This window comes from Nocardiopsis dassonvillei, assembly GCF_964273065.1.
Lineage (GTDB): Bacteria > Actinomycetota > Actinomycetes > Streptosporangiales > Streptosporangiaceae > Nocardiopsis > Nocardiopsis dassonvillei_B.
Genome location: NZ_OZ186815.1, coordinates 3,424,905 through 3,537,108, shown reverse-complemented (window position 1 = coordinate 3,537,108; position 112,204 = coordinate 3,424,905). Strand labels below are relative to the sequence as shown.

At 73.3% G+C, this 112,204-nt stretch carries 104 protein-coding genes, 3 tRNA genes, 1 other RNA gene and 3 pseudogenes (1 of these 111 running past the window's edge); 52 read left to right on the top strand and 59 right to left on the bottom strand.

The features are described from left to right. Positions 1-122: 122 nt before the first annotated feature. Positions 123-776, bottom strand: a complete 654-nt coding sequence (gene upp, locus ACSUPR_RS15710) for a uracil phosphoribosyltransferase (RefSeq protein WP_436885364.1) — start codon at positions 774-776, stop codon at positions 123-125. Between the two features lie 279 nt (positions 777-1,055). Between upp and ACSUPR_RS15705 the strand changes: the two genes are divergently transcribed. The 4 genes from ACSUPR_RS15705 (at position 1,056) to ACSUPR_RS15690 (ending at position 2,673) form a co-directional block, all read left to right on the top strand. Next, a complete protein-coding gene (locus ACSUPR_RS15705) occupies positions 1,056-1,553 on the top strand; it encodes a tRNA adenosine deaminase-associated protein (protein WP_436885363.1) in 498 nt (165 codons plus the stop codon). 43 nt (positions 1,554-1,596) lie between these two features. After that, complete coding sequence (locus ACSUPR_RS15700; RefSeq protein ID WP_436885362.1) at positions 1,597-2,073, top strand: tRNA adenosine deaminase-associated protein; 477 nt, start codon at positions 1,597-1,599, stop codon at positions 2,071-2,073. Then, the gene (locus tag ACSUPR_RS15695; protein WP_436885361.1) at positions 2,070-2,543 is read left to right on the top strand and encodes a nucleoside deaminase; all 474 of its coding nucleotides are present in this window, start codon (positions 2,070-2,072) and stop codon (positions 2,541-2,543) included. Before ACSUPR_RS15700 ends, ACSUPR_RS15695 begins: the two co-directional genes overlap by 4 nt. Positions 2,544-2,585: 42 nt before the next feature. Next, positions 2,586-2,673: transfer RNA gene (locus ACSUPR_RS15690), tRNA-Ser, on the top strand. A gap of 54 nt (positions 2,674-2,727) precedes the next feature. Here ACSUPR_RS15690 and ACSUPR_RS15685 read toward each other — a convergent pair. The 3 genes from ACSUPR_RS15685 to ACSUPR_RS15675 all read right to left on the bottom strand — a co-directional run bounded on the left by ACSUPR_RS15685 (position 2,728) and on the right by ACSUPR_RS15675 (position 7,720). Further along, the gene (locus ACSUPR_RS15685; RefSeq protein WP_436885360.1) at positions 2,728-4,122 is read right to left on the bottom strand and encodes an alpha/beta hydrolase domain-containing protein; all 1,395 of its coding nucleotides are present in this window, start codon (positions 4,120-4,122) and stop codon (positions 2,728-2,730) included. A gap of 257 nt (positions 4,123-4,379) precedes the next feature. After that, positions 4,380-5,234, bottom strand: a complete 855-nt coding sequence (locus ACSUPR_RS15680) for a LacI family DNA-binding transcriptional regulator (protein WP_436885359.1) — start codon at positions 5,232-5,234, stop codon at positions 4,380-4,382. Then, positions 5,231-7,720 (bottom strand): glycosyl hydrolase 2 galactose-binding domain-containing protein, encoded by a 2,490-nt coding sequence (locus ACSUPR_RS15675; protein ID WP_436885358.1) that lies wholly within the window; start codon positions 7,718-7,720, stop codon positions 5,231-5,233. Before ACSUPR_RS15675 ends, ACSUPR_RS15680 begins: the two co-directional genes overlap by 4 nt. A gap of 122 nt (positions 7,721-7,842) precedes the next feature. Between ACSUPR_RS15675 and ACSUPR_RS15670 the strand changes: the two genes are divergently transcribed. Then, the gene (locus ACSUPR_RS15670; protein ID WP_436885357.1) at positions 7,843-9,039 is read left to right on the top strand and encodes an ROK family protein; all 1,197 of its coding nucleotides are present in this window, start codon (positions 7,843-7,845) and stop codon (positions 9,037-9,039) included. Here the strand turns inward: ACSUPR_RS15670 and ACSUPR_RS15665 are convergent. The 4 genes from ACSUPR_RS15665 to ACSUPR_RS15650 all read right to left on the bottom strand — a co-directional run bounded on the left by ACSUPR_RS15665 (position 9,016) and on the right by ACSUPR_RS15650 (position 13,261). Continuing rightward, on the bottom strand, positions 9,016-9,579 hold the full coding sequence (locus tag ACSUPR_RS15665) for a PadR family transcriptional regulator (protein WP_436885356.1): 564 nt from the start codon (positions 9,577-9,579) through the stop codon (positions 9,016-9,018). The genes ACSUPR_RS15670 and ACSUPR_RS15665 overlap by 24 nt on opposite strands. 76 nt (positions 9,580-9,655) lie before the next feature. After that, complete coding sequence (locus ACSUPR_RS15660; RefSeq protein ID WP_436885355.1) at positions 9,656-11,671, bottom strand: FAD-dependent oxidoreductase; 2,016 nt, start codon at positions 11,669-11,671, stop codon at positions 9,656-9,658. Between the two features lie 115 nt (positions 11,672-11,786). Then, positions 11,787-12,566: an SGNH/GDSL hydrolase family protein gene (locus ACSUPR_RS15655; RefSeq protein ID WP_436885354.1), complete on the bottom strand. Its 780-nt coding sequence runs from the start codon at positions 12,564-12,566 to the stop codon at positions 11,787-11,789. A gap of 59 nt (positions 12,567-12,625) precedes the next feature. Continuing rightward, positions 12,626-13,261, bottom strand: a complete 636-nt coding sequence (locus tag ACSUPR_RS15650) for a maleylpyruvate isomerase family mycothiol-dependent enzyme (RefSeq protein WP_436885353.1) — start codon at positions 13,259-13,261, stop codon at positions 12,626-12,628. 84 nt (positions 13,262-13,345) lie between these two features. Between ACSUPR_RS15650 and ACSUPR_RS15645 the strand changes: the two genes are divergently transcribed. Next, positions 13,346-13,789, top strand: coding sequence for a MarR family winged helix-turn-helix transcriptional regulator (locus tag ACSUPR_RS15645; protein ID WP_436885352.1), 444 nt, complete (start codon positions 13,346-13,348; stop codon positions 13,787-13,789). Between the two features lie 74 nt (positions 13,790-13,863). Here ACSUPR_RS15645 and ACSUPR_RS15640 read toward each other — a convergent pair whose 3' ends face one another. Next, entirely contained in the window at positions 13,864-14,304 is a 441-nt protein-coding gene (locus ACSUPR_RS15640) for an Lrp/AsnC family transcriptional regulator (protein WP_436885351.1), read from the bottom strand. Positions 14,305-14,404: 100 nt separating this feature from the next. On the opposite strand from ACSUPR_RS15640, the gene ACSUPR_RS15635 reads away from it, so the two are divergent. From ACSUPR_RS15635 to ACSUPR_RS15625, 3 genes are all read left to right on the top strand, one after another. Then, positions 14,405-15,331 carry an SMP-30/gluconolactonase/LRE family protein gene (locus tag ACSUPR_RS15635; protein ID WP_436885350.1) on the top strand — a complete coding sequence of 309 codons (927 nt, stop codon included), beginning with the start codon at positions 14,405-14,407 and terminating at the stop codon, positions 15,329-15,331. Between the two features lie 78 nt (positions 15,332-15,409). Then, positions 15,410-15,781: a DUF1330 domain-containing protein gene (locus ACSUPR_RS15630; RefSeq protein WP_436885349.1), complete on the top strand. Its 372-nt coding sequence runs from the start codon at positions 15,410-15,412 to the stop codon at positions 15,779-15,781. Positions 15,782-16,849: 1,068 nt separating this feature from the next. Next, on the top strand, positions 16,850-18,043 hold the full coding sequence (locus ACSUPR_RS15625; protein WP_436885348.1) for a restriction endonuclease: 1,194 nt from the start codon (positions 16,850-16,852) through the stop codon (positions 18,041-18,043). 44 nt (positions 18,044-18,087) lie between these two features. Here ACSUPR_RS15625 and ACSUPR_RS15620 read toward each other — a convergent pair whose 3' ends face one another. Beyond that, a complete protein-coding gene (locus ACSUPR_RS15620; protein ID WP_436885347.1) occupies positions 18,088-18,603 on the bottom strand; it encodes an HAD family hydrolase in 516 nt (171 codons plus the stop codon). On the opposite strand from ACSUPR_RS15620, the gene ACSUPR_RS15615 reads away from it, so the two are divergent. After that, positions 18,594-19,487 carry a tyrosine-type recombinase/integrase gene (locus tag ACSUPR_RS15615; RefSeq protein ID WP_436885346.1) on the top strand — a complete coding sequence of 298 codons (894 nt, stop codon included), beginning with the start codon at positions 18,594-18,596 and terminating at the stop codon, positions 19,485-19,487. The two genes, ACSUPR_RS15620 and ACSUPR_RS15615, sit on opposite strands and share 10 nt — an antisense overlap. On the opposite strand, the gene ACSUPR_RS15610 is transcribed toward ACSUPR_RS15615, so the two are convergent. Further along, a tRNA-Ser gene (locus ACSUPR_RS15610) sits at positions 19,475-19,562 on the bottom strand. The two genes, ACSUPR_RS15615 and ACSUPR_RS15610, sit on opposite strands and share 13 nt — an antisense overlap. A 54-nt stretch (positions 19,563-19,616) precedes the next feature. Then, the gene (locus tag ACSUPR_RS15605) at positions 19,617-20,957 is read right to left on the bottom strand and encodes a DUF2252 domain-containing protein (RefSeq protein ID WP_436885345.1); all 1,341 of its coding nucleotides are present in this window, start codon (positions 20,955-20,957) and stop codon (positions 19,617-19,619) included. Between the two features lie 94 nt (positions 20,958-21,051). Between ACSUPR_RS15605 and ffs the strand changes: the two genes are divergently transcribed. Both ffs and ACSUPR_RS15595 read left to right on the top strand, forming a co-directional pair. After that, positions 21,052-21,147, top strand: an RNA gene (ffs, locus tag ACSUPR_RS15600) — signal recognition particle sRNA small type. 108 nt (positions 21,148-21,255) lie between these two features. Beyond that, the gene (locus tag ACSUPR_RS15595) at positions 21,256-23,391 is read left to right on the top strand and encodes a DNA polymerase III subunit gamma and tau (RefSeq protein WP_436885344.1); all 2,136 of its coding nucleotides are present in this window, start codon (positions 21,256-21,258) and stop codon (positions 23,389-23,391) included. Between the two features lie 21 nt (positions 23,392-23,412). On the opposite strand, the gene ACSUPR_RS15590 is transcribed toward ACSUPR_RS15595, so the two are convergent. Next, a complete protein-coding gene (locus tag ACSUPR_RS15590) occupies positions 23,413-24,081 on the bottom strand; it encodes a TetR/AcrR family transcriptional regulator (RefSeq protein WP_436885343.1) in 669 nt (222 codons plus the stop codon). A 111-nt stretch (positions 24,082-24,192) separates the two neighbouring features. Between ACSUPR_RS15590 and ACSUPR_RS15585 the strand changes: the two genes are divergently transcribed. After that, positions 24,193-24,399: a DUF6243 family protein gene (locus ACSUPR_RS15585; RefSeq protein WP_436885342.1), complete on the top strand. Its 207-nt coding sequence runs from the start codon at positions 24,193-24,195 to the stop codon at positions 24,397-24,399. Positions 24,400-24,501: 102 nt separating this feature from the next. Here the strand turns inward: ACSUPR_RS15585 and ACSUPR_RS15580 are convergent, their stop codons facing one another. Continuing rightward, positions 24,502-25,698, bottom strand: a complete 1,197-nt coding sequence (locus ACSUPR_RS15580; protein WP_436885341.1) for a methyltransferase domain-containing protein — start codon at positions 25,696-25,698, stop codon at positions 24,502-24,504. Positions 25,699-25,805: 107 nt separating this feature from the next. Further along, on the bottom strand, positions 25,806-26,966 hold the full coding sequence (locus ACSUPR_RS15575; RefSeq protein WP_436885340.1) for an alkene reductase: 1,161 nt from the start codon (positions 26,964-26,966) through the stop codon (positions 25,806-25,808). 69 nt (positions 26,967-27,035) lie between these two features. On the opposite strand from ACSUPR_RS15575, the gene ACSUPR_RS15570 reads away from it, so the two are divergent. From ACSUPR_RS15570 to ACSUPR_RS15550, 5 genes are all read left to right on the top strand, one after another. Then, on the top strand, positions 27,036-27,446 hold the full coding sequence (locus ACSUPR_RS15570) for a MerR family transcriptional regulator (protein ID WP_436885339.1): 411 nt from the start codon (positions 27,036-27,038) through the stop codon (positions 27,444-27,446). 55 nt (positions 27,447-27,501) lie between these two features. Continuing rightward, positions 27,502-27,837 carry a YbaB/EbfC family nucleoid-associated protein gene (locus tag ACSUPR_RS15565; RefSeq protein WP_436892027.1) on the top strand — a complete coding sequence of 112 codons (336 nt, stop codon included), beginning with the start codon at positions 27,502-27,504 and terminating at the stop codon, positions 27,835-27,837. A gap of 269 nt (positions 27,838-28,106) precedes the next feature. Continuing rightward, positions 28,107-28,706 (top strand): recombination mediator RecR, encoded by a 600-nt coding sequence (recR, locus tag ACSUPR_RS15560; RefSeq protein ID WP_436885338.1) that lies wholly within the window; start codon positions 28,107-28,109, stop codon positions 28,704-28,706. 180 nt (positions 28,707-28,886) lie between these two features. After that, a complete protein-coding gene (locus ACSUPR_RS15555) occupies positions 28,887-30,158 on the top strand; it encodes an aspartate kinase (protein ID WP_436885337.1) in 1,272 nt (423 codons plus the stop codon). Next, complete coding sequence (locus ACSUPR_RS15550) at positions 30,155-31,213, top strand: aspartate-semialdehyde dehydrogenase (RefSeq protein ID WP_436885336.1); 1,059 nt, start codon at positions 30,155-30,157, stop codon at positions 31,211-31,213. Before ACSUPR_RS15555 ends, ACSUPR_RS15550 begins: the two co-directional genes overlap by 4 nt. A 64-nt stretch (positions 31,214-31,277) precedes the next feature. Here the strand turns inward: ACSUPR_RS15550 and ACSUPR_RS15545 are convergent, their stop codons facing one another. Further along, positions 31,278-32,012: a GntR family transcriptional regulator gene (locus ACSUPR_RS15545; RefSeq protein WP_436885335.1), complete on the bottom strand. Its 735-nt coding sequence runs from the start codon at positions 32,010-32,012 to the stop codon at positions 31,278-31,280. Positions 32,013-32,265: 253 nt separating this feature from the next. On the opposite strand from ACSUPR_RS15545, the pseudogene ACSUPR_RS15540 reads away from it, so the two are divergent. After that, a pseudogene (locus ACSUPR_RS15540) lies at positions 32,266-32,610 on the top strand (PLD nuclease N-terminal domain-containing protein); the annotation flags it as partial. Positions 32,611-32,872: 262 nt separating this feature from the next. Here the strand turns inward: ACSUPR_RS15540 and ACSUPR_RS15535 are convergent. The 6 genes from ACSUPR_RS15535 to ACSUPR_RS15510 form a co-directional block, all read right to left on the bottom strand. Then, positions 32,873-33,472 (bottom strand): HXXEE domain-containing protein, encoded by a 600-nt coding sequence (locus ACSUPR_RS15535; protein ID WP_436885334.1) that lies wholly within the window; start codon positions 33,470-33,472, stop codon positions 32,873-32,875. A gap of 145 nt (positions 33,473-33,617) precedes the next feature. Then, complete coding sequence (locus ACSUPR_RS15530) at positions 33,618-33,998, bottom strand: DUF952 domain-containing protein (RefSeq protein WP_436885333.1); 381 nt, start codon at positions 33,996-33,998, stop codon at positions 33,618-33,620. A 108-nt stretch (positions 33,999-34,106) separates the two neighbouring features. Continuing rightward, the gene (locus tag ACSUPR_RS15525) at positions 34,107-35,420 is read right to left on the bottom strand and encodes a dihydrolipoamide acetyltransferase family protein (protein ID WP_436885332.1); all 1,314 of its coding nucleotides are present in this window, start codon (positions 35,418-35,420) and stop codon (positions 34,107-34,109) included. A 15-nt stretch (positions 35,421-35,435) separates the two neighbouring features. After that, positions 35,436-36,449 carry an alpha-ketoacid dehydrogenase subunit beta gene (locus ACSUPR_RS15520; protein WP_436885331.1) on the bottom strand — a complete coding sequence of 338 codons (1,014 nt, stop codon included), beginning with the start codon at positions 36,447-36,449 and terminating at the stop codon, positions 35,436-35,438. 16 nt (positions 36,450-36,465) lie between these two features. After that, positions 36,466-37,575, bottom strand: coding sequence for a pyruvate dehydrogenase (acetyl-transferring) E1 component subunit alpha (gene pdhA, locus ACSUPR_RS15515; RefSeq protein WP_436885330.1), 1,110 nt, complete (start codon positions 37,573-37,575; stop codon positions 36,466-36,468). A 496-nt stretch (positions 37,576-38,071) separates the two neighbouring features. Beyond that, positions 38,072-38,749, bottom strand: coding sequence for a GntR family transcriptional regulator (locus tag ACSUPR_RS15510; protein WP_436885329.1), 678 nt, complete (start codon positions 38,747-38,749; stop codon positions 38,072-38,074). 727 nt (positions 38,750-39,476) lie between these two features. Here ACSUPR_RS15510 and ACSUPR_RS15505 point away from each other — a divergent pair. Both ACSUPR_RS15505 and ACSUPR_RS15500 read left to right on the top strand, forming a co-directional pair. Continuing rightward, complete coding sequence (locus tag ACSUPR_RS15505; protein WP_436892026.1) at positions 39,477-40,235, top strand: phosphatase PAP2 family protein; 759 nt, start codon at positions 39,477-39,479, stop codon at positions 40,233-40,235. A 680-nt stretch (positions 40,236-40,915) separates the two neighbouring features. Then, the gene (locus tag ACSUPR_RS15500; RefSeq protein WP_436892025.1) at positions 40,916-42,865 is read left to right on the top strand and encodes a heavy metal translocating P-type ATPase; all 1,950 of its coding nucleotides are present in this window, start codon (positions 40,916-40,918) and stop codon (positions 42,863-42,865) included. A 144-nt stretch (positions 42,866-43,009) separates the two neighbouring features. Here ACSUPR_RS15500 and ACSUPR_RS15495 read toward each other — a convergent pair whose 3' ends face one another. Continuing rightward, positions 43,010-43,366, bottom strand: a complete 357-nt coding sequence (locus ACSUPR_RS15495; protein ID WP_436885328.1) for a hypothetical protein — start codon at positions 43,364-43,366, stop codon at positions 43,010-43,012. A 1-nt stretch (position 43,367) separates the two neighbouring features. After that, complete coding sequence (locus ACSUPR_RS15490) at positions 43,368-43,979, bottom strand: TetR/AcrR family transcriptional regulator (RefSeq protein WP_436885327.1); 612 nt, start codon at positions 43,977-43,979, stop codon at positions 43,368-43,370. Between the two features lie 69 nt (positions 43,980-44,048). Between ACSUPR_RS15490 and ACSUPR_RS15485 the strand changes: the two genes are divergently transcribed. Beyond that, positions 44,049-44,645: a hypothetical protein gene (locus ACSUPR_RS15485; RefSeq protein ID WP_436885326.1), complete on the top strand. Its 597-nt coding sequence runs from the start codon at positions 44,049-44,051 to the stop codon at positions 44,643-44,645. A 70-nt stretch (positions 44,646-44,715) separates the two neighbouring features. Here ACSUPR_RS15485 and ACSUPR_RS15480 read toward each other — a convergent pair whose 3' ends face one another. Further along, complete coding sequence (locus ACSUPR_RS15480) at positions 44,716-45,456, bottom strand: GntR family transcriptional regulator (protein WP_436885325.1); 741 nt, start codon at positions 45,454-45,456, stop codon at positions 44,716-44,718. 566 nt (positions 45,457-46,022) lie between these two features. On the opposite strand from ACSUPR_RS15480, the gene ACSUPR_RS15475 reads away from it, so the two are divergent. Next, positions 46,023-46,178: a hypothetical protein gene (locus tag ACSUPR_RS15475; RefSeq protein ID WP_436885324.1), complete on the top strand. Its 156-nt coding sequence runs from the start codon at positions 46,023-46,025 to the stop codon at positions 46,176-46,178. A gap of 386 nt (positions 46,179-46,564) precedes the next feature. On the opposite strand, the gene ACSUPR_RS15470 is transcribed toward ACSUPR_RS15475, so the two are convergent. The 9 genes from ACSUPR_RS15470 to ACSUPR_RS15430 form a co-directional block, all read right to left on the bottom strand. Next, positions 46,565-47,326 carry a polyphosphate polymerase domain-containing protein gene (locus ACSUPR_RS15470; RefSeq protein ID WP_436885323.1) on the bottom strand — a complete coding sequence of 254 codons (762 nt, stop codon included), beginning with the start codon at positions 47,324-47,326 and terminating at the stop codon, positions 46,565-46,567. Then, positions 47,323-47,916, bottom strand: a complete 594-nt coding sequence (locus tag ACSUPR_RS15465; RefSeq protein WP_436892024.1) for a DUF4956 domain-containing protein — start codon at positions 47,914-47,916, stop codon at positions 47,323-47,325. Before ACSUPR_RS15465 ends, ACSUPR_RS15470 begins: the two co-directional genes overlap by 4 nt. 134 nt (positions 47,917-48,050) lie before the next feature. Further along, positions 48,051-48,710 (bottom strand): response regulator transcription factor, encoded by a 660-nt coding sequence (locus ACSUPR_RS15460; protein ID WP_436885322.1) that lies wholly within the window; start codon positions 48,708-48,710, stop codon positions 48,051-48,053. Continuing rightward, positions 48,707-50,299 carry a sensor histidine kinase gene (locus tag ACSUPR_RS15455; RefSeq protein WP_436892023.1) on the bottom strand — a complete coding sequence of 531 codons (1,593 nt, stop codon included), beginning with the start codon at positions 50,297-50,299 and terminating at the stop codon, positions 48,707-48,709. The genes ACSUPR_RS15460 and ACSUPR_RS15455 overlap by 4 nt, the downstream gene beginning before the upstream one ends. Continuing rightward, complete coding sequence (locus ACSUPR_RS15450) at positions 50,289-50,642, bottom strand: hypothetical protein (protein WP_436885321.1); 354 nt, start codon at positions 50,640-50,642, stop codon at positions 50,289-50,291. Before ACSUPR_RS15450 ends, ACSUPR_RS15455 begins: the two co-directional genes overlap by 11 nt. A gap of 634 nt (positions 50,643-51,276) precedes the next feature. Then, entirely contained in the window at positions 51,277-52,254 is a 978-nt protein-coding gene (locus tag ACSUPR_RS15445) for an ABC transporter ATP-binding protein (protein WP_436885320.1), read from the bottom strand. A gap of 2 nt (positions 52,255-52,256) precedes the next feature. Then, entirely contained in the window at positions 52,257-53,105 is an 849-nt protein-coding gene (locus ACSUPR_RS15440) for an ABC transporter permease (protein ID WP_436885319.1), read from the bottom strand. Then, on the bottom strand, positions 53,098-53,898 hold the full coding sequence (locus ACSUPR_RS15435) for an ABC transporter permease (RefSeq protein ID WP_436885318.1): 801 nt from the start codon (positions 53,896-53,898) through the stop codon (positions 53,098-53,100). The genes ACSUPR_RS15440 and ACSUPR_RS15435 overlap by 8 nt, the downstream gene beginning before the upstream one ends. 219 nt (positions 53,899-54,117) lie before the next feature. Beyond that, positions 54,118-54,582 (bottom strand): hypothetical protein, encoded by a 465-nt coding sequence (locus tag ACSUPR_RS15430; RefSeq protein WP_436885317.1) that lies wholly within the window; start codon positions 54,580-54,582, stop codon positions 54,118-54,120. A 459-nt stretch (positions 54,583-55,041) separates the two neighbouring features. Between ACSUPR_RS15430 and ACSUPR_RS15425 the strand changes: the two genes are divergently transcribed. The 9 genes from ACSUPR_RS15425 (at position 55,042) to ACSUPR_RS15385 (ending at position 66,103) form a co-directional block, all read left to right on the top strand. Further along, complete coding sequence (locus tag ACSUPR_RS15425) at positions 55,042-55,623, top strand: RNA polymerase sigma factor (RefSeq protein WP_436885316.1); 582 nt, start codon at positions 55,042-55,044, stop codon at positions 55,621-55,623. Next, positions 55,614-56,165, top strand: coding sequence for a hypothetical protein (locus tag ACSUPR_RS15420; RefSeq protein ID WP_436885315.1), 552 nt, complete (start codon positions 55,614-55,616; stop codon positions 56,163-56,165). Before ACSUPR_RS15425 ends, ACSUPR_RS15420 begins: the two co-directional genes overlap by 10 nt. 124 nt (positions 56,166-56,289) lie before the next feature. After that, entirely contained in the window at positions 56,290-57,129 is an 840-nt protein-coding gene (locus ACSUPR_RS15415; protein ID WP_436885314.1) for an ACT domain-containing protein, read from the top strand. A gap of 93 nt (positions 57,130-57,222) precedes the next feature. Beyond that, positions 57,223-58,521, top strand: coding sequence for a hypothetical protein (locus tag ACSUPR_RS15410; RefSeq protein ID WP_436885313.1), 1,299 nt, complete (start codon positions 57,223-57,225; stop codon positions 58,519-58,521). A gap of 136 nt (positions 58,522-58,657) precedes the next feature. Next, complete coding sequence (locus ACSUPR_RS15405; RefSeq protein WP_436885312.1) at positions 58,658-59,374, top strand: L,D-transpeptidase family protein; 717 nt, start codon at positions 58,658-58,660, stop codon at positions 59,372-59,374. A gap of 180 nt (positions 59,375-59,554) precedes the next feature. Then, positions 59,555-60,493, top strand: a complete 939-nt coding sequence (locus ACSUPR_RS15400; protein ID WP_436885311.1) for a hypothetical protein — start codon at positions 59,555-59,557, stop codon at positions 60,491-60,493. 515 nt (positions 60,494-61,008) lie between these two features. Beyond that, on the top strand, positions 61,009-61,428 hold the full coding sequence (locus tag ACSUPR_RS15395) for a hypothetical protein (RefSeq protein WP_436885310.1): 420 nt from the start codon (positions 61,009-61,011) through the stop codon (positions 61,426-61,428). A 140-nt stretch (positions 61,429-61,568) separates the two neighbouring features. After that, entirely contained in the window at positions 61,569-64,352 is a 2,784-nt protein-coding gene (locus ACSUPR_RS15390) for a DEAD/DEAH box helicase family protein (protein WP_436885309.1), read from the top strand. Between the two features lie 95 nt (positions 64,353-64,447). Beyond that, positions 64,448-66,103, top strand: coding sequence for a choice-of-anchor I family protein (locus tag ACSUPR_RS15385; RefSeq protein ID WP_436885308.1), 1,656 nt, complete (start codon positions 64,448-64,450; stop codon positions 66,101-66,103). 37 nt (positions 66,104-66,140) lie between these two features. Here the strand turns inward: ACSUPR_RS15385 and ACSUPR_RS15380 are convergent, their stop codons facing one another. From ACSUPR_RS15380 to ACSUPR_RS15370, 3 genes are all read right to left on the bottom strand, one after another. Then, a complete protein-coding gene (locus tag ACSUPR_RS15380; RefSeq protein ID WP_436885307.1) occupies positions 66,141-66,797 on the bottom strand; it encodes a DUF5701 family protein in 657 nt (218 codons plus the stop codon). 55 nt (positions 66,798-66,852) lie between these two features. Next, entirely contained in the window at positions 66,853-67,119 is a 267-nt protein-coding gene (locus ACSUPR_RS15375) for a hypothetical protein (protein WP_436885306.1), read from the bottom strand. A 121-nt stretch (positions 67,120-67,240) separates the two neighbouring features. After that, on the bottom strand, positions 67,241-67,588 hold the full coding sequence (locus ACSUPR_RS15370; RefSeq protein ID WP_436885305.1) for a sigma-70 factor domain-containing protein: 348 nt from the start codon (positions 67,586-67,588) through the stop codon (positions 67,241-67,243). Between the two features lie 122 nt (positions 67,589-67,710). Between ACSUPR_RS15370 and ACSUPR_RS15365 the strand changes: the two genes are divergently transcribed. The 4 genes from ACSUPR_RS15365 (at position 67,711) to ACSUPR_RS15350 (ending at position 69,899) form a co-directional block, all read left to right on the top strand. After that, positions 67,711-68,355: a TetR/AcrR family transcriptional regulator gene (locus ACSUPR_RS15365; protein WP_436885304.1), complete on the top strand. Its 645-nt coding sequence runs from the start codon at positions 67,711-67,713 to the stop codon at positions 68,353-68,355. A gap of 80 nt (positions 68,356-68,435) precedes the next feature. After that, positions 68,436-68,846, top strand: coding sequence for a VOC family protein (locus ACSUPR_RS15360; RefSeq protein ID WP_436885303.1), 411 nt, complete (start codon positions 68,436-68,438; stop codon positions 68,844-68,846). Between the two features lie 29 nt (positions 68,847-68,875). Further along, complete coding sequence (locus ACSUPR_RS15355; protein WP_436885302.1) at positions 68,876-69,340, top strand: helix-turn-helix transcriptional regulator; 465 nt, start codon at positions 68,876-68,878, stop codon at positions 69,338-69,340. A gap of 79 nt (positions 69,341-69,419) precedes the next feature. After that, positions 69,420-69,899, top strand: a complete 480-nt coding sequence (locus ACSUPR_RS15350; RefSeq protein ID WP_436885301.1) for a pyridoxamine 5'-phosphate oxidase family protein — start codon at positions 69,420-69,422, stop codon at positions 69,897-69,899. Here ACSUPR_RS15350 and ACSUPR_RS15345 read toward each other — a convergent pair. Together ACSUPR_RS15345 and ACSUPR_RS15340 are read right to left on the bottom strand one after the other, a co-directional pair. Next, positions 69,886-70,596 (bottom strand): amidohydrolase family protein, encoded by a 711-nt coding sequence (locus ACSUPR_RS15345; RefSeq protein ID WP_436885300.1) that lies wholly within the window; start codon positions 70,594-70,596, stop codon positions 69,886-69,888. The two genes, ACSUPR_RS15350 and ACSUPR_RS15345, sit on opposite strands and share 14 nt — an antisense overlap. Continuing rightward, positions 70,479-71,123 (bottom strand): amidohydrolase family protein, encoded by a 645-nt coding sequence (locus ACSUPR_RS15340; protein ID WP_436885299.1) that lies wholly within the window; start codon positions 71,121-71,123, stop codon positions 70,479-70,481. The genes ACSUPR_RS15345 and ACSUPR_RS15340 overlap by 118 nt, the downstream gene beginning before the upstream one ends. A 191-nt stretch (positions 71,124-71,314) precedes the next feature. On the opposite strand from ACSUPR_RS15340, the gene ACSUPR_RS15335 reads away from it, so the two are divergent. Further along, on the top strand, positions 71,315-71,938 hold the full coding sequence (locus ACSUPR_RS15335) for a VOC family protein (protein ID WP_436885298.1): 624 nt from the start codon (positions 71,315-71,317) through the stop codon (positions 71,936-71,938). Positions 71,939-72,201: 263 nt separating this feature from the next. Then, positions 72,202-73,605 carry an alpha/beta hydrolase domain-containing protein gene (locus ACSUPR_RS15330; RefSeq protein WP_436885297.1) on the top strand — a complete coding sequence of 468 codons (1,404 nt, stop codon included), beginning with the start codon at positions 72,202-72,204 and terminating at the stop codon, positions 73,603-73,605. A 216-nt stretch (positions 73,606-73,821) separates the two neighbouring features. Here ACSUPR_RS15330 and ACSUPR_RS15325 read toward each other — a convergent pair. Next, a tRNA-Arg gene (locus ACSUPR_RS15325) sits at positions 73,822-73,897 on the bottom strand. A 160-nt stretch (positions 73,898-74,057) separates the two neighbouring features. Here ACSUPR_RS15325 and ACSUPR_RS15320 point away from each other — a divergent pair. Then, on the top strand, positions 74,058-74,717 hold the full coding sequence (locus ACSUPR_RS15320; RefSeq protein ID WP_436885296.1) for a DUF6518 family protein: 660 nt from the start codon (positions 74,058-74,060) through the stop codon (positions 74,715-74,717). A 101-nt stretch (positions 74,718-74,818) separates the two neighbouring features. Here ACSUPR_RS15320 and ACSUPR_RS15315 read toward each other — a convergent pair whose 3' ends face one another. Beyond that, the gene (locus ACSUPR_RS15315; protein WP_436885295.1) at positions 74,819-76,069 is read right to left on the bottom strand and encodes an aspartate aminotransferase family protein; all 1,251 of its coding nucleotides are present in this window, start codon (positions 76,067-76,069) and stop codon (positions 74,819-74,821) included. Between the two features lie 177 nt (positions 76,070-76,246). Between ACSUPR_RS15315 and ACSUPR_RS15310 the strand changes: the two genes are divergently transcribed. From ACSUPR_RS15310 to ACSUPR_RS15300, 3 genes and pseudogenes are all read left to right on the top strand, one after another. Continuing rightward, complete coding sequence (locus ACSUPR_RS15310) at positions 76,247-77,710, top strand: NAD-dependent succinate-semialdehyde dehydrogenase (protein WP_436885294.1); 1,464 nt, start codon at positions 76,247-76,249, stop codon at positions 77,708-77,710. A gap of 69 nt (positions 77,711-77,779) precedes the next feature. After that, the gene (locus tag ACSUPR_RS15305; RefSeq protein ID WP_436885293.1) at positions 77,780-78,208 is read left to right on the top strand and encodes an antitoxin VbhA family protein; all 429 of its coding nucleotides are present in this window, start codon (positions 77,780-77,782) and stop codon (positions 78,206-78,208) included. Further along, a pseudogene (locus ACSUPR_RS15300) lies at positions 78,121-78,495 on the top strand (Fic/DOC family protein); the annotation flags it as partial. The gene ACSUPR_RS15305 and the pseudogene ACSUPR_RS15300, both read left to right, overlap by 88 nt. A gap of 207 nt (positions 78,496-78,702) precedes the next feature. Here the strand turns inward: ACSUPR_RS15300 and ACSUPR_RS15295 are convergent. The 4 genes from ACSUPR_RS15295 to ACSUPR_RS15280 all read right to left on the bottom strand — a co-directional run bounded on the left by ACSUPR_RS15295 (position 78,703) and on the right by ACSUPR_RS15280 (position 81,541). Beyond that, entirely contained in the window at positions 78,703-79,386 is a 684-nt protein-coding gene (locus tag ACSUPR_RS15295) for a GntR family transcriptional regulator (RefSeq protein ID WP_436885291.1), read from the bottom strand. Between the two features lie 57 nt (positions 79,387-79,443). Beyond that, positions 79,444-80,196, bottom strand: coding sequence for a maleate cis-trans isomerase family protein (locus tag ACSUPR_RS15290; RefSeq protein WP_436885289.1), 753 nt, complete (start codon positions 80,194-80,196; stop codon positions 79,444-79,446). A gap of 30 nt (positions 80,197-80,226) precedes the next feature. Then, entirely contained in the window at positions 80,227-80,997 is a 771-nt protein-coding gene (locus ACSUPR_RS15285; protein WP_436885288.1) for a maleate cis-trans isomerase family protein, read from the bottom strand. A 61-nt stretch (positions 80,998-81,058) separates the two neighbouring features. Further along, complete coding sequence (locus ACSUPR_RS15280) at positions 81,059-81,541, bottom strand: DUF3830 family protein (protein WP_436892022.1); 483 nt, start codon at positions 81,539-81,541, stop codon at positions 81,059-81,061. 266 nt (positions 81,542-81,807) lie between these two features. Here ACSUPR_RS15280 and ACSUPR_RS15275 point away from each other — a divergent pair, with 266 nt between their 5' ends. The 3 genes from ACSUPR_RS15275 to ACSUPR_RS15265 all read left to right on the top strand — a co-directional run bounded on the left by ACSUPR_RS15275 (position 81,808) and on the right by ACSUPR_RS15265 (position 85,226). Continuing rightward, on the top strand, positions 81,808-82,869 hold the full coding sequence (locus ACSUPR_RS15275; protein WP_436885287.1) for a D-2-hydroxyacid dehydrogenase: 1,062 nt from the start codon (positions 81,808-81,810) through the stop codon (positions 82,867-82,869). 19 nt (positions 82,870-82,888) lie between these two features. After that, positions 82,889-84,367, top strand: a complete 1,479-nt coding sequence (locus tag ACSUPR_RS15270) for an amidase (RefSeq protein ID WP_436885285.1) — start codon at positions 82,889-82,891, stop codon at positions 84,365-84,367. 187 nt (positions 84,368-84,554) lie between these two features. After that, positions 84,555-85,226, top strand: a complete 672-nt coding sequence (locus ACSUPR_RS15265) for a response regulator (protein ID WP_436885284.1) — start codon at positions 84,555-84,557, stop codon at positions 85,224-85,226. A gap of 188 nt (positions 85,227-85,414) precedes the next feature. Here ACSUPR_RS15265 and ACSUPR_RS15260 read toward each other — a convergent pair whose 3' ends face one another. Further along, positions 85,415-87,163: a sensor histidine kinase gene (locus tag ACSUPR_RS15260; RefSeq protein ID WP_436885283.1), complete on the bottom strand. Its 1,749-nt coding sequence runs from the start codon at positions 87,161-87,163 to the stop codon at positions 85,415-85,417. 325 nt (positions 87,164-87,488) lie between these two features. Here ACSUPR_RS15260 and ACSUPR_RS15255 point away from each other — a divergent pair, with 325 nt between their 5' ends. Together ACSUPR_RS15255 and ACSUPR_RS15250 are read left to right on the top strand one after the other, a co-directional pair. Further along, positions 87,489-88,331, top strand: a complete 843-nt coding sequence (locus ACSUPR_RS15255) for a hypothetical protein (RefSeq protein ID WP_436885281.1) — start codon at positions 87,489-87,491, stop codon at positions 88,329-88,331. A gap of 268 nt (positions 88,332-88,599) precedes the next feature. Then, positions 88,600-89,727 carry a hypothetical protein gene (locus ACSUPR_RS15250; protein ID WP_436885280.1) on the top strand — a complete coding sequence of 376 codons (1,128 nt, stop codon included), beginning with the start codon at positions 88,600-88,602 and terminating at the stop codon, positions 89,725-89,727. 218 nt (positions 89,728-89,945) lie between these two features. Here the strand turns inward: ACSUPR_RS15250 and ACSUPR_RS15245 are convergent, their stop codons facing one another. The 3 genes from ACSUPR_RS15245 to ACSUPR_RS15235 form a co-directional block, all read right to left on the bottom strand. After that, entirely contained in the window at positions 89,946-91,811 is a 1,866-nt protein-coding gene (locus tag ACSUPR_RS15245; RefSeq protein WP_436885279.1) for an LCP family protein, read from the bottom strand. Positions 91,812-92,247: 436 nt separating this feature from the next. Beyond that, positions 92,248-92,913: a hypothetical protein gene (locus ACSUPR_RS15240; RefSeq protein WP_436885278.1), complete on the bottom strand. Its 666-nt coding sequence runs from the start codon at positions 92,911-92,913 to the stop codon at positions 92,248-92,250. Positions 92,914-93,423: 510 nt separating this feature from the next. Continuing rightward, the gene (locus ACSUPR_RS15235; protein WP_436885277.1) at positions 93,424-94,614 is read right to left on the bottom strand and encodes an ROK family transcriptional regulator; all 1,191 of its coding nucleotides are present in this window, start codon (positions 94,612-94,614) and stop codon (positions 93,424-93,426) included. A gap of 206 nt (positions 94,615-94,820) precedes the next feature. Between ACSUPR_RS15235 and zwf the strand changes: the two genes are divergently transcribed. The 3 genes from zwf to eda are packed head-to-tail and all read left to right on the top strand — an operon-like array spanning position 94,821 to position 98,775. Beyond that, positions 94,821-96,296, top strand: a complete 1,476-nt coding sequence (gene zwf, locus ACSUPR_RS15230; RefSeq protein ID WP_436885276.1) for a glucose-6-phosphate dehydrogenase — start codon at positions 94,821-94,823, stop codon at positions 96,294-96,296. After that, positions 96,293-98,116 carry a phosphogluconate dehydratase gene (gene edd / locus ACSUPR_RS15225; RefSeq protein ID WP_436885275.1) on the top strand — a complete coding sequence of 608 codons (1,824 nt, stop codon included), beginning with the start codon at positions 96,293-96,295 and terminating at the stop codon, positions 98,114-98,116. The genes zwf and edd overlap by 4 nt, the downstream gene beginning before the upstream one ends. Before the next feature lie 26 nt (positions 98,117-98,142). After that, the gene (eda, locus tag ACSUPR_RS15220; protein WP_436885274.1) at positions 98,143-98,775 is read left to right on the top strand and encodes a bifunctional 4-hydroxy-2-oxoglutarate aldolase/2-dehydro-3-deoxy-phosphogluconate aldolase; all 633 of its coding nucleotides are present in this window, start codon (positions 98,143-98,145) and stop codon (positions 98,773-98,775) included. Between the two features lie 66 nt (positions 98,776-98,841). Here the strand turns inward: eda and ACSUPR_RS15215 are convergent, their stop codons facing one another. Beyond that, positions 98,842-99,552, bottom strand: coding sequence for a class I SAM-dependent methyltransferase (locus tag ACSUPR_RS15215; RefSeq protein ID WP_436885273.1), 711 nt, complete (start codon positions 99,550-99,552; stop codon positions 98,842-98,844). A gap of 215 nt (positions 99,553-99,767) precedes the next feature. Further along, positions 99,768-100,382 (bottom strand): annotated as a pseudogene (locus ACSUPR_RS15210) (TetR/AcrR family transcriptional regulator); the annotation flags it as partial. A 168-nt stretch (positions 100,383-100,550) separates the two neighbouring features. Between ACSUPR_RS15210 and ACSUPR_RS15205 the strand changes: the two are divergent. Then, positions 100,551-102,149, top strand: a complete 1,599-nt coding sequence (locus ACSUPR_RS15205) for an ABC-F family ATP-binding cassette domain-containing protein (protein WP_436885272.1) — start codon at positions 100,551-100,553, stop codon at positions 102,147-102,149. A 282-nt stretch (positions 102,150-102,431) separates the two neighbouring features. Here the strand turns inward: ACSUPR_RS15205 and ACSUPR_RS15200 are convergent, their stop codons facing one another. The 8 genes from ACSUPR_RS15200 to ACSUPR_RS15165 all read right to left on the bottom strand — a co-directional run bounded on the left by ACSUPR_RS15200 (position 102,432) and on the right by ACSUPR_RS15165 (position 112,112). Next, the gene (locus ACSUPR_RS15200) at positions 102,432-103,043 is read right to left on the bottom strand and encodes a DNA-3-methyladenine glycosylase I (RefSeq protein ID WP_436885271.1); all 612 of its coding nucleotides are present in this window, start codon (positions 103,041-103,043) and stop codon (positions 102,432-102,434) included. Positions 103,044-103,262: 219 nt separating this feature from the next. Continuing rightward, positions 103,263-105,230, bottom strand: coding sequence for an ABC transporter ATP-binding protein (locus tag ACSUPR_RS15195; RefSeq protein ID WP_436885270.1), 1,968 nt, complete (start codon positions 105,228-105,230; stop codon positions 103,263-103,265). Next, positions 105,227-107,254 carry an ABC transporter ATP-binding protein gene (locus tag ACSUPR_RS15190; protein WP_436885269.1) on the bottom strand — a complete coding sequence of 676 codons (2,028 nt, stop codon included), beginning with the start codon at positions 107,252-107,254 and terminating at the stop codon, positions 105,227-105,229. Before ACSUPR_RS15190 ends, ACSUPR_RS15195 begins: the two co-directional genes overlap by 4 nt. A 188-nt stretch (positions 107,255-107,442) precedes the next feature. Continuing rightward, on the bottom strand, positions 107,443-108,306 hold the full coding sequence (locus ACSUPR_RS15185; RefSeq protein ID WP_436885267.1) for a hypothetical protein: 864 nt from the start codon (positions 108,304-108,306) through the stop codon (positions 107,443-107,445). Further along, on the bottom strand, positions 108,303-108,950 hold the full coding sequence (locus tag ACSUPR_RS15180) for a hypothetical protein (protein ID WP_436885266.1): 648 nt from the start codon (positions 108,948-108,950) through the stop codon (positions 108,303-108,305). Before ACSUPR_RS15180 ends, ACSUPR_RS15185 begins: the two co-directional genes overlap by 4 nt. Positions 108,951-109,034: 84 nt before the next feature. Then, entirely contained in the window at positions 109,035-110,237 is a 1,203-nt protein-coding gene (locus tag ACSUPR_RS15175) for an MFS transporter (RefSeq protein WP_436885265.1), read from the bottom strand. Between the two features lie 274 nt (positions 110,238-110,511). Continuing rightward, positions 110,512-110,724 (bottom strand): hypothetical protein, encoded by a 213-nt coding sequence (locus ACSUPR_RS15170; RefSeq protein WP_436885264.1) that lies wholly within the window; start codon positions 110,722-110,724, stop codon positions 110,512-110,514. A gap of 404 nt (positions 110,725-111,128) precedes the next feature. Further along, positions 111,129-112,112 carry a DUF5937 family protein gene (locus tag ACSUPR_RS15165; RefSeq protein WP_436885263.1) on the bottom strand — a complete coding sequence of 328 codons (984 nt, stop codon included), beginning with the start codon at positions 112,110-112,112 and terminating at the stop codon, positions 111,129-111,131. 76 nt (positions 112,113-112,188) lie between these two features. On the opposite strand from ACSUPR_RS15165, the gene ACSUPR_RS15160 reads away from it, so the two are divergent. Then, a protein-coding gene (locus ACSUPR_RS15160) for an MFS transporter (RefSeq protein WP_436885262.1) crosses the window boundary here: on the top strand, positions 112,189-112,204 show its start. Its footprint extends 1,274 nt past the window's final position; the window shows 16 of its 1,290 coding nt (coding positions 1-16); it begins with the start codon at positions 112,189-112,191; its stop codon lies beyond the right edge, outside the window.

Below are 112,204 nucleotides of genomic sequence, written 5' to 3'. Positions count from 1 at the left end.
GGTGACGGCAGGCCGTAGAAGGACTCTGCCCGGTTTTCGGCCATTCATTCGCGCGGGGCTGAAAAGAGCCGAAAAAGCGCCCGACCGGATCTGCCGGACGGGCGCCCCATGAGCGGAAGAGGTCAGGAGCAGCCGTACAGCCGGTCGCCCGCGTCACCCAGCCCCGGAAGGATGAAGCCGTTGTCGTTGAGGCGCTCGTCCACCGCCGCGGTCACCACGCGCAGCGTCGCGCCGTGGTCCGGGGACAGGGTTTCGGCCAGCCTGCGCTCCACCGCGACCAGGCCCTCGGGGGCGGCCAGCAGGCAGATCGCCGTGATGTGGTCGGCGCCCCGGTCCACCAGCAGCTTGAGGGCCGCGGCCAGGGTGCCGCCCGTGGCCAGCATCGGGTCCAGCACGTAACACTGGCGGCCGGACAGGTCCTGCGGCAGCCGGTCCGCGTAGGTGGCGGGCTGGAGGGTCTCCTCGTCGCGGGCCATCCCCAGGAAGCCGACCTCGGCGGTGGGCAGCAGGCGGGTCATCCCGTCGAGCATGCCCAGCCCGGCGCGCAGGATCGGCACGACCAGCGGGGTGGGGCGGGTCAGCTGGATACCGGTGGTCTCCACCAGGGGCGTCTCGATGGTGACCTCCGTCACGCGGACGTCGCGGGTCGCCTCGTAGGCGAGCAGGGTCACCAGCTCGTCGGTCAGGCGGCGGAAGGTCGGGGAGTCGGTCCGCACGTCGCGCAGGGTGGTCAGTTTGTGCGCGACCAAGGGGTGGTCGACGACCAGGGTTTCCAAGGTGGTCTCCGGGTGAGCTGGGACGACGGGACGGTGGCCGGGGAGCTGAGCCAGGCAGAGTCTAACCGCGCGCACCCACCCGGAAGGGTGCCCGCGGGGCCCTGGCGGACGCGCGCGGGAACCCCCCGTGGGAGCGCGCCCCCCGAACTCGTGAGAGCGTTGTCGGACTGAAGCGGGCAAGGGCCACAGCGGGCGCGGAGTGATCGTTACCATGTCACTCGCACGGGCGATCCGGGTTCCTTCGTCCGGACTGATGGCACCGGCCGGGTTGGGGTGACGATGACAGTGCTCGATCATGATGACGACTCGGGCGACTTCGCGGCCGTGGCGTTCCGGGAGGAGGAGTACTGGGAGGTCGACCTCCTGCCGGTCGCCCTGGTGCACGACCTCAAGGGACTGGTCCACGCTCTGCGCCAGCAGCCCAGTATCAGCGGGACCATCGGTCTGGTCTCGGTGGGCGACGACTTCTTCATCCTGGTGCGCGTCTACGGCGGCGAGGTGTCCCTCTTCCTGTCCGACGTGACCGCGTCCGTCGACTGGCAGGTCGCCCGGGACGTGCTCGACCACCTGGACATCGACCAGCCCGACGACGATGATCTCGACCAGGTCCTCCCGGCGGGAGACCTGTCGATCGTCGCCGATCTGGGACTGGACGAGATGGAGCTGGGCGCCCTGGCCGGCGATCTCGACCTGTACCCGGACGAGGTGCTGGCCAGCATCTCCGAACGGCTCGGATTCGCGCAGGCCTTCCAGCGTGTCCTTGACGCGATGGGGTAGGGAAGCCCAGGAAGCACAGCCCGGAGAACGAGGAGAGCACGCGGTGTCGACCTTCGCAGCCGTCTTCGCACCCGACGGGGGGACGTGGCGGGGTGCCGAGCTGGAGCTCGGCGAGGTGGACGTCATCGACGACGTCACCGACCTGACACTCGACTTCGCCGCCGATGCGGGTTCACCGTTCGCCGTCCTCCTCGTGGAGGTCGACGACGACTGGTTCGCCATCGTCCGTGCCGACGAGGACGGGGAGCCCCGCGTGTACCTGTCCGACACCAGGGCCGTGGAGGAGTACCCGCTGGCCGGGGTGCTGGCCGAGGCGGGCGCTCTGGTGGGCGCCGGGGTCTCCGACACCGCCCGGGGCCCGGCCCCCAGCGGGGACGCCGGTCTGCTGGAGGACCTGGGGGTCCCGGCCGACGAGCTCCGCTCGCTGTCCGTGGGCAGCGGCGTCCTGCCCAGCGACGTCCTGGCGGTCGTGGCCGACCGCGCCGGGTTCGGCGAGGTCCTGGACGGCATGCGCCTGTGAACACGGCCCTGGACGCCGCGCTGCGAGCGGCCCTGGCCGAGGCCGAACTGGCCCTGGCCACGGGGGACGTACCGGTGGGCGCGGTGGTGCTCGACCCCGGGGGCGAGGTGATCGGCCGCGGACACAACGAGCGCGAGGCCGCCGGCGACCCGACCGGGCACGCCGAGGTCCTGGCCCTGCGCGCCGCCGCCCGGCACCGGGGGGAGTGGCGGCTGTCCGGCTGCACGCTGGCGGTCACCCTGGAGCCCTGCGTCATGTGCGCGGGGGCCACGGTGCTGTCCCGGGTGGACCGCCTGGTGTACGGCGCGCGCGACCCCAAGGCGGGCGCGGCGGGCTCCCTGTGGGACCTGGTCCGGGACCCGCGCCTGAACCACCGGCCCGAGGTGGTCCCGCCCGACCTGGTGGCCGCCGACGTGGCCGATGCCTGCTCGGACCTGCTCACACGGTTCTTCGCGCGACGGCGTGGATGACCGGGTTTTCCGCACCCTCTCCCATCCGGTAGAGTTACCCGCGGTGGAGTCGCCTAGTGGCCGATGGCGCCCGCCTCGAAAGCGGGTAAGGGGCAACCCTTCGAGGGTTCAAATCCCTCCTCCACCGCCACCAGCCGCCCCCGGCACAGCCGGGGGCGGCTTTTCGTGCACCCGGTGGTGCCGCCTACCGGCCGGTGCCGGAGCGCGCCGCCTCGCGGCGGTTCTCCCGGGAGTCGGCCGGAGTGATGTAGCCGTCGCTCACGTTCCGCCTCTCCACCCGGTTGACCCGGGACACGTAGTCGCCGTGGCCGCGGTACCGGTCTCGGAGTTCGTCCCGGCTGTAGGGGACGTGCGTGCCGAAGAGCGAGCAGAAGAAGGCGTCTCCCCCGGAACCGGTGTTGGTGCCGGTGTTGAGCGCCGTGGGGACCTCCACCTGGGAGAGGCGGATGCCGCCCAGCGCGTGCCCGTCCTCGTCGCGGGCGATGCCGCCGTCCCCGGTGCGCCGGATGGGCTCCGCGGTCGGCGGGGCGGTCCCGTCGGCGGCCCAGGCGCTCAGGTGGTCGTAGGACGCGTTGATGACCTGGTGCAGCGGCACCCGGCTGAAGGGGGGCCGGAGACAGTCGTACTCCCCCTGGCCGCCCAGGTCGCGCTCCTCGATGTGCCGCCGGGCTTCCCGGCCCGCCTGTCCGGAGTGCGCAGCGCCGGCCACCTCCCAGCGGACCAGGCCGGCGGACTCCTCCGGCAGCTGGAACAGGGGGAGGGCCACGTCGGTCTCCGAGAGCACCTGGAAGACCGGTTCGGGGCGCGTTGCCGGGGGCGCGGAGCCGACCATGAACCCGTAGCCGTCGAAGACCGGTTCCGTGAGGGGAAGGATCTCCTCGTAGTAGGTCGTCATGTAGATCGCCGACTGGGACGCGCCGATGGCCAGGACCTGGTCGATACCGACATCTCCGGTGAGGGGGCTGCCGGGCTCGCGCAGCGCCGCGGCGGACTGGGCGAAGACGTCGTAGGACAGCGCGTCGCCGCCCACCGCGCCGCCGTCGGTGACGTCCAGGTCGCCGTACCGGGCGGGGCTCCAGCGCGTCAGGTGGGAGACCCCGACGTTCTGGGCGGACACGCCGACCCAGGTGTAGCCCGTGCGCATGATGTGGTCGGCGCTGGTCGCCCACAGGGCGTCGAGGTCGTGGCCCGCGGTCACGTTCTGCCACTCGACCAGTGCCGTTCCGTTCGAGCCGTCGGCTTCGGAGGGACGCCGGACCACGACCCGGGTCCGGTAGGGGTGCTCGGACACCACCGAGTCGGCGCCGTAGCGGTTGGCGGTACCCGAGACGACGAACTCCTCCTCGACGTAGCCGTACGAGGCGAGGTCGGCGTCGGTGGAGAAGAACGGGTAGGTCTCGGCGATGTCGTCGGAGGCGGGGTCGCCCGGGGCGCTGCCCGGGAGGGGGCCCTCGACCTCCGGTGCGGGGACGGGGAGCGGTGCGGGGGCGGGTTCGGCGTGGACCGTCGAGGGCGCGAGCATGGCGCAGACGCAGAGGACGGCCCACACCGCACCCGTCCGGCGGGGGAGTCCTCGCATGGGACTTCCTTCCGTGCGGGGGTGTTCACGGCATGGACCGCGACGGTATAGCCGTACCCGCGCCCGGACAACGGGTGCGCGCCCTCCACGGGCGGGAACAGGTCGTTTCCCTGATCGCCCCGGACCCTGTCGACACGGCGACCCGTCGACACGGCGACATGGCGGCGAAGGGACGGGTCGACGGGTCTGCAAGGGGACCCGTCGACAAGGCGGCCCGTCGACGAGCGGACGTGTCGACAGGCCGACGGGCCGCCTCGCTACCCCGCCGGGGCGGGGCCGGTGCTGCCCCGGGCGGTGAACCGGGCGGCGGGGGACCGGCGTCCGGCGACGGGCAGGCCCCGGGCCGCCTCCAGGGCGGCGTCGGCGACCAGGGTCCCGTACCGGTGCACGTCCACGGTCATCGCGCTCAGCTCCGGGGAGACCAGGCGGCATCGGGTGGAGTCGTCCCAGGCGACCAGGCTCAGCCGGGAGGGGACGTCCACCTCCAGCGCGCGTGCGGCCTCCAGCCCGCCGACCGCCATCACGTCGTTGTCGTACAGGATCGCGGTGGGCGGTTCCGGGGCGGCCAGCAGTTCCGCGGTGAGCCGCTCTCCCGCCTCGTGCGAGTAGTCGCCCTCGGCCGTCGTCGGCGCGGGCAGCCCCGCGTCGGCGCAGGCCGCGGTGAGGGCGCCGGTGCGGGCGCGGGTGTGCAGCAGCGGCGCGGGGCCGCCGACCCGGGCGATGCGCCGGTGGCCCAGTGCTCGCAGCCGCTCCACCGCCTCCCGGACGGGGGCGGCGTGGTCGGTGACGACCCCCGGCAGGCCGGCGCCCTCGGGGGCGCCCGCCACCACGAACGGCAGCCCCAGCCCGCGCAGCAGCTCCGGGCGGGGATCGTCGACGGTGGGGTTGACCACCGCGACGGCGTCCACCACCCCGCGCTCCGCCCAGCGGCGGTGGGCGGCGGCCTCCTCCTCGGCGGTGGAGACCAGGTGCAGCATCACCCACATGTCGTGCGCGGCCAGGCGCTCCTCGATACCGCCGATGAACTCCATGAAGAACGGCTCGGCGCTCAGCAGACGGCGCGGCCGGGCCAGGACCAGCCCGACCGCGCCTGCGCGCTCCGGCGCGCTCATCGCTTCCCGCGGGGGTGCAGGGACGCTGCGCTGCGCAGCACCGGACCGCGGGTGAACTCCGCCGGGTCGACCTCGGCCGCGGTGCGCACCAGGAAGGTGTGCGACTCGCCCGCGAGCAGGTCCACGAGCATGTCGTCCGCCTCGGCGTCGGGGGCGACCCGGTCGGCGAGCACGGACACGCCGCGGGCCAGCGAGGCGGCGCTCACCCGTACCCGGTACCCGCCGGGGGCGGGCTCGGCCTCGGCGGTGAGCGCGTCGGGGTCGTAGGCCAGGTGGACGTCCTCGCGGAAGGGGTGCACCAGGCGGGCGTCGCCGGTGGCGGCCACCAGCACCTCCCGGGTGTCGTCGGCGGCCGCCAGCAGCGACCGGGGCGGTTCGTACTCGGCCGTGGACCGGGGCGGAACGGCCAGGGCGGTCTCGGTACCGTCCAGTATCGCGCCCTCGAAGTGCCGCCGCTCCACCCGCAGCGGCGCCTCCCACGGCTCGTCGGTGTCGTTGACGGCGATGAGGACGAGCCGCCCGTCGCGGGGCTGGAGGGTGAGCAGGCGGGGGGCGTAGGCGGCGCGCAGGGCGTACCAGAGGGGCTTGCGCCGCCCCTGGCCGTCGACGGCCGCCCACGAGGTGACCGGCCAGCAGTCGTTGAGCTGCCAGACCAGGGACCCGGCGGTCCGCGGCCACCAGGACCGGAAGTGCTCCACTCCGAGCGCCACCGCGCGGGCCTGGTTGAGCTGGGTGGCCCAGTGCCAGTCGGCGAACGTGGTGGGCGTGGGCAGGTGCATGGCCATGCCGCGGGCGAGCTTGCCGTTGCCGTCCTCGGCCTTCTGGTGGAGCAGGAAGACGGGGGACTCCGGGGTGAGCGGCTCGTCGTGGATCCACTCGGTGAGGGTGGACCAGGTGGGCGGCCCCTGGAACCCGAACTCGGAGCAGAACCGGGGCACGGTGTCGCGGTAGGCGCGGTGGTCGGTGCGGTTCCACACCTCCCACTCGTGTCGGGTGCCGTGCGCCTCGGCGTTGGGGTGGGCCTCGTCGGGGGTGAGGCCGGGGGAGTAGGGGCTGCCGTCGGAGTAGAACCGGGTGGGGTCGAGTTCGGCGACGATCCGGGGGAACAGCTCGGTGTAGTAGCGGTGCCCCCAGGTGAGGTCGCCCAGCCGCTCCTTCCAGCCCCAGTCCTCGTGGCCCCACAGGTTCTCGTTGCCTCCGTTCCACAGGGCGAGGGAGGCGTGGGAGGCGAGGCGGGCGACGTTCTCGCGGGCCTCGGCCTCGAACTCGCCCCACAGCGGGTCCTCCTCCGGGTACGCCGCGCAGGCCAGCAGGAAGTCCTGCCAGACGAGGACGCCGCGCTCGTCGCAGACGTCGTAGAAGTCCTCGGTCTCGTAGATGCCGCCGCCCCAGACCCGCAGCATGTTCATGTGGGCGTCGAGGGCCTGGCCGATCCGCTGCTCGAGCCGCTCGCGGGTGATCCGGGTGAGGAAGTGGTCGTCGGGGATCCAGTTGGCGCCCTTGACGAAGACCGGGCGCCCGTTGACGGTCACGGTGAACGGGGTGCCGTGGGCGTCGGGCTCGGTGTCCACGGTGACGGTGCGGAAGCCGACGCGGCGGTGCGCGGTGTCCAGGGCGCCGTCCGCGGCCGGCCCGTCGGCGCCGTCCGCGGCGGCGAGGGTGACGTCGAGGTCGTACAGCGGCTGGTCGCCGTACCCGGCGGGCCACCACAGGTCGGCGTCGGGCACCTCGACGGTGACGGTCCCGGACACGGCGTCGGCGGCCAGGGTCGCGGTGGCGGTGCGACCGGCGATCTCCGCGGTGAGGGCGAGGGGGACCCCGTCCCCGGCGCGTTCGAGGTCGGCGTGGACCTCGACCCGGCCGGTGCCGTCGGGGCCGACGGTGACCAGGGGTCGGACGCGGGCCAGGCGGGCGGTGGTCCAGCGCTCCAGGCGCACCGGCTTCCAGATCCCGGCCGTCTGGAGGTCGGGCCCCCAGTCCCAGCCGAAGGAGCAGGCCATCTTGCGGACCATGTTGTAGGGGTGGGCGTTGACGTGCGGGCGGGCGCCCAGGCGTTCGCGCTCCTCCTCGGCGTACTCCAGGGCGGAGCGCAGGTCCACGGTCAGCTCGTTGGTCCCGGCGCGCAGGGCGGGGCGGGCGTCGAACCGGTGGGAGCGGTGCATGTTGGCGGCGGTGCCGAGCACGTGCCCGTTGAGGGTGACGGTGGCGATGGTGTCCAGCCCGTCGAAGGCCAGGTCGACGCGCTCCCCCTCGGCGGGGGCGTCGGCCTCGAAGACGAGGGTGTAGCGCCAGTCGGTGCGGTGCACCCAGGCGAGCTCGGCCTCGGCGGCGTCCAGGTAGGGGTCGGGGATGAGCCCGGCGGCCAGCAGGTCGAGATGGCTGCTCCCCGGCACCGCGGCGGGGATCTCCCGGCCCGCGATGTGCTCGGGGACGGGGCCGGCGGTGGCGGTCAGGCGCCATCCGTCGTGGAGGGTGTGGCTGGGCATCGTGCTCCTCGGGTACGCGGGCCGGTGGTGCGAGGATTCTTTCTTCAATGAACTAAGTAAGTCAAGGGCGGGTGGCGGCTACCCTGGGGCGCACCGAACACGCAGTGCAGCCGGAGGTTCCCTTGGGTCGGGCCATTCCCCACACGTCGAGCCGGGCCACGGTCCTCGACGTCATCCGGGCGGCCGGGACCATCAGCCGGTCCGGGCTGGCCGGCGCCACCGGTCTGACCGCGGCGACGGTCTCCACGGTGGTGCGCGGGCTGCTCGCCGACGGCCTGGTGACCGAGGTGGGCCGGGCCGAGTCCACCGGCGGCAAGCCCCGGGTGCTGCTGCGCCTGGCCCCCGCCTCCCGGTACGCCGTCGGCGTGCACCTGGACGCGGGCGGCGCCACCTACGCGCTCACCGACCTGACCGGCGCCGTCGTGTCCCGGGCGTCCCATCCCGGACCCCGGGGCGCGGACATCGCCGGGGAGCCGGAGCACACGGCCCGCCGGGTGGACGCCCTGGTCGAGGGGGCCGGGGTGGACCGGCAGAGGTTGCTCGGGATCGGCCTGGTGTCGGCCGAGGGCGACCCGGCGGGGGACCGGGAGCTGGAGCGGGCCGCCGGGCTGCCGGTGGTCACCGGTGACGACGCGACCGCCGCCGCACTGGGCGAGTACTGGTCGGGTTCGGCCGGGCGCTCCTCGGTGCTGGTCGCCGTGCACACGGGCGCGACCCTGGGGGCGGGGGTGCTGGTCGACGGCGTACCCTACCGGGGCGCGCACGGCCGGGCGGGCGGGCTGGGACACGTGTGCGTGGACGTCGACGGGCCGCCGTGCGGCTGCGGGGCGCGGGGCTGTCTGGAGGCGGTGGCCGGACCGGCGGCGGTGGTCGCCGCGGCCCGCACCGGCTCCCGCGCGTCCGCGGTGCCCGGGGCTGAAGACGGGGTCTCGGTGACCGCGGGCTTCGCGGCGGTGGTGCGGGCGTCCCGGGAGGGCGACCCGGCGGCCCGGGCCCTGCTGGAGCGGTCCGCGCGGTACACGGCGGTGGCGGTGCGCACCCTGGTCGGGGTGCTGGACCCGGACCTGGTGGTGCTCACCGGGTCCGGACAGGCGGTCGCGGGCGCGACCTACCTCCCGGCGGTGCGCCGGGAGCTGGCGGCGGCGTTCGCCGGCCGGACGGGGGAGCCGGTGCCGGCGCGGCTGTCGGAGTTCGCCGACACCGCCCCGGCCATCGGGGCGGCGGCGATGGTCCTGCGCTCCCGGCTGACCCCGCTGCGCACGCCCGGGCTCCGGCTGCCCGAGGACCTGTCCGAGTCAGGCCCCGTCCCGGTCGGCTGAGGCCGCGGCCGACCCGGACAGCTCGTCGACGGCGCGGGTGAGCCAGGAGACCCAGCCGGTCTCCATGTCGATGCCGCCGCGCAGCACCAGCAGCTGGATGCGCTCCTGCTCGGTGCGGGGGCCGTCGGGGTAGTCCCGGCGCTCGAACCCCAGGTACTCCTCCAGCCGGGCGCGGTGCAGGTCGCGGTGGCGGACCAGTTCGGGGAGCAGGTCGCCCACGCCCACCACCCCGGCGGCGCGCAGGCGCAGCGGCAGGGGGTCGCGGCCCACCTTGGGGTCCTCGCGCCGGTTCACCCAGGCCCGCAGCTCCTCGCGGCCCTCGGGCAGGACCTCGTACTCCTTCTTCTGCCCCCGGGTGGGGACCGGGGAGGGCAGCGCGCGGATCAGCCCGGCCTTCTCCAGCTTGCCCAGTTCCCGGTAGATCTGCTGGTGGGTGGCCGACCAGAAGTAGCCGATCGACCGGTCGAACCGCCGGGTCAGCTCGGACCCGGACGAGGGCTTCTCCAGCAGGGCGGTCAGGAGGGCGTGGGGCAGGGACATGTGCGCATTCTAGGTTCGGGCGGCGGGCGCACCGGTGCGCCCGCCGCCGGGTGGGGCGCCTGCGGGGTGCGGCCTGTTACAGGGCGGCGGCCAGGCGGGTGCCCTGGTCGATGGCCCGCTTGGCGTCCAGCTCCGCGGCCACGTCGGCGCCGCCGATGAGGTGCGGGGTCACCCCGCGCTCGGCCAGCGCGTCGACCAGGTCGCGGCGCGGGTCCTGGCCGGCGCACACCACGACGGTGTCCACCTCCAGCACACGGGGCTCGCCGCCGACCGCGATGTGCAGGCCCTCGTCGTCGATCCGGGTGTACTCCACCCCGGCGAGCATCTCCACGCCCCGGTGGCGCAGCTCCAGGCGGTGGATCCACCCGGTCGTCTTGCCCAGGCCCGCGCCGACCTTGCTGGTCTTGCGCTGGAGCAGGTGGACGCGGCGGGGCGGGGCGGGGCGCTCGGGGGCGCGCAGGCCGCCGGGGGTGGTGTGGTCGGTGTCCACGCCCCACTGCCGGAAGAACTCGGCGGGGTCCAGGGACGCCTGCTCGCCGCCGTCGGTGAGGAACTCGGCGACGTCGAACCCGATGCCGCCCGCGCCGATGACGGCGACGCGCGCGCCCACCTCGGCGTTCCCGCGGAGCACGTCGACGTAGCCGACGACCTTGGGGTGGTCGATCCCCGGGATCCCGGGGGTGCGCGGGGCGACACCGGTGGCCAGCACGACCTCGTCGTAGCCGGTCAGGTCGTCGGCGCCCACCTCGGTCTTGAGGCGCACGTCCACGCCGCGCTTGTCCAGCTGCACCCGGAAGTAGCGCAGGGTCTCGTCGAACTCCTCCTTGCCGGGGACCCGGCGGGCCATGTTCAGCTGTCCGCCGATCTCCTCGGCGGCGTCGAACAGGGTGACCTCGTGTCCGCGCTCGGCGGCCGACACCGAGAACGCCAGCCCGGCCGGGCCCGCGCCGACGACGGCGACGCGCTTGCGCCGGCGGGTGGGGGAGAGCACCAGCTCGGTCTCGTTGCAGGCGCGCGGGTTGACCAGGCAGGAGGTGATCTTGAGGCTGAAGGTGTGGTCCAGGCAGGCCTGGTTGCAGCCGATGCAGGTGTTGATCTCCTCGGGGCGCCCGGCGGCGGCCTTGGCCACGAACTCCGGGTCGGCGAGGAAGGGGCGGGCCATGGCGACCATGTCGGCCCGGCCGCCCGCGATGATCTCCTCGGCCACCTCGGGGGTGTTGATGCGGTTGACCGCGACGAGGGGGACGGACACCTCGCCCATGAGCTTCTCGGTCACCCAGCCGTAGGCGCCGCGCGGAACGGAGGTGGCGATGGTGGGGATGCGAGCCTCGTGCCAGCCGATGCCGGTGTTGATGATGGTGGCACCGGCCGCCTCGACGGCCCTGGCCAGCCGGACGACCTCGTCGAACGTGGACCCGTCGGGCACCAGGTCGAGCATCGACAGGCGGTAGACGATGATGAAGTCGGCCCCGACCCGCTCGCGGACCCGGCGCACGATCTCGACGGGGAAGCGCATGCGGTTCTCGTAGGGGCCGCCCCACTCGTCGTCGCGCCTGTTGGTGGCGGCGGCGATGAACTGGTTGATGAGGTAGCCCTCGGAGCCCATGATCTCGACACCGTCGTACCCGGCCTCGCGGGCCAGGGCGGCGGTGTTCGCGAAGTCCTCGATGGTCTGCTCGACCTCGTCTGCGGTGAGCGCGTGCGGGGTGAACGGGTTGATGGGGGCCTGGATCGCGCTGGGGGCGACGAGGTTCTCGTCGAAGGCGTAGCGGCCGGTGTGCAGGATCTGCATGGCGATGCGCCCGCCCTCGCGGTGCACGGCCCCGGTGACGATCCGGTGCTGTTCGACCTCTTCGGCGTTGGTGAGCTTGGCGGCGCCCCTGAAGGTGGTGCCGTGCTCGTTGGGGCCGATGCCGCCGGTGATGATGAGGCCCACGCCGCCGCGGGCGCGCTCGGCGTAGAAGGCGGCCATCCGCTCGAACCCGCCGGGGTGCTCCTCCAGGCCCAGGTGCATCGAGCCCATGATGACCCGGTTGGGCAGGGTGGTGAAGCCCAGGTCCAGGGGGGCCAGCAGGTGGGGGTAGTCGGTCATGGTGCCTCCTCGCGCGGGGTGCCTCGCGGACCGCTGTCCGGGCGGTCCGCGACTCCATTATGCAACAAGTTGCAAAATGCATCGCGGGCCGCCCCGGGAGACGGGCCGGCCCCGGTCAGGCGACCTCGACGGGCAGCAGGGCCGGGCGCTTGGCGGTCCTGCCGTCGCCGGAGGAGCGCCCGCGCAGCCGACGCACGACCCACGGTCCCAGGAACGCGCCCAGCCAGCGGGCCTCCTCGGCCACCGTCAGCAGCGCGCCCGGCCGGGGCGCCGCGGGCAGCGGCTCCGCCCACGACCCGTCCGCCCCGGGCAGTTCCAGCGCCGAGGCCAGCGCTCCCGCGATCCGGGCGTGCCCCAGCGGGGTGCAGTGCAGCCGGTCGGTCGCCCACAGGCGGCGGTCCGTGGAGATCTCGTGCTTCGCGACGTCCGCGACGACCACCCCGTGCCGGTCGGCCGCCGCCCGGATCCGCTCGTTGAAGTCCAGCACCCGCGGCACCAGGGGGCGCGCCAGCGGGGCCACCCGGGCGATGTCGGGGAAGGTCAGCGTGGCCACCCGGGCACCCGCCCCGGTCAGCGCGGCGAACATCGCCTCCAGGTCGCCGATCACCGCCTCGGCGTCGTACCCGGAGCGGATCACGTCGTTGACCCAGGCGAACACCGTGGCCACGGTCGGCTCCAGGGCCAGCGCGGGCGCCAGCTGCTCGGCCCGCACCCGGGCGGACAGCCGCCCGCGGACCGCCAGGTTCGCGTACTCCACCCGCGCCCCGGTGGCCGCCATCTTCTCGGCCAGCCTGTCGGCCCAGCCGCGCACACCGAGGACGTCGTCCCCGTCGCCCACGCCCTCGGTGTGGCTGTCCCCGATCGCGACGTAGCGAACACTGTCCCCAGGACCCATCCCGGACTCCTCACCTCGTGGCCTGGAGAGCATCCTATTCCACAAAGTGATTAGTAGACTTATGTATTAAGTGCCCGGGTGAGCGCCGAGACCCCGGGGCCCGACAGCCGGTCCAGCATCGCCGTGCGGCCGGTGAGCAGCAGCAGGAACGCGGCGACGGGCCCCTCGACCCGCTCGCCCGCGCCGACCTCCCAGTCGGCGTCCGTGGCCACCAGGCGCAGCCCGGCCAGTCGCCGCCGCGCGTGGAACGGCCACCCCATGGTCCACACCCGGTCCGCCGCGGCCGGGGCCGCGTCCAGCGGCACCGGCCGGTCGATGCCCAGCGGCAGGGCGATGTCCTGGGTGTGCACGAGGATGTCGAACAGGATGTTCTGGTGGTTCGTCAGCACCACCAGCTCCCGCGACGCCGCGTACTCCCGCAGCTCGCCCACCAGGTCCGCACCCGGTCGGCGGGCGTGCCGGATCGATACGTCGCGGACCATCCCGTTGTACCCGCCCGCCCGTACGAGCTCACCGAAGGCCCTGGTCAGCGAGGTGAGCTGAGGTGCGAGGGCCACGTGCCCCGCGACGTCGCGCACCCGCCACGCCGCGCAGAGGGAGGGCGTCTCCCACTGCTCCTCGGTGAGCCCCTCCAGGAGATCGGCGAGGGCGAGCCGCTCCCGCTCGATGACCCGCCAGCTGTCGTCCCGATCCATCGCGGCCTCCCGGCGGCCGATATCGGTAAGCTTCTCTGACCGATTAGATCAGAGACACTGACGGAATTCCAGGGGGTGCTTCCGATGACCGACGAAGAGGCCGAGCTCAACACGGGTCTGCTGCTCTTCATCCCCTACCGGGAGATGGAGCGCCGGATCTTCGCCGAGCTCGCGGCCCGCGGCTACGACGACATCACCTTCTCCCAGGGGCGGGTCTTCCAGCGCCTGGCCAGGGGTGGCAGCCGTCTCACCGACCTCGCCGAACAGGCCCGCATCACCAAGCAGAGCGCCGGGTTCCTCATCGACCGCCTCGAGGAGGCGGGGTACGTCGAACGCGTCCCCGACCCCACCGACGCCCGCGCCCGCCTGGTCCGCGTCGCCCCGCGCGGCGAGCGCGTCATCGCCGAGGCCGCCGAGATCGTCGCCGGCATCGAGGCGGAGTGGACCGCCCACCTCGGCGCCCGCGACATGGCCGAGCTCCGCCGCATCCTCACCAGCCTGCGCGAGATCACCGACCCCTACGCCTGAGGGGACGGCCGGGGCGGGTGGGGCCCGGCGCCGTCGCGCGACGGCGCCCGCGAAGGGCCCCCGGCCGGGCGGGATCAGCTGGCGGGGGGCACCGGGCGCTCGAAGAACGTCTCCAGCACGACCGTCGCCTGCGTCCCCGAGATCCCCTCCACCTCGTACAGCCGACGCAGCACGTCCTGCAACTCCTCCGTGGTGGCTGTCCGCACCTTCAGCAACAGGGTGGCGCTGCCCGCGATGACGTGCGCCTCCTGGATCTCGGGCAGGGCGGCCAGCGCCGCGCCGGAGTCGCCCATCCAGGCGGAGGACTCGACCATCACGAACGCGAGCACCCCCCGGCCCAGGGCCGCCGGGTCCACCTCGACCGTGGTGCGCCGGACGACCCCGCGCGCCCGCAGCTTGCGCACCCGCTCGTGGGCCGCCCCCGCGGACAGGCCCACGAGCCCGCCCAGTGCGGCGTAGGAGCGCCCGGCGTCCTCCTGGAGCAGGGCCACGAGCCTGCGGTCGATCTCGTCCACCGAAGCATCCTCTCGCCTTCGCTTGTATTTTCTATAGATACTACGGTATTCATGTCATTTGACAGGATGGTATTCGGCCAAATGTGATCGAGGCGAGACGATGTCCTCCAACAGTGGTATCTACGAGATCCTGGACGACCGCTTCCGCACCGGTCGCTGCGCCAACGGGGACACCCGTCTGCGGCTCCTCTACGACGACTGCCGCTGGGCCGAGGGGCCGCTCTACCTGCCCGCCTGGGGCCAGCTCGTCTTCAGCGACATCCCCAACGACCGCATCCTGCGCTGGGACGAGCGCACCGGGGCCGTCGGCGTCCTGCGCTCCCCGGCCGGGCACGTCAACGGCAACACCCTCGACCGGGAGGGCCGCCTCGTCAGCTGCGAGCAGGGCGGCCGCCGGGTCGTCCGGACCGAGCACGACGGCACACTCACCGTCCTCGCCGACCGCTACCGGGGCAGGCGGTTCAACAGCCCCAACGACGCGGTCGTCCGCTCCGACGGCTCCGTCTGGTTCTCCGATCCCGACTTCGGCATCACCAGCGACTACGAGGGCCGACGCGCCGAGAGCGAGATCGGCGCCCGCAACGTCTACCGTGTCGACCCCGCCACCGGAGAGGTCCGGCTCGCCGCCGACGGCTTCGAGGGGCCCAACGGCCTCGTCTTCTCGCCCGACGAGGAACGGCTCTACGTGTCGGACACCAGGGCCGGGCACATCCGCGTCTTCGACGTCCGCGAGGACGGGACGCTGGCCGGGGACCGGGTCTTCACGGAGGTCCCCGACGGGTACGGGCGGTTCGACAACATCCGGTTCGACGACGAAGGCCGCCTGTGGGCGGCCGCGATGGACGGCGGGGTGCACTGCTACGACCCGGACGGCACTCTGACCGGCCGGATCCTCGTGCCCGAACCGGTCTCCAACATCGCGTTCGGCGGGGCCGGGAACAACATCATGTTCATCACCGCCACCACCGGCCTGTACTCGCTGATGCTCGCCGTCACCGGAGCCCGCCGGGTCCACCGGACCCCCTGAGGCCGCCGCGGAGTGCATACCGACCAGTCGGTTACCATCGGGTCGTGAAGTGACCCCACCCCCGAGAAGGAGCCCCTCATGGCCGTCGACCCCTCCCGAGCCGACCTCGCGAACCTGGTGGACCAGGGTCCGGACGGTCCCTTCGTCATGCTGAACCTGCTGCGCTTCGCCCCGGGCGGGCGCGCGTCCTACGAGGAGTACTCCCGCGCCGCGGCCCGCTTCCTCGCCGAGTACGGGGGCGAACTCCTCTACGCGGGCGACGGCGGAACCCCCCTGGTGGCGGAGGAGGGCCAGGACTGGGACGCGGTGCTGCTGGTCCGGTACCCGAGCAGGGAGGCGTTCGGCCGCATGGTCGCCGACCCGGGGTACCAGGAGATCACCGCCCTGCGCTCCCGGGCCCTGTCGGAGGCCGTCCTCCAGCCGACGGTCCCGTGGGGGAGGGGCCGCTAGGCCGTGCCCCTCCGGGCCCCGTCCCGCTCCGAACCGCCCGCGGGCATCCAGCGGCTTCCCGGCGGACGGCCGGCGGCCGGGGCCCCTTGCGGACGCCCTCCCCGGACCTGCGGAATCCCGGCTGTGCCCCATCCGCCCCCCGCAGGGAGGGCCGAGGTCCGGAGGGCGGGCCCGGGCACCCCGCGGTGAGGGGCCCGCACCGCCCGGGGCCGGGCGTGCGCGCCGGTGAAGGGTGCTCCGGATGCGGGCAGGTCCCGTCCGGCTCCGCGGGCTGCCGGAGCCCCGGGGGAGGGCGATCCCGGCTCCCAGCAGGCCGACTGAGACTACGAGACGGACCTCAGAACGCCTCTGAGCAGCGGTCGAACGCCCGTGATGGATCACCTTCGGTCGATCCTGTTCGCCCTCCAGCAGCCGCCTCACAAGGCCGGTTTCCGACCGCGCACGTGCAACCCACTGGCACCTCCTCTGGGGAGCCCTCCGCCACCTGCCGCAGAACCCGCACAACCCACAGAACCCCTGTTCTTGCTGGTCAACGCCTTGTGAGTCAGAACCGCACTACCTCGCAGAACCTCCGCAGAACCCCTTGCGCATAGGGTTCTGTGGTTCTGCGGAAGTATCGCGGAGTTCTGCGGTTCCTCACCACAAAGCCCTAACCTGCGCTAACACTAGTTCTGCAAGTTGTGCGGGTTCTGCGATCAGGTAGTGGCAGTGAGAACTTACACGGAGATGCCAAGTATAGGAATTTGAGAATCATTTATTTTCCTGTAGAATTCCCTTGTTTGAGTCTTCGTTCGAATGTGAATGGTTGGTGGAATGCTAAAGGAAATCAAGGCCCTGGTTGCCAACGACCCTCACTTTGACTCTTATCAAATGCCCGGCAGGCTAAAAGTCGGCCTCCCTTGTTCGCCTGTTAGTATAATTTTCGAAGAGATTAAGGAGGGAGATATTTTCGTAGCGTTGCAGTGTAGTGCTCTTCGGTTCTTTAGGGGGGGCCGAACTGATGTGAGCGACGTAGCTTCGTGGCTGACGTCATCTTTTTTTCGTTATTCCGGTTTCTGTTCTTCGGCGATGGTCGACGTCGATCATCCAGCTAGTGGAATCCCGGGTGAGCTTTATGGGAGATATCTCATCCCGGGGCAATCGCAGGGCCATATCCTTCCGCCCGATGAAAGAAGTCTAGAATTTATAGACAGGCTAATAGGGGGTTTGGATACCTTTGAGCGCTTGGCACATAACCATACTTCCTTCTGGCATCCTGATGAGGGTTCTCTGGAGGGGGACAATTACGATGCAGGGCAAGTGGAAGCCGCGGAGTGGGCTCTTGGAATAGCAAAGGCCCTCGGGAGGTCTACTCCTGAAAACGATATATACAATCAACGCCTGAGTGCTGACTGGCTCTACTATAGGACTTCTGATGGTGATGTCGCTGTGCTCGAGTCAGCGGAAATAGCAGATCTGTTGGAGCTAATGAGGGTATTTCCCGATAGAGAGGTTTTTGGCGTCGATGGTTTTCTTTATGCGGGGCCCGTCTTTGACAACTTCATTCCCCGTGAAGTGTTTGAGGTGGCAGATAGAATCTTCGAGCTAGATGGAGATTTGGCTTCTAGTGACAGCCCCTCGTCTTTGGCTACGGTAATTCCTTTGGAGAACGCTGCAATAATAGCCCAAAATGACAGGGCAATCATGCTTCGATGTGATAGTGGGGTTGAAGAATATAAGAGGGAGCGGTCTTTGATCCTTGAAAGAAATAGGCGCGAACAGGAGCTGCTATTTCCTCCGGAAGATTTCTTTTGGTCTGAAAAAATAGACGGCGGAAGATTTGAAAGGCTCGTTTATGACTTGCTTGAAGTAGAGCCTGGCGTCCGTGAAGTTCGATCGGTCGGGGCCCCGAGCGAGGGAGATGGTGGGCGAGACTTGTTGGTCTCGTGGACTACACCCTCCCGGCAATCTAGGAGACTTATGGATGAGGGGCCTTTGAGTCAAGAAAGAGAAGTTATAGTTCAGTGCAAGGCGCGCAAAAAGAGTGTGGGTAGATCTGACCTAGGTGCAGGTATTCTCGATACGCTTTTCCGATACCGAGGAGAAGGTTATTTTCTAGTTTCTTCGAGTCAGATTGCCGTCGCCGTAATCGATTTGCTCAAGGAGCTTGAAGCTAGGGGTGATTATTTTGTTGGGTGGTGGAGTAGAATTGAGATAGAGAGTCGACTCCGCAAGAACCCGCAGATATTGAAGAAGTATTCGGATGTGGTTCGGCCTTTGTAATTTTCTATTTTCGGCAACAAAAAATTGTTCCGACTTGGGCGTTTTCACTTCACGGGTTTAGTGGGCCAAATCTCTCTGGCGAGCTCTGTCATATCTTCCGTTATGGCATTTCTTCCTTGTGAGCGGAAACTCTCTGCCTTGCCCAGTTGATTGGCGTATCCAACAACGAGAACATCCACGGCCTTTGCCGCTTGGATGTCGGTCACCGAGTCGTCAACCATGAGGCAGTCGCTGGGTCTGACTGGCAACTCCTTCAAAGTCAGTTCGAGGAGATAGGGGTGCGGCTTTATCAATTCCGGCGAGTCCGTGCTGCACCCAAAGACTCCGTCAACCAGACTGGTGAGATCGTGTGATTCGAGAAAGGCCGATACAGCCTCTGGGGAGTTGTTGCTGACCACCACTAGAGGGCGCCCTGTCTCCTTGCACGCCTCTATGAATTCGACAAAACCAGGTGTCGGGGATGCATCTGCCACGGAAAGGGCTTCCGCCTCCCGGAGCATCAGATCGGACTCGGATTGCCGCTCTGAGGAGGCTTTAAAAAGGTAACGGAGTGCCTCCATACAAGGCCAGGAAGCGCAAGATGTTCGCCGGTGACAACCCCGCCGAACTGGCCAAGCCCCCCAACTCGGAGAGGAATGAGGTCAAGCCCTACACGGTCGAGGAGATCCGCCGTTTCCTGGAACTGGTCGCCGATCGCCGCAACGGAGCCCGATGGGCGATCGCCCTCGCCCTGGGCCTGCGCCAGGGCGAAGTCCTCGGGCTGAAATGGACCGACGTCAACCTCGCCTCGGGCACTCTGCGGGTCCGCCGGAGCCTGCTCCGACCCAAGTACGAACACGGCTGCGGGGACACCTGCGGGCGCAAGCCAGGCCTGTGCCCGCAGAAGGTCCGCACTAACCCGTTGACCAAGGACACCAAGTTCAAGGCGGGCCGCCGCCCGGTCGGCCTGCCCGACCCCGGGGCCGCCCTCCTGCGGCGCCACAGAGAGATCCAGGACAAGGAGCGCGAGGCCGCACAGGACCACTGGAACGAAGGCGGATGGGTCTTCACCGACGAGTTCGGTCGGCCGTTCAACACCAACACCGACTACCGGGAGTGGAAGGCGATCCTCCAGCAGGCCGGGTTGCGGGAGTCCCGCCTGCACGACGCCCGGCACACCGCCGCGACCGTCCTCCTGATCCTTCGGGTGCCCGACCGGGCCATCATGGCGCTCATGGGCTGGTCGTCGGCGTCCATGGCCAATCGCTACCAGCACGTGGTCGACGAGGTCCGTGCGGACGTCGCTGACCGGCTCGGAGGGATGATCTGGGAGGCTCCCCGGGGGAGGGCGGTCCCGGCTCCCAGCAGGCCGACTGAGACTGGAACTGAGACTAGGAACGACGAAGGCCCGGGGCGCTGTGCGCTCCGGGCCAACGTTCCGGCTGGTAGCCGTGGCGGAGGATAGGGGATTCGAACCCCTGAGGCGTTGCCACCAACACGCTTTCCAAGCGTGCGCCCTAGGCCACTAGGCGAATCCTCCGCGAACAACTCTACAGGTTCCCGGGGTGTGCTTCGAACGGGTTTCTCCGGCCGGTCAACCGCGGCTGGAACGCACCCCGGAGATGGCGTTGTTGCGGAAGGCGTCGACGAAGAGCGCGTGGTCGGCGCGCACCTGGGCGGCGTAGGAGTGGGCGAACGCGGCGCACCAGTCCGTGAACTCCTTCTCGCGGCCGGCCAGCACGTTCGTCAGCGCCTCCTCGACCTGCCACTCCACGAGGGAGTCGTCGGCGTGGGAGTCGGACACGCAGTGCGCCTTCGCGGTGGCCCGGCCCAGGTAGTCGAGCACCGGCGCGATGTCCGCGGGCTCGGTGAGCCCGTCCCAGTCCAGGTCGGTGGTGTAGGGCGACACCTCGCTCACGACGAACCCCCGCCCGTTCATCTCGGTGTGCCCGAGCAGCGGGTCGGTGTGGGCCTGGAGCGCCCGCTGCGACACGGCGGTGCGGTGCCCGTGGTGCTCGAAGGCGTCCATGATCTCGGGGTCGCGCACCACCCGCGACGGGGCGGCCACGTTGCCCTGCTTCATCGACAGCACCAGGTCGTTCTCCCAGGCCTCGGAGGGGCCCTCCACCAGGAACGTGTACGCGGGCAGGCCCGCCGAGCCGATGCCGAACCCGCCGCTGCCGACCACGTCCTTGACCTCGTAGCTGATGGAGCCGTGCCGCTGGTCCGCCGGGATGGTGTCGAGGTAGGCGCGGTAGGCGGCCATGGCCCGCTCGCGCTCGTCGTCGCCGAGCCTGCGCACGTTGGGCCCGTCGCGGAACAGGCGGGCGTACCCCTCCCGGCGGGTCATGGAGAGGAGCATGTCGGACCGGCTGCGGAGCCGGGCCCGCTGGAGCACGTCGTGGACGGTGCCGTCGGTGCTGTCGAGCTTGAGGGAGAAGTCGCGGTCGCCGCCGTTCTCGGCGAACGCCGCCACCTGGGCGACGTAGGAGTCGACGCAGCGGCGCACGAGCACGTCGATGTCCTCGTCGGACAGGGCCTTGCGCCAGGCGGTCAGGGCGATGCTCGCCGACAGCCGCAGCACGTCCCAGGTGAAGTGTCCCGGGTAGGCCTCGTCGAAGTCGTTGACGTCGAACACGAACCGGCCGGTCGCGTCCATGTAGGTGCCGAAGTTCTCGCTGTGCAGGTCGCCCTGGATCCACACCCGGGAGGTGCGGTCGTCGGCCCACGGGTCGTCGGCGCCGCCGACGTCGGCGTAGAACAGGGCGGCACTGCCGCGGTAGAAGGCGAAGGGGTCGGCGGCCATCTTGCGGAACTTGACCCGGAAGGCGGCGGGGGCCTCGGCCATCAGGTCGGCGAAGGCGTTCTCCAGGACGGAGACGATGAGGTCGCGGCGCTCGGGGGACCGGTCGACTGGGGAGTGGGGGTCGAACATGCGCCCATCATCCCGTCATGTCCCGTCGGATGGCCACCGGGCGGCCGGACCCGGCCGCTTGCCCGAGCACCCCGGTGTTCGGATAGACTGCTGGGCAGACCCCTCGTGCGGCGTCACCCCATGAACCTCCCCAGGGCCGGAAGGCAGCAAGGATAAGTGGGCTCTGGCGGGTGCGCGGGGGGTCCTTTCTGTTTTCTCCGGCCCGGTCCACCCCCGGTTCCTTCCCGGAACCGGCGCGAGCTGTCGGTGCTCGCGGGTTGAATGGACCCGTGGCAGGGACCAGGGGAGTGATCACGCCGTGAGCATCGCGCTGTACCGCAAGTACCGTCCCGCGACGTTCGCCGAGGTGCGCGGACAGGAGCACGTGACCGAACCGCTGCGCCAGGCGCTGCGCAGCGGCCGCATCAACCACGCGTACCTGTTCAGCGGCCCCCGGGGCTGCGGCAAGACCACCAGCGCGCGCATCCTGGCCCGCTCCCTGAACTGCGCCCAGGGCCCCACCCCGGACCCGTGCGGCGAGTGCGACTCGTGTGTGGCGCTGGCGCCCGACGGCGGCGGCAGCATCGACGTCATCGAGATCGACGCGGCTTCCCACGGTGGTGTGGACGACGCCCGCGACCTGCGCGAACGAGCGTTCTTCGCGCCGGTCAGCTCGCGCTACAAGGTGTACATCATCGACGAGGCGCACATGGTGACCCGCGAGGGCTTCAACGCGCTGCTGAAGCTGGTGGAGGAGCCCCCGCCGCATCTGAAGTTCGTGTTCGCGACCACCGAGCCGGAGAAGGTCATCGGCACGATCCGGTCGCGCACCCACCACTACCCGTTCCGGCTGATCCCGCCGAGCACCCTCCGGGAGCTGATGGAGGACCTCCTGGAGCAGGAGAAGGTGCCCTACGACCCGGCGGCGCTGCCGCTGGTGGTGCGGGCGGGGGCGGGCTCGGCCCGCGACACCCTGTCGGTGCTGGACCAGCTCATCGCGGGCTCGGACGACCAGGGCATCACCCGGGAGGGCGCGGTGTCCCTGCTGGGCTACACCGACTCCAGCCTGCTCGGGGAGATGGTGGACGCCCTGGGCGCCCGCGACGGCGCCGCGGTGTTCTCCCTGATCGACCGGATGGTGGAGGGCGGCCACGACCCCCGCCGGTTCGCCACGGACCTGCTGGAGCGGTTCCGCGACCTGGTGGTGCTCGCCGCGGTCCCGGACGCTCTGGACAAGGGACTGGTGAACGTGGCGGCCGAGTCCGCCGACCAGATGAAGGCGCAGGCGGCCCGGCTGGGCCCGGCGGAGCTGACCAGGGGCGCCGACCTCCTCAACCAGGGACTGACGGAAATGCGCGGGGCGACGGCCCCGCGGCTGGTGCTGGAGCTGATGTGCTCGCGCATCCTGCTGCCGTCGGCCGACGGCGACCAGGGCGCGCTGCTGGCCCGGCTGGAGCAGATGGAGCGGCGGATCGCCGCGGGGCCGATGGCGGCGCCCGCCGCCCAGGCGCCCCCGGCCGCCCCGGCACCCCAGCCCCAGGCGCCGCAGCCGCAGGCCCGGCCCGCTCCGCAGGAACGGCCGGAGCCGCCGCAGGCCCCGGCCCGTGCTCCGCAGCCGCAGGCCGCCGAGCCCGACGGCTGGGACGCAGCCCCGGCCCGGCGCGAACCGGTCCCGGCCGCACCGGCGCCCGCCTCCGCCGCACCGCAGGGCGGCGGTTCGGCGGACCTGGGCCGGATCCAGAGCGCCTGGCCGCAGATCCTGGACGCGGTCAAGGGGCTGCGCCGCTTCACCTGGATGGTGCTGAGCGGCAGCGACGTGCGCCCGGTCGGCATGGAGGGCAACGCCGTCGTCCTCGGCTTCTCCCGGCCCAACGAGGCCCGGGGCTTCGGCAACAGCGGCAGCGACCAGGTGGTGGCCTCCGCGGTCCGGCAGGTGCTGGGCATGGAGGTGCGGGTGACCGCCGTCTCCGGGGGAGGCGGCCCGGCCCCCGCCCGGCGCGCCGAGCTGGCGGGCTGGGACGCCCCGCAGCCCGCGGCCCCGCGGCAGGACGCACCGGCGCCGGCCGCCCCGGAGCGCCCGACCCCGCCGGAGCCGCAGGCCCGGCCGCAGGAGGCTCCGGCGGGGCCGCCGCCGGACCGCATCGTCACCGGACTGCAGGAGCCGCCGCCGGACCCGTACGAGGACGCCGCGGCCGCCCCGCCGCCGGAGGACTTCGGGCCCGAGCCGGCGGGCGCCACCGCCGCGCGCGCCACCGCTCCGGAGCGGGCCCCGGCCGCCGCCGCACCCGCCGCTCCGGCCGCCGCACCGGCTCCCGCACCGGTCGGCTCCCCGGGCCCGGCCCGGTCGGACGCACCGCCGCCCCCGGGCGCGGGCGCCGCCCTCATCGAGACGCACCTCGGCGGCAAGGTCATCGAGGAGATCGAGCACGGCGCCCCCGACGACGCCTCCCTGTGATCCGCGGCCTCCCCGCGGGGGTCAGGACGCCGAGCCGTCCTCCCCCGGGGGCACGGTGTCCCCCGGCCGGTCCTCCGACCGCAGGGCGTGCATCACGGTGTCGACGAGGGCGTCCACGTACGCGTGCGTCAGCTCCCCGCTCCGCATGAGCCACCGCTGCTGCACCGGCGCCAGCAGCAGGTCCACGGCCAGGGCCGGATCGGTCCCGGAGGCGATCTGTCCGGCCGCGCGGGCGGCCTGCATCCGCTCCTCGAAGGCCCGGAGGTTGGGGCGCAGCAGCATCTCCATCACGCTCTCGGCCAGTTCCGGGTCGGTCTGCACCTCCGCGACGAGCACGCGGTTGATGCGGTCCATGAGCGGGTCGGCGAACTCGTCGACGATCGCGTGCAGTACGGTGCGCAGGTCGGCGTCCAGGTCGCCGGTGTCGGGCAGCGGGTCGCCCGCGCTCCCGCCGGTCATCTCGGTGAACACGTCGAACACCACCGCGGCCTTGGTCGGCCACCAGCGGTAGATGGTCTGCTTGCCGACGCGGGCCCGGGAGGCGATCGCCTCCATGGTCAGCCGGGCGTAGCCGACCTCGCCCAGCAGCTCGCCCGCAGCGGTGAGGATGGCCCGGCGTGCCCGCTCGCTGCGGCGGCCGGGGTTCGGGGCGGGCCGCGCCGGTTCTCCCGGAGTGCTGGTCTGTGCCATACCTCCCACGTTAGCCCCAGAAAAGGACGAGACGTATCGTCTTGCTGGCGGTAACCTTCAGGGGACCGGCACAGTACAGGGCGAGCCGAGACTCGCCCAGGGGGAGGTCCCATGGCCCGCAACAACGACAATCTCCTCGGCCTGGGCGGCGGGCGGGGCGTCTCCCGTTCCTCCGCGAAGGGCGCCAAGGGCGGCCCCAGCGGCCCCAGCGACGACGCCCGCCGCCGCAAGGAGGACCTGCTGCGCAAGATCAAGGAGCGCACCCAGGCCGAGAGGCCCGAGGGCTCCGAGGACTCCGGCGCGGCCGCCGAGAAGTAGCGGACCCGGCGCAGGGCCGCTTCCCCGTCCCGGTGCCCCCGGACCGCTCCCGGTCCGGGGGCACCGGCGTGGTCCGGCCCCGCCCCGGGGACGGACCGGTGCTCAGACCGGCCAGCCGGGGTGGTCGGGCGACCCCAGCCACACCCGGTGCGCCCCGTCCCCGTCCACCGACAGCCCGAAGCGGTCGGGGCCGGGCGAGCCCAGCCGCCCCCATTCCTCCAGCGCTTCCTCGAACTCGTCCCAGATACTGCGCGGCCCGCCCTGCTCGATCATCCACGAGGTGCCGTAGGGGTACACGCGGACCCAGGAGTCCCCGGCCCGGTCGCACACCCACACCCCCGACCCGGTTCCGATCCACCGGCGTCGCAGCCGCCAGTCGGGGACCATCACCGACAGCGCGAACGCCGACGGGAAGGCCATCAGCGGCGCCACGGGGTCCTTCTGGGTGAGCCGGTACTCGTCGGGCTGCTGCCCCGCGTCGCGAACGGGGGGGAGCCGGGGGCCGGGCGTGCGCAGCGGCACGAACCCGACGCCGCCGTGGAAGCTCGCCCGGGCGGTCCCGTCGCCGGGGCACACGAGGCGGGCGAGCACGCCGGCGCCCTCCAGCAGGCCCCAGGGGCACACGGCCAGCCCGCCCGGGACGAGCTGGGCGATCCAGGCGGGCGGGACACGGCGCACCCCGCAGGACGAGACGATCCGGTCGTAGGGGGCCTGCTCGGGCAGCCCCTCGTAACCGTCGCCGACGCGCACCGCCGGGGTGTAGCCCTCGGTGCGCAGGGTCTCCCGGGCGGTCCGGGCCAGGAGCTCGTCGACCTCCACGGACACCACGGCGGAGTCGCCCAGCCGGTGCGCCAGCAGCGCCGTGTTCCAGCCGGTGCCGGTGCCGACCTCCAGAACCCTCAGCCCGCGGGCCAGGTCGGCCAGTTCCAGCATCCGGGCCAGGACGGTGGGCGCCGCGCTGGAGGAGGTCGCCCGGTCGGGGGCGGGGCGCCGCTGTTCGGGCACCCCGCGCTCCCGGAGCGGACGGTCCCCGGGGGCGGGCTGCTCCTCGCGGGGGGTGAGCACGCCGGGTTCGTCCACCCGGGTGACGATGGCGTTGTCGGCGTAGACGGCGGATAACCACAGGTCGGGGTCACTGGCCGCGTTGAGTGCGGTCCCGTGGGCGGTCAGCGCCCCGGTCTCGGGTATGAACCGGTGCCGCGGCACCGATCGGAACGCCTCGATGAGCGGGGCGTCGACCAGGGTGCCGTCCGCGATCATCGCCTCGATCAGCGCCGAATGGCGCTCTCGTGCGGTCAACACGTCCTCGACCCCCGTGCCTGTTGTTCTGACCGGCGGTGTTCGCGCACACCGCCGGGACGGTTGTGCCCCGCGGGGCACGATTTCAACCGGCAGTGATTTTATCGCTACTCTTCGATATTTTCGCTGGTGGAAACGGACATTCGGAGAGTTGCAACCTCATCGTGCCGGGGAAGGTCCACATATCCGTGCGGACCGCTGCCGTAGTGGTAGTCCTTTCCCCGAATCGGCGTCCATGCCACCCCGGCCGCGATGCGCTCCACCACGTCGGGGTTGAAGATGTAGGGCCGCCCCACCGACACCAGGTCGGCCCGGCCCGAGGCGACGAGCGCGGTGGCGCTCTCCTGTGTGGTCTCGACGTGCTCCCCGGTGTTGCCCACCAGGGTGCCCGCCCACCGGGGCCGCAGGTCGTCCAGCGCGGGGTAGCGCGGATCGTCGCTGACGTGCAGGTAGGCCAGGCCGAGTGGGGCCAGGGCCGCCAGCAGCGCCCGGTACACGGGAGCGGGGTCCCGCTCCACCATTCCACCTTCCGGGTTGCCGGGGGATATGCGCAACCCCACCCGGTGCGCCCCGATCGCGTCGGCCGCCGCCTCGACCGCCTCCACCGCGAACCGGATGCGCCCGGCCACCGAACCGCCGTACCGGTCGGTGCGCAGGTTGGTCCCGTCGGCCAGGAACTGGTGGACGAGGTAGCTGTTCGCCCCGTGGATCTCGATCCCGTCGAAACCGGCGCGCAGCGCCCGGCGGGCCGCCTCCGCGTGCCCCTCGGCGAGGTCCCGTGCCTGCCGGGCGGTCAGGGCCCGCGGGGCGACCGGGTCGGCCTTGCCCCCGAGGGTGTGCACCCGGCCGGGGGCGGCGACCGCGGAGGGGGCGACCGGGGTCCGGTCGCCGGGAAGGTTGGCGGGATGGCTGTTGCGCCCGCCGTGCATGATCTGCGCGAAGATCCGGCCGCCGGCCGCGTGCACGCCCCCGGTCACCGGACGCCAGGCCTCGATCTGCCCGGCGGTGTCCAGACCGGGCTGGAGGGGGTGGATGCGCCCGCCGGGCTCCGGGGCGATCCCCTCGGAGACGATGAGTCCGGCCCCGGCGCGCTGGCGGTAGTACTCGGCCATCAGCGGGGTGGGCACGCCGTCCCGGTCGGCGCGCAGCCGGGTCATGGGGGCCATGACCACCCGGTTGGGCAGGGTGAGCCCGGAGAGGTCGTGGGGCGTGAGCAGCGGGTGGGTCTGCGCGGTGTGCGTGGCGGTCCGCGCCGTTGTCGTCGTCATGGCGTGAGCGTAAAATCTGACACGGGTGTCAGATTCAAGGGTTTGTGACGCAGTTCATGGGAGGGCCCGATGAGGATCGGCGAACTCGCCCGGCGGACCGGGGCCAGCCCCCGCTCCCTGCGCTACTACGAGGAGCAGGGCCTGCTGTCCGCCACGCGCTCCCCGGGCGGGCACCGGGAGTACGCCGAGGGCAGCGTCGAACGCGTCGAGCGCATCCGCTGCCTGTACGCGGCGGGGCTCAACAGCGACACCGTCCGCCGCGTCATGCCCTGCATGTACGCCAATGAGAACGGCGGCCCCGCCCCCGACCTCCTCGACATGCTCCGGGCGGAGCGGGAGCGCGTGGACGCCGCCGTCCGCTCCCTGGAGCGGACCCGCGACGCCCTCGACACGATCATCGGCGAGGCCGCCGCGGCCCGTGCGGCCGCGGGCCCGCCCGCCGCGCCGGAACCGGTTACCCTCACAGGCATACGGACATGACATCGAGACCCGGCACCGCGGGTGCGACGAGGAGACGGCCGTGAATCCTGGCGGAATGGACATGCAGGCCCTGCTCCAGCAGGCCCAGCAGATGCAGCAGCAGCTCGTGCAGGCCCAGCAGGCCCTGGACGAGGCCGCGGTGGAGGGCACCTCCGGCGGCGGCCTGGTCAAGGTCACGCTGAGCGGGCGCGGACAGGTCGAGGACATCACCATCGACCCCAAGGCCGTGGACCCCGACGACGCGTCGGACACCGCCGAGACCGTCGCGGACCTGGTCCTGGCGGCCATCCGCGACGCCGAGGCGCAGGTCGAGCGGCTCCAGCAGGAGAAGATGGGCCCGCTCACCCAGGGCCTGGGCGGCGGCGGCATCCCCGGCCTGCCCGGCTTCTAGGCCCCGCCCCTCCGCTCCTGCCGGCCCGTCGGGGTCCGGGAGGTCCTCGGCGGACGGCCCGCGGCCGCGGTTCGGCCACCGTGCAGGGCGCCCCCCGGGGAGCGCCCTGCACGAACCAGGGGTACGGCGGCCCGGACCCGCGCTCCGCTCCGGGGGCGGACGACGACGGCGACCCGGCCCGTACACGGAAGGTCGTCGTTCCCTATACGGTGGTGGTACGGGGTGACGGACCGCCCCGCGACAGAACGGTCCGACCGAATGGACGGGCGATGTACGAAGGCGCGGTGCAGAATCTGATCGACGAGCTCGGGCGGCTGCCCGGCGTCGGTCCGAAAAGCGCGCAGCGCATCGCCTTCCACCTCCTGGCCGCCGAGCACGCGGACGTCAAGCGCCTCGTCGGCGCGCTGGTCGAGGTCAAGGAGAAGGTGCGCTTCTGCTCCGTCTGCGGCAACGTCGCCGAGGAGGAGCAGTGCCGGATCTGCCGTGACCCCCGCCGCGACCCCGCCGTCATCTGCGTGGTCGAGGAGTCCAAGGACGTCGTCGCCGTCGAGCGCACCCGCGAGTTCCGCGGGCGCTACCACGTCCTGGGCGGGGCCATCAGCCCGATCGAGGGCGTGGGTCCGGACGACCTGCGGGTCAAGGAGCTCATGAAACGCCTCGCCGACGGCGAGGTCACCGAGCTGATCCTGGCGACCGACCCCAATCTCGAGGGGGAGGCGACCGCCACCTACCTCGCCCGCCTGGTCAAACCCATGGGTCTCAAAGTGACCCGGTTGGCCAGCGGCCTTCCCGTCGGCGGCGATCTCGAATACGCCGACGAGGTCACTCTGGGACGCGCCTTCGAGGGGCGCCGCAGCCTCGAGTTCTAGCTCACATTTCGCCGTAACCGAGCTGAAATATGAGTACTCTCCGGATGATCGGGTAACCCGTGCCCGGTGCGCCGGTACGCCCCGAGCCGTCCCGTCCCAGGTGGGACGGGGTGACGAAGACGCCGCCGGTTAGACTCCATTGCAATCCTCTGTGAACCCAACTCCTCAGGAGCATCGACCGTGGCCTTGATCGTGCAGAAGTACGGTGGGTCTTCCGTGGCCGACGCGGAAGCCATCAAGCGAGTAGCCCAGCGGATCGTCGCTCAGAAAAAAGCGGGATATGACGTCGTCGTCGTGGTCTCGGCCATGGGCGACACCACCGACGAGCTCATCGACCTCGCCGAGCAGGTGTCCCCGATGCCCCCGGCCCGCGAGCTGGACATGCTCCTCACCGCCGGTGAGCGCATGTCCATGTCGCTGGTCGCCATGGCCATCGCCAACCTCGGCTTCGAGGCGCGCTCGTTCACCGGCTCGCAGGCGGGCGTGATCACCACGTCCCTGCACGGCAACGCCAAGATCATCGATGTGACGCCCGGTCGCATCCGGGAGGCCGTGGACGAGGGGGCGATCTGCATCGTCGCCGGTTTCCAGGGCGTCTCCCAGGACACCAAGGACATCACCACCCTGGGGCGTGGAGGTTCGGACACCACCGCCGTGGCCCTGGCCGCCGCCCTGGAGGCGGACGCGTGCGAGATCTACTCGGACGTGGACGGCGTGTTCACCGCCGACCCGCGCATCGTCCCCAGCGCCCGGCGCATTCCCCAGGTCTCCTACGAGGAGATGCTGGAGATGGCCGCCAGCGGGACCAAGATCCTGCACCTGCGCTGCGTGGAGTACGCGCGACGGTACAACATCCCCCTGCACGTCCGCTCGTCGTTCAGCCAGAAGCCCGGGACCTGGATCGTTCCGGAAGTCGAGGAAAGCGAAGGCATGGAACAGCCGATCATCTCCGGGGTCTCCCACGACCGGAGCGAAGCCAAGGTCACCGTCGTCGGGGTTCCGGACAAGGTCGGTGAGGCGGCCACGATCTTCAAGGCCCTCGCCGACGCCGAGATCAACATCGACATGATCGTGCAGAACGTGTCGGCGGTCTCGACCTCCCGCACCGACATCTCCTTCACGGTCCCCAAGGACTTCGGCAAGCAGGCCCTGTCCGCACTGAAGAAGGTCCAGGACAAGGTCGGCTTCGAGTCGCTGCGCTACGACGACAAGATCGGCAAGGTCTCCCTGGTCGGCGCCGGCATGCGCTCCTACCCCGGGGTCACCGCCCGCTTCTTCGACGCCATCGCGGGGTCGGGGACCAACATCGAGATGATCTCCACCTCGGAGATCCGCATCTCCGTCATCGTCACGGAGGACCAGATCGACTCGGCCGTCCAGGCCGCCCACACCGAGTTCCAGCTCGACGCCGACCAGGTCGAGGCCGTCGTCTACGGAGGTACCGGCCGATGAGCAACCGTCTTCCCACCCTGGCCGTCGTCGGCGCCACCGGCGCCGTCGGCACCGTCATGCTCGACATCCTCACCCGGCGGGAGAACGTGTGGGGCGAGATCCGCCTCATCGCCTCCCCGCGCAGCGCCGGCAAGGTGCTGCGGGTGCGCGGCGAGGACGTCGTCGTCCAGGCCCTGGCCCCGGAGGTCTTCGACGGCGTCGACGTCGCCATGTTCGACGTGCCGGACGAGGTCTCCAAGGAGTGGGCGCCGATCGCCGCCGCCCGCGGCGCGGTCGCCGTCGACAACTCCGGCGCCTTCCGCATGGACCCGGACGTCCCGCTCGTGGTGCCCGAGGTCAACGCCGAGCAGGTCCGCAACCGGCCGCGCGGCATCATCAGCAACCCCAACTGCACCACCCTGTCGATGATCGTCGCCATCGGTGCGCTCCACCGCACCTACGGCGTCACCGACCTGGTGGTCTCCTCCTACCAGGCCGCCTCCGGCGCCGGCCAGGAGGGCATCGACGTCCTGCGCGACCAGATGGCCGCCGTCGGAGCCGACCGCACCCTGGGCGAGAAGGCGGGCGACGTCCGCGCCACCGTGGGCGAGCTGGGCCCGTTCCCGGCACCGCTGGCCTACAACGTCGTGCCGTGGGCGGGCTCGCTCAAGGACGAGGGCTGGTCCTCCGAGGAGCTGAAGGTCCGCAACGAGTCCCGCAAGATCCTGGGGCTGCCCGACCTGCGGGTCGCGGCCACCTGCGTGCGGGTCCCGGTCATCACCACCCACTCGCTGACCGTGCACGCCACCTTCTCCCAGGAGGTGACCGCCGACGCCGCCCGCGAGCTGCTGGGCAAGGCCGAGGGCGTGACCGTGCTGGACGACCCGGCCAAGGGCGAGTTCCCGACCCCGGCCGACGTGGTGGGCACCGACCCGACCTGGGTGGGCCGCATCCGGCGGTCGCTGGACGACCCGAGGTCGCTGGACCTGTTCCTGTGCGGGGACAACCTGCGCAAGGGCGCGGCGCTCAACACCGCGCAGATCGCGGAGGTCGTGGCGCAGGAGTTCACCTCCTGAGCCGACGGGGACCCCGGTCCGGGGGGGCGGTCGCCGCGGCGACCGCCCCCTTCGCGTGCGCGGGTCAGCTGCGCCCGCGCGGCCGCGGCCGGGCCAGTGCCAACTTGTAGAGGAGTCGACACTGGTCGGCGGTGCCGATGAGGTCGGAGGTCTCCACCGGGCGGTTGCCGCTGTAGTGGGTGCGCTCCACGACCAGGACGGGGATGCCGGCGGTGGAGTCGAGCAGCGCGGCCTCGGATTCGCGCAGCACCCGCACCCCGACCTCCTCCACGACCCGGTCGACGGGGTGTCCGGCGGCTCCCAGGCGTTCGAGCAGGCCCGCGTCGGACGGGGCGTCGAACGGGGTTCGCAGCGTTCCGACGGTGAGGGCGGCGGGCTCCCAGGAACGGTGCAGGGTGATGGGCCGGCCCGCCGACAGCCCGCGCGACGTGGTGCGGTACACCGGTTCGCCCTCGCGCAGTCTCAGCCGCTCGACGACCGGTGTCTCCCCGGGCTCCTGTTCGGTGCCCAGGGGCTCCCGGGACAGGCGGCCCAGCCCCGAGCCGGAGGTGGAGTCGGTGCGGCAGATCCGGAACACGTCGGGGGTCTCGCGCACGTAGTAGCCGGAGCCGGGGCGGGCCTCCACCAGGCCCTCGGTGACCAGCAGCCGCAGCGCGGTCCGGGAGATCTGCTCGCTCACCCGGTAGTTGCGGGCCAGCCGGGTGCGGGAGGGGAGCCGGGTCCCGGGGGGCATGTCGCCGCGCAGGATGGGTGCGCGGAGTTGGTCGGCGAGCCAGACGTAGCGGGGTTTCCTGGTCACGGCCGCGCGACCCCGGAGCCCCGCGGACCGGCTTCGACCGCCAGGAGAGGATGACGGGGTGGGACCGCTTCGAGGGGAGGAGAGCCCATGCCTCTCAGTAAAGCAGCGGAAAGCGCTGGTGGGGGGCGGTACCGATGAGTAGCCCGGCGATCACGGGCCGAGGAAACGCCCGAAAACCGTGAAATGAGGGTGAGTATGCCTCGATGATGATTACTCTTCGTATTGACATGCTCACTACATGATTGGGGGAGTCATGATCGATCACCTCACGGAACGGATCGTCCTCGCGGACGTGACGACGGACCCGGTCGGGACGGCCGTCGGCTGGATGACCGGCATCACGGGCATCGTGGTCGGCGTCATCGGACTCCTGTTCCTCGTGCTGCTGGTCGCCGCCGTCATCTCGGCGGTCTTCGACGGCAACACCACCGCGGGCGGCAAGCTCCTGTGGGTGCTCTTCATCCTCTGGTTCCCCGTCTTCGGGGCGATCGCCTGGTTCGTGGTCGGCAGGAAGGGCTACCTGAACCGGATCCTCGGTATCGACAAGGGCAAGGTCCGGCACACCAGCCCGGCCAGCGTCGGCCAGCACAGCGACGTCCGCGACAGCGGGCCGATCCCCCGTCCCAGCACGGAGCACGAACCCGGCGGGGCGCAGCAGTACCAGGCGGAGCCGAACCAGTACCAGGCGGAGCCGAACCAGTACCAGGCGGAGCCGAACCAGTACCAGGCGGAGCCGCAGCAGCACACGACGGGACCCCAGCAGCAGTACACGACGGGACCCCAGCAGCGCTACACGACGGGCCCGCAGCAGCACCTGATGGACTCGCAGCAGTACTACGCGGGGGATTCCCGGCAGCACTTCACCGGTCGCTTCTGACCGGCCGGTGCCGGGCCCACCGCCTCGTCTGCCTCCGGCGGTCGCGCGTGAGCAGCGCGGCCAGTCCGTGGACCGCTCCCAGGGCCACCGGGAACGCCGCGACCGCGGCGATCCCGCCGCCGCGCGCGGCGGGCACCCCGGCGGCGCGCAGCCTGGACCGCGCCCACAGCGCGAACGGGGCCACCACCAGCGGAGCCGTCACCACGCCGGGCGTGTACCCGCGCGTGGCCGCGGACTGCGCCACGTGCATCACGGCGTGCAGCCCGAAGCCCGCGAGCACCGTCCGGTAGAAACCGCTCCGCCCGCCGGTACGCGCCCCGTCGGCCGCCGCGGCGGCCACCACCAGGCCCATCAGGCCGATGGCGGTGGCGTTGTGCGCGGGGGAGACGTCCAGCCGGTCCCACACCTTCTCAGGGACGCCGGGCAGCGCGCGCCGCAGGCGCGGGCGGGCCCGGCGCGACCAGCCGGGGATGGTCGCCAGCTCCTCCAGGTCGTGGAGGGCCCAGGCTGCGAACAGCCCCCAGGTCACGGTCGGCGGCACCGTTCCAGCCGCCTCCGGTGCCCGTTCCGTCGAGCGTGCCACCGCACCTCCCGCGTGTTCCGCGCCGTCCGTCGCCGGACCCACGTTAGTGCGCGCCGCGGCGGCACCGGGTCCGGGCCCGGACCGGTGCCGGGAGCGGTGGGGCGGTGCACCGGAGCCCGGGCGGCGGCCGCCGGGGAACCGGACCCTACACGGTCGCCGACGGATCCCCGAGCGCGGTGAACCGTCCGTCCGGGGCGCGGCGCAGGTGGCGGACCGCCACCACCGCCTCGCGCGGAACGGCCCCGTACACATGGGGGAACAGGACGTCGTCCCCGGTGCCGGGTGGCGGTGCGGGGTCCGCGGCCTCCCACCGGGTCCGCACCCCCAGGGAGTCCAGGACGCCGGTGTCCACGACCAGGGCGACCAGGGGCCCGGCCGCATCGGCGTACAGCGTGTTCGCGACCGCCAGCAGGGTCTTCTCGTCGGGTGAGGCGTGCACGAACCCCCGGCTCGCCAGGGAGTCGGCCTCGACGTCGCCGCCGGACTCCCAGCGTTCCAGCTCGGTCATGTGCAGGATGAGGGCCATGCCGCGGACCCTACCCCCTCCCGGCCGGCCGCACCGCGCCGTCCACAGGCTGTGGACAACGGAACGCCCCGGCCGGAGGACCCGGCCGGGGCGTGCGCGTTCGCGGTACTACAGGATGATCCGCATCGGCTCCTCGAGGATCTCCGCGAGGTCCTTGAGGAACGCCGCGCCGACGGCGCCGTCCACCGCGCGGTGGTCCACCGACAGCTCCAGGGAGATCCGGTTGCGCACGGCGATCTCGCCGTCCACCACCACCGCCTCCTGGCGCATCGCGCCGACCGCCAGGATCGCCGCCTCCGGCGGGTTGATCACGGCGGAGAAGCTGTCCACGCCGAACATGCCCAGGTTGGACACGCTGAACGTGCCGCCGCTCATCTCCTGCGGCTTGAGCTTGCCGTCCCGGGCCTTGCCCGCCAGCTCGCGGGTGCGGCCGGAGATCTCCGACAGGGTGGCCTTGTCGGTGTCGTGCAGGACCGGCACCACCAGCCCGGAGTCGACGGCGACGGCCACGCCGACGTTGATCCGCCGGTGCCGCAGCAGCCTGCCGTCCACCCACGAGGAGTTGACCGCCGGGTGCAGCTTCAGCGCCGTGGCGCTGGCCTTGACGATGAGGTCGTTGAAGCTGATCTTGGCACCGGTGCTCGCCAGCTGCTGGTTGATCTGGCCGCGGAAGGCCTTCAGCGCCTCGGCGTCGACGGTCCGGCGCAGGTAGAAGTGCGGGACCTGCTGCTTGCTCTCGGTCAGGCGGCGCGCGATCACCTTGCGCACGTTGCCGATCTGCACCTCTTCGGAGTCGCGCCCGTCGTCGAAGGCCGGGGCCTGGGCCGCCGGTGCGGCGGGGGCGGCCTGCGCCGCGGGAGCCTGGGCCGGGGCCTGCTCGGCGGCACCCTCGCCCGCCTTGGCGGCGGCCTCGATGTCGGCGCGCACGATCCGGCCGCGCGGGCCGGAGCCCTTGATCCTGGTGATGTCCAGGCCGTACTCCTTGGCCAGCCTGCGGGCCAGCGGGGAGGTACGGGGACGCTCGCCCCCCTCGGCGGGGGCCGACGCCTCGGGAGCGGCTGCGGGAGCGGGCTCCTGCGCCTTCTCCCCGGTCTCCTCCTCGGCCTCCCCGGCCTTCTCCCCGGCGGGCTCCTCGGCCGCCTCCTCCTCGGACGCGGGTGCGCCGGAGTCGTCGGGCACCGCGTCGGGGGAGTCGGCGATCACGCCGATGACGGCGCCGATCGGTACCGTCTCGCCCTCGGACACCGACTGCTTCACGAGGAAGCCGTCCTCGTAGGCCTCGTACTCCATGACGGCCTTGTCGGTCTCGATCTCGACCAGCACGTCACCGGAGGCGACCTTGTCGCCCACCTTCTTGACCCAGGTGCTGATGACGCCTTCCTCCATGGTGTCGGAGAGGCGCGGCATGTAGATCTCGCTCATGAACTGGAACTCCCTCTACCCGACCCGCTTGCCGACGGCGCTCAGGGTCTCCTTGATGGCGGTGCTGATCGACTCGATGGACGGCAGGGCCGCGGTCTCGAGCGGCTTGGCGTAGGGCATCGGCACCTCCGCCATGGCCACCCGCCGAACGGGGGCGTCCAGGTAGTCGAAGGCGCCCTCCTGGATGGACGCGGCGATCTCCGCGCCGATCCCGTAGGTGAGCCAGTCGTCCTCGCATACGACGGCGGCGCCGGTCTTCTTGACCGAGTCCACGAAGGTCTGGCGGTCGAGGGGGCGGAGGCTGCGCAGGTCGACGACCTCGACGCTGATGTCCTCCTCGGCGAGCTTCTCGGCGACCTGGGTGGCGACCACGGCCATCCGGGAGTAGCCGATGAGGGTGATGTCGGTGCCCTCGCGGGTGACGGCGGCGCGTCCGATGGTCGCCACGTCGTCGTTCTCCGGCTGGGCGTAGTCCTCGGGGACCTCGCCCTTGGTGTTGTACAGGCCCAGGTTCTCCAGGAACAGCACCGGGTCGTCGTCGCGGATGGCCGCGCGCAGCATCGACGAGGCCTCGGCGGGGGTGCTCGGGGCGAGCACCTTCAGACCCGGGATGAAGGAGTAGAACAGCTCGATGTTCTGCGAGTGGGTCGCGCCGAGCTGCTGGCCGCCGCCGCCGGGCGTGCGGATGACCATGGGCACGCTGGTCTGGCCGCCGAACATGCCGTAGATCTTGGCGGCGTGGTTGATGATCTGGTCGATCGCGATGAGCGAGAAGTTGATGGTCATCAGCTCGACCACCGGGCGCAGGCCCAGCATGGCCGCACCGATGGCGGCGCCGACGAACCCCTCCTCGGCGATGGGGGTGTCCTTGACCCGGCGGGGCCCGAACTCCTTGAGCAGGCCCTCGGTGATCTTGTAGGAACCCTCGAAGACGCCGATCTCCTCGCCCATGACGAGGACGTTCTCGTCACGGACCATCTCGGCGCGCAGCGTGTCGCGCAGCGCCTGGCGGTAGGTGATCACAGACATGTGTCGTCGTCCTTCTCTACTCTGCGAACACCGGGTCGGCCGGCATGCGCCGCGACTCGTTGGGGACCGGGGTGGCGTACGTGTAGTCGAAGAGCGTCGACACGTCCGGGTGCGGGCTGTTCTCGGCGAAGTCCGCGGCCTCGGCGACCTCGGCCTTGACGGAGGCCGCGATCTCCTCGCGCAGCTCGTCGGTGAGGACCCCGGCCTCGGTCAGCCGCGCCTCGAAGAGGGCGATCGGGTCGTTCTCGTCGGCCCGGGCCTCCTCCCACTGCTCCTCGGTGCGGTACTTGGCGGGGTCGACCACGGAGTGGCCCTTCTGCCGGTAGCTCCACGCCTCCAGCAGGAACGGGGTCTGCTCCTTGCGGGCCCGCTCGACCAGCTCGGCGGCGGTGTCGCGGACCGCGAGCACGTCGCGGCCGTCCACGCGCGCGCCCTCGATGCGGAAGGCGGAGCCGCGCTTGTAGAGCTCCGGCTCGGCGGAGGACATCTCGACCGTGGTGCCCATGCCGGTGAAGTTGTTGATCACCACGAACACGACGGGCAGGTTCCACAGCTTGGCGATGTTGAGGGACTCGTGCCAGGCGCCGATGTTGGTGGTGCCGTCGCCCATCTGGCACACGACGACCTCGTCGCCGCCCCGGTAGGAGATGGCCAGGGCGGCACCCGTGGCCAGCGGCAGCTGCCCGCCGACGATGCCGTAGCCGCCGAGCATCCGGGTGGCGGTGTCGTACATGTGCATGGACCCGCCCCAGCCCTTGGAGACGCCGTCGGAGCGCCCGTAGAGCTCGGCCATGACCCTCTTGGGGTCCATGCCCTTCTCGATCGCGTACCCGTGGTCGCGGTAGTTCGTGAAGAGGTAGTCGTCCGGGCGCAGAGCGTCCATCAGGCCGACGACCGTGGCCTCCTCGCCCAGGTTCAGGTGGCAGTAGCCGCCGATGCGGGCCTGCGTGTACGCCTGGGCGGTGCGCTCCTCGAAGCGGCGGATGAAGAGCATCCGGCGGTAGTAGTCGAGGAGGGACTCGGGCTTCTCGTCGCCGAGGCCGGGGGAGGTGTTCTTGCGGGTGCGGCGGCGGGTCCCGGAGGACCTGGCGGCGGCGCCCTTCGGCTTGGCCGTGGTGTCAGCCATGGTGTGCCTTTCTACGTACGAGAGGCCCGGCACCCCGGCCTGTGGGCCGCGGTGCGAGGGGCCCGCCGGGCCGCGCTGTCGGGCGCGGTTCCGGCATGCGCCGCCGCCGGGCTCAACGGCGGCGGCGCTCCTGTGGCTGTCGGGGTGCGTCCTGGGGAGCGTGGCTCGTCCTCCCCCGGACGCGGAAGGCTCGCGGGGTCTCGTATGCGGTTGTCACCGGACCCCTCATCGCATGCTTCCCGGTCTCCACCGCGCTATGCATGGGGCGGAGAAGGGTTGCCGCGACGGGTGTCCCGGGTTCGTTCACCGGCCGGATGAACGATTCCGGATGCCCGTAAGGGCCGATGTTCACTGTGACGTGCGTCGCGCCACACTCTACGGTCTGATCGATGATCGATCAATAAGACTTTACGGCAGATACCAGAAGCCCGACCCGAGAGGGCGGTTCATCGGTGGGAAACGCCCGTGTCGGGCGGGTCGGGACGGAACCCCGGGGTCAGCGCGAACTCCCGTCCGACTTCAGGGCGGCCTCGACGTAGTTCAGCACGTGGTCGCTCAGCATCCGCCCCACCTGGGCGTCCCCCTCGCGGAACGCCCTGGTGATCTGGTCGTGGTCGGCGGCCTTGGCGTGCAGCTCCATGTTCAGCCAGCGCACCGACAGGGCCGTCCACACCTCGACGCCCAGCGACTCCCAGGTGTGCAGCAGCACGCTGTTGTCGGCCGCCCGCACGACCTCCCGGTGGAACTCCACACTGTGCCTGATCTGCTCGGACACGTCGCCCTCGGCGGTCGCCCGCTTGAGCAGGTCCACCTCCCGCTCCAGCGCGGAGGGGTCGGCCCGCAGGCGCGGCGCCGCCAGTTCGGCGGCCACCAGTTCCAGCCCCGCGCGCACCGGATAGATCTCGGCCATGTCCCGGACGCCGAAGTCGCGCACCCGGGCGCCCTTGTTCGGCACCGTCTCGATCAGCCGCAGCGTCTCCAGCTCGCGCAGTGCCTCGCGCACCGGGGCCTGGCTGACCCGCAGCTCCGTGGCGATCCGGCGTTCGACGATGCGCTCGCCCGGCTGCCAGCGGCCGGAGAGCAGGCCCTCGACCAGGACCTGCCGGATCTGCTCCCGCAGCGGCTCGCGCGCCAGCTTCGAGGGGTCATCCGGCAACCTCGGCAGGTCGACCATCCAGGGCCCTTCCCGTTCGCGGACCGCGCGCACCGCGTCCGCTCCACTCGTCGTCTGGAAACTCCTTGAAGATTGCCACACGCGCGGGAGCCGCCTCGCCGGGTGGACTCGAAGAGCTAACGGAACGCTCACGAACGTGTCGCATGGCGGTGAACCGCCCGCGACCAGTATCCGGGCATGGGGCAAAGTCCGAGGTAGAAGGGTCACACTTGACCGGCGGAGCCACCAACGGGGGGAAGTGTCCAGGTAGGCTCGTCTGTCGGCAATGTTCACACCAAGCCGCGCGGACGTGAGGAACGCGACGGTAAAACCGACCAGGAGCGCCGTGAACCGCGCTCGGGACCTGAAGCGGTGCGGGGGCACCGCAGGAGCAGACGACGTATCGCAGACGTTATCTCTGCGGTCCTCGGAAACCGGACCTGCCCAGGGGCGGTGTTCACGGAACCCCGTGAACCGGCCCGAAGGTCCGGCCGTCGAACGAGAGGTGGGGAAGTCCCCACCGCAGCATCGACCCCGAGTACCCGGGGAATCCCGTTTCCGGCAATCCGCGGCTAGCCCTTCCCCCGGCCAGTGCCACAGGCGAGCCCACAACATGTGAGACAGCACTGAGCACATGACGCACTCTTCAAGGACCCGGCATCCGAGGGCGAGACACGTGACCACGACGCACGACAGGGAAAAGAGGACCACCCCGGTGGCGGGGCCCTACAGCGGCTCCATCCCCGTCGTGCGCGACGCCCCGCTCACCCCGGGGCTCCCGGTCGTCCGCGCGGTCAAGTGGCCGAGCGTGAGCGAGATCGCATGGGGTCTGGCCTCGGACCGCATCGCCATCATCCTCGCGGTCGCGCTCATCGTGGTGACGATGCTCGCCGCGGGGCCGCTGCACCCGGTGGACAACTTCCTCAACGAGTTCCACCGTCCCTACTGGGACGTGCTGCGCGAGTTCCTCATCCACTGGCCCGACAACGTGGCCTCCCGTTACGTGGCCCTGCCGGTGCTGGGGGCGGTGGCGCTCCAGCTGGCCTACTGGCACCGGAGCTGGCGGCCGATCGTCCTGAGCGCCGTGGGCGTGGTCGGCATCATGTCGCTGGTCTCGATCATGAAGCTGGGCATCAACCGCGGGCACGCCAAGCACTACGACCCCGACTTCTTCGCGGGGGCGGGGAACGTGGCGTTCCCCTCCGGGCACGGGTCCAACGCGATCCTCATCTACGGGCTGGTGCTGTACCTGATCATCCGGTTCGGTGCGGCCCGGCCGCACATCATCCGGCGGCTGGGGTACTGCATCGTCGGGATCGCGCTGCTGCAGTCGGCGGTCTCGGTCTACCTGCACTTCCACTGGTTCTCGGACCTGGTGGCGGGGATGATCGCCGGCGGGTTCGCGCTGCGGCTGACCATCCGGCTGGACCGGATGTTCCCGCACGGGCGGACGGTCGAGTGGTGGCCCTGGTACGGGCGCGAGGACGAGGGGGCGGCGGCCTCCTGAACAGGGAAAGGGGGCGCGGGCCGACGGGGTCCGCGCCCCCTTCGTCGTTCCCGGGTGCGGCGCACATCCCCTGACGCCGCCGGCCCCCGCCGTGGCACGAGAGCATTCCTTGCGCAAGGTGTCCTCCGGGCCTTGCGGGAATACCCCTACGGGGTATATCACTAGGAGGGAGAGAGGCCTAGCGGTGCGGCGATCCGTCCGGTGTATACCCCTGCGGGGTATGTTCCGGGGGAGAGGAGAGGGACATGAGCGCACAGGACCACGACGACGACCGACACCCCGAGGGGGACCGCCGCCGCGGCGCCCCCGCCCCACACCCGGCCACCCCCGCGGAGCACTCTGCGCACACCGGTCACGGCGGCCACGGGGACTCCGTCGGGCACACCGGCCACGCGGGCCGTGGTGATGCCTCCGGTCGCGGTGGCCGTGCCTCCGCGGACGGCACCGGTCACGCCGACCACCCGGGGCACGCCGGCCACATGGATCAGGAGGGCGGCGTCGCCGAGGACCACGCGGGCCACGGGGCGAGCTCGGGTCGCACGGGCCACGGTGAGGCCGCCGGCCACGGCGGTCACGCGCACCCCTCCGAGCACTCCGGGCACTCCGGGCAGGGCGGCCACGAAGGCCACGGGCACGGAGGACACGCGGGGCACGGCGGCGGTCACGGGGACCACGCGGCGATGTTCCGGACGCGGTTCTGGTGGAGCCTGCTGCTCAGCCTCCCCGTGGTGTTCACCAGCCACATGGTCTCCGGATGGCTGGGCTACCACGTGCCCTCCGCCCTCGCCTGGGTGCCGCCGGTACTGGGCACCGCCGTCTACCTCTACGGCGGTCGGCCCTTCCTCGCGGGGGTCGCGGGCGAGCTCAGGACCCGCAGGCCGGGGATGATGACCCTGGTCGCGATGGCCATCACCGTCGCCTTCGGCTCCAGCCTGCTGGCCACCTTCGGCGTGGTGGGCATGGCACTGGACTTCTGGTGGGAGCTGGTCCTGCTGGTCGTGGTGATGCTGCTCGGCCACTGGCTGGAGATGCGCGCCCTTGGCCAGGCCTCCGGCGCCCTGGAGGCGCTGGCCGCGCTGCTGCCGGACCGCGCCGAGCGGGTCGGCGCCGACGGAGCGGTCGAGGAGGTCGCCGTCTCCGACCTGGGCGCCGGCGACACCGTGCTGGTCCGCTCCGGCGGCCGGGTGCCCGCCGACGGCACCGTCGTGCAGGGTTCCGCGGCCGTGGACGAGTCCATGATCACCGGTGAGTCCCGCACCGTCACGCGGGGCTCCGGCGACCGGGTGGTCGCCGGGACCGTGGCCACCGACTCCGCCGTCCGGGTCCGGGTGGACGCGGTCGGCGAGGACACCACCCTGGCGGGCATCCAGCGGCTGGTCGCCGAGGCGCAGGCCTCCACCTCCCGCTCCCAGGTGCTGGCCGACCGCGCGGCGGGGCTGCTGTTCTGGTTCGCGCTGGGCGCCGCGGTCGTCACCGCCGTCGTCTGGTCGGTGCTGGGCGAGCCCACCGAGGCCGTCGAACGCACCGTCACGGTGCTGGTCATCGCCTGCCCGCACGCGCTGGGGCTGGCCATCCCGCTGGTCATCGCGATCTCCACGGCGCTGTCCGCGCGCAACGGCATCCTCGTCAAGGACCGGCTGGCACTGGAGCGCACCCGCCTGGTGGACACCGTCCTGTTCGACAAGACCGGCACCCTGACCAGGGGCGCCCCGGCCGTCATCGACCACGCCGCCGCGGCGGGCGGGGACGCCGACCGGGTGCTGGCCCTGGCGGGGGCGGTCGAGGGAGACTCCGAGCACCCGCTGGCCCGCGCCGTGGTCCGGGCCGCGCGGGAGGCGGGGGGCGTGCCCGCCGCCACCGGCTTCCGGTCGCTGACCGGCCGCGGGGTACGGGCCGAGGTGGACGGTGGGACCGTGCACGTGGGCGGCCCCGCGCTGCTGGAGTCCCTGGGCCTGACCGAGCCGGGGGACCTCGGGGAGCGCACCCGGCCCTGGCGGGAACGGGGCGCCACGGTGCTGCACGTGATCGCGGGGGACGCGGTCGCGGGGGCGATCGCCCTGGCGGACGAGGTGCGGCCCGAGTCCCGGGCGGCCGTGCGGCGGCTGAAGGAGCAGGGGGTGGCGGTGGCCATGGTCACCGGTGACGCCCGCAACGTGGCCGACGCGGTCGCCGCGGACCTGGGGCTGGACGAGGTGTTCGCGCAGGTCCTGCCGGACCAGAAGGACGCCGTGGTGCGCGACCTCCAGGAGCGCGGGCGCACGGTCGCCATGGTCGGCGACGGGGTCAACGACGCCCCGGCCCTGGCCAGGGCGGACGTCGGCATCGCGATCGGCGCGGGCACCGACGTGGCCATCGAGTCGGCCGGCGTGGTGCTGGCCTCCGACGACCCGAGGGGCGTCGTGGCGGTGCGCGGGCTGTCGCGGGCGAGCTACCGCAAGATGGTCCAGAACCTGGTCTGGGCGGCGGGGTACAACGTGCTCGCGGTGCCACTGGCGGCGGGTGTGCTGGCCCCGGTCGGCTTCGTGCTGGCCCCGGCTGTGGGCGCGGTGCTGATGAGCCTGTCGACGGTCATCGTGGCGCTCAACGCACAGCTGCTGCGGAGGGTGGACCTGTCGCAGGCCGAACGCTGAGCGGACCGCGGTGGCGGAGAGGGGTGGCGCGCAGACGCGCGGAGGGGGAGGATCGGAGGGTCGATCCTCCCCCTCTGTAGCGGGAAGGGGCGGTCGGCGAGGGCCACCGCCCCGCTTCGGATACGGGGCGGCGGCCCGCCCCTCTCAGGCCGCGGGGGCCGCCCTCGCCCACGCCGGGTCGTAGTCGGGGTGGCCGGCGTGGACCAGCGCCATGCAGGCGAGCACGCGGGCGGCGACGGCCGCGGCCGTCGCCTCGGCGCTCTCGGCCCACAGCTCGGAGCCCGATGACCAGGGCGGGTGGCCGTCGCCGTCGAACCAGCCGTCGAACCACCCGGTGGCGGCCTCCGCCCAGGCCAGGTCCTCCTCGGCGGAGGCCTCCCGGCGCAGGGCGTCGAGGACGGCCACCAGGGCGCGGTGGGAGCGTGCGACGGGGTCCCCGGGCGGGGCCTCCGCGATCCGGGCCCGGACGAAGCGCTCGAGCCGTTTTTCCGCACTTCCCATGTCATCTCCCCTCTCCGGGCGGCCGCAGCGAGTGCAGGTGCTCGGCCAGCACGCGGACGGCCCGATCCGCCGCGGCCCTCTGCTCCGGTGCCCCGACGAGGCCGTGCAGGGCGAGGCCGTCGACGAGCGCGTGCAGGCGGGCCGTCTCCAGGTCCACGTCGGCCCCGGAACGGATCCCGCCGGTGTCGCGCAGGTGGAGGACCACCAGGCGGCAGGCCTCGCGCAACCCCTGGTGGGCCTTGTCGCGGATGGCGCGCAGGCCCGGGTGGGCGGGCATCTCGGCGATGATCGCCACGTCCAGCTCCATCTCGGCCCGGCGGGTGTCGTCCAGCGGCAGGAACTCGTGGAGCACGTGCTCGGCCAGGGCGCGCGGGTCGGACAGGCCGAGGTGCCGCTCGACCCGCGACCTGGCGCGCTCGTAGACCAGCGACATGGAGAACTCCAGCAGCTCGGCCTTGCTGGGGAAGACGTGCCGTACGGAGCCGACGGCCAGGCCCGCCTCGGCCGCGACGGTGCGCACGGAGACGGCGGCGACACCCTCGCGCAGGATCACGCGCCAGACGGCCTCGGCGATCTCCTCCCTGCGGTGTCCGTGGTCGATCAACTTGGGCATGGGTACATGCTAGCACAACTGTGCTACTGTCCTGATACGGTTGTGCTACCAAAAACCCAGGAGGCCCCCGTGTCCGAGCTGATCGCCGAGAACCCCGTCGCCGCGGTGATCGTCATGTGCGAGGTCGGGCTGTGGGTGCTGCTCGGACTGGGGCTGGCCCTGCGCTACCTGTTCCGGTGGCGTCTCCTGAGCACGCTGGTGCTGTGGTCCATCCCGCTGCTGGACGTGGTGCTGGTGGCGGCGACCGCCCTGGACCTGCGCTCAGGCGCGCAGGCGGGTGCGATCCACGTTCTGGCCGCGGTGTACCTCGGGTTCAGCGTCGCGTTCGGGCCCGCGATCGTGCGGTGGGCGGACGTGCGGTTCGCCCACCGCTTCGCGGGCGGGCCCGCCCCGGTCCGGCCGCCCCGGCGGGGACCGGAGAAGCGCGCGCACCTGATGCGCGAGTGGTACCGCGTGGTGAACGCCGCCGCGATCGCCTCGGTCGCACTGCTCGTGCTGGTCGCCCTGTTCGCGGCGCCGGGGGACCGGGAGATGCTGCTGGGGTGGATCGGCCGCCTGTGGGTCGTGGTGGGCCTGTGGTTCGTGTTCGGCCCGCTCTGGGAGATCGGGAGCGGTGGGAGGCACGGATCCGGCGCCGCCGGGCGGGACCGGAGCGCCGCCCGGTAGCGCCCGGCCCCCACCCGCCGACGTGGGCGAAAGCCCCGGTCCTCGACCGGGGCGGTGGCGTCCGCGGGTGTCAGAACTGGTCGCCGCCGACGGCCTGGCCGATGGGGAACGTGTGGCGGGACGCCGCGCAGATCGTCTCCAGGGCGTGGATCGGGACGTCCTCCGTGGAGTAGCTGACACGGAGCACCTGCACCACCCACTCGCCGGGTATGTCCAGCAGGTCGGCCTCGTAGGGGGTCGCCGGGCGCGCGGTCAGTGTCTCGACCGCGTGGCCGAACCGGTGGCCCAGGTCCTCGATCGCGCTCTGGAGGGTGGGCAGTACGAAGCCCTCGCCGTCCAGGCGGGTGTTCTCGCCGACGTCCACGCGGAAGTACGAGGTCGAGATCCTGACCGGGACGTCGTTGGCCCAGAACATCTTCCGGCGGGCGATGACGCTGTCACCGGGCTCGGTCCGCAGGCCCAGGGCGACGTGCTCGCTTGCGGGCTCCTGGCCGACGAAGAGCATCTTCCGCTCCGGGACGAGCCCCTGCTGCTCGGCCTCGGTGAGGTACAGCGACCTGGAGGCGCGGGTGGCGGGCGGGGTCGGCAGTGCCCGCTGTACGAGCACGCTCGGTCTCGGCCCGGTCGGCCCGGTGGGCGCCCGGTGTTCGGGCTCGGCGGAGCCGGCCTTCTTCATCTGGGAGATCCGGCCGGGGGACACGCCCAGGTGCCGGGCGATGTCCTCCTGGAGCATGCCGCCCTGTTGCGCCTCGATGATCGCGGCCCTGCGGATGCGGGACAGTTCGACGCTCTGCCCCTGCAAGGTGGTCATGGCGGCTGACGCAGCACGGGCCCGGTCCAGCGGATCGGACATGGCGGCTATGTCGTGCAAAGTCCTTGCATCCAAGGCGAATCCTCACTTCAGGGTGCTCCACGGTCGACTTTAGCCCCCCTATTGCAGTGGGCGAAAGGGTGGGTTACTGTCGTCACATGCAAGGGTTTAGCCCCTGTAAAGCCAGCGGTCGAGTGCTGGCCGGTAGGCGGTGGAGCGGTTGGCGGTCACACCTCCAGTGTGCCCGACCCCGTTCGGCCCGAGCATGGCACCGGGCGGTCCGGCCTGGCGGTCACGACCGCGCGGTGCCCCTCCCGACGACGTCACTGCCGGGCCCCCGCCCGGCACCCTGACCGGAGGTGTGCGCGTATGGCGCGATACCGCTGCCCGAACAGCTCTGAGCCCGCGGCCGCGCGGTGCCCCGCCGACGGGGGCTCCCCGGCGGAGCGAGGCGCCCCGCGCCCCGGGCCCGCCGTGCACGGCGCCCGCCCGGGTGACCGGCCGCATCCGGCTCCGCCGCCCCGCGGAACCCGCTGACCCGCCGCGCAGAGACCACGGAGCCGACCATGGACAAGTCCGAACCCCGTTCCGGATACACCGATCCGGCCGACGATCCGATCCCGGACGACCTCACGGAGGAGGAGAAGAGCGCCGTCCGCCGCCAGGGCGAGTTCCTCGCCTGGCTGCGTTCCCTGCTGGACGACACCTCCGGCGGCGGCTGAACCGCCCGGACCCGTGCGCCCGGCTCCCGCCTCCCTCCCCGGTCGCACGGTCACCGCGGGCCGCCCGGCGCACCGGGCGGCCCCCGGAGGGCGCACGGCCGCCTCGCGGTGGCCGGTCCGCGGCCCGGGCCCGTGTGCGGGGGGCGGGGCCGTGCGGAGGTGCGGCGGGCTCCCGGCCCGGAGGGTCCCGCGGGCGGCTCGGCGGCCGGGCGGTCCCCATCCGGGCGCGCCGTGGACGGGCGGCCGCGGCCCCCGCCGCGGGGCCGCGGCTCCGGGTCCGGCCGGTTCTCGGTCCGTGCCCCTCGCCGGGTTCGAGTATTTTCGCGGGGTTTCCTGGAGGCGGGTCCGGTTCACAGAGGTGCCGGGCCGGGGTTTCACGTGAAACATCAGGCGGCGTCGCGTTCCGACTCCGGGTGGTCCAGGCAGGCGGCCATCGCCCGGCGCCACCGGTTGCCCCGCAGTCCCGGCTCCAGGGCCGCCAGGGTGGACGCGTACTTGGTGAACGACACCTCGCGGAATCCGAGGGCGTGCAGCCGCCGCTCGGTCTCCGTGAGCCCGCCGCGCGTCTTGACCTCCAGCAGCGCCCTGCCCGGGCGCATGGCGACGGACCATCCGCCGCGCCGCCCCACCAGCCCGGTGTCCACCGTGACGCGCTCCCGCCCGGAGAGCGCCACCGCGGTCGCCCGCCGGTAGTCGGTGACGGCGCTCGCCGTCAGCTCGTCCGGCGGCACGATCCCGTACGCGGTGAGGGTGTCGTCCAGGAAGCGCCGGGAGGCCGGGGTGAGCCGGTCGGGCGCCCCGTCGTGCTCCATCCGCACCTTGTCGGTGACCCCGCGCGCCCCCTTGAGCTTGATCTCGAACATCCGCGTCCCGGTGTCCTCGTAGGTCCGCACCCGCACCTTGTACCGCAGCCGCCGCCCCTGCCGGTGGTCCCGGAAGCAGCGCAGGTCGGGGGTGTCCAGGTAGGTGGAGGAGTACCGGAACGAGGTCCGCCCGCCGATGGTCAGCACCCCGAACCGGCCGGGGGAGAAGAGGTCGGAGACCACCTCTTCGGGCACCAGGTACTTGCGGCAGGTCCGGGTCACCAGGGCGGCCCGCGCGTTGATCTCCTCCAGGGACAGCGCGGGCAGCCCCGCCGGTCCGCTCACCGCCCCTCCCACCTGGAGGCCGAACCGCCGCGGGCGGGCAGCGCGCCCGGCACCGGCGACCGGAACCGCACGTCCACCACCATCAGGTCCCGCACGTAGTCGACCTCGACCACGTCCACCCGGGTCACCCGTGCCCGCAGCCGTGCGGACAGGTCCTGGCGCAGTGCCACCGGGTCCTCGTGGACCGCGTCCAGGGTGAGCATCCTCCGTTCGTGCCGGGACAGGAGACGGGGGTGGTCGGCCACGTACATCACGGTCAGCAGCAGGACGTTGAGCCCCAGCAGCACCCACGGCGCCGAGGCCGCCACCGCGTTGACCAGCCCCAGGGCGATGGCCGTGAAGTAGTACCCGATCTCTCCCTGGCTGATGAGGTCGGAGCGCAGCCGCAGGATCGACAGCACTCCGAACAGCCCGAACCCGACGGCCAGCCCCACCTCCTGACCGGTCATCATGGACACGACCGCGAAGATGCCGGTGTTGAGCGCCACGTAGGCGAGCAGCAGGTCCCGCCGGCCGTGGCGGCGGAAGTAGAGGACGTACGACAGCAGGGTGATCGCGACCAGATCGATCGCCAACGCGAACCAGAACATGGTGACCATCGTGGGCTGCCCGGGTGAGGCGCCCATGAGCTTCGCATGAGGGAATCCTCATCCCGGTGCCACCGACGCCGCCGCTCCCGGACACGGCGGGCCGGGGACGGGGTCCCCGGCCCCCGTGCCCGGGCTCAGTCCGCCAGCCGGTACCCCATACCGCGCACCGTCACGATCCGGTCCGCGCCCACCTTCCGGCGCAGCGCTCGCACGAACACGTCCACCACGTTCGACCCCGGGTCGTGGTCGTAGCCCCACACGTGCGACAGCATCTGCTGCCTGCTCAGCACCTGTCCGGGATGCCGCATCAGCAGCTCCAGCAGCGCGAACTCCCGGGCCGTCAGGTCCACCGTGTCGCCGTCGACCGCCACCCGCCGGGTGCGCAGGTCCAGGGCCAGCCCTCCGGCCCGGAGCACGGTCGTCTCGCCCGTCCGCTCGCGGCGCATACGCAGCCGCACCCGGGCCAGCAGCTCCTCGAACCGGAACGGTTTGGTGACGTAGTCGTCCGCCCCGATCTCCAGGCCGGTCACCGTGTCCCGCACCCCGTCGCGGGCGGTCAGGATCACCACCGGGACGTCCGCCCCCAGGGCGCGCACCCGACGCAGCACGTCGAACCCGTCGGTGTCGGGCAGGCCCAGGTCCAGCAGCATCAGGTCGAACCCGCCGGTGACCGCGTAGTCCACAGCCTCCGAGCCGGTGCCCACCACGGTCGTGGCGAATCCGCTCGCGGCCAGCCCCTTGCGGATGAACGAGGCGATCCTCTCCTCGTCCTCCACGATGAGGATTCGGCTCACATCTGCTCCCTTCCCCGGGGGATGACGAGGGTGAACGTGGAGCCCCGGCCGGGCTCCGACCGCAGGTCCACACGCCCGCGGTGCGCCTCCGCGATGGCCCGGACGATCGCCAGGCCCAGCCCGGCGCCGCCCCCGCCCGCGCGGGCGGCGCCGCCGCGGGAGAAGCGTCCGAAGATCCGGCCCTGCTCCTCGGGGGCGATGCCCGGGCCCTCGTCGGTGACCCAGAACAGCACGTCGGGGCCGTCGACCAGGGATCCGATCCGGATCGCGGACCCGGGCCCGCTGTACCGCACCGCGTTGGCCGCCAGCTGCACCATCGCCTGCGTGACGCGCTGCGCGTCGAGCCGCCACTCGCCCTCCGCCATGGCCTCCAGGCGCCATTCACGGTCGCCGAGCCGCCGTACGTGGGCGTCGATGTCACTGGTCAGCTCGGCCAGCGACACGGGTTCGGGGCGCACGAAGTCGGGCTGCTGGGACTTGGCGAGCAGCAGCAGGTCCTCGACGATACGGCCCATGCGGTCCAGCTCGTCGGTGACCAGGCGGATCACCTCGCGCCGCTCCTGCGGGTCGTCGCCCATGAGCTCCAGGTGCCCGCGCACGATGGTGATGGGGGTGCGCAGCTCGTGCCCGGCGTCGTCGACGAACCTCCGCTGCTCGATGAACGCGCCCTCCAGCCGGTCCAACATGCTGTTGAACTGCTGGGCCAGCGCGGCTATGTCGTCCCGCCCGGACACCTCGATGCGCCGGGTCAGGTCCTCCTCGGTGATCTCCGCGGCGGTCTGGCGCACCAGCCGGACGGGGGCGAGGATGCGTCCGGCCACCCACCAGGCGGCGGCCCCGGCTGCGAGCAGCCCGACCACGCTGACCAGGGCGATCGTCCGCACGGTCTCGGCGACGGCCGCCTGGTCGGGGTCGGTGAAGTAGCCGGTGACGAACCAGCCGTCCGCTCCGGCGGGGTCGGGGGAGCGCACCCGGACCTTGACCCACTCCATGGGGCCCGCCGGGGTCTCCAGGGTGCCGCGGCCGTTCGGGTCGTCGAGGATCGCGGCCACCGCGTCCGGGTCGGCGGACACGTCGAAGAGCGGCTCCTGCGCCTGGCGGATGCGTCCCGCCCGCTCGGCGGAGGAAGCGGCGGAGCCTCCCCCCGGGGCCGCGCCCGCGGACCCCGGGGCTCCCTCGACCCAGCCGAACAGGATCTCCGACGGGTACGGGTACTGCCGCTCCAGGTGGACCTCCATGAGTTCGGAGACCTCGGTGAAGGCCTCACCGGTCTCCGGGTTCCGGCCGACCTTGGCGAACTCCTGGAACTCGCCGAGCTCCTGGGTGAGCGCGCGGTCGGCGCGGTCGCCGACGCCGGTGCTCAGCGCGCTCCAGGTCACGAGCACGACCAGGAGCAGGGTCAGGGCCATGAGCAGGGCCACCCAGGCCATGATGATGAGCCGGGCGGGCAGGATCCGCCGGTGCCGGTGCACCCTGTCCGGGGCCTCGCGGAGCACCATGGTGGGGAACACCGCGGTGGTGCCGGAGGGCGCCCGGCGGGCGGCGGTGCCCAGGTCCTGCGTGGGGGAGTCCGGCCCGTCAGTCGTCATCGTCGTCCCCGTCGTCATCACAGCCGTCGTCGTCATCGTCGTCATCGTCGTCGTCCGCGCAGACCCCGGGGGAGGGCGTCGGGGACGCCCCGCCGCCCGGCGGCTCGGACGCCTCCGGTGACTCCTCCCGGTCGGTCACCGGCGGCGGGGGCGGGACGACGTCGCGGCCGCCGGCCGACACCTCCCCCTCCGGCACGGCGCCGGGGGACTCGCCCACGACGACCTCGCCGGGGGGCACCGGTTCGGCCCCACCCGAGGACAGGCTCCAGGCGATCCCCGCCCCCGCGAGCAGGACCGCGACCACGGCGGCCACCGCCGACGGCAACACCCATGCTGGTCTCATACTCCCCGAGCATCCCCGGGCCGGGCGAGCGTCCGATGAAACGCACATGAGGTTTTCCTCATCTCCGGACGCGCGGCGCCGGCGTCGGTGCCCGGCCCGGCGCCCGGCGCAGGCCGGCCTCCCCCCGCCGCTCCGGCACCGGGGTGGCCATGGTGTCGGCCGCCCCGGCCCCGCCGAGGTCGACGGGGACCCGGTCCTGCCGGCGCATCCGGCCCGGAACCCGGTGGACGGCGCCCTGTGCCGCAACACCGGCGGGACGGCGGGCGGGCGCTGGTGGAGGTGCGCCCGGGCGCGGTCCGGGAGGTGCCGCGGGTCACCGACGCCGGCCCGCGGGCGGGCGGCTCCGCCCGTCCGCACCGCGACCGGCCCGGCGGCGGCCCGGGACCGTCCAGCGTCCGTTCGGTCGCCGAGGCGCACGGCGGCGATGTGTCGGCGCCGCCCGGGCCCGGGGGCGGGCCCACCGCCACGGCCGGGCCCCCGCTCGGACGGGTGACGCATCCGGGGGTGACGCAACAACGCAACGAAAGCGCGGGCTCCCGCCGTTCCGGGTTTCGTCACACGGACGGGTTTCCGACACGCCCGGGGGCGCCGCCAACGAAAGCCGTCGGCGGCGCCCCGGCGGCCGGGGCGGCGGTCAGACGGGGCGCGGTTCGGCGCCCCGGTACAGGGCCGCCACCACGCCCTCGATGTCGGGCTCCCGCAGGGCGAGGTCGGCGATCTCGTGCCCCGCCGCGACCCGGCCGATCACGGCCGACGGGTTGTCCTCCAGCTCCAGCCACTGGCGGGGGCCCTCCGCCCGCACGCACCGAGCGCCCGCCACCTCCAGCGGCGGGGCGGGCTCGGCCAGGTCCACCACCAGCACCCGGGGTGTGGGCACGGCCGCGCGCAGCCCGTCCAGGTCGCCGTCGTAGGCCAGGGAGCCGTGGTCGATCACCACCACCCGGTCGCACAGGCGCTCCACGTCGCCCAGGTCGTGGGTGGTGAGCAGGATGGTGGTGCCCTCCTCGGCGTTCAGCCGCAGCAGGAACTCTCGGATGGTCGCCTTGCTCACCACGTCCAGGCCGATGGTGGGCTCGTCCAGGACCAGCAGGCGGGGGCCGTGCAGCAGCGCGGCGGTGAGGTCTCCGCGCATCCGCTGGCCCAGGCTGAGCTGGCGCACCGGCGTCGCCAGGAAGGGGCCCAGCTCGAGGAGCTCGGTGAGTTCGGCCAGCCGCCGGGCGTGGTCGGCGGCCGGGACGCGGTACATGTGCCGGGCCAGCTCCAGGCTGTCCTTCAGCGGCAGGTCCCACCACAGGGTGGTGCGCTGCCCGAACACCACCCCGATCCGTGCCGCCAGGCGGGTCCGCTCCCGGGAGGGCTCCATACCCAGCACCCGCAGGCGGCCGGAGGTGGGGGTGAGGATGCCGGTCAGCATCTTCATGGTGCTGCTCTTGCCCGCACCGTTGGGGCCCAGGTAGCCGACGATCTCCCCGGCCCGGACGGTGAGGTCGATGTCGCGCACCGCGGACACGGTGCGCCTGCGGCGGCGGAACAGCGGGCCCTCGGACAGCACGAAGTCGCGGCCCAGGCCGACCGCCTCGATGACGGTCTCGTCGGAGTGTGCACGGGTCATCTTCAGCTCCCGGTGGATCGGTAGTGGCGCAGGCCCAGCCGCCAAAGCAGGGCGGCGGCCGCGCAGGAGGCGGCGGCGACCAGGGGCGGCGCGTGGCGGAGGACGTCGGGCAGGCCGGTCGGGTCAGGCCGGTCCAGCAGGTACAGGACGGGCTGCCAGCCCACGAAGGCCAGGGGGACCGCGAAGGTGACGGCGTACACGATCTCCTTGCCGTAGATGGACAGCGGGTACTCGGTGAGGGCCTGCCCGCCGTAGGTCACCGAATTGGCGGCCTCGCGGGCGTCGGCGACGAAGAACTGGAGGCAGCTGCTCGCGGTCCAGATCGCGGCGGCGATCGCCACCCCGGACACCAGCAGGACCGCGAGCGTCAGGGCCTTGCCCGCCGTCCAGGCGATGTCGCAGTGGTGCAGGGCCGCCCCGGTGACCACCGCCGCCGGGACCACCCGGCCCAGGCGGCGCAGCGCGAACCGGTCGGTGGCGATCTGGACGAGGGGGGAGACCGGGCGCACGAGCATGACGTCGAGGCCGCCGCTGCGGATGTGCTGGCCCAGGCCGTCCACCATGCCCATGAGCATGTCGGCGAGGGCGAACACCAGGTTGGCCAGGCCCGCGATGAGCAGGCCCTCGGCCAGGGTGAAGCCGTCCAGGGCCCCGGCGTGCCGGAACACGACGAACACGGCGAAGATCTCGGCGATCGCGCCCAGCGAGGTCCCCAGGGTCATGAGCGCCAGGGAGGTCGGGTACTGGGCCAGCGCCCGGCTCCAGGTCCAGGCCAGCAGGAGGTAGACGCGGACCGGGCGGGTCACCCGTTCGAGGGGGCGCCCGGCGGGGCGCGTGAGGAGGTCAGCCACCCTGCACCACGACCTTCCGGGTGGCGAGGGAGGTGAGCCGGCCGCCCAGGAGCAGCAGCGCCGCCGCCCACCCGGCCTGGACGGCCAGGCCGCCGGCGACGGTCCCGCCCGGCAGGGTCTCCTTGTCGAGCATGATCTCGGCGGGGATCTGGATCATCGACGCCCACGGCAGGGCGCGCAGGACGTCGGCCACGGCCGGCGGGTAGAGGTTGAGCGGCAGCAGGACCCCGGCCGCCACCGGGCCGACCAGGCCGACCACGGCCCACAGGCCCCGGGTGTCCAGGATCCAGAACCCGGCCAGCTCGTAGAGGTAGCGCAGGGCGAACCCGATGACCGCGGCCAGGGCGACGGAGACGAGGAACAGCGCCCAGTGCCCGGGCGCGCCGGGAAGGAGCAGGTCGAACAGCGCCATTCCGACGAGGAAGGTGGGCACGCCGCGGAAGACGACGCTGAACGTGGCCCGGCCCAGGTCCTCGGCGAGCCACCAGCCCAGGAGGGGCACGGGGCGCAGCAGGTCGGTGCCCACGGCCCCGCTGCGGATGCGCTCGCCCAGGTCGAGCGGCGGACCCATGATCGCGACCGTGGCTATCAGGGCCTGGCAGACGAACACCTGGGTGACGGCGTCGGTCGCGTCGTACCCGTTGATCTCGGGGCGCACCGAGAAGAGGGCGAGCAGGACGGCGGCGTTGATGCAGCCGAAGACCGAGTTGGTGAGGATTCCGGCGAGTGTGGCCGCGCGGTAGGTGGAGTACCTGCGCAGGCCTCTTGTGTACACGGCTGAATAGACGCGCACGGGAAAAGACCCCCTGGGGACGTGCTGGATGGGAACTTCGTGCCCGATGGGCACGGTGTGTCCGGCACGTCCCTGATACGCGAGGGGCTCAGGTCCGGGTCGCCGCGAAGGGTGAAGATAACACGTTCACGCCGGAGGCGGATACCGGTTCGCCGGGCCCGTCCCGGCCCCCGGCTTCGGGGCGGGCCCGGCGCGACCGGGTCGGGCGGTTCCGCGGGGTCAGTGCGTGCGCTGTGCGCGCTCCGGCTCTCGGGGGGCGCCGAACCCGTGGTTCCCCAGGGTCCGGCGGAAGGCCTCCTCGGCGCGCCGGTCCGCGAGGACGGCGACGATCAGGAAGGTCAGTCCCAGTGCGGAGGCGACGGCGGTGGCGGGCATCGCCCAGGTCGCCTCCGGTCCGAAACCGCCGAGCAGGCCGGGAGGGGTGGGGCTGGCCAGGAGGATGACGGCGGCCACCGCGACGAATCCGGCCACGACGCCGAGGGCGATGAGCGCCCCCAGCGCGGCCGTGGAGCGGATCGGCCTCATCATGACCGTCACGGGGGCGCTCCGGTTCCGCTCCCGCTCCCTGGTCTCCCGGGTGTGTTCCACCCGGGTGCGGTCTTCGGTGTTCTCGGCCTCCGGCGTGGGGGCGGCCGCGATGCTGGTCGTCATGCCCGTCGAGGTGAGCCCGGCAGGGATCTTCATACGTTCTCCCAAGGTCCGTCACTCTGTTCTTGCTGCTCGTCCGTGAAGACACGGTCGGGCTTGATCAACTCACGCCCTAATCTATGTGATCTGGTTCACCTTCCCGCTCAGCGGAAAAACATTTACCGCGGACGGTGATTTTACGTTCACTCCTATCGGGGCGGAGGTTGCACAGGGGTTGCGCGACCTGCGGGCACGGCGTCCGCCCGGCCCCGGTCGCCCTCGCCCGCCCGGCGTGCGGCCGCCGGCTCCGGGGGCGGCGCCTCCTCGGCGGGGAGGGCCCCGGGCTCCCCCGTACCGGGCTCCCTCGTGCGGGGCGCTCCTTCCGTGCGGTCGCCCGGGAGGGCGTGGAGGGGCCGGAGGGGTTCCCGGCGGCGCTTCGGCGGTGCGCGTCCCGCGTTCTCCGGTGTTTCGACGGGTACTCTTCGTAGTCATTCGGGTGCGAAGAGTGGGTGAGCTGTGTCGGGTGACCGCAGGGGGGATGCCGCCGCGCCGCCGGCACAGGGCACCGAGGTGCCCGAGGCGGTACTGGTCGAGCGCGCGCAGGACGGCGACGAGGTGTCGTTCGAGACCCTGCTGCGGCGGTACCAGGACGTGGTCTACCGCATCGCGCTGCGCATCCTGCGCGATCCCGGGGACGCCCGGGACGCCGCCCAGGAGGCACTCATCACGGCCTGGCGCAAACTCCCCGAACTGAACGACTCCACGGCGTTCGGCCCGTGGCTCAAGCGCATCGCCGGACGCCGGGCCCTCAACGCCCTGCGCGCGCGGACCGAGACCGAGCCGATCGACGAGCAGGGCGCCCTCGACCCCCGGGCGGGGCCCGAGACCGAGGCCCTGGCCGGCGACCTGCGCGGGGCGCTCTTCCAGGCCCTGGCCGGCCTGCCCCCGGGGCAGAGCACATGCTGGGTCCTACGGGAAATGGAAGGATGGGGATATGAAGAGATAGCAGAAGTCGTCGACGCGACCCCGACCGCCGTGCGTGGGCGGATCCACCGCGCCCGCGCCCATCTCGTGAAGGCCCTTGCACCATGGCGCTAGAACCGCCCGACGACGGCGCTGACGGTCTCCTCCCCTGCGGCAACGGTGAGGACGCGCTGGTGCGGAACCTCGTGGAAGGCCGCACCACGGAGCACGAGGCCCACTGCCCGCACTGCCGGGCCGCCACCCGCGACCTCGCCCCGCTGGTCTCCGTCCTGCGCGAACCCGGGACGGACGCGGTCGCCGCCCCCGCCGGACTCGTCGACGACGTCATGCGCGTCATCCGCGCCGACCGGGGCCGGCGCACCCTCGTCCTGGGCGGCCCGGGACCGGGGACGACCCGGATCCGGGAGTCCGCCGTCGCGGCCCTGGCGCGCTTCGCCGCCCGCGGCGCGCCCGGGACGCTCGTCGGCCGCTGCCGGGTGGGCCGGGAACGGGACGGGCTCTCGGTGGCCCTGGCGGTCCGGGTCGCCCACGGCACCCCCATCGCGGAGGCCGCCGAAGACCTGCGCCGGGCCGTGCGCGACGTCCTGGAGGACCGGCTGGGACTGCCGGTCCTCCGGATCGACGTCGAGGTCGTCGGGCTCATCGAGGCCGACTGACCGGGTCCGGGCGGCATCCGGAACCCGTCCGGACCGGTGGCCGTGACCGGACTCACCCATCGGCGTTACCGCTCCGTCATCGGCCGGAGCACGGGCGCAACGTCGGCTTGGCACCGTCGCTCCCATGGATGCTTTCGAAGGCCACCACCGAACCGACGACCGGCGCACCGGCTTCCTGGGCCGGGAGGCCCTCGACTTCGGGGTCCTGCTGCTCGCCGCCGGGGCGGCCCACCTGGTGGTGCTCTCCCTGGGCCACAGCGACGGCGGAGCCCGTACCCTGCTCGCAGTCGGGGCGGTACTCGTCCTGGCCTCCGGTCTGCACCGCTGGTACCGGCACCGGCGCGCCCCGGCCGCGGCGGTGCCCGGGAACGCGGCCGTCCGCCGCGCGTACCGGGTCCCGTCCGCCGACGACCCGCTCGGCGACCGCCTGTGGAGCGTGCGGGTCACCGTCGCGGACGTTCCCGGCGGTCTCGCCGCGCTCACCGCCGGGTTCGCGGCTCTGGGGATCGACATCCGCCTCATGCACGTCCACCCCGCCGGGACCGAAGCCGTCGACGAGTTCTTCGTCAGCGCCCCCGCGCGCGTGGGCGCGCACGCCCTGCACGCCGCCGTCCGGGAGGCGGGCGGCCGCGACGCCATCGTGCGCACCGCCGACCCGCACGAGCTCAGCGACACCACCAGCCGGACCCTGGCCCTGGTCGGCGCACTCGCGTCCGGGGACACCAGCCTGGAGGACTCGTTGCTGTCCCTGGCCGCGGCCCAGCGGGTCGACACCGCGGAGGCGCCGCCCCCCGGCCTGGGGGGCGAGGACCTGTCCGGCACCGTCATGACCCTGCCGGCCCCCGACGGCCGGGTGCTCGTCGTCCGGCGCTCCGGGGCTCCCTTCACCTCGGTGGAGTTCGCCCGCTGCCGGGCGCTCGCCCAGGTCGCCGCCACCCTGCGGAGCCGGACCGCCGGCTCCTGACGGGCGGGGGAGGGACCGGCGCGAACCGGAGCGGCCGGGTGCGCGTCGCACCGGGGGTGGGCCGTACGGGCCCGCCCCGAACCCCGGAGGAGCATGACCGACAACGACCCCCTGGCCGCGGCACGGGAGGCCCTGGCCCAGGGGGAACCCTCACGCGCCGTCCTCTCCCTGCGCCCTGCGGCCGACGGACTCCCGCTGCCCGGCCTGGTCGCGCTGGTGCGCGACGCCTCCCGGGCCCTGGGCGCGGACGGCCTGGCCGCGGCCGCCGACGCCCTGCTCGACGACACCGACGGGCCCAAGGCCCTCTACGACTTCGGATACGCCGCCATCGAGGCGGGGATCCCCTTCGTCGCGGTCCCCGCGCTGCGCCGGGCCCGGGGCCTGGCCCCCGACGTCCTGCCCATCCTGTGGGAGCTGGCCTCCGCGCTGGAGGACGGCCACCGGCACGCGGAGGCCGCCGACGCCCTGCGCGGATGGGCCGGCGAGCTGCCCGACTGGCCCGGGCGCTACCTGATCGCCTTCAACTCCCTGGCCGCGGGGGACCTCGCCGGGGCCGGAGAGGCCCTGGCCGGCCTGCCGGCTCCGCGGGACCCCGACTGGGAGCCCGCCCGCGCACGGGTCCAGGCCATGGCGGACCGGGCCGGGGCCGCCGCCCAGGCGGGCCCGCTGGACGGCTCCGACCTGCGCGGATGGCATTTCGCCCTGCACGGGGGAGTGGTCGCCCACCTGTCCCCCTTCGGCTTCGAGGAGCCCATGCGGGGACGCTACGCCTTCGTCTCCGACGACTACTCGTACTGCCGCACCGGACTGGAGCGGCTGCGGCTGGTGCTGGAGGCGGCCGGACGCGCGCCGGAGGGGGTCATGGCGCTGCCCGACCGGGACAGCACGGTCCTGGGCCTGGCCGCCTCCCGCCTGCTCGGCCTGCCGCTGCTGCCGGTGGACCCGGCGCGGCCGGGGGCCCTGGTGGTGGCCTACGACCTCGACGCCGCCGACCCGGAGCTGCGCGCGGCGCTGTTCGAACGGCCGGACGGGCAGATCCTCTTCGAGCACGCCGCGGGCTGGGTCCGCCCCTCGGGCCCGGCGGCGGACGTGGTGACCCTGCTCCACCAGACCGCCCACCGCCCCTGGGGGGAGCGGATGCGGGTGGCGGATCCGCAGAACCCCGGCGGAGGTGTGGAGACGGTGCCGGCGGACGAGCGCCCGGAGGCGGAGCTGGCCGAGGAGGTCCTCGCGGCCGAGCCCGTGACCGGTGAGAACGGCGAGGACGGACCGCCGGACACGGTGGACGTGCTCACGGGGTTCACCGGGGCGGTGGCCGGGCACTGGGCCCGGGGCGCCCGGCGCTGGCGGGCGGACACACCGGGGCCGGTGCGCAGCGCGTACTTCGGCTGACCCCTCCGGGGGCGCGGGTCCGGGGGCGCGGGTCCCGGGGCGCGGGCCCCGGGGCCGTGCGGTCCGGGGGCCGTGTCTTCGTCCACAGGCTGTGGAAAATCCCCCATGATCCGCCACGGGCGGGTACAAGGGAAATATGCCGACCCCCACAACACACTCCCTCACGACCCTCCGATCCCCGGTCCGGCTGCTCGCGGCACTGGTCGCCGCACTGCTGACCGCCCTCCTGTTCTCCCCGGCGCCCGCGCACGCGGCCGCCCGGGAGCTGCGCAACGGCGACTCCGGCCGGGCCGTCGCCCGGCTCCAGGAGGAGCTGCTCGGCCTCGGCTACTGGCTCGACGGCGCCGACGGCGAGTTCGGGCCCAACACAGCCCAGGCGGTGCTCGCCCTCCAGAAGGCCGCGGGCATCGACCGCGACGGCGTGGTCGGCCCGGACACCCGGGCCGCACTGGCCGACGGGGTCCGACCATCGGCGGACTCCTCCGGCGACGCGCTGGAGATCGACCTGGAGCGCCAGCTGCTCCTGGTGGTCTCCGGCGGGGAGGTGGAGTACACGCTCAACACCTCCACCGGGTCCGGGAAGCCCTACCTCGGGGCCGACGGCTCCGAGCGGGTCGCGGTCACCCCGACCGGCACCTACACGGTGTTCCGGCAGGTGTCCGGCTGGGACCCGGGGCCCTACGGCGCGCTGTACGCACCGATGTACTTCAACGGCGGCATCGCCGTCCACGGGTACACGAGCGTCCCGGCGTACCCGGCCTCCCACGGCTGTGCGCGCGTGAGCCTGCCCGCCATGGACTGGCTGCGGCAGGAGGGCCACATCGCGGTGGGCACCACCGTCCTCGTCCGCTGACCGGCTCCGGTGCGGCCGGGGCCCGCGGCCCCGAGCCCGTGGTCCCCGGCCGCCCCCGTGCCGGACGGGGCGGGACCGACCCCCGGCATTCATCCGCCGGTGGGGTGGCCGGGGGCGGCCACGGGAAGGAGAGGACACGGCCGGGCGGAGGGACCGCCCGGGCCCGCGAAGGGGACCCTCATGCCTTTCCAGATCGCCACCGAACCCGGCCGCGCCGACCGCCCCAACGAGGACTTCGCCGCGGTGACCGCGCACTGCGCGGTACTGCTGGACGGGGTGAGCGGGCCGCCCGACGGAGACGGCGGCTGTTCCCACGGGGTGGCCCGGCACGTCCGGTGGCTGGGCGGCCTGCTGCTGGCCGGCATCGACGCGGGACGGCCGCTGCGCGCCGCGCTGGCCGAGGCGATAGGGGCGGCGGCGGCCCTGCACTCCGGCACCTGCGACCTCGCCCGCCGGGACACCCCGTCCGCGACCGTGGTCGCCGTCCGCATCGTCCCCGGCGGGGATTCCGGAGGCGCCGCCCCCGGCGGCCCGGCCGAGAACGGAGCGCCCCCGGCGGGGAGCCCGGACGGGCCCGGGGGCGGGGACCGCGCCGCGCACGGACCGGGGCGGCTGGAGTACCTGGTGCTGTCCGACTCCGTCCTGCTGCTCGCCGATCCCCGGCCCCTGCCCGGCGCGGCCGATCCGGACGGGCGGGGCGGGGTGGTCCGGACCGTGGACGGGGTCGGCCTGGTGGCCGACACCCGGCTGGACGCCCTCCGGACCGACCTGCGCCGCCGCGGCGAGGCACCGGAGGCGCTCCGCGCGCTGCGCGGTGTCCCGGGCGGGTTCTGGACGGCGGGATCCGACCCCCGGGCCGCAGACGAGGCGTACACCGGGACGGCCCGGCTCGACCGGTTCGCCCTCATGACCGACGGGGCGACCCGTGCGGTGGAGGTCTTCGGCGACCTGGATTGGGGACAGGCCTTCTCCCTGGTTTCGGACAAGGGTCCCCGGGCGCTGATCGAGCGGGTGCGCGCCCTGGAGGACGCCGACCCGCAGGGGCGCTCCCATCCCCGCGGCAAGGTCCGCGACGACGCGACCGTCGTCCGCTGGTCCCCGGAGGGCCTTGCTTCCTAGGCGATCGCGGACGCGGCGGGACCGGCGGTGCGGACCGGTCCGTGCGCCCGCTCCGCCGACCGTTCCGGGAGGCCGTCCCGCGCTCCGCATCTTCGATTTTCGGCCGTCCTTAATGTTGGTATTCGGTTATCTCTCTGTGTGGCATTCGAGGGCGGAGAGTGGTGTCACCTGGTGGGAAGTGCATCACCGGCATTGATCGCCGGCGACGTTTTTCCAGTGGCTCCAGATGACATTCGACTGATTTGTTGAGAAAAATTCCCGGAAACCCCGCGGGTACTCCGGGCGTCACACCACCGTGTGGCGGAGAACGCCGGGATGCCCGCGCCACAGGCGCTTTCGCCTGTCGTGTTCATCCGGTAGATTTCCCGGTAACCGAACAGTCGCGGTTACTCCACAACATCCCCGCGTGGCTTCGGTGTTCTCCCCGCACCCCCTGTTCACTTGTGCACCTTCAGGTGCTCCGTGCCCGGAAGCAGCGATTGACGATCCTCCTCGGAACGAGAAAAGGAGACGGCGTGACCCCCACGGGCGTCCTTGAACCGACCGGCCCGAACCGCGCCCTCAACGGCACCGGATGGCTGGACAGCCTCCTCTCCACCCCGGTGACCGCCACCGTCGAGCGCTCCCGCCCCCTGCGCGACATCGACGGCTACGAGCACCGGCCCAACCCCCTGCACGCCCGCACCACCGCCGAGTTCCTCCTCACCATGCGCCGCTACGTGGTGTGGGCCGGCGACTGGTCCTACCGGGAGCTGGAGTACCTGTGCGGCGGAGCCGTCAAGCACACCACCTTCCGCCAGGTCCTGGAGGGCGACCGGCTGCCCCGGTACGTGTTCCTGATGGCCTTCGTCACCGCCTGCGCCGGTGAGGACGAGGCCGAGCGCCGGCGCTGGGTCACCGCCTGGCACCGCGTCCAGCGCTCCGGCGGGCGCTGACCGCGCCCGTCGACCCGTGCCGCCCCAGCCGGGCTCCGCACCCCGGTCCGCGCCACCGCCGACGCCCCCCGGCCCGTCGTTCCCGCGGCCGCCGAGCCCCGCCCCGGCACCCGCCCACCCGCTCCCGCTACCGTGGGCCCGTGCCCGCCGTCACGGATCCCCCCGGCCTCCGGCCCTACCAGCGCGAGGCGCTGGAAGCCGTCGCCGCGCGCTGGGACGCCGGAGAGCGGCGCACCTGGATCGTCCTCCCCCCGGGTGCGGGCAAGACCCTCGTCGGCCTGGCGGCCGCCCGCCGGCTCGACCGCCGGACCGTCGTCCTCGTGCCCAACACCGCCATCCAAGGACAGTGGATCCGCACCTGGGACTCCCTGCGCTCCGGAGGCGACGACCGCACCGCCGGGACCGACCGCGACCTCTCCCACCACACCACCGTCCTCACCTACCAGTCCCTGGCGGTGTTCGACCCCGACACCGAGACCGACGAGGAGGGCGGCGGCCGCACCTCCGTCCGCGACCGGCTGCACCCCAACGGCCGCGCCCTCGTCGACGCGCTGCACGGGGCCGGTCCCCTCACCGTCCTGCTCGACGAGTGCCACCACCTGCTCCAGGTGTGGGGGCGCCTGCTCGCCGAGGTCCTCGACGAGCTTCCGGACGCGCACGTCATCGGGCTGACCGGCACCCCGGCCACCGACCTCACCGCGGCGGAGCGGGCCCTGGTGGACCGCCTCTTCGGCGAACCCGTCACCGGTGCCTCCATCCCCGCCCTGGTCCGCGACGGATACCTCGCCCCGTTCGCGGAGCTGGTCTACCTCACCGCGCCCACGCCCACCGAGCTCGCCTACCTCAAGGACCAGGGCGAGCGCTTCTCCCGGATGTGCGACGAGCTGCTCACCCCGGGGTTCGCGACCACGGACCTGCTGCCCTGGATCGACGCCCGGTTCGTGCACCGGGACGCCGCCGAGGGCGGCCGCGTCCCCTGGGCGCGGGTCGCCGCGGCCGAACCCGCCCTGGCCGACGCCGTCCTGCGCCTGCACCACACCGGCCTGTGCGATCTGCCCGAGGGGGCCCGGCCGCTCGAGGAGCACCGCCGCCCGCCGACCGCGGCCGACTGGATCGCCCTCATCGACGACTACGCCAGGCGCTGCCTTCCCCCGGACACCGCATCCGAGCGCGACCGCCGGGCCCGCGAGCGCCTGCGCGCCTCCCTGCCCGCGATCGGCCACCACCTCACCCGCAACGGCGTCCGCCGCGGTGTCTCCCCGGTCGACCGGGTACTGGCCCGCAGCGACTCCAAGGCGCACGCCACCGCCGAGATCCTCGCCGCCGAGGCCGCGGCCCTGGGGGAGCGGTTGCGCGCCCTGGTCCTGTGCGACCACGAGCACGCCTCCTCCCGGCCGCCCGTCGCCCTGCGCGGCATCCTCGACGCCGACGCCGGGTCGGCCCGTCTCCAGCTCACCACCCTGGCCGGCGACCCCCGGACCGACCTCCTCGACCCGGTGCTGCTCACCGGCCGCACCGTGGCCATGGCACCGGGGACGGCCATGCTCTTCCTGGAGTACGCCCGGACCGAACTGCCCGGCGCGGACCTGGCCGCCGTCGACCGCCCGGACGGGCTCTGCGACATCGTGGGCCCCTGGTCGCCGCGTGTCCGGGTGGGCGCGGTGACCCGGTTCTTCGAGTCCGGCGGCTCCCGTGTCCTGGTCGGCACCCGCGCCCTGCTCGGCGAGGGCTGGGACGCGCGCGGCGTGAACACCGTCGTCGACCTCACCACCGCCACCACGCCCACCGCCGTCGTCCAGAGCCGGGGCCGGGCGCTGCGCCTGGACCCGGACCGGCCCGACAAGACCGCGCACACCTGGACGGTCGTGTGCGTCTCCGGCGAGCACCCGCGCGGGGACGCCGACTGGGACCGGTTCGTCCGTAAGCACCAGGGGTACCTGGGGGTCGACGCCGACGGCGAGGTGATGGGCGGTGTCGCCCACATCGACCCCTCCCTCTCCCCGTACGCGCCGCCCGCCGACCCCGAGGAGCTGAACCGGCGCATGCTCGCCCGGGTCGGCCGCCGCGACCTCACCCGCGAGCGCTGGCGCATCGGTGAGCCCTACGAGGACTTCCTGCTGCCCACCCTGCGGGTCCGGGGCCGGCGCACCCCCGCCGTCCGCGGTGCGGACGTCGCCCTGCCCGACCCGCCCCGGGTACTGCCGGGGCGCCGGGGTGTGTGCCCGGCGGGCACGGGCCCGTCCGACCCGCTGCCGGGCGGGTTCCCTGTCGCCGCCCTCCTCCTGTCGGCCCTCACCGCACTGCTGGTCCTGTTCTCGGCGATCGCGTCGCCCTGGTCCCTGCTCGCGGCGGCGGCGACCGCCGCCCTGGTACCCGTCGCGCTCCGGGTCCGCGGCGCCGCCCGCCTGCGCCGGGCCCGCGAACTGCTCGCCGAGGCGGCCGAACCCGACGACGCGGTCCGCTACGCCTGCGCGGTCGCCGAGGCCCTCCGGGGAACGGGCCGTTCCACGGCCGGCGCCGCCGGGGTGCGGGTCCGCGTCGACACCGACGGCGTCTACCGGTTCACCCTCTCCGACGCCGCCGAGGATTTCGCCACCTCCCTGGAGGAGCTGGTCGGTCCGGTCGTCGGCGAACCCGGGTACGTGATCCCCCGGCCGCTTCCGCCCGCGGCCACGGACGCGAACGCCCGCGCCCTCCTCGACGGGACGCTGCCCGAGAACCCGGTCGTCCACCACGTCGTCCCGGCTCTGTTCTGCCGCAACCGCACCCGCTTGGAGGCGTTCGAGGCCGCCTGGGGGCACTGGATCGCCCCGACCTCCGCGATCCGCACCTCCACCGAACCGGGGGCCGCACTATTGGCCGCCCACTACGGCGCCTCTCCGCTGGAGGGCACCTCCACGGCACACCGTCTCACCTGGTCCTGATCCCCGGCGCTTCACCCGGGCGACACCGGCCGTTCGGGCCCGCCTGGTTGGCTTCCGCGGGGCGCGTCCGCGCCCGTCCCCCGGAAGGAACCACCATGCGCAAGACCACGGCGGTGGCGGCGGCCCTGTCCGTCGCCCTCAGCGGCGCGGCGGCCCACGCCGACGAACGCGCCGAAGGAGCCCCCCTCACCCCGCTCGGCACCTACTCCACCGGTGCCTTCGACCAGGCGTCCGCCGAGATCGTCGCCCACGATCCGCGCAGCCAGCGCCTGTACGTGGTCAACGCCCTGGCGGCCACCGTCGAGGTCCTCGACATCTCCGACCCCGCCGCCCCGGTCAAGCTCTTCGACCTGGCGGCCCCGGGCGTCCCGGCCGCCGACGGCTCGGTGGTGGAGGAGGGCGCGGTCGCCAACTCCGTGGCGGTCCACGGCGACACCGTCGCCGTCGCGGTGGAGGCCGCCGACCGCACCGATCCGGGCTGGGTGGTCTTCTACGACACCCGCGGCAACGCCCTCAACGCCGTGCGTGTGGGCGCCCTGCCCGACATGCTGACCTTCACCCCGGACGGGCGCCTCCTCCTGGTCGCCAACGAGGGTGAGCCCGACGACGACTACACGACCGACCCCGAGGGCTCCGTCAGCATCGTCAGGGTGAACCGCCGCCCGGCCGCGGTCACCCAGCGGGACGTGCGCACCGCCGACTTCCGCGCCTGGGACGGCGACCGGGAGCTCCCCGAGGGCGTCCGGGTGTTCGGCCCGGACCTGTCCACCGGCGAACCGGGCACCCCGGGCCGGGTCGCCCGCAGCCTGGAGCCCGAGTACATCGTCGCGGACACCGCCCACAGCGCCCACGTGGTCCTCCAGGAGGCCAACGCGTTCGCGGTCCTGGACCTGCGCACCGCCGAGGTCACCGACATCGTCCCCTTCGGCGTCAAGGACCACCTGGAGCCGGGCAACGAGCTCGACCCCTCCGACCGCGACGGCGGCGTCGACCTGCGCGGCGTCCCCGTGTACGGCATGTACCAGCCCGACGGCTTCGACATGTACCGCCACCGGGGCCGCTCCCTCCTGGTCACCGCCAACGAGGGCGACGTCCGGGACTGGGACGGCTACTCGGAGGAGGCCCGGGTCAAGGACCTCGAGCTGTGCGAGGACTCCCCGCGCCTGCAGCCCTACCTCGACGCCAACGGCCTCACCACCGCCGACCTCCAGCGCGACGAGAACCTCGGCCGCCTGACGGTCTCCGCGGAGGAGGGCCTGCGCGAGGGGGAGGACTGCCACGACGAGCTGTACTCCTTCGGCGGCCGCTCCTTCTCGATCTTCACCACCGACGGTGAGCCGGTCTTCGACTCCGGTTCCGAGTTCGAGCGCGTCATCGCCGAGGAGAACCCGGACTTCTTCAACTCCAACCACACCGAGAACAGGCTCGACGCCCGCAGCGATGACAAGGGCCCCGAGCCCGAGGGCCTCACCCTCGGAAAGGTCGGCGGCCGCGTCTACGCCTTCATCGGCCTGGAGCGGGTCGGCGGCATCATGATCTACGACGTCACCGACCCGGCCGACGCCTTCTTCGTCGACTACGTGAACAACCGCGACTTCTCCGCGGAGCCGGGCACCCCCCAGGCCCTGGACCTGGGTCCGGAGGGCCTGGTGTTCATCCCGGCCGGGGAGTCCCCGATCCCGGGCACACCGGTCCTCGTCGTCGCCAACGAGGTCTCCGGCACGACGACCCTCTTCCGCGTCGACCTGTGACCCCGCGCCGGGTGCGGGCCCCGCGGCCCGCACCCGGTCAGGCCCCGCGGCGGGAGGCGGCGGAGGCCATGCCCAGCCAGGTGTGCGGATTGCCCTCCCAGCACCAGCCAAGCTTGGGCGCCCGCTGACCGATCCACAGGGCCGGGACCCGGCGGTCGCCGCAGCGGGACCCGCCCAGGGAGAAGCACTTGTTCTTGACCAGGACCTGCGGGAACTGCGTGATCAGGGCGATCCCCTCCTCGATGGTGAGCGTGCTCCGGTCCCGCGAGTCGATGACCGCCATGGCCTCGGCGGGCACCGCGCCGCAGAACTCCTCCCCGCGTTCGACGCCGAACACCAGGTAGGCGCCCCCGCCCGGCACGGCGGCCGCCGGGGTGGCCGTGAACCGCTCCAGGGCCCCGGGCTCGAAGGAGCGGTCCACGAAGCCGGGTTTCCTTCCGCCGGGCAGCGAGGTGCGGGTCACCGCCCACTCGACCGGCGCCGCGAGGCGGGGGAGCACGAGCAGGAACGGCACCCGGCCGGACCCGGGGTCGCCCGGGTCCGCGCCGTGCTCCGAGGCGACCGCGCGCAGCGGTGCGAGCATCTCCTCGAACCGCTCCTCACCGAGCCCCGCCCGACCGGGGTAGCCGAGGTCGACCAGGGTGCGGACCTGCCGGTCGAACTCGGTACCCGCGTCGAAGGTGTCCTGTTCCATGGTGTCGTCTCCTCACTCGTGCGGATGGTCGGATGCGCGGGGGCGGGGCCACGGCTCACCGTCCCCGCTGGAAGCGGGTGCGCCGGTGCCCGTGCCGGTCGGCTCCGGGGTCCCGGCGCCCGCGGGACCGGTGCCCGGGTTCCCGGCGGGTGCGGAGGGGGTCCGGGCGGGACGCGTCGGGCGGGGTGAGGGGCGGCAGGGCCCGGCCGGCGGTCCCGGGGGCGGAGAGGGTGATCCGGACGTTCATGGGCTGCTCCTCGGTGGTCGGTTCGGAGGTGCGGGGGGAAGAGGGGGAGGCCGTCGCGCGGCGCCGTGTCGTCATGGGGGTCGCCTCCTGTCGGGGTTCGTTCGGTCGGGGGTGGGGGAGGGGACGGTTCAGGCGAGCAGGTCGGCCAGGACCCGGGAGGTGCCGGGCCGGCGCGGCTTGCCCATCGTGGAGAACTTCAGGCCGCGCCGGTGGTCGGACCTCTCCACCGCCCGCATCGTGCCGATGCCCCCTCCTGGACCAGGTCCGGCGGCGGCCGTCCTCCCGCCGCGTAGCGCCCGGCGATCGGGACGACCAGGCGGAGGGCGGCCTCGACCATGTGGCTCCGGGCCCGCAGGCCGTCCTCGGCCAGGCCGCGCAGCCGCTCCGCCTCGGCGGGGGTGTCCCCGCCGGAGTCGAGCCGCCGCCGGGCCGCCCTTCCGGCCTCCAAGCGCTCGCCCGGCTCGAACTCCTGCTCCGCGGTCAGCAGCGGGGTGCGGGAGATCCGCTGGGGGTGGTGCGTCAGCGTGCCGGTCGTGATCGACATACCTGCTCCCTTCGGTCGGCGCCCCGCGGGGCCGACCCCCCTCGTTGGCGTGACCTAAACTTAGGTCGAACCAAGAAATATGTCAACAACAAATTTTGGTCGGATCTATGTATGGTGGTGTCATGAGCGAGCAGAACATCGGGCTGAGAGCCCTCAAGAAGCGCCGGACCAGGGAGAACATCTCCAACACGGCCACCCGCCTGTTCCTGGAGCGCGGCTTCGACAACGTGACGATCGCCGAGGTCGCCGCCGCCGCCCAGGTGTCGAAGATGACCGTCACCAACTACTTCCCGCGCAAGGAGGACCTCGCCCTGGACCTGCGGGACGCCTTCGTGGGCGGCCCCGTCGAGACCGTCCGCGGGCGCGGGCCCGGGGAGTCGGCCCTGGCCGCGCTGCGCCGCGCCCACCTGGCCGCGGTCGCCGCGCACGACCCCGTGATCGGCTTCTCCGGGCCGGTGTTCGCCCGGATGATCACCGACAGCCCCGCCCTGGTGGCCCGGCTGCGCGAGTTCCACGACGAACGGGAGAGGGCGCTGGCCCCGGTGCTCGCCGAGGAGACCGGTGCCGCGGCCGGGGACATCCGGCCCCGGGTGGCCGCGGTCCAGCTCATCGGCGTCCTGCGGCTGCTGTTCGAGGAGGTCCTGGCCCTGACGCTCGACGGGCGCGACAACGACGAGATCGCGCGGACCGCCGCGGGACACGCCGACACCGCGTTCGGCGCCCTGGAGCCCTCGCTCGCCGACTACGCCGTCCGCCCCGCCCCCTGACCGACCGGTTCCCGGGGCCGGGTCGGGACCGGTCAGGAATCGAGAAGCGGGCCCCGGGGAGCCGGTCTATCTTGATCGTCATGGACCTGACGATTCACACCAGCTTCCTTCCCCACGACGACCCGGACGCGTCCCTGGCCTTCTACCGCGACGTCCTCGGCTTCGAGGTGCGCAACGACGTCGGCCAGGGACGGATGCGCTGGATCACCGTGGGCCCGGCCGGACAGCCGGACACCTCGATCCTCCTGGCGCCCCCGGCCGCCGACCCCGGGATCAGCGAGGACGAGCGCCGCACCATCGCGGAGATGATGGCCAAGGGGACCTACGGCTGGATCCTGCTGGCCACCCGGGACCTCGACGGGGTCTTCGACAAGGTGCAGGCCCTGGACGCCGAGGTCGTCCAGGAACCGACCGACCAGCCGTACGGCATCCGGGACTGCGCCTTCCGAGACCCCGCGGGCAACCTGATCCGCATCCAAGAGGTCGGCTGAGCCCGACACCGGCGGAAAGGAGCCCTCCCATGTGCCGTCCCGCCTGGGGCAACGCCCGCGCCGAGGCGCAGCGCCTGGCCGACCTCGCCCTGATGCGCCGCGTCCGGGACCGGATCGACCGGGAGTACGCGCAGCCGCTCAACGTCGAGGCGCTCGCCCGCGGCGTGCACATGTCCGCGGGCCACCTCAGCCGCAGCTTCCGGCAGGCCTACGGGGAGTCCCCGTACTCGTACCTGATGACGCGCCGCATCGAACGCGCGGCGGCGCTGCTGCGCCGCGGCGACCTCAGCGTCACCGAGGTCTGCTTCACGGTCGGCTGCTCGTCCCTGGGCACCTTCAGCACCCGTTTCTCCGAACTGTTCGGGATGTCGCCCAGCGCCTACCGGACCGCGGCCGCGGGCTCCGCGGAGGGGCTGCCCCAGTGCGTCGCCAAACAGGTCACCCGACCGGTCCGACACGGGGGGACGCCCCCCGCGGAGCTTCCCGGCACCTGAGGGCCGACGGACTCCGCGCCCCGCACCGACACGAACGACGGGCCCCGAGGGGCCGGCACCGGCCTGGGAAGAGGAACACTTGACGGACACACCGCCGCGCAGCCTCCGGGAGAGGCTCCGGGACACCCGCGCGAGACTGGAGGGCGACGTCGACCTCTGGCTGGCGACTGCCGGAGAGGGCGGAGCCCACCTCGTCCCGCTCTCCTACCTGTGGGACGGCCACACGCTGCTGGTCTCCACGTCCCTCGCCTCCCCCGCCGGCCGCAACCTGTCGGCCGACGGCCGGGTCCGGATCGGCCTCGGCCCCACCCGCGACGTCGTCATGATCGACGGCACCGCCCAACGGGTCGACCTCACCGGCCTTCCCCCGGGGACGGGCGACGCGTTCGCGGAACGGACCGGGTTCGACCCGCGCGACCTGGACGGGTACGGCTACTTCCTGGTCCGGCCGCACCGCGTCCAGGCCTGGCGCGAGGTGAACGAGATGCCGGGGCGCACCCTCATGCGCGACGGGCGCTGGCTCGACGCCGCCCCGGACCGCGCGGTCAGCTCCGGCTGAACGCCTCCGCCCCGTCCTTCCACACCTGCCGCACCATCGACGGCAGCAGCGCCAGCTGCTCGGCGCCGGTCAGCTCCCCGTCGAGCACGACCGCGTCGGCGGCGTGGCCCGGCGCGAGCCTGCCGACCTCCGCGTCCCGGATGAGCTCCCCGGCCACCGACGTGCCGGCCCGCAGCACGTCCTCCAGACCCATGCCCAGGTCGGCCAGCAGCGCCAGCTCCTGGAGGTTCGCCCCGTGCGGGCCCACCCCCGAATCGGTGCCCATGGCGACCTTCACCCCGGCGGCGATCGCCTTGGCCACCGACTCCCGGTGCGTGTCCACCACCCGGCGGGCCTTGTCGACGACGGCCCGGGTGAGCCCCGAACCCGGCAGCTGCGCCCGCTCGATGACCGCCAGCGGGGCGGCCAGCGTCGGCACGAGGTAGGCGTCCCGGTCGAGGAAGAGCCCGATCGCCTCCTCGTCCAGGTAGATCCCGTGCTCGATCGAGCGCACCCCCGCCCGCAGGGCGCTCTTGATCCCCTCGCTGCCCTGCGCGTGCGCCATGACGTATGTGCCCTGCGCTGCGGCCTCCTCCACGATCACGCGGATCTCGTCCTCGGTGAACTGGGAGTGCCGCGGGTCGTCGGCGGGGGAGAGGACGCCGCCCGTGGAGCAGATCTTGATCTGGTCCGCACCCGCGCGCAGGATCGTGCGCACGGTCCTGCGCACCTCCTCGACACCGTCGGCGACCCCGGAGGGGCGCCCGGGGTGCGGCGCCAGCATTGGGCCGTCGGCCCGGAGGGCAGCCGCGGGTCGCCGTGCCCGCCGGTCTGGCTCATGATCGTGACCGCGATCCGCAGCCGCGGCCCGGGGATGACCCCGGACTCCACGGCGACCTTGGCGCCCAGGTCGGTGCCGCCCGCGTCCCGCACCGTCGTCACCCCGGCCTCCAGTGTGCGCTTCAGGTGGGCGGCCGAGTTGTAGAACTGCAGTGAGAACGGCTCGGCGAAGGCGTTGAGCGAGCCCGCCTGCTGCGTCGTCATGTGCACGTGGAGGTCGATGATGCCGGGCACGACCGTCTTCCCGGTCGCGTCGACCGTGTGCGCCTGCGGGTGCGCGGCGGCCAGGTCCCGGCCGACCCCGAGCACGGTGTCCCCGGCGAACGCGACGTCCGCCCTCGGGTGGAAGGCCTCGCCGTCGAACACGCGGGCTCCGGAGATGATCACGGTGGCTGGTGTGGACATGTCTCTCCCTGGGTTCCCGCCGCATCCGAGGGGTCGCGCGCCCGTGTGCGACGGGGGTCACACGGACGGCGTGGACCCACGCTCTCGCACCACCCTCCCGCAGCCGCGTGCAGGGGTGGCCCAAGGCGGCGCCGGCAGACCGGTCAGGAATCGAGAAGCACCGCCCGGGGCCCGCTCCTAACGTTGTGCACATGACGAACATCGCTTCCATCACCCTCGCCGCGGCCGACACCGAGGCCGCCGACCGCTTCTACGCCGCCGTCGGCCTGGGGGGCCGGGTCCGGGCGCGCACCGCCGCCGAGCCCTCCACGGGCTTCCGCGGGTTCACCCTGTCGCTCGTCACGTCCCAGCCGGCCGACGTCGACGCCCTCGTCGAGGCCGCCCTCGCCGCCGGCGCCACCGCCGTCAAGCCCGCGACCAGGTCGATGTGGGGCTACGGCGCCGTCCTCCAGGGCCCGGACGGGGTGGTCTGGCAGGCGGCCACCTCGGCCAGGAAGAACACCGGGCCGGCCACCCGGGACATCGACGAGGTCGTGCTCCTGCTGGGCGTCGAGGACATCGCCGCCACCAAGAGGTTCTACACGGGGCGGGGCATGACCGTCTCCAAGAGCTTCGCCCGCTCCTACGCCGAGTTCGACGCGGGCTCCGGCGCCGTCAAGCTCGCGCTCTACCGGCGCCGCGCCCTCGCCAGGACCGTCGGCGTCGCCCCGGAGGGCACCGGCCCGCACGGCCTGTTGATCGGCGGCGGCATCGGCGCCTGCACCGACCCGGACGGCTTCGCCTGGGAGGCCGCCGCCCCGGCCCGTACCCCCTGACCCGGCGCGCAGGCCCCGCAGGGCGTCCCGCTCCGGCGACCGGCTGTACTGCTCCGCGGCTTCGACGGGGGCGGCGCCGATCCCCCTCCCTCCACTCCCGGTCCGGCCCAGGACTCCACGGGTCCGCGCCGGGGCCGTGCCCATCGGTGGATCCACGCGTTCTCGCCCGGCGGCGGCGAACGGCGTCCAGCACTCCTTGTCCGGCCGGTGGGCCCGTCCTAGCCTTTCCGGCATCATCGGGCTACTCGGAGGTCGTCACACGGATGAGTTCTCGCACCCCCCTGCGCGCCGGCGCGGCCGCGACCGGGCTGGCCGTCGCCTCGGTCCTGCTCCTCGCCCAGCCCGCCCGGTCCGAACCCGCCGGCGAGTCCGCCGACGGACCCGCCGCGACGGTGTCCGGCCCGGTCCCCGTCACCGACGACTCCTACCCGTTCATGTCCGCCGACGGACCCCCGGCGCCCCCGATCGAGGCGGGCGAGCCCGTCGAGGCCGACCTCGACGCGTACGGCTACGTCGAGGAGGAGTTCCTCCTGGAGGGCACCGCCGAGCATCGCGACCCCGCCACCGGCGAGGTGACCGGCACGTCCCCCTACACCACCCGGATGGTGGTCCGCCGCCCCGAGGACACCCGCGACTTCAGCGGCACCGCGTTCCTGGAGTGGAACAACGTGAGCTTCGGGCAGGACCTCGAGATCGACTGGTTCCTGTCCAACGACTACTTCATGCGGGAGGGCCACGTCTGGGTCGGCCTCTCCGCCCAGCGGGTCGGGGTCGACGCGCTCCGCGCGTGGGACCCCGAGCGCTACGGGGACCTGAGCGTCGGCGGCCGCGAACTCGCCGACGCCCCGGCGTTCGACATCTACTCCCAGACCGCGCGGACCCTGCGTTCACCGGAGGGCGTCGACCCGCTGCCGGGCTTCGACGTCGACACGGTCATCGCCACCGGCCACTCCCAGTCGGCCAGGTACCTCATCGGCTACCACAACACGGTCCACCCCGCCCACGGGGCCGTCGACGGCTTCATGATCCACGGAGCCCCCGGCGACCTCGCCGAGGGCACCACGCCGGTCATGCGGCTCATGGCGGAGACCGACGTGCGGCTGCGCTCCCAGAGCCAGGAGCCGGACTCGGAGTTCTACCGCCGGTGGGAGGTGGCCGGGACGTCGCACGTCGGCTCCCACGAGTACCTGACCTTCGCCCCGCTGATCGCCCGCGAGAACCCGGGCACCGGGGCACAGCGGTGCGACCGCCCGCCGCTGAGCCGGATCCCGTTCCACCACGTGCTGAACACGGCCTACGACCACATGGTCGACTGGATCGAGGACGGCGAGGCGCCCCCGGCCGCTCCGCGACTGGAGTGGGCGGACGCCACGACCCCGAGCCGCGACGAGCACGGCAACCGGCTCGGCGGGATCCGCCTGCCCGAGCACGAGGTCGCCACGGCGCTCAACCAGGGGACGAACACCGGCGACCCCTTCTGCGTGCTGATGGGCGCCCACGTGCCCTTCTCCGACGAGACCCTGCAGGAGCTGTATCCGCGGCGCGGCGGGTACGTGCGGCTGGTGAACCGGGCCGTGAACGGCGCACGGCACGACGGGTACCTCCTGCCGGAGGACGCCCGGGCGTCCCGCGTCGCCGCCCTGCGGACGGACCACCCGTGGTGGTAGCCCTGACCGCCGGGACCTGACGGCTCCCGGACCGGCGAGGAACCCCGCGGCCGCCCCGCTCCCGGCACCCGGAGCGCACGGGCGGCCGCGGCCCCTCCGGCGGCACGTGCACCGGACACGTACCGCCGCCCCGTGGGGCGGGGAGGGGACGGCGCAAACAGAACGGCCCCGAACCGCGCTTGCGCAGTTCAGGGCCGTTCTGCCACTGTCTCATGGTGGCGCACTCGGGAGGATTCGAACCCCCAACCTTCTGATCCGTAGTCAGATGCTCTATCCATTGAGCTACGAGTGCAGGTTGTTCAGTTGTCGTCGCCCTGGCGGACCGTGTCCTCCCTGGCGACGTCTCCGACTCTATCACGGTGCCGGAGTGGCTTCGTGCCATTTATGCGTGTGACCCCCGTCATCCGGGCGTGCTCCGAACCGGGGCGCCGGTCACACGCGATAGGCCGTGTATGGACACCGAAACCCCGCCCGCGCAGGACACCGCCCCCGAGCAGGCGGTTCCCCTGTGGGCGCTGCTCCTGCTGTCCGGGACGGGCGGCCTGATCGTCGGGATCGCCACCATGGTCGCCCAGGGCCTGCTGCCCGACGCGGCGGCGTGGATCGCCAACTCCGGCGCGGTCTGGGCGGCCGCGGCGTTCGTCGCCGGCGCGGCCGGGGCCTCCGCGCGCCCCTGGGCGTGCGCCGCGGCCGGGCTGCTCACCCAGTGGGGCGCGGTCGTCGGCTACTACGGGTTCACCTCGCTGCTGTGGCTCGGCGCCCAGGACCTGTGGGCGCCCCTGGTGTGGGCGGCCTGCGGCGCGGTGGCCGGCCCGCTGTTCGGGCTGGCGGGACACGTGTGGCGCAACCGGGACCGCTGGTGGCGGGCGGGCGCGGTGGGGCTGCTCGGCGCGGTCCTGGCCGCCGAGGGCGTCTTCAAGCTCGTCAACTGGGAGCACTTCACGCACATGCTCGGGACGGCCTGGACCCAGGCGCTGCTGGGCCTGGCCGTCCCCCTGCTGTTCGGCGGCCGCGGATGGGCGGACCGGGCGCGGGCGCTGGCGGTGTTCGCCGTGCTGGTCCCGCTCGGGCTCGGGGTGTTCCTCCTGGCCGATTTCGCCATCGCCCTCTGACCCCCGCCCGGCTCAGCCCGGCTCCTCCAGCGCCCGTCCCGCCTCTTCGAGCCGGTCGAGCAGCCCGTCCTGCACCCGGGCGGCGGCGACCGCCTCCCGGCTCAGGCCGGGGCTTCGGCCACCGAGGCCTCCCAGGCGGCGAGCGCGGCGTCCACCTGTTCTCCGTCGACGATGAGCGGCGGGATCATCCGCACCACGTTCCCCGCCGGGCCGCAGGTCAGCAGGAGCAGCCCGTGGCGGACCGCGGCCTGCTGGGCGCGCAGTGCCGCGGCGGCGTCGGGGCGCCCGTCGGTGGTGAACTCGCTGGCGAGCATCAGCCCCCGGCCGCGCACGTCCCCGATGAGCGGTGAGGACTCGGCGACCTTCTCCAGCCCCTGGCGCAGCCGCTCGCCCATGCGGGCGGCGTTGTCCACCAGGCCCTCCTCCTCGATGACGTCCAGGGTGGCCAGGGCCGCGGCGCACGAGACGGCGTTGCCGCCGTAGGTCCCGCCCTGCGAGCCGGGCCACGCCTTGGCCATCAGGGCCTCGGGGGCGGCGATGGCCGACAGCGGGAAACCGCTGGCCAGCCCCTTGGCGGTGATGACGATGTCGGGGACGATCCCGGCCGGCTCATGCCCCCAGAACGTTCCGGTGCGCCCGAACCCGGTCTGCACCTCGTCGGCGACCAGCAGGAAGCCGTGCGCGTCGGCGCGCTCGCGCAGCCCCTGAAGGAAGGCGTCGGGGGCCGGCACGTACCCGCCCTCGCCCAGGACGGGTTCGATGAACACCGCGGCCGTGTCCCGCGGCGAGGTCACCGTGATGAGCAGCTCGTCGAACTCGCGCAGCGCGTACGCGACCGCGTCCTCCTCCGACATCCCCAGCCGGTAGGCGTGGGGGAAGGGCGCGACGACCACCCCGGGCACCAGCGGACCGATGCCCGCCCGGATCTTGGTCCCGGAGGTGGTGAGCGAGGCCGCGCCCATGGTCCGGCCGTGGAACGACCCCTGGAACACGATCGCGTTCTGGCGCCCGGTGGCCTGCCGGGCCAGCCGCAGCGCCGCCTCCACGGCCTCGCTGCCGGAGTTGACGTAGAACAGCCGGTCGATCCCGGGGGGCAGCACCCCGCCCAGGCGTTCGGTGAGCCGCAGCAGCGGACGGTGCATCACGGTGGTGTACTGCCCGTGGATGAGCGTGGCCACCTGCTCCTGCGCGGCGGTCACCACCCGGGGGTGGCAGTGCCCCGTGCTGGTGACGCCGATGCCGGCGGTGAAGTCGAGATAGCGGCGGCCGTCCTCGTCGTAGATGTGGGCGCCCTCGCCTCGTGCCGCGACCACGGGTGTGGCCTGCTTGAGGACAGGGGAGAGCTCCGCCATGCGATGCCTCGATTCGTTGTCGCGCGCGTCCGTAGGATTGTTGACAATCGACACGGCTATGGAAACATCCGGTCCGTGGCGGTGTCCAGGGGACGCACGCCGGGCAGGTGTGACCCAACGGCGCCGGGCCCGCACACGACCGCGGGCCCGGACGATGTACGACCGGGAGCGGTGAACATGTCGGATCGGGAAGCACGGGTCGTCGCACAGGTGGAGAAGCGCCTGTTCATCGGCGGAGAGTGGCGCGACGCGGCCTCGGGCGGGGTCTTCGAGGTGGAGGACCCCTCCACCCGGGAGGTGCTCTGCACCGTCGCCGACGCGGGCAAGGAGGACGCGCTGGCCGCGCTGGAGGCCGCCCACCGGGCCCAGCCGTCGTGGGCGCGCACGGCGCCCCGCGAACGCGGGGAGATCCTGCGCCGAGGCTACGAACTGCTGATGGAGCGCCAGGAGGACCTGGCCGTCCTCATGACCCTGGAGATGGGAAAGCCGCTGGCCGAGGCGCGCGGTGAGATCGCCTACGCAGCCGAGTTCCTGCGCTGGTTCTCCGAGGAGGCGGTGCGCATCGAGGGCGGGTTCGCCACCTCGCCCGACGGGAGGTCGCGGTTCCTGATCATGCGCCAGGCGGTGGGGCCGTGCATGCTCATCACGCCCTGGAACTTCCCCATGGCGATGGGTACCCGCAAGATCGGCCCGGCCGTCGCCGCGGGCTGCACCATGGTCCTCAAGCCCGCCCACCAGACGCCGCTTTCGGCCCTGGCCCTGGCGGGGATCCTGGCGGAGGCGGGGCTGCCCGAGGGGGTGCTGTCCGTCGTCCCCACCACCGACCCGGGCGCGGTCACCGAGCCCCTGCTCAGCGACGGCCGCATCCGCAAGCTGTCCTTCACCGGCTCCACCGCCGTGGGCCGCCGCCTGCTGGAGCAGAGCGCGGGCCAGGTGCTGCGCACCTCCATGGAGCTGGGCGGCAACGCGCCCTTCCTGGTGTTCGACGACGCCGACCTGGACGCGGCGGTGGACGGCGCGATGCTCGCCAAGATGCGCAACATCGGCGAGGCGTGCACGGCGGCCAACCGCATCTACGCCCAGGCGGGGGTCGCCGAGGAGTTCTCCCGGCGGCTGAGCGAGCGCATGGGCGCACTGCGCCTGGGGCGCGGCCTGGACGAGGGCGTCGACGTGGGGCCGCTCATCGACGACAAGGCCCGCCAGAAGGTGCAGCACCTGGTGGACGACGCGGTCGAACGGGGTGCGACCGTCCTGGTCGGCGGCGGCCCGGGCGAGGGGGCCGGGCACTTCTACCGGCCGACGGTGCTGGCGAACGTGCCGTTCGCCAGCGAGCTGTCCACCACGGAGATCTTCGGGCCGGTCGCCCCGGTGCTCACCTTCGAGACCGAGGAGGAGGCGGTCCGCGCCGCCAACGACACCGAGTTCGGCCTGGTGAGCTACCTCTACACCCGCGACCTCAACCGCGCCCTGCGGGTGAGCGAGGCGTTGGAGACCGGGATGGTCGGCCTCAACCAGGGCGTGGTCTCCAACCCCGCGGCCCCGTTCGGCGGTGTCAAGCAGTCCGGTCTGGGCCGCGAGGGCGGTCGCGTGGGCATCGACGAGTTCCTGGACACCAAGTACGTCGGCATCGGCGGCCTCTGACCATGCCCGAACAAACTCGGTCGAGATGTCGTACGACATCTCGACCGAGTTTCCTGTATCCTCGGAACCATGAAGGTTCATAGCGTCATGGGCGTCGATGAGGCTCGCAGCAGACTCGCCGGTCTGCTCTCCCAGCTGTCTTCGGATTCTGTCGAGCCTGCTCGCGACCCCATCATCATGGGTGCGTACCGCCGACCGCAGGGTGTGCTCATCTCGGTTCAGGAGTACGAAGAGCTCATCCGTGTCTATGAGAACCACCGAAAGCGGCAAAGTGCCGCTGAAGCCGTCGGCTCGGTCCGGGCCGAGGGCGGTGAACCCGATGCCGAGACCCTCGCAGATCTGGCACTGGTCGCCGAAGGGGAGTTGAGTCCAGAAGACGCTGAGGAACGAGTGCTGGCGCGAGCAAGGCAATGGAACAAGATCCCTACTGCTACCCCGGGACCTCGGTCCTCCGCAACGTCTTCGACTGGACCGACGAAGAGCGGGTCAAACGGCTAGAGGACAACTTCTCGGCCGCCAGCATCACCCGGATCACTCTGAATCCCCTGCCCGGAGACTACGACCTCCGTCATCTCTGCCTTTTCCACAAGGAGATCTTCGGCCGTATCTATCCCTGGGCCGGTCAGGTCAGGGCCGTGGACATCGCCAAGGGCTCCTGGTTCTGCCCCGTGCGCAACATCGACTCCTTCGCCGCGGACGTCTTCGGCCGCCTCGCCGCCTGCGACCACCTCCGGGGGTGGCGCCGGGACAAGTTCCTGGACGCCCTCGCCGAGCTCTACGGCGACATGAACGCCTTCCACCCCTTCCGGGAGGGGAACGGGCGGGCGCAGCGTGCCTTCCTCGGTCAACTGGCCCGTGACGCGGGGTACCGCATCGCTTGGGAACGGCTCGACGGAGCGCGCAACGACGAGGCTTCGGCGGTCGGCACGGCGCGCGGGGACCAGGGACCAGGGACCGCTGCGCGCCATGCTGGACGACCTCGTCGAGGGGGCCTAGGGGGCGGGCGGGGCGGCGGGGTCCTCGCCGTTGATGCGGGCGACGGTGTCGGTCATGTGGGCCTCGATGAGGCCCAGCAGCCGCTCCTCGGCGCCGTCGGCGATGGCGTCGAGGAGGCGGCGGTGCTCCTCCAGCAGCTCGGCCGGCTCGGGGTAGACCTCCTGCATCACGGTGAGGCACATCCGTGTCTCCACCAGCAGGGTCTGCGCCATCCGCTCCAGGCGGCCGTTGCCCGAGCAGCTGACCAGGGTCCGGTGGAACTCCTGGTCGGCGTCGCTCATGGCGCCCCGGTCGCCGGTGGCGGCGGCCTCGGCCAGGCGCTGCACCGCCGGCGTGAGCCGGGCGACGGCCTCGCCCCGGTTGCCGCGCATGATCAGCTCGCAGGCGGTGCGCTCCACGGCCAGCCGGGCCACGTAGATGTCGCGCACGTCGTCCGGGGTCAGCTCGCGCACGAACAGTCCGCGGTGGCGCTCGCTGCGCAGCAGCCCCTCCTGGACGAGCCGCTGCATCGCCTCGCGCAGCGGTCCGCGGCTCACGCCGAGCCGCCCGGCCAGCTCGGCCTCGCCGAGCTGGTCCCCCGGGGCCAGGGAGCCGTACATGATCGCCGAGCGCAGCTGCTCGGCGATGAGTTCGGCCGTGGAGCGCCGGGGGACCGGGGTGAGTTGACCGTGGGCGGGCATGGGCCGCCTTCCTTTCGATGTCCTCGTCGACCTGCGGGCGTGTCGTCCGCCGGGAGGTCAGACCTGCGGCAGCATACTCGCGACCTCGGCCGCCCCCGAACGGAACAGCGTCCCCGGCCCGCCCGCCCGGGGCCGGGTGTCCCCGGCCAGGCGCAGCCCCTCCCAGATGCTGACCTGGTTGGCGGTGAGCACCACCTTGCCGAGCAGCGCCTCCAGCGGCTCGATGAGGTGCGCGCTGTGCAGGGCGGTGTCCGGGACGAGCACGGCGCCCGCCCGCGAGTGGTCGTTGGAGATGACGAAGTCGACGACCTCGTCCGGGTCGAGGTGGCCGACCTCCGCGGCGGTGGCGATGCCGTGGCTGGCCAGTGACACGACCTCGACCCCGGCCTCGGCCAGGAAGCCGGCGAAGCGGCGGGACACGTCCTCGGGGTAGGTGGCCGCGACGGCCACGCGGGACACCCGCAGCCGCGCCAGGGCGTGGACGAACGCCCACGAGGTGCTCGACGCGGGCGTGCCCGCGGCCCGCCGGATCCATTCGACCTGGCGCCTGGCGCCCTCCCGGCCGTGGACGAAGCTCCCGCTGGTGCAGGCCCAGACGGTGGCGGCCACGCCCAGTGCCGCCGCCTCCCGCGCCCCCTCGGCGAGCACGTCCTCGCCGCCGATGTCGAGCAGCGCGTCGACGCGGTGGGCGTCCTCGCGCATCAGGGTGTGGACCACGGGGAGTTCGACGTCGCCGCCGAGCAGGCCCTCGTAGGCCTTGTAGTCGCTCTCCGCGCTGTGTCCCGGGTAGAGGAATCCGACACGGGTCATGGGCCCTCCTCTCCGCGGCCTCCCGCGGGTTCAGGCGGCGCTGGGCGCCGCGATCTCCATCAGTGCCTGTCCCGGGGCCACCGGGCACCGGCCGACGGCCCGCATCAGCGCCCACATGGTGACCTGGTTGGCGGTCACCACGGGCTTGCCCAGTTCCCGCTCCAGGGGCGCGATGATGTCGTAGGTGAGCATGTTGGTGCAGCTCACGAACACCGCCTGGGCCTCGGGCCGGTCCGCCTCGTGGACCGCGCGGGCGATCACGTCGTACGCGACCCGCCAGATGTGCTCCAGCAGCCCCAGCCCCACGCTGGAGGTCACGCCTATCCGGTGCTCCTCCAGGTAGCCGAGGAGGCGCTCGGTCACGCCGTCCACGTACGGGGTGACGACCGCGATGCGGTCGGCGCCCAGGTGGGCCAGCGCCTCGACCAGCGCGCCGGAGGTGGTGACCGCGCCCGGTGCGCCGGCCCCGGCCATGGTCCGCCGCAGCTCCCGCTCCCCCGCGGCGCCGTGGACGAAGCTCCCGGAGGCGCACATGTAGCCGACCGCCGAGGGTTCGGGGGTCAGCAGCGCGCGGACCGCCGGGACGATGTGCTCCGGACGGCACAGGGCCGCCGCCTGGTCCACCGTCACCGGTACGTGGACGTAGGGCAGGCGCGTCATGTGCAGGGACACGTCGTCGGGCGTCCACCGCCACAGTTCGCGGTCGAGCGCGAAATCGTAGGGGGCCACGACGCCGACCCCGGTCTGCTCGGGTGTCGGGCGTTCGGCCGCCGGGCCTTCGTGGGAGTTCTGTACGAGCACCGGTCGCTCACCTCCTTCGCTTTCCACTTCGCCGTGCCGGGGCCCCGGCGTGCGGGTGCCGTCAGCGGTCCAGCCGTTCGTAGACGAGGCGCTCGCCCGCGCTGCCCGAGCGCCAGACGTCCTCGCAGGCCCGCGCCATGGCGGGGAGGTTCTCCACGACGGTGGCGAACACGTTGCCGGGCACCCAGCCGACGTCTCCGTTGAGCAGCAGGTTGTTGCGCCCGTAGAAGAGGGCGAGGTCGATGACCCCGGGCAGGTGGTCGATCCCCTTGTCCTCCTTGAAGGCGCGGTCGAGCACGCCCCCGTCGAAGGAGAAGTAGACGACGTCGCCGGGGATGGGGGTGACGGTGGGGTTCTCCATGCCGGGCTCGTCGGGCGCGAACCTCGGCACCATCGTGTAGATCTCGTTGCGCGCGTACTTGGCGTGCTGGACGGCGTCGCCCTGGGGCAGCGCGTCCCACACCGCCGCGCAGGTGCGGGGCGCGTCCCGTTCCAGCAGCTCTGCCACGCAGGACACCCCGCGGCGGGGCAGGGTGATGGTCATGTACCTGGGCACGTGGTCGGGGTCCCTTCGGTGGCGGTCGGGCGACGGGGTCGGAACCGGCGGGACGGTGTCCGGGCATCGATCCGGGGATCCCCGGATTGTGGATTGTCGACAATCTTACGATCCGGCGGTTGCCCGCGACAAGAAGCGGGGAGGAGGCGGGACGAGGGATTCGCGGAGTCCGCCCCCTGGGGTTGTCGATTGTTGACAATCCCATGCCGGCTTCCTAGCGTGGCCGGTGCGGGATCGGCCCGAGCCCCGCCAGGATGCTTCACCGCCGTCGACCGGAGAGCGCAGGCCCCGTGAACAGTGCCGCCCCGTCCCCGCCCGACCGCCCCAGGCTGCTGATCCTGCACGGCGACGACCTGCCTCCGGGCCGGGAGCGGATCGACGGGCACCCCGGCCTGGGCGGGGTCGCCTACACCACCGCCGCCGACCTGTCCGCCAGGCTGCCGGGCGCGCACATCCTGCTGGTCTGGGACCTGTTCTCCGAGGCCCTGGCCGCGGCCTGGCCCAAGGCCGACGCGCTGACCTGGGTCCACGCGGCCACCGCCGGGGTCGACAACCTCATGTTCCCCGCACTGGTCGAGTCCGACGTCGTGGTCACCAACTCGCGCGGGGTCTTCGAGCGGCCCATCGCCGAATACGTCCTGGGCCTGGTCATCGCACACGCCAAGGACTTCCACCGCACCTGGGAGTACCAGCGCGAACGCCGCTGGGAACACCGCGAGACGCGGAGCGTGGCGGGCAGCCGCGCCCTCGTCGTCGGCACCGGCCCCATCGCCCGCGCCACCGCCCGCCTGCTCACCGCCGTGGGAGTGGAGGTACGGGCCTCGGGCAGCCGCGCCCGCACCGGCGACCCCGACTTCGGCGACGTGGTGCTCTCCAGCACCGCCGAGCGCGGGCCGTCGGGCGAGCCGACCCTGTTCGGCGAGATCCCGGCCGCCGACCACGTGATCATCGCCGCCCCGCTCACCGACGCCACCCGGGGCCTGGTCGACCGTGCCTTCCTGGACCTGATGAAGCCCACCGCCCACCTCGTCAACGTGGCGCGCGGGCCCATCGTCGACCAGTCGGACCTGGCCGCCGCCCTGGACTCCGGAGCCATCGCCGGGGCCGCACTGGACGTTTTCGAACGCGAGCCCCTCAAGGCCGTCAGCCCGCTGTGGGGGCTGCCGGGCTCCGTGGTCTCCCCGCACATGGCCGGGGACGTGGTCGGCTGGCGCGAGGAACTGGTCGACCTGTTCCTGGACGAACTCTCCCGCCATCTCGACGGGCGCGAACCGCGCAACGTCGTCGACAAGCGCCGGGGCTACGTTCCCGGCTGACCCCTACCGGGAGGCCGAAGTGACGATCCGTTCCGACTCGACCGCCGCGGCCGCCCCCGCGGCCGCCGGAGCACCGGCGCCCGCGGGCCCGGTGGCCGACCCGTCCGCCGCGTCCGCCGAGCACCTCCTGGCCGCCTACGCCCGAGGCGACTCCTCCCCGGAGGAGGCGGTCGGGGCCGCCCTGGACCGCATCGACCGCACCGAACCCGTCACCAACGCCTTCTGCCTGGTCCTGGCGGAGGAGGCCCGCGCCGCCGCCCGCGAGTCGGCCCGCCGCTGGGAGCGCGGGGAGCCGGTGGGCCCGCTCGACGGGGTGCCCGTCGCCGTCAAGGACGTCCACCTGCTGCGCGGCCACCCCACACTCAAGGGATCCCTGACCTCCCCGCGCGGCGGCCCCTGGGACGAGGACTCCCCGGCGGTGGCCCGGCTCCGGGAGGCGGGCGCGGTCTTCGTCGGCAAGACCACCACTCCCGAACTGGCCTGGAAGGCCGTCACCGACTCGCCGCTCACCGGTGTCACCCGCAACCCCTGGGATCCGGCGACCACTCCGGGCGGGTCCAGCGGGGGCTCGGCCGCCGCGGTCGCAGCCGGGACGGTCCCGATGGCCACCGGAACCGACGGAGGCGGCTCCATCCGCATCCCGGCGGCCTTCAGCGGGATCGTCGGCCTCAAGCCCACCTGGGGCCTGGTCCCGCACTATCCGGCCAGCCCCTTCGGCTCGCTGGCGCACAGCGGGCCGATGACCCGCACCGTCGGCGACGCCGCGCTCATGCTGGAGGCCATGGCCGGTCCTGACCACCGGGACTGGGCGGCGCTGGCCCCGCCGGGGCCGGGCCTGGCCGACGTGCGCCTGCGCACCGACCCGGAGGACCTGGTGCGCGGGCTGCGCGTCGCGCTCGCCCCGACCCTGGGAGGGCTCGCCGTGGACCCGGAGGTGGCGGCCGCCGTCTCCGCCGCCGCCGACGCCCTGGCCGACCTGGGTGCGCACGTGGCGGAGGCCGATCCGGGCCTGCCCGACGCCCGGCAGGAGTTCCACGTGCTGTGGTTCTCCGGCGCGGCCAAGGCCACCGAGCGGGTCACCGGGGAGGACCGCGGGCTGTTCGACCCCGGGCTGGCGGAGATCATCGAGGAGGGGCTGTCCTTCTCCGCGCAGGACTACCTGACGGCGATGGCGCTGCGCATGGAGATGGGCGCCCGGATGGGCCGCTTCCACACCGAACACGACCTGCTGCTCACGCCGGCGGCGCCGTTCGGGGCGTTCGGGGCGGGCCGGGAGTGCCCGCCGGAGCTGGAGGGGGAGCGGTGGACGGCGTGGGCGGGGTTCAGCCACCCGTTCAACATGACCCAGCAGCCCGCGGCGAGCGTGCCGTGCGGGTTCACGTCCGCGGGGCTCCCGGTGGGGGTCCAGGTGGTGGGTCCGCGCCACGCGGACGCCCGGGTGCTGTCGGCCTGCCGCGCCCTGGAGCTGGCGCTGCCGTGGGCGGGGGCCCGCCCCTGATCCCCGTCCGATCGATCATGGAGTTTTCGCCCGCATCTTGGGTGATATGTCCGCATGCAGGACCTTTGTCGGAGGAGTTCTGTGTCATATGGCCCCCGCGGGCCCCCGCGCACGTACTACCGTCTATCCCGGAGACGTGTCCGCGGCGCGGCGACGCAGGAATGGCACAGGGATGAGGATGAGCGGGATGTCGGGCGGTGGAGCCGAGGGCGTGCGCAAGCCCATCAGAGTGTTCCTGGTGGACGACCACGAAGTGGTCCGGCGCGGTGTCGCCGCGCTCCTGGAGACCGAGGACGACATGACCGTCGTCGGCGAGGCGGGCACCGCCGAACAGGCCCTGGCCCGTATCCCGGTCGTGGTCCCCGACGTCGCCGTCCTGGACGTGCGCCTGCCCGGCGGCTCCGGCGTCCAGGTGTGCCGGGAGATCCGGTCCGACCACCCCGAGATCGCCTGCCTCATGCTCACCTCGTTCGCCGACGAGGACGCCCTGTACGACGCCGTCATGGCCGGCGCCGCCGGGTACGTGCTCAAGCAGATCCACGGCGCCGACCTCGTGGGCGCCGTGCGAACCGTCGCCTCCGGCGGCTCCCTGCTCGACTCCGGGAGCACCGGCGCGATGATGGAGCGCCTGCGCGGCGCCCAGGCCGAGCCCGACCCGCTGGCCGAGCTCACCCCGCAGGAGCGCCAGATCCTCGACCTCATCGGCGAGGGCATGACCAACCGCCAGATCGGCGAGCGCCTCTACCTGGCGGAGAAGACCGTCAAGAACTACGTGTCGGCCCTGCTGTCCAAGCTCGACCTCAAGCGCCGGACCCAGGCCGCCGTCCTGGTCGCCGAGCTCCGCGGCCGCCGCTACTAGGACGGTTCTCCCGGACTTCCGCTCCGGCCCGCCCGTGGCCCGTCCCCGGCGGACGGCCTGACGGCCGCGGCCCCCGCCCGGCCCGTCGCCCCCGGAGGGCGGGAACGGGCCCGAGGAGGCACGGCGGCCCCACGGGGACGCCTCCTCCCGGCCCCGGAACCCGCCGGCGCCTCACGGCCCCGCGGCCGTCACTGGAAGGTGTCGAACGGCGGGGTCCCGTCGTCGGGCACCGGCACCTTCCAGGTGAGCACCGTGCCGGACGCCTCCCCGCGCCGGGCGGAGAAGCCGCCGCCCAGCGCCCGGGCCCGGTCGTCCATGTTGCGCAGCCCGCTGCGCCGCCCCTCCTCGGGCAGGCCCACCCCGTTGTCGGTGACGGTCAGGGTCAGCGTGGTGGGGCGGCCGGTCGTCGCCGTCTCCTCCACCGACACGGACACGTGCACCTCCGTGGCGCGCGCGTGCCGGGCCACGTTGCTCAGCGCCTCCCCGAGCACGGCCAGCAGCTGCTCGCCGACCTCGTCCGGGACGGAGGCGTCGATCGGCCCGTCCAGGCTCACCCCCGGGTGGCAGCCCAGGCTGTAGGCGGTGTTCTCGGCCAGTTTGAGGATGCGCCCGCGCAGGGAGGTGTCCTGGCGGCTGGGCGGGTTCTGCAGCGCGAAGATCGTCGAGCGGATCTCCCGGATGGTCGCGTCCAGCTCGTCTATGGTGCGCTGCACGCGCTCGGTCGCCTCCGGAGAGGCGATCAGCCGCATCGTGCTCATCAGGGTCATCGCCGACGCGAACAGCCGCTGGATGACCACGTCGTGCAGGTCCTTGGCGATCCGGTCGCGCTCCTCCAGCACCACCAGGCGCTCGGTGTCGTGCCGGGCCTCGGCCAGCTCCAGCGCTATGCCCGCCTGCACCGAGAACGAGTGCAGTATGCGGCGCGTCGCCGCCGGGAACGGCGCCCGCTCCGACAGCTTGCCCAGCAGCAGCACGCCCCGGGTGTTGCCCGGGGTGCCCAGCGGCACCAGCAGCCCGGGGCCGTAGCCGCGGTGGGTGAGCATCGGGCAGTCGGCCCGGCGCAGGTCGGGGAGGCTCTTCGGCTCGCCCGACTCGTACACCCGCCCGCACTCCGAGCCGTGGATCTCCACCGGGGTGCCCAGGATCTCCTGCGCGATGGGGCCGTCCGCGATCTCGGCGAAGAGGTGGCCCCGGGCGCGCGAATCGGGCAGCAGCACCACCGCGACGTCGGCACCGCCGATCTCGCGGGCCTGCGCGGCCAGGTAGGCCAGCACCTCGTCGGTGGCCGCGCCCGACAGCAGGCGCGTGGTGATCTCGGTCGAGGCCCCCAGCCACCGCTCGCGCAGGCGCGCCTCCTCGTACAGGCGCGCGTTCTCGATGGCGACCCCGGCGGCGGTGGCCAGTGCGGTCACCACCGTCTCGTCCTCCTCGTCGAACTCGGCGCCGTCGGACTTCTCGCTCAGGTAGAGGTTCCCGAACACCTCGCCGCGGACCTGGATCGGCACTCCGAGGAAAGTGGTCATCTGCGGGTGGCCTTCGGGGAAGCCGCCGAAGTCGGGGTGGTCGCGCAGATCCGCCAGCCGCAGTGGGGCACGGCCCTGCAGAGGCGCCGAAAGGACCCCTTTGCCGTGCGGGAAGCGGGCGATCATCTCCGCCTGCTCGCGGTCGACCCCCACCGGGATGAACTCGTTGAAGCCGCCGTCCTCGTCGATCACCCCCAGCCCCGCGTAGCGGGCGCCGACCAGCTGGGCGGCCATCTCGGTGAGCCTGCGCAGCACGGTCGCCAGGTCGAGGTCGCCCCCGATGGTCAGCACCGCCTGGAGCAGGGAGCGCATCCTGGCGTGGTCGGACATGCCCCTGTGCAGGCCGTGCACATCGGTGAGGAGGTGATCCCAGGGGTCGGGGGACAGCCGGGGGCTCTGGGGGAGCTCGGTCATGGTTCGGTCAACCTCCGCAGAGCCGATCGGGCGGTCTCGCAATGCGTGCTTTTCCTCGGATGTATATAGGTGAATTGTCGTTGGTTTTTTCCCGGTTTGCCACATCTGTTCGTCAGGACATGGCTTTACCTGGACCGGAATTCCCGCGGAAACACTCCGCGGCCGACCCAATTCATGCTAACGTCGCCGTCAGTCGACGCAGGAAGGACCCGTACGGTCCCCGCGACCGGCACCCCCGACAGGCCCCGCGATCCGCGGCGCCCCGCACCGGCGGCCCCGCCCCGGTCGCGTCGAAGTCCCTAGATCCACGGTGGAAGGACCCCCGGTGTTCACAGCCCACGGTAGTGCGAGCGCCAGCGGCGCCCGCACCGCCGTGTGCCCCGCACCGGTCCGCCGGGCCCTGCTGCTCGCCGCCCTCGTGGCCGGCGTGCTGTGCGCCCTCTGGCTGGCCGGGGCCTCCCCGGCCACCGCGGCCGAGGGCCAGGGCGACCCGGGCACCGGTACGGCCCTGCCCGCCGGCCCCCTCGACCGGCACCGGCCCGTGGTCGCCGACATCGGCGGCCCTCTGGCCGACACCGTCGCCGGCGTGGGCACGGTGGGGACCATGGGAACCGGGGTCGACAACGCCCGCCGGGTGCTGGAGGAGCCGATCGCCCCGCAGGCGTCGGCGGATCCGCAGGAGATGGCACGCGACCTCGACGAGGCCGTGCGGCACGTCGTCGCCGCGCCCGTCGCGGAGGCCGCCTCGCTGCCCGAGGCGGCCCGCACCACCGCCCCGGAGCCCGGAACGGCCGTCGAGCGCGGGCACCGCGCACCGCGTCCGGAGCCCGCTCCCGCGGTCCCCGCGACCGAGCCGGTCGCGGTCCACGCCTCCGTGACGGAGTCCGCGGCCGCCGAGCCGGCCGCCGCCGAGGACTCCGCCACCGGGGCCGACCGGACCCCCGACAACGACGCCGCGGTCGCCGCGGCCCCGCTCGGCTCGGGCACCACCACCTCGGCCCCGACGGCCCCCTCCGGGGGCGCCGCCCAGGGCGGAGGGCTCATCGCGGGCCACCTGCCCGCCTTCGGGGCCCCGGCCCCCGCCCCCGGCCTGGTCCAGGCCGCCCGGCACGTCCTGCGCTCGGTCCCGGCCGAAGAAGCGGACGAGCCCACCTTCTCGCCCGACTAGCGCGGCGTTCCCCCGGTCGCACGCCGACCGTCCTCCTGGCACACCTTCCCAGCCGCGGAACGCCCGGGTCCCGTACTCCGAGTGCTCGCCTCCGCATCCTCTGGGGGTTGATGTGAGCCGCCGCGCACACTCGCGGGGTTCACATCAGTCGACGGCCCGCCAGGTCGCCCGCTGAGAAACCGAGCAGCTCCCTCCTGGCCAGGGGAGAGGCTCCCCGAACGAGAGACAGACCACGAGCCGCGCAACGCGGCCACCCGGAAGGACACTCATGAACACCACCGCCCGCACTTCAGCCAAGACCCTGCTCGTGGCAGCCGGAGCGGCTGGATTCATCGCCTTCGGCTCCGGGTTCTCCTGGGCCGACACCCTCGGCGGTGCGACCGACGGCCTTCCCCTGAACGACCTGGGCGGCCAGGTGCCCACCCTCCTCACCGAGGGCATCGGCTCGCCGGTCGGCGACCTGGCGAGCGTGCAGCCCGGAACGATCTCCGCGGCCCCCGACGTGCAGCACAACTCCGCCCCGACCGGCTCCCTCACGGACGGGCTGCCCGTCGAGGCCCCGCTCGCCCTGGACGGCAACAGCACCGACGTGGGCCTGGACACGGTCACCGGCGCCCTGCCCGTGGCCGCCCCGACCGTCCCCCAGAGCGGTGCGCTCGACCCGGTCACCGGTGCGCTCGGAGGGCTGGGGCTGCTGGACGGGATCGGCCTGAACAGCGGCGGCACCCTGCCGCTGAGCCACCCCGCGCAGAAGCCGCTGCCGGGTACGGCCGGGAAGGTCAACGGCACCGTGAACAGGCTGGGCACCGGCGTCGGCCAGGGCACCCACGAGGTCGGGACCGCGCTGACCGGGCTGGACGCCGCCGAGGCCGTCCCCATGAGCGACCCGGTGATGCCGGTCAACGGGCAGAACACCGACCTCACCGGCGGTGCCGCCGACATCGTCTCCGACCTGGTCCTGGGCGAGGGCGCCGCCGCCCTGCCGCAGGCGGGTCCGGTGGGCGTGCCCGAGGTGTCCGAGGAGGACCTGGACGCCGTCACCGGGCTGCTGCCGCAGGCGGCGCCGGTCGACTCCCTGTCCGAGCTGCCCGGGACCCTGCCCGTCGGCGACCTGGGCGCGGCCACCGGAACGCTGCCGCAGGCGGCGCCGGCGGACCGGCTGCCCGAACTGCCCGCGGACGACCTCGGCACCGCCGCCGACCTGGACGCCGTCACCGGACTGCTGCCCCAGGCCGCGGCCGCCGACGCCCTGCCCGGGCTCCCCGCGGTCGGCGACCTGACCTCGGCCCTGCCCGCCACCGACTCCGTCGGCGGCGACCTGGTCGGCGTCGACGGCCTGCCCTCCGTCGGCGAGCCCACCCTGGACGGCGGCCCGCTCGAAGCCCTCGCCCACTAGGCCCCGCGGCCTGACAAGCCCCACCGGGAGGTGCGCCCGCAGGTCGTGGCGGGCGCACCGCCCGGGGCGGACGCGGGACCGGCCCGCGCAGGCGACACCGAAGGACTGTGGGGGTTCCTCGGCGCACGCGGCGCGGGAGCGGAGGGTCTCCGCCGCCCCGGGCGCACCGCGGCCCCGGACACCGACGGGTGTCCGGGGCCGCTTCTCCGTCTCTTCCGTCAGTACGCTTCCTCGCCGGTGCCGAAGCCCAGGCCGTCGGCGCACGGGTTCGAGGTCGCGTCGCGCCCCTCGCCCGGCCGGGCGGCGGGTGCGTCGGGCGACGGCGACGGCGCGTCGCCCGGGACGTCGAACGGGCTCGGCGAGGCACCCGGCGGGTCCAGCGGGACGGCGGCCTCGTCGGCCGCCATCAGCGGCGGCAGCGGCCGGTCCTCGCGCACCGCTGCGAACAGCTCCTCCGCGCGCTCCTCGTACCAGAGGATGCGGTTGGGGTCGAAGGGCGCCTGGTACCAGGGCACGGTGTGGAACTCGATGTCGCTCAGGTCCACGTCGGACAGCGACACCGCGATCGAGAGCATCCGGTCCAGGGTCAACCGGCTGTCGGTGGCGCTGTGCTCCGCCACCGCCGTCAGGATCCCGTGCATCCTGGAGGGGCTGGCGAGCACCTCGCGCTGCATGGCCTGCCCGGCCAGGGCGGCCATGAACATCTGCTGCCGGTCGATGCGGCCGATGTCGCCGCCGTCGCCGATCTCGTAGCGGGCCCGCACGAACGACAGCGCCTGGTCGCCGGTGAGCGTCTGCTGACCGGCCGGGATGTCGAGCTTGGAGCGCTCGTCCTTCATCGGCTCGGGGATGCAGATGTCCACACCGCCGATGGCGTCCACCACGTCCCGGAAGCTCATGAAGCTCAGGTGGACGAAGTGGTCGATGCGGATGCCGGTCAGCGACTCGATGGTGCGGACCACACAGGGCGGGCCGCCGTGGTACATGGCGGCGTTGATCATGCCGAAGTAGCCGTAGGTGCCCTCGGCGGTGCCGTAGGGGTCGCACTGCGGCAGGTTCACCAGGGAGTCCCGGGGGAAGCTGATCACCGAGACCCGGTCCTCGGGCGAGATGTGCGCCAGCATGATCGAGTCGGAGCGCTCGCCCTCGAACTCGGTGGTGTAGGCGGTGCTGCCCTCCTCGTAGCCGTCGGAGCCCATGAAGAGGATGTTGACCGCGTCGCTGATCTTCTCGGGGCGCTCGGCCTCGTCGAGAGCGGCCTCCAGGTCGTGCTGGACCGTGCCGGAGCGCAGCGAGTGGTAGTAGCCGTAAGCGGTGGCGATCCCGACGGTCAGCAGTACGGCCAGGCCGGCCGCGGTCCAGACGGCGATCCGGCGCAGGCGCCGACGCCCGCGTCCGCCGCCTCCGCCCTGCCCCGGAGCGGCGGGGGAGCCGCCGGGGCCCGCGCCCCCGCCCGTCCCGCCGCCGGAGGCACCGCCCGAGGCGCCGCCCGCTCCCGGCGGCACCGCCGCGGGGGGACCGCCGTCCGCGGCGTACCCGCCGGGTCCGGGCCCGTTCCCCGCATCCCGGCCGCTCGCTCCGGCGCCGCCCCGGTCGGAACCGCCCTCCGCCCGCGCGACGTGGTCGGCCGTGCCGGTGTCCTCCGCGGTCTCCGGGGCGCCGGCCCCGGGGCTTCCCCCGACGACCGCCTCCGCGGTCCCGTCGGCCGTGCCGCCGACCGGTCCGCCGGCCTCAGCGGCGGCGCCCCCGGCCCCGGGCGTCGCGTCCGCGGGCTCCGTCGCCTCCGCCGCGGGGGAGGCGTTCCCCGCCGCGGCGCCCGCGCCGGTCCGGGGCTCCCCCCCGGGTTCGGGACGGTGCGGCGTGACGGCGTTGACCAGCGCCATCACGTCGTCATCGTTCGCGGCGGCCGGCTCCCGGCGGCCGACGCGCTCCAGCCGGCCGCTCCGGCCGATGCGCCAGACGGGGTCGGCGCGCTTCTCGGCGCCCGCGTCCCGCTCGGCGGTGTGCTCCGAACCGTTCTCGGGGTTCGGTTCCGGTGTGGTGTCCGCTCCGGCTTCGGTGGCGGTGTTCTCGTCAGCGGGCATCGTGCAATCTCGGTGGGTTCGGACGGCGGGACGTGCCAACGGTCGGACACCGGCCCGGAGAGAAGGGCCACGAGTCCGTGTTCGGGGGAGGGCGGCGGTCGCGCGCTGTGTGGATGCGGGAGGCCGTGGGGTACGGCGTCGTGACGTGCGGAGTCCTCGGAGGACGGGGATCTGGGGCACTGGGGGCACGGACGACGGGGAATCCCGCGTGTGGTGGAGATCCTAGGTGAAGATCCCGTGGAGTGCGCGCTCGACATGTCCGAGCGCGGGGCTGGTGACCACAATTGCGCCGCACTTTTCCTTCGCCGGTGCGTGACGTCGGCTGACGTTCACCTGTCCGACTTTCTCACCCGTGTCCGGAAGGGGCACTTCTGACCCGCCGTCCTGACCAAGCCTTGGTACGGGACGGCGGGTCGCGGAGGACCGCATCCGGGGCTCAGTCGTCCCAGAAGGCGCCGCCCTCCTTGGCGGTCTCCTCCTCCTTGGGCGCGGACTTGGCGGTGCCCCGTCCGGTCGCCTTGGTGGTCTTGCGCGCGGCCGTGCCGCCCGTCCTGCTCCCGGTGTGCCGGGGCCGCGGGGCGACCTGGCTCTTGGTGATGGGCTCGGCGGGGGCGACCGGGCGCGGCTTCTCGCCGGAGCGGATGCTCAGCGCCTCCTCCTCCACGCGGAGCATCTGCTTGACCTCGGGGGGGACCTCCGGCAGCCGCTCCGAGCGCAGGTGGGAGCCGAGCACCTCCAGGGCGTGCTCGCTGAGCAGGCGGCGCGCCCGCTCGGCCCGGACGCCGCTCAGCTCCTCGAGTTCGGGCAGCGCCCGCTCGCGCAGCAGGCGCAGCACGGCGGTCAGCCGCTCGCGGGTCTTGCGGTCGGTCATCGACATGACCGTGATCTCGGCCTCGGCCAGGAAGCCGTCGGCCGGGTCGGCGGAGTCGCGCTCGGCGATGAACGCGCTGGTGAGCCTGCGGGCCGAGGCCCTGGACGCCTCGCGGACGTCGTTCCTGCGCAGCAGACGGGCCTGGACGCCGGTCACGACGACGCTGGTGACCAGGCTGATCAGGGCGCCGAGCAGGATCAGGAGGATCGGGTTCTCTAGGGCGTCTGGCACGGTTCGGATGACCTTTCCGGGCGGGGGTCCGCACGGTGGGGAGTCGGGGGCGTGCGGGGCGGGGCCGGGTGGTGGGTGACTATTCGGTACGGAGGGGGTGCTTGTCAAGTGCCGCGGCGGTCACGCGGCGTACCCGTTCCGGTGTCGTCGCAGGGCCGTGCGGTCGTTCCCTCTCGTCACGGGACCCATCCGGCTTGTCCGGGAGGGCTTCGGCTTTCAGACCGGCGGTGAATGGTACCCGGGACCTCCCGTCCGCGGCCCGCCCGGAGCGGCGGGCCGTCCACCGCAAGAACACGCGCCCGCGGGGGGGACCGCCTCCCGCCGCCTGGTGCGTACCTACGACCGGATCCGGGCGCTACGCGAAAAAGCCGAGCGCAGGCACCGGGACCGGGACCGGAGAACACCACCGGCGTCTCCGCACGCTACGGCACCGCCGCCAGGCGCGCACGACGCGTCGAGCCCGCCACCGCGAGGTGGGCGGGGATCCCCGGCTCCGGCCGGGGGAGCACTTCAGCCCGCCAGGTATTTGTTCACGGCCTCGGGGGAGAGGATCTCCTCGGCGACCATGGCGGCGCAGCCGCGCACGCCCGCCTCGTCCCACAGGCTGCTGGCCACGACCCGCAGCTGCCGGGTCGCCAGGGCGGTGCACCGCTGGAACACCATCTCGCGCACCCCCGCGACCAGGTGGTCGTAGGCCTCCGACAGGTCGCCGCCGAGCACGACGACCTCGGGGTTGAGCAGGTTGACGGCCCCGGCCAGGGCCTCGCCCAGGCGCCTCCCGGCCCCGCGGATGAGGGTGACGGCCACGGGGTCCCCGGCGGCGGCCAGGGACACCAGCTCCTTGATCCCGGCGACCTCCCGGCCCTCCTCGGCGGCGAGCTCCAGCAGCCGGGGTCCGCCCGCGACGGCCTCCAGGCAGTCGGTGTTGCCGCAGCGGCAGGGCAGGTCCTGCCCGTCGCGCACCGGGATGTGGCCGATCTCCCCGGCGGCGCCCAGGGATCCGCGCAGGAGCCTGCCGCCGGAGATCAGGCCGGCGCCGATACCGGTGGACACCTTGACGAACACCATGTCGGAGGGGTGCCCGTGCCCGCCCGCCAGGTGTTCGCCCAGGGCCATCACGTTCACGTCGTTGTCGACCATGACGGGGACGGGGAAGCGCTCGGAGATGAGCGGGGCCAGCGGCACGCCCGCCCACTTGCCGAGCAGGGGGCGGTCGTCGGCGCGCCCGGCGTGGAACTCGACGGTACCGGGCAGGCCGATGCCCGCGCCGCGCACCTCGGAGGGGTCCCGGTCCAGGGAGACGAGCTGTTCGCGCCACGTTTCCAGCAGCCAGGGGACGGTGGCGTCGGGGCCGGAGGCGATGTCGGGGGAGCCGGGGGTGCGCACGAGGATCTCACCGGCCAGGTCGCAGACGGCGGCCTGGCTGCGGGCCATGCCCAGGGCGGCGGTGAGCAGCAGCCCGCTGTCGGCGTTGAACTCCAGCAGCGACGGGGGGCGGCCGCCGGTGGATGCGGTGCCGGTGCCCTCGACCACCAGGCCGCTGTCGATGAGCTCGGCCAGGCGCAGGGCGACGGAGGGACGGGAGAGGCCGGTGGCGCGGGAGAGCTCGGACCGGTTGGTCGCCGTTCCGGTGCGGATGAGCTCCAGGATGTGGCCACTCGTGGTGGCAGCGGAGGACAGGCGTCCCGGGGTTCTGGCCATACCTCATTCAACCACTCGGTCCGGTTTCCGAACATGGGATCTTATGTAAAGAAGTGTTCTGAAGTGTGCTTGGTTTTTTACCATAACCGGCCTTAAGGTCGAAAGGGACGAACGGACCACGCCTCATGGGCCACCCCCGCACCCGGCGTACCCCGCACCCTCCGCAGTCCCTTCCGTCATTCCTCGCCACGCTGGAGCACCCCGACATGCCGCAGCAGTCCGCGCCCCGCCCCACCGACCTGGTGGTCTTCGGCGGCACCGGCGACCTGTCCATGCGCAAACTCCTGCCCTCCCTCTACCTGCTGGACCGCGACGGCCACCTCGACCCGCGCACCCGCGTCATCGCCGTCTCCCGCGACGGCCTCACCGACGCCGACCTGCGCGGCAAGGCCGAGGCCGCGGTCCAGGGCCACCACGCCGTCCGCGTTCCCGAACCCGGCGTACTGCGCCGGTTCCTGGGCCGCCTCTCCCACATCACCGTCGACGTCGGCGGCGACCCCTCCGGCTGGGCCGACCTGGCCCGCGCCCTGGAGCCCGCCCGCGACCGCGTCTTCTACCTCGCCGTCCCGCCGATGATCTCCGGGGCGATCTGCCGCGGCCTGGCCGACGCCGGCCTGGTCACCCCGAACTCCCGGGTCGTCATGGAGAAGCCCCTGGGCCGCGACCTCGCCTCCGCCCAGGCCGTCAACGCCGAGGTCGGCGAGATCTTCACCGAGGAGCAGACCTACCGGATCGACCACTACCTCGGGAAGGAGACGGTGCAGAACCTCCTGGTGCTGCGCTTCGCCAACGTCTTCCTCGAGCCCCTGTGGAACTCCCGCTGGATCGACCACGTGCAGATCACCGCGGCCGAGACCGTCGGCGTCGGGGGCCGCAAGGGCTACTACGACACCGCCGGGGCCATGCGCGACATGGTCCAGAACCACCTGCTCCAGCTGCTGTGCCTGACCGCCATGGAACCCCCGGCCAGCTACGACCGCGAGGCCGTGCGGGACGAGAAGCTCAAGGTCCTCCAGGCCCTCAAGCCCCTCACCGGCGAACGCGTGCGCGAGGACACCGTGCGCGGCCGCTACGGCAGGGGCGACGTCCAGGGCTCCGAGGTCCTGGGCTACCTGGAGGAGCCCGGCGGCCCCTCCGACAGCGTCACCGAGACCTACGTCGCCCTGCGCGCCGAGATCGCCAACTGGCGCTGGGCGGGCGTGCCCTTCTACCTGCGCACCGGCAAGCGCATGGACCGCGCCCGGTCCGAGATCGTGGTGCGCTTCCGCGACGTTCCGCACACCATCTTCCCGGGCGCCGCGACCGGTGGCGGCAGCCTCGTCATCCGACTCCAGCCGGACGAGGGCATCCACCTCACCATGCTGGCCAAGACCCCCGGCGCCGGTGCGCTGCGGCTGCGGCCGGTTCCGCTGGAGCTGAGCTTCGCCGACACGTTCGCCACCCGCTCGCCCGAGGCCTACGAGCGGCTGCTCATGGACGTGCTGGCCGGAGACTCCACCCTGTTCATGCGTCGCGACGAGGTCGAGGCGGCCTGGCGGTGGACGGACCCCGTCATCGCCGCCTGGGCCGACCTGGACCTCGTCCCCGAGACCTATCCGGCCGGGAGCGCCGGCCCCGCGGGCGCCGACCGGCTCATCGGCCGCACCGGCCGCACGTGGTACGAAGAGGAGCAACCCCGATGACCGCGCACGTCCCCGCCGTCCACCCCGTCGTCGCCGAGGTCACCCGCGGCCTCGCCGAGCGCAGCGCGCGGTCGCGCGCCGCCTACCTGGACCGGATCCGCTCCGCCGCGGACCCGGCCCGACCCGCCCGCACGGCCCTGGGCTGCGCCAACCTGGCCCACGGTTTCGCGGCCTGCGGTGTCTCCGACAAGCTCGCCCTGGCCGGGGACGTCACCCCGAACCTGGCGATCGTCTCCTCCTACAACGACATGCTCTCCGCGCACCAGCCGCTGGAGGCCTACCCGGCGATCATCAAGGCCGCCGTCGCCGACGCGGGCGGGGTCGCCCAGTTCGCGGGCGGGGTGCCCGCCATGTGCGACGGTGTCACCCAGGGCCGGGCGGGGATGGAGCTGTCCCTGTTCAGCCGGGACGTCATCGCGATGGCCACCGCCGTCGCGCTGTCCCACGACATGTTCGACGGCGCCCTCATGCTCGGCGTCTGCGACAAGATCGTGCCGGGCCTGCTCATCGGCTCCCTGTCGTTCGGCCACCTGCCGGTGGCCTTCGTCCCGGCGGGCCCGATGCCCTCGGGCCTGCCCAACAAGGAGAAGGCGCGGGTGCGCCAGCGCTTCGCCGAGGGCAAGGCCGACCGGCGCGAGCTCCTCCAGGCGGAGTCGGCCGCCTACCACTCGCCGGGCACCTGCACGTTCTACGGCACCGCCAACTCCAACCAGATGCTCATGGAGGTCATGGGCCTGCACCTGCCCGGGGCCAGCTTCGAGCAGCCCGGCACGGAGATGCGCGAGGCGCTCACCGCCGAGGTGGGCCGCCGGGTCCTGGCCAACACCGGTCTGGGCGACTCCCCGGTCCCGCTGGGCGAGCAGGTCGACGAGCGCGCGATCGTGAACGCCGTGGTCGCCCTGCTGGCCACCGGCGGCTCCACCAACCACACCCTGCACCTGGTGGCGATCGCCCGCGCCGCCGGGATCGAGCTGACCTGGGACGACTTCGCCGCCCTGTCGGAGGTCGTCCCGCTGCTCACCCGCATGTACCCCAACGGCGCCGCCGACGTGAACGCCTTCCACGAGGCGGGCGGCATGGCCTTCCTCATCGGCTCCCTGCTCGACGCGGGGCTGCTGCACGAGGACGTGCACACCGTCATGGGCCGCGGCCTGAGCACCTACCGCCAGGTCCCGCAGCTGAACGACGGTGTCCTGACCTGGGTGGACGGCCCCAAGGAGAGCGGAGACACCTCGGTGCTGCGCGGCGCCGACGACCCCTTCGCCGCCGACGGCGGCCTGCGGATGCTCGACGGCAACCTGGGCCGCGCCGTCATCAAGGTGTCGGCGGTGGACCCGTCCCGGCACGTGGTCGAGGCCCCCGCCCGGGTCTTCGCCGACCAGGCCGAACTCCAGACCGCCTTCACCGCCGGGGAGCTGACCGGCGACTTCGTCGCGGTGGTCCGCTTCCAGGGCCCGCGTGCGAACGGCATGCCCGAGCTGCACAAGCTCACCCCGCCGCTGGCCGTCCTCCAGGACCGCGGACAGAAGGTCGCCCTGGTGACCGACGGCCGCATGTCGGGCGCCTCGGGCAAGGTGCCCGCCGCCATCCACGTGTCCCCCGAGGCCGAGGCCGGCGGGCCGCTCGCCTACGTCCGCGACGGCGACGTCATCCGCCTCGACGCCCGCGCGGGCACACTGGAGGTGCTCGCGGACCTGGCCGGACGCGAGCCCGCCCGGCCGAGCGTCGACTCCTCCGCGGGTACCGGCCGGGAGCTGTTCGCCGCCATGCGCGCGGCCGTCGGCCCCGCCGAGACCGGGGCCGGGGTCTTCGGCCACTGACCGCGATCGAACAGGAGAAACTCCCCATGACGACGACACCCCGTTCGGGTGCGGACATCCTCGCCCTGGCCCCGGTGATGCCGGTGGTCGTCCTGCACGACGCAGAGGCGGCGGTGCCGCTGGCCCGTGCCCTGGCGGCGGGCGGCCTGCCCGGCATCGAGGTGACGCTGCGGACCCCCGCCGCGCTCGCCGCCATCGAGCGGATCGCCGCGGAGGTCCCCGAGGCCGTCGTCGGCGCGGGCACCGTGACCACGCCCGACCAGGCCGAGGCCGCCGCCGGGGCGGGCGCCCGGTTCCTGGTCAGTCCCGGCAGCACCGGCACCCTGGCCGCCGCCATGGCCGACACCGGACTGCCCTTCCTGCCCGGCGTGTCCACGGTCTCGGAGGCGCTGGCGCTGCTGGAGCGCGGCGTCACCGAGCTGAAGTTCTTCCCGGCGGAGGCCGCGGGCGGCGCCGCCTTCCTGAAGTCCCTGTCTGGGCCGCTGCCGCAGGTGCGCTTCTGCCCGACCGGGGGCATCACGCCGGCCTCCGCCCCCGACTACCTGGCGCTGCCCAACGTGGGCTGTGTGGGCGGCAGCTGGCTGACCCCGGCCGACGCGGTCGCCGCCGGGGACTGGGACCGGATCACCGGGCTGGCCCGGCAGGCCGCCGCGCTCTGACGGCACCCGTGCGACGCCCGCCCCGCGACCGCGGGGCGGGCGTTCCGCGTTCCGGGGCACCTCGGTTCAGAGTGCGGGCATGCGGAAGTAGATCATCGGGTTGTCGGTGCTGTCGCGCACGGGTTCCCCCAGCCCCAGCTCCTCGCGCAGCTCCAGCAGCGCGGTGTACGGCGCGGGAGCCCGCTTGCGGGAGACGGTCAGGTACTCCGTGCCCGTCCGGCGCAGCCACGACAGTACGACCGCGCCCTCCGTCAGGGGCAGCGCCCGCCGGCCGTGGAACACGTCGTGGACGCTGACCGGGGTGCCCGGGGCGACCCGCGGGAAGAGCTCGGAAAGGTACCAGCGGGCGAACCAGGCGTTGTGGGCGGCGTCCACGAACAGGTAGCCGATGCCCTCGGGCACCTCGTCGAGGTTCCTGCGCACGTCCCCCCGGTGGAAGTGCCAGCGCCCCTCGGACAGCGACGCCGGGACGTTGGAGAGCACGTTGTCGACGATGTCGAAGGAGTGCAGGGTGCCCGTGCCGTTGTCGCGCAGGGCCGACAGGATCCACGTGGTGGACCAGCCGTGGAAGGCGCCCAGCTCCATGACGGTCTCGGGCCGTGTCTCCCGCAGCAGCAGGTAGGTGATCTCGGCCTCCAGGTCGTCCAGCTGGGGGGTCATCCTCCCCCCGGTCTCCCGCAGGAACTCGCGCTGGGCCTTCCTCACCTCCGCCAGCGGCTCGCGGTACCTCCGGTACAGGTCGCCGACCAGCGACAGGTCGATGCTGGCTTCCCCCATGGCCGTCCCCTTGTCGTTCACCGGCGCCCGGTCACCGCATGTGAGGGCGCGTCCACCAGTATCCAACGGCGCCCCCCGCCCGGCGCCGGGTCCTATTCTCCCGGCGATTCCGTGCGTTTCCCCCGCTCCTTCCCGGAGCGCCGGCGGACATGCGGCACCGGCGGGGCGTGCCCGGCGGCGGGTGCCTCCGGGGGCGGTTCCGGGCGGGGTCGGTCACGGGTGACGAAGGCCCCGGCCCGGGCGGCTCCGGCGGCCACGCGGGCGGCCCGGCGCAGGTCCTCGTCGGAGACGGGTTCGCGGCCGACGAGGAGCCGGTGGTAGACGGGTGCCACGGCGGCCCGGACGACCTCCACCGGGTCGGTGCCCTCGGGCACCTCGCCGCGTTCGGCGGCCTCGGCGACCACGGCCGCGGATCGCTCGTGCCGGTCGGCCATGAAGGTCCGCAGGGCCGCGGCCGCCTGCGGGGAGGCGATGGCGGCGGCGATCGAGGCCGCCGACACCGCGCCCTCGGCGGCGTCGGTGAAGCCGTGGCGCACGTCCCGGGCCAGGGCCAGCAGGTCCCCCTCGAGGGTGCCGGTGCGGGCGGGGGCCCAGTCGTGTTCGCGGGCCGACCACTCCAGCGCGGCGGCCAGCAGCCCGTCCACCCCGCCCCAGCGGCGGTAGACGGTGGCCTTGTGCACCCCCGAACGGGCGGCGACGCGGTCGACGGTCAGTCCCGCGTAGCCCTGCTCGCCCAGTTCTTCGAGGGTGGCCCGCATGACGGCGGCGGTGTTGCGGGCGGTACGCCCGCCCGGTCGGGCGGTGCCGGGAGGCTCCGTGTTCGAGGTCATAATGCAACTGTAGTTGCATTTGTAGGCTCGGTGTGTCATCATCACTAACGCAACAAGAGTTGCCTTAAATGACCTTTCGAAGGAGGAGGGGATCCCGATGGGCCTCGTCGCACGCGTGTCGCGCTCCGCCGTCCGTTCCCTGCCCTTCTCCGCCTCCGGGAGGTCCGCATGTCCCACACCGTCGTCGCCACCGGTCTGACGTTCGCCTGGCCCGACGGCGCGTCCGTCTTCTCCGGCCTGGACGCCTGCTTCGGCCCCGGCCGTACCGGGCTCATCGGCCGCAACGGCAGCGGCAAGTCCACGCTGCTGCGGCTCATCGCCGGTCGGCTCGCCCCCGCCTCGGGCACCGTCGCCGTGGACGGCGACATCGGTCACCTCGACCAGCGGGTCACCCTGGACACCGGGCGCACCGTCGCCGGGCTGCTGGGCATCGAGCGGACCCGCGCCGCCCTGCGGGCCGTGGAGCGGGGCGAGACCGACCAGGCGCACTTCGACGCCATCGGCGCCGACTGGGACATCGAGGAACGGGCCCTGGCCCGCCTCACCCGGTTCGGCGTCGACCTGGACGGGCCCGACCCGCTGGACCGGACCGTCGCCACCCTGTCCGGAGGCGAGGCCGTCCTGGTCGGGCTGGCCGGGATCGCGCTGCGCCGTCCGGCCGTCACCCTGCTCGACGAGCCCACCGACAGCCTCGACCGCCGGGCCCGGGAGCGGCTCTTCGCCGCCGTCGACTCCTGGCCGGGGGTGCTCATCATCGCCGACCACGACCGCGAGCTGCTGGAGCGCGTCGACCGGATCGCCGAGCTCCGCGAAGGGGGACTGCGCACCTGGGGAGGCGGCTACACCGACTACACCGAACAGCTCGCCGCCGAGCAGGAGGCCGCCCGGCGGATGGTCCGCGCCGCCGAGGCCGACCTGCGCCGGGAGAAGCGGCAGCTCGCCGAGGCCCACGTCAAACTGGCCCGGCGGGTGCGCTTCGGCAACAAGAAGTCCGAGACCAAGCGCGAGCCCAAGGTCATCATGAACCAGCGCAAGCGCGAGGCCCAGGTGGCCGCGGGCAAACACCGCATCATGCACGAGGAGAAGCTCGCCGAGGCGGGGGAGGAGCTGGCCCGGGCCGAGGCGGCCGTCCGCGACGACGCCGCCATCCGCATCGACCTGCCCGGCACCGAGGTCCCCGCCGGACAGGACGTCCTGGAGCTGCGCACCGGGGGAGACCGCCGACTGGTGCTGCGCGGTCCCGAACGGGTGGCGCTGACCGGGCCCAACGGTGCGGGCAAGACCACGCTGCTGCGGGCCGTCGCCGGCCTGGGGGAGCACCCCCGGGCGGAGGTCGTCCACGTGGTGGACCGGGTCGGTTACCTGCCGCAGCGGCTGGACGTGCTGGACGACGACCGCAGCGTGCTCGACAACGTGCGCGACGCCGCGCCCGGCACCGATCCCCAGCGGATCCGGGCCGGACTGGCCCGGTTCCTCCTCCGGGGCGACCGGGTGGACCGCCGGGTCGGCGGGCTCTCCGGCGGTGAGCGGTTCCGGGTGGCGCTGGCGCGTGTCCTGCTGGCCCGGACGCCGCCCCGGCTGCTCGTCCTGGACGAGCCCACCAACCACCTGGACCTCGACAGCAGGCTGCGGCTCACCGAGGCGCTGGCCGGGTATCGGGGTGCGCTGCTGGTGGCCGGCCACGACGCGGTGTTCCTGCGCGAGATCGGGGTGACCCGGCGGTGGGAGGTGCGCCGCGACCGCGACCCCTGGGAGGAAGCCGTGTGACTCCGGGCGCCGGGGCGGTGCTGCGGTGCCCCTCCGGCCCCGGGACGGGCGGCAGGTGCGCGGTGTGCGTGGAGCCCGTGGGCCCGGGGCGCGGTTCACGGTCGGTCGGCGGCGGCGCTTCCCGGCGGCTCCGCGGCGTCGCGGCCGCGGTCCGGCGGTGACCTCCCGGCGACCGGAAGGGGAGCGGTCCGCCGCGGCGACCGGGCTTTCGGCTGCGGTGCCCGGCGGAGGCGGTGGTGCCGGTCGGCGGTCGCGGTGCCCTCTGCCGACCGCCGCACCGCCTCACCGGCCCGGCGGTTCCCCTCCGGCGGGGGCGGGGTCCCCGCCGGCCTCTTCCTGTTTTGCGGGGCAGCCCACCAGGTGGTCGTCGACGACGCCCGTGGACTGGAGGTAGGAGTAGACGATGGTGGTGCCCACGAACGAGAAACCGCGCTTCTTCAGGTCCTTGCTCACCCGGTCCGACAGCGGTGTGCTCGCCGGTACCTCCGCCTGTTCGGTGAAGCGGTTGACCAGGGGCACGCCCTCGGTCCAGGACCACAGGTAGTCGGCGAAGGTGCCGTACTCCTCCCGCACCCGCAGGAACGCCCGGGCGTTGCGGGCCAGCGAGGCGATCTTGAGCCGGTTGCGGATGATCCCGGGCTCGCCCAGCAGCGACTTCTCCCGCTCCTGGTCGTACGCGGCGACCCTGGTGTAGTCGAACCCGTCCAGGAGGGCGCGGTAGTTCTCGCGCTTGTTGAGCACCGTGGCCCAGGAGAGGCCCGCCTGGGCGCCCTCCAGCACCAGCATCTCGAACAGGTGGGAGTCGTCGCGGGAGGGGCGGCCCCACTCCTGGTCGTGGTAGGCGGTCATCAGCTCGGACGCGTTCCGCGCCCAGGCGCAGCGCCGGTCGGTCATGGGTACTCCGTACGTCGTGGGGCGGCCGGGACTGGGCGGTGGAGCCCGCGGGCCATTGTGCCCTCCGGTGCCGACGGGCGCCGCGGATGCGCCGCCCCGGACGCGCAGGCGGCTGTCCGGCCGCCGCGACCGGAGGCGCCGGGCCCCCACGAGCGGTGCCCGGCCCGCCCGGGGCCGGGGTACCGTGGTCGCCCTCCCGACCCGGAAAGGGGGCCGCCATCACCCCCCGCCCCCTCCCCGCCCGCGCCGAGGCGCTGTCCGGCGGGCTCCGCGCCCCGGCCCGGCCGGTGGCCCACTGCACCCTGGTCCACGACACCGCCGCCGACCTGCGCCTCGCCTACCAGAACTCCCACCCCCTCGCCCCCCGTGCCGGGGGAACCCGGTGACCGAGCACGCCCCCGGTCCGCGAGCGGCCCGGGGCCTCACCCCGCCCTGTCGCCGTGCCAGGACCGCCACAGCGCCGCGTAGGGACCGCCCGCACCGACCAGCTCGTCGTGCGACCCCAGTTCCGTGATCCGGCCGTTCTCCACCACGGCGATCCGGTCGGCGTCGTGCGCGGTGTGCAGCCGGTGCGCGATCGCGATCACCGTCCGCCCCGCCAGCACCGCGGCCAGGGAGCGCTCCGTCTGCCGGGCCGCCGTCGGGTCCAGCAGGGAGGTGGCCTCGTCCAGGACCACCGTGTGCGGGTCGGCCAGCACCACCCGCGCCAGCGCCACCTGCTGTGCCCGGGCGGGGTTCCGGCACCATCCCGCCCGGGCCCAGCGGTGTGTCCAGCCCCTGCGGCAGTTCCGCCGCCCATCCGGCGTCCACCGCCTCCAGCGCCGCGGCCAGGGCGCCGTCGTCGGCCTCCTCCGCGGCGATCGCCAGGTTCTCCCGCAGCGTTCCGGCGAACACGTGGTGCTCCTGGTTCACCAGTACGATCCGCTCGCGCAGCTCCCGCGGTCCCAGGTCCGCGACCGGCACACCCCCCACCAGCACCCGGCCCGAACGCGGTGCGTCCACCCCCGCCAGCAGCCGTCCCAGCGTGGTCTTGCCCGCTCCGGACGGCCCCACGATCGCCCACCGCTCGCCCGGCCGCACCGTCAGCGTGATCCCGCGCAGCACGTCCCGCCCGTCCGCGTAGGCGTAGTGGACGTCGCGGACCTCGATCCGGTCGTCCGCCGGCACCGGTCCCCGCGGGGACGGCTCCGCGGCGGCGGCCCCCACCCCGAACAGCCGGGCGAACGACGCCCCGCTGCGCTGGAGCAGCTCGATCCAGACCATGATCCACCCGGCGTGCTCCTGCACCCGCAGCATGTACAGGCAGCAGGTCACCACCACCCCGAGCGCCACCCGGCCGTCCAGGTACAGCAGCCCGCCCACCAGCAGCACCACCACCGCGGGCAGGGAGAACGCGATGTCCGTGACCGGGTACAACACCGACCTCAGGTACAGGGTGCGCCGCCGTGCCCGGTACACCTCCACCGCGTTCCGGTCCGCCCGTGCCACCCGCCGCCCGCCCAGCGCGAACGCCTCCACCGTGCGGCCGCCCTGAACGGTCGCAGTCACCCCCTCCACCGCCGCGGACACGGCGGCGCCCTCCGCGAGGTAGGCCCCGCGGGACCGGCGCAGGTACCAGCGCACCGCCAGCCAGGCGGGCGGCACCCCCAGCAGCACCGCCGAGCCCATGGGTGGGCTGAGCCAGAACACCGCCGCGAGCAGGAACAGGATGCGCAGCGCCGCCGGCACGATGTCGGGCACCGCCGTCCGCAGGGCCGTCCCGGCCGTGGCGACGTCCGCCGTCACCCGGGTGGTGAGGTCGCCGGTCCCGGACCGCTCGACCACCCGGGCGGGCAGCGCCAGCACCCGGTCCACGAACTCCTCGCGGAGCCGGGCCAGCACCCGCTCCCCGAACCGGAACGCGCTCAGCTTGGCGTACCGGTCGAGCACCAGGGCCACCAGTGCGCACGCCACCGCGGCCGCCGCCAGTCCGTCCACCGCCGCCACCGTCGCGGTGCCCGCCTCCAGCAGGCCCACGATCCGCCCCACCAGGTAGGGGGCGGCCAGCCCGACCGCCGCGGCGACGGCGGTGAGCAGGACCATCCGCAACAGCGGACCGCGCTCGGTCTCCACCAGCCGCCGCAGCTCCCGCCGCACCTCCCCCCGCCCCGCCACCGGCAGCGCCGAACCCGTATCCGCCCCGGTCATCGCCCCTCCTCCCCGTCCGGCTCCGCCTGGACCGCCGTGCCCGCCTTTCCGTCCAGTCCCGACTCTCTGCCCGTGCCCGGCCCCGTCTCTCCGCCCAGCCCTGGCTCTGCGTCCGGTCCCGCTTCTCCGCCCGGCCCCGTCCCAGCCGTCGCGCCCGCCTCTGCGTCCGGACCTGGCCCCGTGTCCTGTCCCGACCCCGCCGCCTCCGCCGGAGCCGTCCCGCCCACGGCTTTCCGGGCGTCCTCCTCGTCGGCGCCGCGCAGCACCAGCGCCCGGTAGTCCGCACGCTCCGCCACCAGTTCCGCGTGCGTCCCCTGCGCGGCCACCCGGCCGCCGACCAGGAACAGCACCCGGTCTGCGCGGTCCGCCACCAGCGGCGAGGCCGTGACCACCAGAGTGGTCCGGCCGCGCCGGTCCGCGCGCAGCCGCTCCGCGACCGCGGCCTCGGTGTGCGCGTCCACCGCCGAGGTGGGTTCCACCAGGATCAGCACCTCCGGGTCAGCCAGCACCGCGCGGGCCAGCCGCACCCGCTGCCGCTGCCCGCCCGACAGGTTCCGCCCCTGCGCCTCCACCGCCGAGTCGAGCCCGTGCGGCAGTGCCTCGGCCACATCCGTCGCGACCGCGGTGCGCAGCGCCAGGTCGACCTCGGCCCCGCTCCGCCCGCCGTGCACGTCCACGACCTCCCGCAGGGTTCCGGCGAACAGGAACGCGTCGTCGTCCGACACCAGGATCCGCTCGCGCACCACCGCCGGATCCACCTCCCGCAGCGGGACCCCCGCCCAGGTCACCGCGGAGTCGGCGTAACCCCCCAGGCGGTCCGCCACCCGGGCCGCCGAGGCCGGGTCGGCGCCCACCAGCGCGGTCATCGCCCCCACCGGCACCCGCACCCCCGACTCCGGATCGGCCAGCTCGCCCGGCCCCGGCGGAGGTGGAGTCCGCGCGTCCCCGTGCCGTTGCGGCTCCACCCGCAGCAGCGCCAGCAGGCGCAGCAGCGACACGTGCCCCCTGCTGAAGTCGGTGGCCACCTCCACCAGCTGGAACACCGGTACCACCAGCACCGCCACGTACCCGTACACCGCCACGGTCTCGCCCACGGTGAGCTCCCCGGCCACCGCCAGCCGGGCCGCGATCCAGGTGACCGCGGCGGTGAACACCAGCGGCGCGCACTGGCCCACCTCCTCGAACCAGCTGGTCACCGACCCCAGCCGGTACCCGTCGCGCACGAGTTCCGCGGAGCGTTCGCGGTAGCGCCGCGCGAACCTCTCCTTGCCGCCGATCCCGCACAGCACCCGGAGCCCGGACACGATGTCGGCCGCCAGGGTGGTGACCCCGCCCTCGCGGTCGCGGTAGGCGTTCTGCCGGTGGTGCATTCGCCGCAGCAACGGGGCCAGCACCAGCGCGGTCACCGGCAGTCCGAGGACCACCACCAGCGCCAGGACCGGGGCGAACCCCCAGAGGATCGCCACCGCGGCCACGCAGCCCAGTGCACTGCCGACCCCCGGGCCGAACAGGGTGAGGATCTGGCCGATGCGGGTCACGTCCCCGGACTGCACCACGGACAGGTCCCCGGAGGAGGTGCCCCGCGACAGCGGCGCCCCCACCCGGGCGGCGTGGCGGGCCAGCACCCGCGTGCAGTGCAGGGAGGCGTGCGCGCGGACCAGCGACATGGTGCGGTGGCGCAGGATCGAGGCGAGCGCGGTGAGCACCAGTACCCCGGCGAACACGCCGGTCCACCACAGCAGCGCGGCCCGGTCCCCGGCCCGCAGCCCCTCGTCCACGGCCCGGGCGAGGAGGTAGGGCGGCACCAGCAGCCCGACCATCCACACGATGCCCCAGAGGGAGCCGAGCGCGACCCGCCCGGGCTGCGCCCGCACCAGCCACCACAGGAACCGCACCGGCCCCCGGGTGTCGGGGACGCCCACCACCGCCAGCGGGGGGCGGGGGCTCTCCGGAGGCGGACGACCGGGCGCACCGGTCCCGGAGGGTCGGGTGGATCGGGTCGGTCGGACGTGGGTCTCCGCCACGGGCACACCTCGTTCCAGGGGGCTTTCTCCATCAAAGCAGCGCCTCCGGCCCGCCGGAAGGCGCCCCGTCGGCCTGTGGAGAACTCCGCCGACCCACGTCGGCGACCCTCTGGTTTCCCGTCCGGCCTTTCCTGGAATTCACATTCGCCCCAGGAGATTCTTTCTTTCACTGGAATCCCGCGCCGGACTCATTCCGGGGCCTCCGCCTCACCGAACAGCACCAGGAATCTCCGCGCCCTGTTCCGCTGCCGGACCGCGAGAACGAGCGAACCGACCACCGAGAGCACGAAGAACGCCGACAGCCCCAGCATGAACACCGCATAGAAGGTGGGCCCCTCCTGCCCGAGGTGCTCCAGCCCCTGCGGCAGGAAGACGGCGAGCACCCAGAAAAGAGGGGCGAGCGAAAGAAGCCCCACCCGGTTCCCGGCCGTGGCCAGGGCGATGTCCCGGGCGGCCCGGTCGGTCGGCGGATCGCCGGTGAGGCGTCCCCGCGCGACGGCGCGGGCCGCCTCCCTCCGCACCGGCGGAGACAGGTCCGCCAGGCCGAAGGGGTCGGTACGGGCCGGGCGTCTCAGCAGGGCGGCGCGCACCCCCGCCCCCACCGGCACCGCCAGCAGCACGCTGAGAAGCACGGCGAGCAGGACCGCGTCACCCGGAGACCCCGCCTCCACCGAGAGCGCCCCGAACGACAGGGCGACCGCCAGGAAGAGGAACGGACTGATGAGCACCCCCGTCACGATCCCGGCCACCCACCCCGAGGTCCTCGCCCGCTTCCGGACGGGGTCCTCCGCCGCCACCGGGACGACCGACTGCGCCGGTGCGGGGGGCCGGGGAACCCACCCCCGCCTCGACAGCGCCCATCCGAAACCCCCTCCGCCGAGCGTCCCGACCACCGCCGCGATGACGAGCGCCGTCCCTAGGGGCACCGTGGAAGCCGGTCCGGCGGCGACCGGCGACCACAGCAGCACCACCAGAAGCACACACAGGGCGAGCACCACCCCGAAGGCCGCCGCGGCCGCCCGGCGGGCCGCCGTGGCATCCGCCCGGTTCACCGGCCCGCCCCGGGCGCCGGCCGCTCCTGTTCCGCCTGCTCCAGGGCGCCCAGGTAGGCGTGGGAGTTCCTCCTGACCCGCGACACGCTCGGAGCCAGCACGACCAGCAGGACGAAGAAGAGGACGGCACCGAAGAGGTTGATCCAGGGAACCGGGCCTTCCCGGTCGGGCCGGATCAGATGGGTGGTCACCGACGAGACATTGACCCCGAAGCCGAACACGAACATGGCGGTGGGGAGGTACATGGTCGCCCACGGCGAAACCCGCAGGGTGTTCTCGGCGAGTGTCCGGGCGAACCCGTCCACCCCGGGATCCCCGGTGGGCTGACGCCTCCGTACCGCCCGGGCCGCTTCACGCCGTGTCGCGAAGGTGCCGCCCCTGGGCAGGGGATCGGCCTTCCTGCCCAGGGCGAACCACATGAAGAAGCCGTAACCCGCCCCGGCGAGAGCCCAGAGCGCCGCGAGGAACAGAACCCGCGCCGCAGGGACCGGTTCCTCGGAATGGTGGGCGTCCAGCGCCACGGAGGCCGCGAACGTCAGGGCCCCGAACAGGACCCCGGCCGACGCCCAGATGTACCGCTGTCTCCGTCGCGCCTCCTTCCTCCGCTCCGGTGACGACGGACGAAGGTGGTGGGGGATGGACAAGGAGCCTCCTCGGGGGCCGGGGGTCGGAGCTTCCGTATGCGGTCGGAGTGAACCTCCCGGCACCCGCCGCACGACTCGTGCGCCTCATGCGCCGGACCGTTCCGCGACGACCGCGGTCCCGCCCCGGAACCGGGACATCGCGATCGCCCCGATGACCGGTCCCGGTACGAGTGCCAGGAAGGCGTACTGCCACTGCACCGCTTCCGCCACCACCGGCACCAGCTGGATGCTGAACACGGTGAGCGCGAAACCGATGGCGGTCTGCGCTGTCAGGGCGGTGCCGACCATGGTCCGGTCCGCGACCTCGGACAGCGCGGTGGAGAACACGCCGGAGTCGGCGATGACCGACGCCCCCCACACGGCGCAGAACACCGCGAGCACCGGGGCGGGTGCGCCGAACGCCATCGGGGACAGGACGCAGCAGGCGCCGCTGACGGCGAGCGCGGTGACGGCCGCCCGGCTCCGCCCGTAGCGGTCCGCGGCCCATCCGCCCGCCAGACACCCGGCGAACCCGAACACCCCCATCGCCACGAACACCATGACCTGCTGGTATCCGTCGAACGAGGCGGCGGCGGGGGCGTGGAGCACGAAGACGGGAATCCACGTCCACAGCGCGTACAGCTCCCACATGTGCCCGAAGTAGCCCAGGTTGACGAGCCGGGTCTCCCGTTCGGACAGCATCTGCAACGCGTAGCGGGGGCGCAGGGTCACCGCACGGCTCGCGAAGTGGGGACCGGCGCGCACCGCCGCGAACGCCAGGACCGCACCCGCGCCGCCCACGGCGGCGGTGGCGTGGAGGACCTCCCGCCACGGCAGCACGGCGAGGCCGCCGATGAGGTGCGGCAGCGCCGAACCGAGGGTCAGGGCGCCGATGAGCAGGCCCATCGACAGGCCCCGGCCGGAGGCCCCGGACCAGGAGGCCATCAGCTTCATGCCGGTGGGGTACACGCCCGCGAGGAGAACACCGGTGAGGAACCGCAGGGCGATCATGAACGCGAGGCCCTCGGCGAAGAACGCCACCACGGACGTGCAGGCCGCCGCCAGTGCCGCGCTGCCGCCCAACAGGACGTGGGCCGGTACGCGGTCGGCCAGGTTCAGAGCAGTCGAGGCGAGCGCTCCGGTGACGAAGCCGAGCTGCACCGAGCCGGTCAGCCACACCGACGCCGTACTGGAGATGCCGAGGTCGTCCTGCACGCTCGGCACGACCGCCGAGACCGAGAACCACACCGCGAGCGCGAGCACCTGCGTGACCGCGATCAGCCCCCGCTGTACGCCCGGTGTCCTCATCTCACCCCCTCGTCCGCTCCCCGCGCGTGCCCGTCCCTGTGCGGATACGGCGGCAGTGGAGCCCGCGGAGCCGGAACGGGGCCCGTCTTTCCGCCGCCGGGTGCGGACGGTGGCACCAGGGTCACGCGGCCTGCGAGAACGCCGGAACCGACGACGGAGGCGGGCACGTGATCGTGGAGACCGATCCTACGCCGCCTTCCCATCCCCGCCGGGTTCCGGCCGTTTCCGGCCAGGCCCCGCCGACCGTGCCCGCTCGTGGGGAGCGGCCCGGAGGTCAGCGGCCGTCCTTCCGGTCAGGAGGGTTCACGAGCGCGAGCAGTGCCAGGGCCCGTCTCCTGCGGTGCTCGATCAGCGGCGCCTCCACGGCCAGGTGCAGCGCGACCGCGACGGCGATGGTCATGTGGAGCACGGCGAAGGAGGACCGGCCGTCGGCGGTGAGCAGAGCGCACAGGGGAAGCGTGCAGACCAGTACGGCCGCCGCGAGCACGGTCTGCCCCGGGCGCCCCAGGGGGAGGCCGCCACCAGCCGTGCGTACCGTTCCGCCGTCCGGTCGGTCCGGGGGTCGCCTCCGGGCCGTCCCTCCCGGACCGGTCGCTGTGCCTCCCGGAAGCGCTTCCGGTCCCCGTCGACGGTGGCTCGACGCACGTCCCGCTCCGTCCCCCACACGGAGGCGGCGATGACCGGTCCGGCGGAGCCCGATCACCGCCAACGCCGGAGCGGGGATCCCGAGCCGTTCTTCGGCCGGTACCGGAGGATCTTCAGTACGGCGAAGGGGCTCGTGGCCGCTCCCAGCGGCGCCCCGAACACGCGCGGACGGTCCTGGGCGAACCACTGCACCCGCAGCGGGAACAGGTGTCCGGGCAGCGGCCGGGGCGGAACGCCGCCCACCGGTCACCCGGACCGCACCCCCTCCACCAGCGCCTCCGCCGTTCCGGTCCGCGCGTACAGCACGTACCTCCCCGTCCGGTGCGCGCTCACCAGCCCCGCCCGCCGCAGCGCGTTCAGCGCCTCCGACACCGTGGCGGACGACCTGCCGGTCCGCCGGGCCAGGAGCCCGGTGGTCGCCGGACCCGACAGCTCCACCAGCACCGCCGCCCGGGTCCGTCCCAGCACCCCGGCCAGCGCCTCCGGTACCGGCACGCTCCGCCGCTCCCACAGGGTGCCCACGCCCCGGGCGGGATAGCGCACGGTCGGCGGCGAGAACGGCGACATGATGTGCCAGATCGCCGGATGGGAGAACACCGACGGCGTCAGCACCAGCCCGCGCCCCTCCAGGTCGCGCGGCCCGTCCACCGCCTTGCTCGGCACCCGCAGCGTCCCCCCGTCCCACCGGATGGCCGGGTCCAGGTCGGCGAACGCGTGCCGCACCCCGCCCTCGGCCATCCGGCGCGCCCGGTACAGCAGGTCGCCCTCCAGCAGCGCCAGCACCCGCGGCCAGTAGGGGGCGATGGCCACCTCCCAGTAGGCGGTGATCTCCTCGGCCAGTCGGCGCACACCGCCGGCGGGGTCGGCCAGCAGCCGCTCCACCCAGGGGCCCGCCGGGGTGCGGGCGGCGGCCAGCGACTCCCGCACGAACTCCGGAGGCAGGGCGGCGAGCTCGGACGTCTCCACCTCCAGGTCGGGCAGCGACACCCGGGGCACCGGACAGACCAGGGCGGGGATCACCCGGGCCTCGGGCGGGACCAGCTCGGCGAGCAGCGGCCACGACCGCTCCGCCGCCCGGACCCGGTCGGCCACCTCGGTCGCCCACACCCGGTGGACGGGGGAGGGGGAGCGCCGGGTCAGCTGCATCCGGGAGGCCACCGCCTCCCACACCGGGGACACCGCGAACCGGCTGCCGCCGATCTCCTCCGCGGCCAGGGTCAGTTCGATCATCGCACTCCTGCGCGGACGATTCGGAAATCCTCGAATCCATGGTGCCCGAGCCGCGTTCCGGCCCACGATGCCGGACATGACCACGACGACCC

Coding starts and splice junctions, on each gene's coding strand:
- ACSUPR_RS15705 (WP_436885363.1), top strand. CDS start 1,056: ATGACAGTGCTCGATCATGATGACGACTCGGGCGACTTCGCGGCCGTG.
- ACSUPR_RS15685 (WP_436885360.1), bottom strand. CDS start 4,122: ATGCGAGGACTCCCCCGCCGGACGGGTGCGGTGTGGGCCGTCCTCTGC.
- ACSUPR_RS15680 (WP_436885359.1), bottom strand. CDS start 5,234: ATGAGCGCGCCGGAGCGCGCAGGCGCGGTCGGGCTGGTCCTGGCCCGG.
- ACSUPR_RS15675 (WP_436885358.1), bottom strand. CDS start 7,720: ATGCCCAGCCACACCCTCCACGACGGATGGCGCCTGACCGCCACCGCC.
- ACSUPR_RS15665 (WP_436885356.1), bottom strand. CDS start 9,579: ATGTCCCTGCCCCACGCCCTCCTGACCGCCCTGCTGGAGAAGCCCTCG.
- ACSUPR_RS15660 (WP_436885355.1), bottom strand. CDS start 11,671: ATGACCGACTACCCCCACCTGCTGGCCCCCCTGGACCTGGGCTTCACC.
- ACSUPR_RS15655 (WP_436885354.1), bottom strand. CDS start 12,566: ATGGGTCCTGGGGACAGTGTTCGCTACGTCGCGATCGGGGACAGCCAC.
- ACSUPR_RS15650 (WP_436885353.1), bottom strand. CDS start 13,261: ATGGATCGGGACGACAGCTGGCGGGTCATCGAGCGGGAGCGGCTCGCC.
- ACSUPR_RS15645 (WP_436885352.1), top strand. CDS start 13,346: ATGACCGACGAAGAGGCCGAGCTCAACACGGGTCTGCTGCTCTTCATC.
- ACSUPR_RS15635 (WP_436885350.1), top strand. CDS start 14,405: ATGTCCTCCAACAGTGGTATCTACGAGATCCTGGACGACCGCTTCCGC.
- ACSUPR_RS15630 (WP_436885349.1), top strand. CDS start 15,410: ATGGCCGTCGACCCCTCCCGAGCCGACCTCGCGAACCTGGTGGACCAG.
- ACSUPR_RS15625 (WP_436885348.1), top strand. CDS start 16,850: ATGGTCGACGTCGATCATCCAGCTAGTGGAATCCCGGGTGAGCTTTAT.
- ACSUPR_RS15620 (WP_436885347.1), bottom strand. CDS start 18,603: ATGGAGGCACTCCGTTACCTTTTTAAAGCCTCCTCAGAGCGGCAATCC.
- ACSUPR_RS15605 (WP_436885345.1), bottom strand. CDS start 20,957: ATGTTCGACCCCCACTCCCCAGTCGACCGGTCCCCCGAGCGCCGCGAC.
- ACSUPR_RS15590 (WP_436885343.1), bottom strand. CDS start 24,081: ATGGCACAGACCAGCACTCCGGGAGAACCGGCGCGGCCCGCCCCGAAC.
- ACSUPR_RS15585 (WP_436885342.1), top strand. CDS start 24,193: ATGGCCCGCAACAACGACAATCTCCTCGGCCTGGGCGGCGGGCGGGGC.
- ACSUPR_RS15575 (WP_436885340.1), bottom strand. CDS start 26,966: ATGACGACGACAACGGCGCGGACCGCCACGCACACCGCGCAGACCCAC.
- ACSUPR_RS15570 (WP_436885339.1), top strand. CDS start 27,036: ATGAGGATCGGCGAACTCGCCCGGCGGACCGGGGCCAGCCCCCGCTCC.
- ACSUPR_RS15565 (WP_436892027.1), top strand. CDS start 27,502: ATGGACATGCAGGCCCTGCTCCAGCAGGCCCAGCAGATGCAGCAGCAG.
- recR (WP_436885338.1), top strand. CDS start 28,107: ATGTACGAAGGCGCGGTGCAGAATCTGATCGACGAGCTCGGGCGGCTG.
- ACSUPR_RS15550 (WP_436885336.1), top strand. CDS start 30,155: ATGAGCAACCGTCTTCCCACCCTGGCCGTCGTCGGCGCCACCGGCGCC.
- ACSUPR_RS15530 (WP_436885333.1), bottom strand. CDS start 33,998: ATGGCCCTCATCCTGCACATGACCGAGCTGGAACGCTGGGAGTCCGGC.
- ACSUPR_RS15525 (WP_436885332.1), bottom strand. CDS start 35,420: ATGAGCGAGATCTACATGCCGCGCCTCTCCGACACCATGGAGGAAGGC.
- ACSUPR_RS15520 (WP_436885331.1), bottom strand. CDS start 36,449: ATGTCTGTGATCACCTACCGCCAGGCGCTGCGCGACACGCTGCGCGCC.
- pdhA (WP_436885330.1), bottom strand. CDS start 37,575: ATGGCTGACACCACGGCCAAGCCGAAGGGCGCCGCCGCCAGGTCCTCC.
- ACSUPR_RS15510 (WP_436885329.1), bottom strand. CDS start 38,749: ATGGTCGACCTGCCGAGGTTGCCGGATGACCCCTCGAAGCTGGCGCGC.
- ACSUPR_RS15500 (WP_436892025.1), top strand. CDS start 40,916: ATGTTCCGGACGCGGTTCTGGTGGAGCCTGCTGCTCAGCCTCCCCGTG.
- ACSUPR_RS15495 (WP_436885328.1), bottom strand. CDS start 43,366: ATGGGAAGTGCGGAAAAACGGCTCGAGCGCTTCGTCCGGGCCCGGATC.
- ACSUPR_RS15490 (WP_436885327.1), bottom strand. CDS start 43,979: ATGCCCAAGTTGATCGACCACGGACACCGCAGGGAGGAGATCGCCGAG.
- ACSUPR_RS15480 (WP_436885325.1), bottom strand. CDS start 45,456: ATGACCACCTTGCAGGGGCAGAGCGTCGAACTGTCCCGCATCCGCAGG.
- ACSUPR_RS15475 (WP_436885324.1), top strand. CDS start 46,023: ATGGACAAGTCCGAACCCCGTTCCGGATACACCGATCCGGCCGACGAT.
- ACSUPR_RS15465 (WP_436892024.1), bottom strand. CDS start 47,916: ATGTTCTGGTTCGCGTTGGCGATCGATCTGGTCGCGATCACCCTGCTG.
- ACSUPR_RS15455 (WP_436892023.1), bottom strand. CDS start 50,299: ATGACGACTGACGGGCCGGACTCCCCCACGCAGGACCTGGGCACCGCC.
- ACSUPR_RS15450 (WP_436885321.1), bottom strand. CDS start 50,642: ATGAGACCAGCATGGGTGTTGCCGTCGGCGGTGGCCGCCGTGGTCGCG.
- ACSUPR_RS15445 (WP_436885320.1), bottom strand. CDS start 52,254: ATGACCCGTGCACACTCCGACGAGACCGTCATCGAGGCGGTCGGCCTG.
- ACSUPR_RS15430 (WP_436885317.1), bottom strand. CDS start 54,582: ATGAAGATCCCTGCCGGGCTCACCTCGACGGGCATGACGACCAGCATC.
- ACSUPR_RS15420 (WP_436885315.1), top strand. CDS start 55,614: ATGGCGCTAGAACCGCCCGACGACGGCGCTGACGGTCTCCTCCCCTGC.
- ACSUPR_RS15415 (WP_436885314.1), top strand. CDS start 56,290: ATGGATGCTTTCGAAGGCCACCACCGAACCGACGACCGGCGCACCGGC.
- ACSUPR_RS15410 (WP_436885313.1), top strand. CDS start 57,223: ATGACCGACAACGACCCCCTGGCCGCGGCACGGGAGGCCCTGGCCCAG.
- ACSUPR_RS15405 (WP_436885312.1), top strand. CDS start 58,658: ATGCCGACCCCCACAACACACTCCCTCACGACCCTCCGATCCCCGGTC.
- ACSUPR_RS15400 (WP_436885311.1), top strand. CDS start 59,555: ATGCCTTTCCAGATCGCCACCGAACCCGGCCGCGCCGACCGCCCCAAC.
- ACSUPR_RS15385 (WP_436885308.1), top strand. CDS start 64,448: ATGCGCAAGACCACGGCGGTGGCGGCGGCCCTGTCCGTCGCCCTCAGC.
- ACSUPR_RS15380 (WP_436885307.1), bottom strand. CDS start 66,797: ATGGAACAGGACACCTTCGACGCGGGTACCGAGTTCGACCGGCAGGTC.
- ACSUPR_RS15375 (WP_436885306.1), bottom strand. CDS start 67,119: ATGACGACACGGCGCCGCGCGACGGCCTCCCCCTCTTCCCCCCGCACC.
- ACSUPR_RS15370 (WP_436885305.1), bottom strand. CDS start 67,588: ATGTCGATCACGACCGGCACGCTGACGCACCACCCCCAGCGGATCTCC.
- ACSUPR_RS15365 (WP_436885304.1), top strand. CDS start 67,711: ATGAGCGAGCAGAACATCGGGCTGAGAGCCCTCAAGAAGCGCCGGACC.
- ACSUPR_RS15360 (WP_436885303.1), top strand. CDS start 68,436: ATGGACCTGACGATTCACACCAGCTTCCTTCCCCACGACGACCCGGAC.
- ACSUPR_RS15355 (WP_436885302.1), top strand. CDS start 68,876: ATGTGCCGTCCCGCCTGGGGCAACGCCCGCGCCGAGGCGCAGCGCCTG.
- ACSUPR_RS15340 (WP_436885299.1), bottom strand. CDS start 71,123: ATGTCCACACCAGCCACCGTGATCATCTCCGGAGCCCGCGTGTTCGAC.
- ACSUPR_RS15335 (WP_436885298.1), top strand. CDS start 71,315: ATGACGAACATCGCTTCCATCACCCTCGCCGCGGCCGACACCGAGGCC.
- ACSUPR_RS15330 (WP_436885297.1), top strand. CDS start 72,202: ATGAGTTCTCGCACCCCCCTGCGCGCCGGCGCGGCCGCGACCGGGCTG.
- ACSUPR_RS15320 (WP_436885296.1), top strand. CDS start 74,058: ATGGACACCGAAACCCCGCCCGCGCAGGACACCGCCCCCGAGCAGGCG.
- ACSUPR_RS15315 (WP_436885295.1), bottom strand. CDS start 76,069: ATGGCGGAGCTCTCCCCTGTCCTCAAGCAGGCCACACCCGTGGTCGCG.
- ACSUPR_RS15310 (WP_436885294.1), top strand. CDS start 76,247: ATGTCGGATCGGGAAGCACGGGTCGTCGCACAGGTGGAGAAGCGCCTG.
- ACSUPR_RS15305 (WP_436885293.1), top strand. CDS start 77,780: ATGAAGGTTCATAGCGTCATGGGCGTCGATGAGGCTCGCAGCAGACTC.
- ACSUPR_RS15295 (WP_436885291.1), bottom strand. CDS start 79,386: ATGCCCGCCCACGGTCAACTCACCCCGGTCCCCCGGCGCTCCACGGCC.
- ACSUPR_RS15290 (WP_436885289.1), bottom strand. CDS start 80,196: ATGACCCGTGTCGGATTCCTCTACCCGGGACACAGCGCGGAGAGCGAC.
- ACSUPR_RS15280 (WP_436892022.1), bottom strand. CDS start 81,541: ATGACCATCACCCTGCCCCGCCGCGGGGTGTCCTGCGTGGCAGAGCTG.
- ACSUPR_RS15275 (WP_436885287.1), top strand. CDS start 81,808: ATGCTTCACCGCCGTCGACCGGAGAGCGCAGGCCCCGTGAACAGTGCC.
- ACSUPR_RS15265 (WP_436885284.1), top strand. CDS start 84,555: ATGTCGGGCGGTGGAGCCGAGGGCGTGCGCAAGCCCATCAGAGTGTTC.
- ACSUPR_RS15260 (WP_436885283.1), bottom strand. CDS start 87,163: ATGACCGAGCTCCCCCAGAGCCCCCGGCTGTCCCCCGACCCCTGGGAT.
- ACSUPR_RS15250 (WP_436885280.1), top strand. CDS start 88,600: ATGAACACCACCGCCCGCACTTCAGCCAAGACCCTGCTCGTGGCAGCC.
- ACSUPR_RS15245 (WP_436885279.1), bottom strand. CDS start 91,811: ATGCCCGCTGACGAGAACACCGCCACCGAAGCCGGAGCGGACACCACA.
- ACSUPR_RS15235 (WP_436885277.1), bottom strand. CDS start 94,614: ATGGCCAGAACCCCGGGACGCCTGTCCTCCGCTGCCACCACGAGTGGC.
- zwf (WP_436885276.1), top strand. CDS start 94,821: ATGCCGCAGCAGTCCGCGCCCCGCCCCACCGACCTGGTGGTCTTCGGC.
- edd (WP_436885275.1), top strand. CDS start 96,293: ATGACCGCGCACGTCCCCGCCGTCCACCCCGTCGTCGCCGAGGTCACC.
- eda (WP_436885274.1), top strand. CDS start 98,143: ATGACGACGACACCCCGTTCGGGTGCGGACATCCTCGCCCTGGCCCCG.
- ACSUPR_RS15215 (WP_436885273.1), bottom strand. CDS start 99,552: ATGGGGGAAGCCAGCATCGACCTGTCGCTGGTCGGCGACCTGTACCGG.
- ACSUPR_RS15205 (WP_436885272.1), top strand. CDS start 100,551: ATGTCCCACACCGTCGTCGCCACCGGTCTGACGTTCGCCTGGCCCGAC.
- ACSUPR_RS15200 (WP_436885271.1), bottom strand. CDS start 103,043: ATGACCGACCGGCGCTGCGCCTGGGCGCGGAACGCGTCCGAGCTGATG.
- ACSUPR_RS15195 (WP_436885270.1), bottom strand. CDS start 105,230: ATGACCGGGGCGGATACGGGTTCGGCGCTGCCGGTGGCGGGGCGGGGG.
- ACSUPR_RS15175 (WP_436885265.1), bottom strand. CDS start 110,237: ATGAGGACACCGGGCGTACAGCGGGGGCTGATCGCGGTCACGCAGGTG.
- ACSUPR_RS15165 (WP_436885263.1), bottom strand. CDS start 112,112: ATGATCGAACTGACCCTGGCCGCGGAGGAGATCGGCGGCAGCCGGTTC.